The sequence below is a fragment of the Megasphaera vaginalis (ex Bordigoni et al. 2020) genome (assembly GCF_900240295.1).
In the GTDB taxonomy this organism is placed as follows: domain Bacteria; phylum Bacillota; class Negativicutes; order Veillonellales; family Megasphaeraceae; genus Megasphaera; species Megasphaera vaginalis.
This window is the reverse complement of record NZ_OEQB01000001.1, coordinates 1-115,343: the sequence shown is the minus strand read 5'-3', so window position 1 is coordinate 115,343 and position 115,343 is coordinate 1. Positions and strand designations below refer to the sequence as shown.

At 51.2% G+C, this 115,343-nt stretch carries 101 protein-coding genes, 1 pseudogene and 2 riboswitches (1 of these 104 running past the window's edge); of the genes and pseudogenes, 93 read left to right on the top strand and 9 right to left on the bottom strand.

Features of this window, described 5'->3' with window-relative positions; genetic code table 11:
- From C0977_RS00510 to brnQ, 21 genes are all read left to right on the top strand, one after another.
- Positions 1-645, top strand: partial view of a trimeric intracellular cation channel family protein gene (locus C0977_RS00510; protein WP_101912033.1) — the 3' portion only. 21 nt of this gene lie to the left of the window's left edge; the window shows 645 of its 666 coding nt (coding positions 22-666); its start codon lies off the left edge, out of view; its stop codon occupies positions 643-645.
- A 549-nt stretch (positions 646-1,194) separates the two neighbouring features.
- Positions 1,195-3,021 carry a DUF4127 family protein gene (locus tag C0977_RS00500; protein WP_419177919.1) on the top strand — a complete coding sequence of 609 codons (1,827 nt, stop codon included), beginning with the start codon at positions 1,195-1,197 and terminating at the stop codon, positions 3,019-3,021.
- Between the two features lie 95 nt (positions 3,022-3,116).
- A complete protein-coding gene (locus C0977_RS00495) occupies positions 3,117-3,743 on the top strand; it encodes a hypothetical protein (RefSeq protein ID WP_101912031.1) in 627 nt (208 codons plus the stop codon).
- 67 nt (positions 3,744-3,810) lie between these two features.
- On the top strand, positions 3,811-4,896 hold the full coding sequence (gene mltG, locus C0977_RS00490) for an endolytic transglycosylase MltG (protein ID WP_101912325.1): 1,086 nt from the start codon (positions 3,811-3,813) through the stop codon (positions 4,894-4,896).
- Positions 4,893-5,483, top strand: coding sequence for an O-methyltransferase (locus tag C0977_RS00485; protein ID WP_101912030.1), 591 nt, complete (start codon positions 4,893-4,895; stop codon positions 5,481-5,483). Before mltG ends, C0977_RS00485 begins: the two co-directional genes overlap by 4 nt.
- A 13-nt stretch (positions 5,484-5,496) precedes the next feature.
- Complete coding sequence (locus C0977_RS00480) at positions 5,497-6,723, top strand: peptidase U32 family protein (RefSeq protein WP_101912029.1); 1,227 nt, start codon at positions 5,497-5,499, stop codon at positions 6,721-6,723.
- Complete coding sequence (locus tag C0977_RS00475) at positions 6,716-6,970, top strand: DUF4911 domain-containing protein (RefSeq protein WP_101912028.1); 255 nt, start codon at positions 6,716-6,718, stop codon at positions 6,968-6,970. Before C0977_RS00480 ends, C0977_RS00475 begins: the two co-directional genes overlap by 8 nt.
- A gap of 235 nt (positions 6,971-7,205) precedes the next feature.
- Positions 7,206-8,363 (top strand): glucose-1-phosphate adenylyltransferase, encoded by a 1,158-nt coding sequence (locus C0977_RS00470; protein WP_101912027.1) that lies wholly within the window; start codon positions 7,206-7,208, stop codon positions 8,361-8,363.
- A complete protein-coding gene (gene glgD / locus C0977_RS00465; RefSeq protein WP_234987521.1) occupies positions 8,360-9,472 on the top strand; it encodes a glucose-1-phosphate adenylyltransferase subunit GlgD in 1,113 nt (370 codons plus the stop codon). The genes C0977_RS00470 and glgD overlap by 4 nt, the downstream gene beginning before the upstream one ends.
- A 20-nt stretch (positions 9,473-9,492) precedes the next feature.
- Positions 9,493-11,925 (top strand): glycogen/starch/alpha-glucan phosphorylase, encoded by a 2,433-nt coding sequence (locus tag C0977_RS00460; protein WP_101912026.1) that lies wholly within the window; start codon positions 9,493-9,495, stop codon positions 11,923-11,925.
- 19 nt (positions 11,926-11,944) lie between these two features.
- The gene (gene glgB / locus C0977_RS00455; RefSeq protein ID WP_101912025.1) at positions 11,945-14,053 is read left to right on the top strand and encodes a 1,4-alpha-glucan branching protein GlgB; all 2,109 of its coding nucleotides are present in this window, start codon (positions 11,945-11,947) and stop codon (positions 14,051-14,053) included.
- A gap of 39 nt (positions 14,054-14,092) precedes the next feature.
- Positions 14,093-15,529, top strand: a complete 1,437-nt coding sequence (gene glgA, locus C0977_RS00450) for a glycogen synthase GlgA (protein ID WP_234987520.1) — start codon at positions 14,093-14,095, stop codon at positions 15,527-15,529.
- Between the two features lie 65 nt (positions 15,530-15,594).
- The gene (gene malQ, locus C0977_RS00445) at positions 15,595-18,972 is read left to right on the top strand and encodes a 4-alpha-glucanotransferase (RefSeq protein ID WP_101912024.1); all 3,378 of its coding nucleotides are present in this window, start codon (positions 15,595-15,597) and stop codon (positions 18,970-18,972) included.
- 103 nt (positions 18,973-19,075) lie between these two features.
- Entirely contained in the window at positions 19,076-20,734 is a 1,659-nt protein-coding gene (locus tag C0977_RS00440) for an ATP-dependent nuclease (protein WP_023052972.1), read from the top strand.
- Positions 20,735-20,849: 115 nt separating this feature from the next.
- Positions 20,850-22,337, top strand: a complete 1,488-nt coding sequence (locus C0977_RS00435; protein WP_101912023.1) for a haloacid dehalogenase-like hydrolase — start codon at positions 20,850-20,852, stop codon at positions 22,335-22,337.
- A 146-nt stretch (positions 22,338-22,483) separates the two neighbouring features.
- On the top strand, positions 22,484-24,610 hold the full coding sequence (locus tag C0977_RS00430; protein ID WP_101912022.1) for a DNA topoisomerase III: 2,127 nt from the start codon (positions 22,484-22,486) through the stop codon (positions 24,608-24,610).
- Between the two features lie 130 nt (positions 24,611-24,740).
- A complete protein-coding gene (locus C0977_RS00425; RefSeq protein WP_101912322.1) occupies positions 24,741-26,267 on the top strand; it encodes a cobyric acid synthase in 1,527 nt (508 codons plus the stop codon).
- Complete coding sequence (gene cbiB / locus C0977_RS00420; protein ID WP_101912021.1) at positions 26,264-27,208, top strand: adenosylcobinamide-phosphate synthase CbiB; 945 nt, start codon at positions 26,264-26,266, stop codon at positions 27,206-27,208. The genes C0977_RS00425 and cbiB overlap by 4 nt, the downstream gene beginning before the upstream one ends.
- A gap of 1 nt (position 27,209) precedes the next feature.
- On the top strand, positions 27,210-28,055 hold the full coding sequence (locus C0977_RS00415) for a GHMP kinase (RefSeq protein WP_101912020.1): 846 nt from the start codon (positions 27,210-27,212) through the stop codon (positions 28,053-28,055).
- Position 28,056: 1 nt separating this feature from the next.
- Positions 28,057-29,139: a threonine-phosphate decarboxylase CobD gene (gene cobD / locus C0977_RS00410; protein WP_234987519.1), complete on the top strand. Its 1,083-nt coding sequence runs from the start codon at positions 28,057-28,059 to the stop codon at positions 29,137-29,139.
- Positions 29,140-29,320: 181 nt separating this feature from the next.
- On the top strand, positions 29,321-30,664 hold the full coding sequence (brnQ, locus tag C0977_RS00405) for a branched-chain amino acid transport system II carrier protein (protein ID WP_101912018.1): 1,344 nt from the start codon (positions 29,321-29,323) through the stop codon (positions 30,662-30,664).
- A gap of 113 nt (positions 30,665-30,777) precedes the next feature.
- Here the strand turns inward: brnQ and C0977_RS00400 are convergent, their stop codons facing one another.
- Complete coding sequence (locus C0977_RS00400) at positions 30,778-31,680, bottom strand: fumarylacetoacetate hydrolase family protein (protein ID WP_023053290.1); 903 nt, start codon at positions 31,678-31,680, stop codon at positions 30,778-30,780.
- Positions 31,681-31,845: 165 nt separating this feature from the next.
- On the opposite strand from C0977_RS00400, the gene C0977_RS00395 reads away from it, so the two are divergent.
- The 25 genes from C0977_RS00395 to recO all read left to right on the top strand — a co-directional run bounded on the left by C0977_RS00395 (position 31,846) and on the right by recO (position 57,356).
- Positions 31,846-33,516 (top strand): glutamine--tRNA ligase/YqeY domain fusion protein, encoded by a 1,671-nt coding sequence (locus tag C0977_RS00395; protein ID WP_101912017.1) that lies wholly within the window; start codon positions 31,846-31,848, stop codon positions 33,514-33,516.
- A gap of 141 nt (positions 33,517-33,657) precedes the next feature.
- Complete coding sequence (locus tag C0977_RS00390) at positions 33,658-33,930, top strand: DUF4321 domain-containing protein (protein ID WP_023053281.1); 273 nt, start codon at positions 33,658-33,660, stop codon at positions 33,928-33,930.
- Between the two features lie 13 nt (positions 33,931-33,943).
- Positions 33,944-34,501, top strand: a complete 558-nt coding sequence (locus C0977_RS00385) for a Maf family protein (RefSeq protein ID WP_101912016.1) — start codon at positions 33,944-33,946, stop codon at positions 34,499-34,501.
- Positions 34,498-35,187 (top strand): RadC family protein, encoded by a 690-nt coding sequence (gene radC, locus C0977_RS00380; RefSeq protein ID WP_101912015.1) that lies wholly within the window; start codon positions 34,498-34,500, stop codon positions 35,185-35,187. Before C0977_RS00385 ends, radC begins: the two co-directional genes overlap by 4 nt.
- Positions 35,188-35,283: 96 nt before the next feature.
- Positions 35,284-36,462, top strand: coding sequence for an MFS transporter (locus C0977_RS00375; protein ID WP_101912321.1), 1,179 nt, complete (start codon positions 35,284-35,286; stop codon positions 36,460-36,462).
- Positions 36,463-37,077: 615 nt separating this feature from the next.
- Complete coding sequence (locus tag C0977_RS00370) at positions 37,078-37,614, top strand: NUDIX hydrolase (RefSeq protein ID WP_023053287.1); 537 nt, start codon at positions 37,078-37,080, stop codon at positions 37,612-37,614.
- Between the two features lie 159 nt (positions 37,615-37,773).
- Entirely contained in the window at positions 37,774-39,102 is a 1,329-nt protein-coding gene (miaB, locus tag C0977_RS00365; RefSeq protein WP_101912013.1) for a tRNA (N6-isopentenyl adenosine(37)-C2)-methylthiotransferase MiaB, read from the top strand.
- Between the two features lie 36 nt (positions 39,103-39,138).
- Positions 39,139-41,703: a DNA mismatch repair protein MutS gene (mutS, locus tag C0977_RS00360; RefSeq protein ID WP_101912320.1), complete on the top strand. Its 2,565-nt coding sequence runs from the start codon at positions 39,139-39,141 to the stop codon at positions 41,701-41,703.
- Entirely contained in the window at positions 41,700-43,592 is a 1,893-nt protein-coding gene (gene mutL / locus C0977_RS00355; RefSeq protein WP_101912012.1) for a DNA mismatch repair endonuclease MutL, read from the top strand. Before mutS ends, mutL begins: the two co-directional genes overlap by 4 nt.
- Positions 43,589-44,380 (top strand): class I SAM-dependent methyltransferase, encoded by a 792-nt coding sequence (locus C0977_RS00350; RefSeq protein ID WP_023053497.1) that lies wholly within the window; start codon positions 43,589-43,591, stop codon positions 44,378-44,380. The genes mutL and C0977_RS00350 overlap by 4 nt, the downstream gene beginning before the upstream one ends.
- On the top strand, positions 44,380-45,321 hold the full coding sequence (gene miaA / locus C0977_RS00345) for a tRNA (adenosine(37)-N6)-dimethylallyltransferase MiaA (RefSeq protein WP_101912011.1): 942 nt from the start codon (positions 44,380-44,382) through the stop codon (positions 45,319-45,321). Before C0977_RS00350 ends, miaA begins: the two co-directional genes overlap by 1 nt.
- Positions 45,322-45,349: 28 nt before the next feature.
- Positions 45,350-46,594, top strand: a complete 1,245-nt coding sequence (locus C0977_RS00340; protein WP_200814195.1) for an aminotransferase class I/II-fold pyridoxal phosphate-dependent enzyme — start codon at positions 45,350-45,352, stop codon at positions 46,592-46,594.
- Positions 46,591-47,151 carry a ribonuclease M5 gene (gene rnmV, locus C0977_RS00335; RefSeq protein ID WP_101912009.1) on the top strand — a complete coding sequence of 187 codons (561 nt, stop codon included), beginning with the start codon at positions 46,591-46,593 and terminating at the stop codon, positions 47,149-47,151. The genes C0977_RS00340 and rnmV overlap by 4 nt, the downstream gene beginning before the upstream one ends.
- Positions 47,138-48,019 carry a 16S rRNA (adenine(1518)-N(6)/adenine(1519)-N(6))-dimethyltransferase RsmA gene (gene rsmA / locus C0977_RS00330; RefSeq protein WP_023053467.1) on the top strand — a complete coding sequence of 294 codons (882 nt, stop codon included), beginning with the start codon at positions 47,138-47,140 and terminating at the stop codon, positions 48,017-48,019. Before rnmV ends, rsmA begins: the two co-directional genes overlap by 14 nt.
- 47 nt (positions 48,020-48,066) lie before the next feature.
- Positions 48,067-48,633 (top strand): hypothetical protein, encoded by a 567-nt coding sequence (locus C0977_RS00325; RefSeq protein WP_101912008.1) that lies wholly within the window; start codon positions 48,067-48,069, stop codon positions 48,631-48,633.
- Positions 48,634-48,730: 97 nt separating this feature from the next.
- Complete coding sequence (ahpC, locus tag C0977_RS00320) at positions 48,731-49,294, top strand: alkyl hydroperoxide reductase subunit C (protein WP_023053443.1); 564 nt, start codon at positions 48,731-48,733, stop codon at positions 49,292-49,294.
- A gap of 173 nt (positions 49,295-49,467) precedes the next feature.
- Positions 49,468-49,638: a hypothetical protein gene (locus tag C0977_RS11055; protein WP_234987518.1), complete on the top strand. Its 171-nt coding sequence runs from the start codon at positions 49,468-49,470 to the stop codon at positions 49,636-49,638.
- 134 nt (positions 49,639-49,772) lie between these two features.
- Complete coding sequence (locus C0977_RS00315) at positions 49,773-51,542, top strand: B12-binding domain-containing radical SAM protein (protein WP_101912007.1); 1,770 nt, start codon at positions 49,773-49,775, stop codon at positions 51,540-51,542.
- Entirely contained in the window at positions 51,539-52,489 is a 951-nt protein-coding gene (locus tag C0977_RS00310; RefSeq protein ID WP_023053509.1) for a TIGR01212 family radical SAM protein, read from the top strand. The genes C0977_RS00315 and C0977_RS00310 overlap by 4 nt, the downstream gene beginning before the upstream one ends.
- Before the next feature lie 25 nt (positions 52,490-52,514).
- A complete protein-coding gene (locus tag C0977_RS00305; RefSeq protein ID WP_023053428.1) occupies positions 52,515-53,471 on the top strand; it encodes a PhoH family protein in 957 nt (318 codons plus the stop codon).
- Positions 53,472-53,483: 12 nt separating this feature from the next.
- A complete protein-coding gene (gene ybeY / locus C0977_RS00300) occupies positions 53,484-53,957 on the top strand; it encodes an rRNA maturation RNase YbeY (RefSeq protein ID WP_023053494.1) in 474 nt (157 codons plus the stop codon).
- Positions 53,957-54,352 carry a cytidine deaminase gene (locus C0977_RS00295; protein WP_419177275.1) on the top strand — a complete coding sequence of 132 codons (396 nt, stop codon included), beginning with the start codon at positions 53,957-53,959 and terminating at the stop codon, positions 54,350-54,352. The genes ybeY and C0977_RS00295 overlap by 1 nt, the downstream gene beginning before the upstream one ends.
- Positions 54,353-54,368: 16 nt before the next feature.
- Complete coding sequence (gene era, locus C0977_RS00290) at positions 54,369-55,262, top strand: GTPase Era (protein WP_101912006.1); 894 nt, start codon at positions 54,369-54,371, stop codon at positions 55,260-55,262.
- Between the two features lie 11 nt (positions 55,263-55,273).
- Positions 55,274-56,623 carry a hemolysin family protein gene (locus C0977_RS00285; protein WP_023053427.1) on the top strand — a complete coding sequence of 450 codons (1,350 nt, stop codon included), beginning with the start codon at positions 55,274-55,276 and terminating at the stop codon, positions 56,621-56,623.
- Positions 56,610-57,356, top strand: a complete 747-nt coding sequence (gene recO, locus C0977_RS00280) for a DNA repair protein RecO (protein WP_101912005.1) — start codon at positions 56,610-56,612, stop codon at positions 57,354-57,356. Before C0977_RS00285 ends, recO begins: the two co-directional genes overlap by 14 nt.
- On the opposite strand, the gene C0977_RS00275 is transcribed toward recO, so the two are convergent.
- Complete coding sequence (locus tag C0977_RS00275; protein WP_101912004.1) at positions 57,334-57,849, bottom strand: transposase; 516 nt, start codon at positions 57,847-57,849, stop codon at positions 57,334-57,336. The two genes, recO and C0977_RS00275, sit on opposite strands and share 23 nt — an antisense overlap.
- 120 nt (positions 57,850-57,969) lie before the next feature.
- Here C0977_RS00275 and C0977_RS00270 point away from each other — a divergent pair, with 120 nt between their 5' ends.
- Positions 57,970-59,304 (top strand): MATE family efflux transporter, encoded by a 1,335-nt coding sequence (locus C0977_RS00270; RefSeq protein WP_101912003.1) that lies wholly within the window; start codon positions 57,970-57,972, stop codon positions 59,302-59,304.
- Positions 59,305-59,433: 129 nt separating this feature from the next.
- On the opposite strand, the gene C0977_RS00265 is transcribed toward C0977_RS00270, so the two are convergent.
- Complete coding sequence (locus tag C0977_RS00265) at positions 59,434-59,652, bottom strand: 4Fe-4S binding protein (protein WP_231391283.1); 219 nt, start codon at positions 59,650-59,652, stop codon at positions 59,434-59,436.
- A gap of 367 nt (positions 59,653-60,019) precedes the next feature.
- Between C0977_RS00265 and C0977_RS00260 the strand changes: the two genes are divergently transcribed.
- The 9 genes from C0977_RS00260 to gltS all read left to right on the top strand — a co-directional run bounded on the left by C0977_RS00260 (position 60,020) and on the right by gltS (position 69,427).
- Entirely contained in the window at positions 60,020-60,595 is a 576-nt protein-coding gene (locus tag C0977_RS00260; protein WP_145995053.1) for a hypothetical protein, read from the top strand.
- A gap of 37 nt (positions 60,596-60,632) precedes the next feature.
- Entirely contained in the window at positions 60,633-61,334 is a 702-nt protein-coding gene (locus C0977_RS00255; RefSeq protein WP_101912001.1) for an SIMPL domain-containing protein, read from the top strand.
- 369 nt (positions 61,335-61,703) lie between these two features.
- Positions 61,704-62,123, top strand: coding sequence for a SoxR reducing system RseC family protein (locus tag C0977_RS00250; RefSeq protein WP_101912000.1), 420 nt, complete (start codon positions 61,704-61,706; stop codon positions 62,121-62,123).
- Between the two features lie 47 nt (positions 62,124-62,170).
- Positions 62,171-62,638: a peroxiredoxin gene (locus C0977_RS00245; protein ID WP_023053437.1), complete on the top strand. Its 468-nt coding sequence runs from the start codon at positions 62,171-62,173 to the stop codon at positions 62,636-62,638.
- Between the two features lie 82 nt (positions 62,639-62,720).
- Positions 62,721-63,275: a phosphodiesterase gene (yfcE, locus tag C0977_RS00240; protein ID WP_101911999.1), complete on the top strand. Its 555-nt coding sequence runs from the start codon at positions 62,721-62,723 to the stop codon at positions 63,273-63,275.
- Positions 63,275-64,603 carry an MATE family efflux transporter gene (locus C0977_RS00235; RefSeq protein WP_101911998.1) on the top strand — a complete coding sequence of 443 codons (1,329 nt, stop codon included), beginning with the start codon at positions 63,275-63,277 and terminating at the stop codon, positions 64,601-64,603. The genes yfcE and C0977_RS00235 overlap by 1 nt, the downstream gene beginning before the upstream one ends.
- Before the next feature lie 315 nt (positions 64,604-64,918).
- Positions 64,919-66,220, top strand: coding sequence for an acetyl-CoA hydrolase/transferase family protein (locus tag C0977_RS00230; RefSeq protein ID WP_101911997.1), 1,302 nt, complete (start codon positions 64,919-64,921; stop codon positions 66,218-66,220).
- 59 nt (positions 66,221-66,279) lie between these two features.
- On the top strand, positions 66,280-67,743 hold the full coding sequence (locus C0977_RS00225; protein ID WP_023053484.1) for a 4-hydroxyphenylacetate 3-hydroxylase N-terminal domain-containing protein: 1,464 nt from the start codon (positions 66,280-66,282) through the stop codon (positions 67,741-67,743).
- A 430-nt stretch (positions 67,744-68,173) separates the two neighbouring features.
- The gene (gene gltS / locus C0977_RS00220) at positions 68,174-69,427 is read left to right on the top strand and encodes a sodium/glutamate symporter (RefSeq protein ID WP_101911996.1); all 1,254 of its coding nucleotides are present in this window, start codon (positions 68,174-68,176) and stop codon (positions 69,425-69,427) included.
- 66 nt (positions 69,428-69,493) lie between these two features.
- Here gltS and C0977_RS00215 read toward each other — a convergent pair whose 3' ends face one another.
- Positions 69,494-71,215 (bottom strand): Rqc2 family fibronectin-binding protein, encoded by a 1,722-nt coding sequence (locus C0977_RS00215; RefSeq protein ID WP_101911995.1) that lies wholly within the window; start codon positions 71,213-71,215, stop codon positions 69,494-69,496.
- Between the two features lie 218 nt (positions 71,216-71,433).
- Between C0977_RS00215 and C0977_RS00210 the strand changes: the two genes are divergently transcribed.
- The 25 genes from C0977_RS00210 to C0977_RS00090 all read left to right on the top strand — a co-directional run bounded on the left by C0977_RS00210 (position 71,434) and on the right by C0977_RS00090 (position 98,367).
- The gene (locus tag C0977_RS00210) at positions 71,434-72,309 is read left to right on the top strand and encodes a YicC/YloC family endoribonuclease (RefSeq protein WP_196806850.1); all 876 of its coding nucleotides are present in this window, start codon (positions 71,434-71,436) and stop codon (positions 72,307-72,309) included.
- Between the two features lie 11 nt (positions 72,310-72,320).
- On the top strand, positions 72,321-72,608 hold the full coding sequence (gene remA / locus C0977_RS00205) for an extracellular matrix/biofilm regulator RemA (protein ID WP_023053448.1): 288 nt from the start codon (positions 72,321-72,323) through the stop codon (positions 72,606-72,608).
- Entirely contained in the window at positions 72,608-73,237 is a 630-nt protein-coding gene (gene gmk / locus C0977_RS00200; RefSeq protein WP_101911994.1) for a guanylate kinase, read from the top strand. Before remA ends, gmk begins: the two co-directional genes overlap by 1 nt.
- A gap of 1 nt (position 73,238) precedes the next feature.
- A complete protein-coding gene (rpoZ, locus tag C0977_RS00195; RefSeq protein WP_023053503.1) occupies positions 73,239-73,448 on the top strand; it encodes a DNA-directed RNA polymerase subunit omega in 210 nt (69 codons plus the stop codon).
- A 14-nt stretch (positions 73,449-73,462) separates the two neighbouring features.
- Entirely contained in the window at positions 73,463-74,680 is a 1,218-nt protein-coding gene (gene coaBC / locus C0977_RS00190; RefSeq protein WP_023053511.1) for a bifunctional phosphopantothenoylcysteine decarboxylase/phosphopantothenate--cysteine ligase CoaBC, read from the top strand.
- 175 nt (positions 74,681-74,855) lie between these two features.
- Positions 74,856-74,958: riboswitch (SAM riboswitch) on the top strand.
- 50 nt (positions 74,959-75,008) lie between these two features.
- A complete protein-coding gene (gene metK / locus C0977_RS00185; protein ID WP_023053433.1) occupies positions 75,009-76,199 on the top strand; it encodes a methionine adenosyltransferase in 1,191 nt (396 codons plus the stop codon).
- Between the two features lie 65 nt (positions 76,200-76,264).
- A complete protein-coding gene (gene priA, locus C0977_RS00180) occupies positions 76,265-78,625 on the top strand; it encodes a replication restart helicase PriA (RefSeq protein WP_101911993.1) in 2,361 nt (786 codons plus the stop codon).
- 226 nt (positions 78,626-78,851) lie between these two features.
- Positions 78,852-79,313 carry a peptide deformylase gene (gene def, locus C0977_RS00175; protein WP_023053465.1) on the top strand — a complete coding sequence of 154 codons (462 nt, stop codon included), beginning with the start codon at positions 78,852-78,854 and terminating at the stop codon, positions 79,311-79,313.
- Entirely contained in the window at positions 79,313-80,257 is a 945-nt protein-coding gene (gene fmt, locus C0977_RS00170; protein WP_101912318.1) for a methionyl-tRNA formyltransferase, read from the top strand. The genes def and fmt overlap by 1 nt, the downstream gene beginning before the upstream one ends.
- A 69-nt stretch (positions 80,258-80,326) precedes the next feature.
- Entirely contained in the window at positions 80,327-81,661 is a 1,335-nt protein-coding gene (gene rsmB / locus C0977_RS00165) for a 16S rRNA (cytosine(967)-C(5))-methyltransferase RsmB (protein WP_101911992.1), read from the top strand.
- Positions 81,658-82,692 carry a 23S rRNA (adenine(2503)-C(2))-methyltransferase RlmN gene (rlmN, locus tag C0977_RS00160; protein ID WP_101911991.1) on the top strand — a complete coding sequence of 345 codons (1,035 nt, stop codon included), beginning with the start codon at positions 81,658-81,660 and terminating at the stop codon, positions 82,690-82,692. The genes rsmB and rlmN overlap by 4 nt, the downstream gene beginning before the upstream one ends.
- Positions 82,693-82,756: 64 nt before the next feature.
- Positions 82,757-83,464 carry a Stp1/IreP family PP2C-type Ser/Thr phosphatase gene (locus tag C0977_RS00155; RefSeq protein WP_101912317.1) on the top strand — a complete coding sequence of 236 codons (708 nt, stop codon included), beginning with the start codon at positions 82,757-82,759 and terminating at the stop codon, positions 83,462-83,464.
- A 71-nt stretch (positions 83,465-83,535) separates the two neighbouring features.
- On the top strand, positions 83,536-85,455 hold the full coding sequence (gene pknB / locus C0977_RS00150) for a Stk1 family PASTA domain-containing Ser/Thr kinase (protein WP_023053421.1): 1,920 nt from the start codon (positions 83,536-83,538) through the stop codon (positions 85,453-85,455).
- 7 nt (positions 85,456-85,462) lie between these two features.
- Positions 85,463-86,317, top strand: coding sequence for a ribosome small subunit-dependent GTPase A (gene rsgA, locus C0977_RS00145; protein ID WP_101911990.1), 855 nt, complete (start codon positions 85,463-85,465; stop codon positions 86,315-86,317).
- Between the two features lie 5 nt (positions 86,318-86,322).
- A complete protein-coding gene (gene rpe / locus C0977_RS00140; RefSeq protein ID WP_101911989.1) occupies positions 86,323-86,967 on the top strand; it encodes a ribulose-phosphate 3-epimerase in 645 nt (214 codons plus the stop codon).
- 57 nt (positions 86,968-87,024) lie between these two features.
- Positions 87,025-87,159: riboswitch (FMN riboswitch) on the top strand.
- Positions 87,160-87,242: 83 nt separating this feature from the next.
- Positions 87,243-88,382, top strand: a complete 1,140-nt coding sequence (ribD, locus tag C0977_RS00135) for a bifunctional diaminohydroxyphosphoribosylaminopyrimidine deaminase/5-amino-6-(5-phosphoribosylamino)uracil reductase RibD (RefSeq protein WP_101912316.1) — start codon at positions 87,243-87,245, stop codon at positions 88,380-88,382.
- Positions 88,363-89,007, top strand: a complete 645-nt coding sequence (locus tag C0977_RS00130) for a riboflavin synthase (RefSeq protein WP_101911988.1) — start codon at positions 88,363-88,365, stop codon at positions 89,005-89,007. The genes ribD and C0977_RS00130 overlap by 20 nt, the downstream gene beginning before the upstream one ends.
- A 55-nt stretch (positions 89,008-89,062) precedes the next feature.
- A complete protein-coding gene (ribE, locus tag C0977_RS00125) occupies positions 89,063-89,527 on the top strand; it encodes a 6,7-dimethyl-8-ribityllumazine synthase (protein WP_023053504.1) in 465 nt (154 codons plus the stop codon).
- Between the two features lie 379 nt (positions 89,528-89,906).
- On the top strand, positions 89,907-91,793 hold the full coding sequence (locus tag C0977_RS00120) for a polysaccharide biosynthesis protein (protein ID WP_101911987.1): 1,887 nt from the start codon (positions 89,907-89,909) through the stop codon (positions 91,791-91,793).
- Positions 91,794-91,827: 34 nt separating this feature from the next.
- A complete protein-coding gene (locus tag C0977_RS00115) occupies positions 91,828-92,616 on the top strand; it encodes a tyrosine-protein phosphatase (RefSeq protein WP_023053512.1) in 789 nt (262 codons plus the stop codon).
- Between the two features lie 48 nt (positions 92,617-92,664).
- Positions 92,665-93,300 carry a polysaccharide biosynthesis/export family protein gene (locus C0977_RS00110; protein ID WP_306306237.1) on the top strand — a complete coding sequence of 212 codons (636 nt, stop codon included), beginning with the start codon at positions 92,665-92,667 and terminating at the stop codon, positions 93,298-93,300.
- A gap of 160 nt (positions 93,301-93,460) precedes the next feature.
- On the top strand, positions 93,461-94,927 hold the full coding sequence (locus tag C0977_RS00105; RefSeq protein WP_101911985.1) for a GumC family protein: 1,467 nt from the start codon (positions 93,461-93,463) through the stop codon (positions 94,925-94,927).
- Entirely contained in the window at positions 94,915-95,592 is a 678-nt protein-coding gene (locus tag C0977_RS00100) for a CpsD/CapB family tyrosine-protein kinase (RefSeq protein WP_101911984.1), read from the top strand. The genes C0977_RS00105 and C0977_RS00100 overlap by 13 nt, the downstream gene beginning before the upstream one ends.
- Before the next feature lie 327 nt (positions 95,593-95,919).
- Positions 95,920-97,824, top strand: coding sequence for a capsule assembly Wzi family protein (locus C0977_RS00095; protein ID WP_234987517.1), 1,905 nt, complete (start codon positions 95,920-95,922; stop codon positions 97,822-97,824).
- 105 nt (positions 97,825-97,929) lie between these two features.
- Complete coding sequence (locus C0977_RS00090; protein ID WP_101911983.1) at positions 97,930-98,367, top strand: VanZ family protein; 438 nt, start codon at positions 97,930-97,932, stop codon at positions 98,365-98,367.
- Between the two features lie 141 nt (positions 98,368-98,508).
- On the opposite strand, the gene C0977_RS00085 is transcribed toward C0977_RS00090, so the two are convergent.
- Positions 98,509-98,913 (bottom strand): DUF6173 family protein, encoded by a 405-nt coding sequence (locus tag C0977_RS00085; protein ID WP_234987516.1) that lies wholly within the window; start codon positions 98,911-98,913, stop codon positions 98,509-98,511.
- A gap of 148 nt (positions 98,914-99,061) precedes the next feature.
- On the opposite strand from C0977_RS00085, the gene hslO reads away from it, so the two are divergent.
- From hslO to C0977_RS00040, 9 genes are all read left to right on the top strand, one after another.
- The gene (hslO, locus tag C0977_RS00080; RefSeq protein ID WP_101911982.1) at positions 99,062-99,943 is read left to right on the top strand and encodes an Hsp33 family molecular chaperone HslO; all 882 of its coding nucleotides are present in this window, start codon (positions 99,062-99,064) and stop codon (positions 99,941-99,943) included.
- Between the two features lie 5 nt (positions 99,944-99,948).
- Positions 99,949-100,743, top strand: a complete 795-nt coding sequence (mtnP, locus tag C0977_RS00075) for an S-methyl-5'-thioadenosine phosphorylase (RefSeq protein ID WP_101911981.1) — start codon at positions 99,949-99,951, stop codon at positions 100,741-100,743.
- Complete coding sequence (gene mtnA, locus C0977_RS00070) at positions 100,743-101,813, top strand: S-methyl-5-thioribose-1-phosphate isomerase (protein ID WP_101911980.1); 1,071 nt, start codon at positions 100,743-100,745, stop codon at positions 101,811-101,813. The genes mtnP and mtnA overlap by 1 nt, the downstream gene beginning before the upstream one ends.
- Complete coding sequence (locus tag C0977_RS00065; protein WP_101911979.1) at positions 101,813-103,054, top strand: adenosylhomocysteinase; 1,242 nt, start codon at positions 101,813-101,815, stop codon at positions 103,052-103,054. Before mtnA ends, C0977_RS00065 begins: the two co-directional genes overlap by 1 nt.
- Positions 103,055-103,067: 13 nt before the next feature.
- A complete protein-coding gene (locus tag C0977_RS00060) occupies positions 103,068-104,351 on the top strand; it encodes an amidohydrolase (RefSeq protein WP_023053432.1) in 1,284 nt (427 codons plus the stop codon).
- A 311-nt stretch (positions 104,352-104,662) separates the two neighbouring features.
- A complete protein-coding gene (locus tag C0977_RS00055; RefSeq protein WP_159459008.1) occupies positions 104,663-106,360 on the top strand; it encodes a sigma-54 interaction domain-containing protein in 1,698 nt (565 codons plus the stop codon).
- Positions 106,361-106,610: 250 nt separating this feature from the next.
- On the top strand, positions 106,611-107,963 hold the full coding sequence (locus C0977_RS00050) for an acetyl-CoA hydrolase/transferase family protein (RefSeq protein WP_101911977.1): 1,353 nt from the start codon (positions 106,611-106,613) through the stop codon (positions 107,961-107,963).
- Between the two features lie 50 nt (positions 107,964-108,013).
- Positions 108,014-109,561 (top strand): 4-hydroxyphenylacetate 3-hydroxylase N-terminal domain-containing protein, encoded by a 1,548-nt coding sequence (locus tag C0977_RS00045; protein ID WP_101911976.1) that lies wholly within the window; start codon positions 108,014-108,016, stop codon positions 109,559-109,561.
- 176 nt (positions 109,562-109,737) lie between these two features.
- On the top strand, positions 109,738-110,568 hold the full coding sequence (locus tag C0977_RS00040; RefSeq protein ID WP_023053446.1) for an EFR1 family ferrodoxin: 831 nt from the start codon (positions 109,738-109,740) through the stop codon (positions 110,566-110,568).
- A gap of 239 nt (positions 110,569-110,807) precedes the next feature.
- Here the strand turns inward: C0977_RS00040 and C0977_RS11050 are convergent, their stop codons facing one another.
- From C0977_RS11050 to C0977_RS00025, 3 genes are read right to left on the bottom strand one after another with little or no spacing between them, the layout of a single operon-like run.
- A complete protein-coding gene (locus C0977_RS11050) occupies positions 110,808-110,942 on the bottom strand; it encodes a twin-arginine translocase subunit TatC (protein ID WP_234987515.1) in 135 nt (44 codons plus the stop codon).
- Between the two features lie 22 nt (positions 110,943-110,964).
- Entirely contained in the window at positions 110,965-111,219 is a 255-nt protein-coding gene (locus tag C0977_RS00030) for a twin-arginine translocase subunit TatC (protein WP_101911975.1), read from the bottom strand.
- Between the two features lie 11 nt (positions 111,220-111,230).
- Positions 111,231-111,422 carry a twin-arginine translocase TatA/TatE family subunit gene (locus C0977_RS00025; RefSeq protein ID WP_023053430.1) on the bottom strand — a complete coding sequence of 64 codons (192 nt, stop codon included), beginning with the start codon at positions 111,420-111,422 and terminating at the stop codon, positions 111,231-111,233.
- 217 nt (positions 111,423-111,639) lie between these two features.
- Between C0977_RS00025 and C0977_RS00020 the strand changes: the two genes are divergently transcribed.
- From C0977_RS00020 to C0977_RS11245, 3 genes are all read left to right on the top strand, one after another.
- Positions 111,640-112,794 (top strand): TAT (twin-arginine translocation) pathway signal sequence, encoded by a 1,155-nt coding sequence (locus tag C0977_RS00020; protein WP_101911974.1) that lies wholly within the window; start codon positions 111,640-111,642, stop codon positions 112,792-112,794.
- Positions 112,795-112,956: 162 nt separating this feature from the next.
- On the top strand, positions 112,957-113,463 hold the full coding sequence (locus C0977_RS00015; protein ID WP_145995052.1) for a hypothetical protein: 507 nt from the start codon (positions 112,957-112,959) through the stop codon (positions 113,461-113,463).
- A 131-nt stretch (positions 113,464-113,594) separates the two neighbouring features.
- On the top strand, positions 113,595-114,539 hold the full coding sequence (locus tag C0977_RS11245) for a 4Fe-4S dicluster domain-containing protein (protein WP_200814182.1): 945 nt from the start codon (positions 113,595-113,597) through the stop codon (positions 114,537-114,539).
- A 612-nt stretch (positions 114,540-115,151) separates the two neighbouring features.
- Here C0977_RS11245 and C0977_RS10800 read toward each other — a convergent pair.
- Positions 115,152-115,343 (bottom strand): annotated as a pseudogene (locus C0977_RS10800) (hypothetical protein); the annotation flags it as partial.

The window sequence follows — 115,343 nt, the reverse complement described above, 5'->3', positions numbered from 1 at the left end:
ATCTTTGATATTTTGGGGACGTTGGCTTTTTCGTTGTCAGGAACACTTGTGGCCATTTCCAGGCGGATGGATATCTTTGGCGTTTTTGTTTTGGCTGCGGCAACAGCGATTGGCGGCGGGATTATGCGGGATATTATTTTAGGGAATTTTCCGCCTATTGCCTTCCAGAAAGATATATATTTTGCCATTATCATTTTCACGATTGCCCTTACCAGTATAGGTATCCGTTATTTTGATACCAGGCTCCGCCAGAATGTAATGCATTATTCGCTGCTGTTTTATTTGCTTTGTGATGCTGTCGGATTGGGCTCTTTTACGGTAACGGGAACTCTCATGGGGTGCTATTACTTTCCTGATCACTGGATGTTTGATATTACTTTCGGGACGTTGACCGCCGTTGGCGGCGGCGTAGTCCGCGATGTGTTGGCAGGACGCGTGTCCAAATTATTTAAACACGATATTTATGCGACCGCTTCTATTGCCGGGGCGATAGCTTTGCAGTTTTCCTATGTTTGCCTGGAGCAATCGGCCGTATCCTCCGCATTCCTGGGGTTTATTATTACCGTTACTATCCGCATGTTGGCCATATCCTTTAAGTTCAACTTGCCGCGTGTGAAAAAGAAACGAAACAGCCAATTTTTTTAATGTATATGGCATCGTTTTTTTCGTCAGAACGTCGTGTTGCGGTATACAAAGATAGAGAGCTATACGGTGAGTCTGTCGCAGCCGTATTCAAACGCATGGCAGCTAATGTGTTGAAGGAAAGGCGGAACGAAAGGCAACTTGTAAATGACGGAGAAACGAGACAGGCGGAAAAAGCGTTTCTCTGCCCCGGTTCGAATCATGTTCTTGTCTTTCTGCCGGCGTAAAATCCTTTTCAGCCATTTTTCTTATAGGCGCCGGGTAAATCGTTGTCGATAGATGGACGGTAGCTCCTTTTTTGTGGTATGCTGTTTACGGAAAGGAATGCTTTTCGCATAAGGCGTTTTAGCGCTGCCTCGCAGTGGATTTTGTACATCCGAATACAGCAGTTCCGAGAATAACCTTGCCGATATGCTGAGGCGGACGGCAGTAAGGTAAACTGCCTGCTTATTAGAGAAATATGTGATGTTAGGCTTTGAAAGAGATGATATCATGCATCTCTTCGGAGGTGAAAGATTGAATTCAGTACATAAGTTTATCAGTTGCGCCGTTATGTCCGTTCTTTTGTCAGTAGGTCCCGTGGCCTGCAGTAAGACGATTCTCTATGTGCCGCAGGACAACCGTCCCGTCGATTACGCTTATACCGTTTCCACGGCGACCGATGCCGGGTATACGGTGATCACGCCGCCGGAAAAATATCTTTCCGGAGCGAATTTTCAGGGCTCGCCTGAAGACTTGCTGAATTGGGTAAATACCCATGCAGGCGAAGCCGACGCGATGGTCCTGTCGATCGACTCGTTGGTTTACGGCGGACTGGTCGATTCGCGAAAGCATAATTTGTCGATGGCGGTCCTTGAAAGCCGGTTGAAGGCGGTAGAAGCGATACATGAACGGTACGGGTCTGTGCCCATATATGCCTTCAGCACGGTCATGCGCAGCCCCTGGGCCGGCGGCAAAGGCGTTGAGCCAGATTATTATCTAAAGTTCGGCAGCGATATTTATGAGTTGGCAGGTTTGCAAAACAAGCTCGATGAAGAAGGGCTGAATCCGGAAGAGAGAAGCAATTGGTTTGCCATCATGCGGCGTGTGCCGTTGGAATATTTGCAGGACTGGTTTAATCGCCGCAATAAAAATATGGCGATTAATCATCGGCTCATTGAGGACGCGAAAAAAGGCGTGTTTGCATACTACAGTCTCGGGCACGATGACAACTCCGCCCATACGCAGTCTTCGTTGGAAGCGAAATATCTGGAGATGGCGGGGAAAGAAGTGCCCAAGAAGGTTTTCGGTTCCTTCCCGGGAGCCGATCAACTGGGGTTGCTCCTGATCACGCGGGCCAATAACGATTTTAATCAGTATCATCCGAAAGTTGCCGTTATTTACCCTCTCGGCGGGGCCGAAAAGACTGTTCCCAGCTATGACGGGCAGGCGATCGGTAAGACGATTGCCGCTCATATTGAGGCCGTCGGCGGTACGCTTACGACAACGGGGCGGCCTGATCTGCTGCTGGCTGTCAATACACCGCTGACGACATCGACAGGAGAATCGGCAAGTTTTGAGAATTTCCCGATTATGTTGGAATCTACGAAAGCGTTCCTTCAGCAAATAGAGAGCGCCGTTGCCGATAATATTCCGGTCAGCCTCGTCGATATGGCTTTTTCCAACGGTTCCGACAATACCCTGGTCTACGGCTTGTACAAGGATAAAATGCTGTATCGATTGGCCGGCTATAACGGCTGGAACACGGCCAGCAATTCCGTCGGTTACGGCTTGTCACAGGGGATTCTGGCACGCTATATGACGCCGGAGCGCAACGCCCAGATGCTGACGACACAATATTTGGACAATTGGGCCTATCAGGCCAATGTCCGCGACTATACGACACGAATGAAACAGAAGATCGAAGGCAATCAGATCCGGCGGTATTATCCGACCGTTATGGGCGAGCTGCAGAGCTTGACGCAGATGCAGGTACAGCGATATGCCGAAGATTACCTGGGCGTTGATCCCAGGACGATTCAGGTGACATTTCCCTGGAATCGATTGTTTGAAGTGTATGTAGATGTTCACGATCAACCGGATGTCGTCTTGGAAGCGCAGCAGCGGCAGCGCATGCGGCAGCGCGAATTGAACCGTCTTCAGGAGAATTACAATAATGCCGTTAAGGCGATCGAGGCAGCCAAGAAGCAGGCTGCCGAAGCACAGTTGAAGCAGGGGCAGGCGGGAACTGCTCCCGTAAAGATCAACCCTCAGCTGGAAGCGCAGCTGGAACAGGCGAGGCAGGCGGCATTGGCGAAATATGAGGAAGAAAAACAGGCCCAAGCCGTATTGGATGCGGAAGAAGCGGCGCAGCACAGCCGTACGTGGCAAACAAACTGAAGCTGTTTTTATGATGACCTGTAACGCTTATGATATGAAGCTGTAACATCTTTTGTGTATAGTAATAGGCATCAAAGGAAAAGGAGTTGAGTATCATGAGAGGAATTCAAAACATAGAAAGAAAGTTTTCCGCCACACTGTTGGCCGGTGCCGCCGTTGCCGTTTTGGCAGCCGTGCCGTTTACATCTTCTTTTGCCGCCGATACGGATAACCGGCCGGCGCCGCCTATGATGGGAGCGCCGCGAGAAAATATGGCGCATCAGGTCGATAAGGATAAACATATTGACGATATGGTCACGGCAGGAAAGCTGACGAGTGAACAAGGGGAGAAGCTGAAGGCGGCGTTGAAAGAATTTTCGGCAAAACAGCGCAGTGAACGGAAAGCGTTTTTTGATTCTTTGCCGAATAAGACGGGGATTTCCGAAAGCACGCTGAAAGAAGTGTTCAGACCGCGGCATGGGCGTGGCCACGATAATCCCAAGGCGGCTATGGACAAATTGGTTGAACAGGGAAAAATAACGCAACAGGAAGCGGAGGCGTTGAACGCATTCTTCACGAAGCGTGCGGAAAATATGTCGGCGCGGACGGATACCGATGACAGAAATCGCCCCGATCCGCAGCAATTCTTGGCTGACATGTCGGCGTCAACAGGAATCTCCTCGGAACGTCTTAATGAAATCAGAGAGCTGATGCGTCCTCAGCACAGCGATAAAAATTCATGATCTGGAAGCCTGTAAAAGAAGGGCGCTGAGCCTTTTCTTTTACAGGCTTTTCTTGTATAATGAAGAAATGGATATTAAACAAAAAGATGATGTAGCGCATGTGGAGCAAAAAAAAGACGCTGAAAACCAAATAGGCAGTGAAGGATCGAAACCCTTGAAAAAGAAACTATTTCTACAAGGGCTTTTTTGCGTGTGCGCCTGTTGTATTTTCCTTTTAGGAACCAGTTGTTTCGTGCCGACTTTCTGGCTGCCTGATAGGGAAGCGTATGTCCAGGTCCGGGAGCAGATGACGGCGGCGGATATTGCCGCCGAGCTTCATGATGAGGAATTGATTGTCAGTCCTACTTGGTTTCGGTTTATCGTTACCGCAACAGGACAGGGGCAGGCGCTTAAACAAGGGGAATATACGATCCGGTCTCATATGAGTCTGTACGAAATTATCTCGAAGCTGGAAAGCGGCAAATCAGAAGCGGCGCGCCTGGTCATTCCCGAAGGCTATACGGCGCGGCAGATAGCAAAAGAGGTTGACCGGCTGGGGATCATTTCGGAAGCTGACTTTCTTGCCGCCGCAAACCGGTCGGACCATCTTTATGCGTATATGGAGGGAAATCGTCAGGTCAGCGTCAAAACGGAAGGATTCCTTTTTCCCGACACCTATTTCATTCATAATTCGGATACGGCCGATGATCTCGTCAAAATGATGCTCGATAATTTTGATAAACATTTGACGCAGGAAATGAAAAAGGGGATCGCCGATAAGGGGATGTCCATCTATCAATTCGTCACCTTAGCCTCGTTGGTTGAAAAAGAGGCTAAATTCGATGATGACCGGCTGCTGATCGCCTCAGTATTTCAAAACCGGCTTCAAGCGCAAATGAAGCTGCAGTCCGATGCCAGCGTTTCCTATGCCACAGGTACTCATAAATCCGCCTATGATCTGGATGAAATTGAATACGATTCACCGTACAATACGTATCTGCATGCAGGACTGCCGCCGGGGCCGATCGGCAATCCCGGTGAAAAGAGTATGGAAAGTATCTTGAAAGCGCCGGAGACGAGTTATATGTATTTTGTTGCCGACGCACAGGGGCATAACTATTTTGCCATGACCTATGAAGATCATATGAAAAATGTTCACCAATATATGCCATGAAACGATTGCTGAAGGAAATGGAAACCTATGCCGCAGCCAACGCCATCCCCATCCTGCGTACTGCCGAGGTGGAGTTGTTGCGGCGGATTACGGCTTCGGCTGCGCCGCGTCGGGTCTTGGAAATCGGCACCGCCATCGGGTATTCGGCGTTGCTGTTGGCTTCCCGGTTGGGTCGCGGCGGAACCATCACGACGATTGAATGCGATGCTGAACGCGTGCAGCTGGCTAAAACGTATATCGGGCGCTCTCCGTATGCCGCTGTCATTGATGTCATCCATGGCGACGGGACCACGTTGGCGGAAGAACTGGACGGACCTTGGGATTTCGTCTTTCTTGACGGACCGAAAGGACAGTATGTGCGGCAGCTTCGCCTGCTGTTGCCGAAGCTGTCGCCGCAGGCCATCGTCGTTGCCGACAATATCCGTTACCATGACATGGTATATATGGAAGGCGTTTTGCCGCATAAGCACAGGACGGCCGTTTTGCGGCTTCGCGAATACATGGAGCTCATTAGTGATGAACGCTGTTTCCAAAGCGTCGTATTTGAAAATGGAGACGGTCTGACCGTTTCCCGCTGGAAAGGATAGGGGGATGGGAAAAATGGAATTACTTGCGCCGGCAGGTAATATGGATAAATTGAAGGCGGCTTTTTTATATGGCGCAGATGCCGTGTATTTAGGGGGTACCTCTTTCGGCCTGCGTGCTTTCAGCGATAATTTTTCACGAGATGAACTGAAAGAGGCCGTTTTATATGCCCATGAACGTGACAAGAAAATTTATGTGACCGTCAATATTTTTCCGCATAATGATGATTTGGATGATTTACCCGACTATTTGCGATATTTGCGGGAGATTGACGTTGACGCCGTATTGGTTGCCGATGCCGGCGTGTTCATGATGGCCCGTCAGCTTATTCCTGATATGGCGATTCATATTTCTACGCAGGCTAATACGACTAATTGGGCCGCGGCAAAGTTCTGGCACGATCACGGCGCCGAGCGCATCGTAGTTGCCAGAGAGATTTCTCTGGCAGATGTCAAAAAGATTCATGACAGCGTTCCCATAGCTTTGGAGGGCTTTGTTCACGGCGCCATGTGCATTTCGTATTCAGGGCGCTGTTTGTTGAGCAACTATTTTACGGCCAATGATCGGGATTCCAATCGCGGAGAGTGTGTGCAGTGCTGTCGTTTCACCTACAATGTCGTCGAAGAAAAGCGGCCGGGAAGGTATTTTCCCGTTGTTGAAGATGAGCGGGGCACGTATATCTTCAATTCCAAAGATCTCTGCCTGTTGCCATACCTTCCCGAACTTTACGCTGCCGGGCTGAGCAGTTTGAAAATAGAGGGCCGCATGAAGAGTGTCCACTATGTGGCCACTGTCGTCAAAGTATACCGTGACGCGATTGATGCTTACGAAGCGGATCCGGATCATTACCGTGTCGATCCGGCCTGGCTTGCGGAACTGGAAAAAATTTCTCACCGGCCGTACACGAAAGGCTTTTCCGTTTCCAGACCGACAGCGGCCGATCAGGTATACGGCAGTTCCGGGACTATGCAGACCTATGATTTTATCGGATTGGTAAAGCGGTATGATCCGTTGCGGAAGATTGCCTACGTAGAACAGCGGAATCATTTCAAAGTCGGTGATGAAGTGGAGTTTTTGCAGCCGAAAGGACCTGTCATTACACATCGGATCGAAAGAATGGAAGACGCCGCCGGAAATCCTGTCGCCGCCGCGCCGCATCCCCAGGAAGAAATCGGTATTTATATTGAAGAGCCCCTTCAGGCGCAGGCTATGATGCGACGTGAGGTGAAGCGGCGTGCTTGACAAAGATTGGGTATATTTCCGCGTCGATCCGGCTGCCATGACGTTGGTGACGAGACTGATGGAGGGGTTCGCACATCTCGGTGTCGTTACGGCCTGGGACGGCAGAGCCGGTATCGGTTTTGTCAGAACGACACGGGATACGGCGCCGCTGGCAAGAGAAATTTTGGCTGCCGTGCCGTTGCGAGTGGAGTTTATTCCTTACGAGATTATTACAAAGAGCGCAGAAGGAAAAACTATTAGGAAATAGAGAGAAAAGCCTTTTACTTTACGGTAAAAAAGGCTTTTTTTGTTATTGGAAAAAGAAAAGAGAAAATATTATTAATTTCATGTGCCGTTGTGCTGTAGGCTTTTTACGTATGATGTCGTATAATAAATATAATTATTGATTCTAAAGTATGGAGCCGGATTGTTTGAGGTGTCAGCAGTGTTGGTACATGTATCCTGAATCATGCCGGACATCCTTTCGCAAAGGAGGATATGCTATGAAGAAATCAAATTGTTTGGCAATGATTCTTGCCGGCGGTAAAGGCAGCCGTCTGGGCGCATTGACGAAAGATCAGGCAAAGCCGGGTCTGCTGTTTGGCGGTAAGTACCGGATTATTGATTTTCCTCTCAGCAATTGCCGCCATTCGGGAATTCACACTGTCGGTATTTTGACGCAGTATCAGCCGCTGGAATTGAATTGGTACGTCGGCAACGGCGGCTCGTGGGACCTGGATTCGGACGGCGGCGGCACCTTCGTTCTGCCGCCATATACGAGCGATAACGGCTCGGGCTGGTACAGCGGCACTGCCGACGCCATTTATCAAAATATGAATTTCATTGACATGATCGGCGACGATTACGTGTTGATCCTTTCCGGTGATCATATTTATTCAATGGATTATGCGAAGATGCTGGCTTTTCACAAAAAGCACGGCGCTGCCGTCACGATCGGCACGATTCGCGTTCCGTGGGATGAAGCGAATCGTTTCGGCATCATGGTCGCTGCCGACGATATGCGGATCCACAAGTTTCAGGAGAAGCCGCAAAAACCGGAAAGCAATCTGGCTTCCATGGGAATTTATATTTTCAACCGCAATGTTTTGAAGAAATATTTGACTGCCGATGCGAGAAATAAAGAGTCGGAACATGATTTCGGCAAAAATGTCATTCCGGCCATGTTGGCGGATAACGTGGAGCTTTACGCCTATCCCTTTGAAGGATACTGGAAGGATGTCGGCACGATCGACAGTCTCTGGCAAGCCAATATGGACCTTCTTGCCGACGAACCGCTGCTCAATTTGAACGATCCTCATTGGCGCATTTATTCCGGCAATCAGAATCTGCCGCCTCATTTCATCGGACCGGAAGGCAGCGTTAAGAGTTCATTGATTGCCGAAGGCTCCTCCGTTTTCGGCGCCGTCGTCAATTCCGTTATTTTCTATAATGTCGTTATCGGCAAAGGTGCGCGCATAACCAATTCCGTTATTATGCCCGGAACGGTCGTACAGGAAAACGCCGTCGTCGACAAGGCGATCATCGGCGAGCGCTGCACGATTTACAAGAATGCCGTTATTCACAATGAAGACGGCTCCGTTGCGGTTATGGGCAGAAAAGAAGAGGCGAAGAAAACGTGTAAAGGGGGAGCGGAAGCATGAGCAGCGATATGATAGGCTTGATCAATTTGGAAAGTGACAGTTCGTTGCGGGAATTGAATGAAGAACGTCCGTTGGCTACGGTGCCGATAGGAGGAAAGTTTCGCCTTATCGACTTTACCCTTTCCAATCTGGTTAATGCGGGGATCAACAATGTCGGCATTTTGCTGCCGCTCCAGGCGCGTTCCATTCTGGATCATGTCCGCTCCGGCAGAGAGTGGGGATTGGCCCGTAAAGGGGACGGACTTTTCTATTTGCCTGTAGATTGGAAAGATGTAAATAATCCGGTGGAAGGAGATATTCGGCTTTATTATAAGAATCTGCTTTTTGTTTCACATTCGTCGAAACCGTATATATTGCTGACCGGCGGCGATATGGTCCAGAATATCGATTATGATGAAGTCCTGCATTTTCATCGTCGTCATAATGCCGATGTGACCATGATCTATCAGAAACAGCGGGAAGCTTTCAACGGAGAGGCCCATGTCCTTCAGGTCAATGAACAAAATAAGGTCGTCGGTATTTATGCCAAAGCTGCCGTTGCCGCCGGTGATAATATGTATCAGCGCGGCATTTTGATCGATTCCGCCGTATTCCAGCAATGTATTCGCAAGGCCTACGGTAAAGGATATCATTACTTTATCAGCGATGTTTTACAGCGAAATATCGACAGACTTCGTGTTTTCGGCTATCCTTACGAGGGGTATGCCAAACGGGTTAGTTCCATTGAATCGTATTACCAGGTGAATATGGATCTGCTGGATCACGATACGTGGCGGAAGATGTTTCAGCAGTATCAACGGCATATTTATACAAAGATCAAGGACGTAACGCCTGCAAAGTACATGGAAGAATCTTCGGTTTGCCATTCTTTGGTAGCCAACGGCTGCATCATCGAAGGGCGCGTGGAAAATTCCATCATTTTCCGCAAGGTTCATATCGGCAGGAATGCTGTCGTTCGCAACAGTATCATCATGCAGCATTCCGTTATCGGCGACGATGCGCAAATGGATTATGTCATCTGCGATAAAGATGCCCTTATTCAGCCTGAAGCGACGCTGTCGGGAACCCAGGGGCATCCGATGTGCATCGGCAAATGCAGGGTCATTTAAAAAGGGGATTGGAAAGAGAAATGAAAACATGGCATACAAAGGAAGAATTCAAGTCGGCGTTTACTAAAAAGGCAGGCATACTCTATGATAAGGAACTCCACGATCTGACACGCAGCGAGGTATATCAGATCATAGCGTACATGGTCCGCGATTTGGTAAGTGACAATTGGATACGGACGAATAAGGCCTATGTTGAAAAAAAGACGAAACAAATTTATTATTTTTCCATCGAATTCCTTTTAGGCCGGTTGTTGGAATCGAACCTGATCGGCGTTGACGGGGAAGCCGTTTGCCGGGAAGGGCTGCGGGATCTGGGCTGGGAATTGGCGGATATCCTGCCGGAAGAACGGGATCCCGGTCTCGGTAACGGCGGTCTCGGCAGATTGGCGGCTTGCTTTATCGATTCGTTGGCGGCGCTGCAAATGCCGGGGCACGGCTGCAGTTTGCGGTATCAATACGGCCTTTTCAAACAGAAAATGGTTGACGATTATCAAGTAGAGTTGCCGGATAATTGGCTGGTCAACGGGTTTCCCTGGGAAGTAAAACGGGCTGATAAGGCCGTTCATGTCGCTTTTTGCGGCAATGCCTATATGCGTCCTGCCGACAACGGCGAATTGGAATGCGTCTATGAAGGCGCGTCCTACGTTCGCGCCGTGCCGTACGATGTGCCGATTATCGGTTATCGCAATAACACGGTCAATACGCTCCGGCTCTGGCGCGCAGAATATTCCCGCGACGATGTGTATCGCGAATTATCCTTAGGCGACCGCCATCAGGCCTTTCTGTACAAAGACAGCGTGCAACGCATTTCCCGCTTTCTTTACCCCGATGACAGTACGGAAGACGGACGGCGGTTGCGCCTGATGCAGGAATATTTTATGGTGTCCGCCGGAGTTCAGAGTATTATCCGCCATTATAAAAAGAAATACAAAGCGCCACTTACCGCTTTTGCCGATTATATGGGCATCCATATCAATGATACGCACCCGGCTCTTGTTATTCCTGAACTGATGCGAATTTTTATGGATGAAGAAGGGCTTTCGTGGAATCAGGCCTGGCAGATTACGGTACGCACCGTAGCCTATACGAATCATACCGTTTTGCCGGAAGCCTTGGAACGTTGGTCCATTCCCATGTTCAAATCACTGTTGCCGCGCATCTATTTGATCCTTGAAGAACTGAACGAGCGCTGGCTGAAGAAGGTTCGGACTCTTTACCCGGGCGATGAGGGAAAGGCGCGTGATGTGGCGGTCCTCTGGGGAGGTCAAGTTCACATGGCGCATTTGGCCGTCTTGGGGAGTCACAGCACGAACGGTGTGGCCGAAATTCACTCGCAGATTTTGAAGGATTCAACGCTGCATCAACTTTATACTTGCTTTCCGTCACGTTTCGGCAATAAGACGAACGGCATTTCCCACCGCCGCTGGCTGATACAGGCTAATCCGCAACTGGCGGCGCTCCTTGATGATACGATCGGTACGGATTGGCACGGCAGCCCCGAACGGCTGGAGGAGTTGATGGCCTATTGTAACGACGCTTCTTTCCTTGAGCGTTTGGACGGAGTCAAACGGGAGCGGAAGCGTATTCTGTGCAGCTATTTGTTGAAGCAATATGGGGTATCTGTCGATGTCGATTCGATTTTTGACGTACAGATCAAGCGGATTCACCTCTATAAGCGTCAGCTTTTGAATATTCTGCATATTCTGCATCTTTACCGTCGTCTGAAAGAAGATCCGTCTCTTGTTATCGCGCCGCGGACCTATTTCTTCGGCGGTAAGGCTGCAGCCAGCTACGATGAAGCCAAGCAGACGATTCGCCTGATCAGCATCGTGTCCCGTATGATCAATGACGACCGACGCATCAGCAAGATGCTGCGCGTCATGTTTCTCGAAAACTATAATGTTTCTCTCGGGCAGATTCTTTTCCCGGCAGCCGATGTGAGCGAACAGATCTCCACTGCCGGCAAAGAAGCGTCGGGGACGGGAAATATGAAATTCATGATGAACGGCGCTCTTACCTTGGGCACGATGGATGGCGCCAATATAGAGATCCTCCGTCGTGTCGGCGATGAGAACTGCGTCATTTTCGGACTTCGGGCCGACGCGGTCATGAATTACTATATTCATGGCGGATATTCGTCTTGGGAAGTGTACAGCAGCGATGAAAACATACGGAAGGTGATGGATTCCCTTATTAACGGTTCCATCGGGGACCATGAGATCTTCGGTATGCTTTACGAATCTCTTCTTGATCGAAACGACGAATATTTCGTGCTTAAGGATTTTGAAGCCTATTGCGGCGGACAACGGGAGATCGTGCGCCGGTACAAAAATCGACGGAGCTGGCTGCATTCCAGCGCCGTCAACATCGCTCAATCGGGGTATTTTTCCAGCGACAGGACGATTCGACAATATGCCGCCGACATTTGGCATATTCAGGGTGTGAAGGTTTGATTCATAAGGAGGCCAGACAATGAAAATCAGTGCTGTTGATGCGTATAGTACCTATCTCTATCATCAAGGGACGAATTACAGCAGTTATCGCCTCTTTGGCGCCCATTTTACGGTTTTGAAGCACAAAGGGTGCGTTCGTTTCGCTCTTTGGGCGCCGCATGCGGCGCAGGTCAGCGTTGTCGGCGATTTTAACAACTGGGATCCGGCCGCATCGCCGATGGTTCGCAGTGAGCAGGGGAACGGTATTTGGATCGCTTATCTTGAAGGACTTCAGGAAGGCGATATCTATAAATATGCCGTGACGACGAAGGACGGGCAAGTTGTTTTGAAGAGCGACCCTTACGCTTTTGCTTCGGAGGTGCGCCCGAATACGGCTTCAAAACTGACCAAGCTTCATTATACATGGCATGATAAAAAATGGCTTGAAAGCCGCAGTACGTATGATTCATACAAGCGGCCGATGTTGACGTACGAGGTGCATCTCGGTTCATGGCGCCGCAATGCGGACGGCGGCATGTTGACGTACCGTGAGCTGGCGGAACAGCTGGTCGCCTACGTTAGCAATATGCATTATACACATATTGAAATCCTACCTCTCTGCGAATATCCCTACGACGGGTCCTGGGGGTATCAGGCGACGGGGTATTTTTCCGCGACGAGCCGTTACGGTACTCCGGAAGAACTGATGTATCTCATCGATTCCTGCCACCGCAGCGGTATCGGCGTTATTCTTGATTGGGTTCCCGGCCATTTTTGCCGTGACGAACACGGCTTGCGGCATTTTGACGGCGAACCTTGCTATGAGTCGGGCAATCAGACGCTGGCGGAAAATCGGGAATGGGATACGATGAATTTTGATTACGGCCGGACTGAAGTGCGGTCATTCCTGATTTCGAGCGCATTATTCTGGTTTTCCCAATTTCACATCGACGGTCTCCGCATCGATGCCGTAGCCAACATGCTTTACTTGGACTACGGTCATAAAGACGGCGGCTGGCAGGCCAATAAGTATGGCGGTCGGGAGAATTTGGAAGCCGTCGCTTTTCTGCGGCAGTTGAATACGGCCGTATTTAAAGAATATCCGCACGCGTTGATGATTGCCGAGGAATCTTCCGCCTGGCCGCTGGTCACGAAACCGGTCGAAGTAGGTGGTTTGGGATTTAACTATAAGTGGAATATGGGCTGGATGAACGATATGCTGCAATACATGTCGCTCGATCCGCTTTTCCGCAAGGAAAACCATAACCTGATCACTTTTTCTCTTTGTTATGCCTTTTCCGAAAATTTTATCCTGCCCTTGTCCCATGATGAAGTTGTGCACGGCAAGAAGTCGCTTTTGGATAAAATGCCGGGAGATTATTGGCGAAAATTCGCCGGACTTCGCGCATTCTACGGGTATTGGATGGCGCATCCCGGCAAAAAGCTTCTCTTTATGGGCAGCGATTACGGGCAGTTTATAGAATGGAAATATGACGACAGTCTCGATTGGCATCTCCTGGAATATCCCATGCATAAAGGCATGCACGATTACGTGCGGGAATTGAACGCCTATTATTTGGACAACCGTGAACTATGGGAAGAGGATTGCGATTGGGACGGATTTTCCTGGATCAGCTGTGATGATTGCGATAACAGCGCCGTTGCTTTTTACAGAGCCGGCGACGAAGCGGGGCTGACTGTCGTTCTCTGCAATTTTACGCCTGTTGTGCGGCAGGCGTATCGCATCGGCGTGCCGCAGGCCGGTACCTATGTCGAGGTCTTTAACAGTGACGCCGATCGTTTCGGCGGGTCCAATGTCCTCAATAAAGGTGCGTTCGATACGGACCCCATTGCGCTGCACGGCATGAAACAATCGCTGGCACTGACGCTGCCGCCTTTGGCGACGATTTATCTGAAGCTGAAGGAGGACGGGGGAGAAAAAAAGGAGCAGGCAGCCCTTAGCGGCGGGGGGCGGACGAAGCGAGCGGCGTCAGGGCGCATGCGGACATCGAGAAAGGCGACAGAGACGCAAGTCGGAAAAGGGGAGGCGGCAAAGTCCGCGTCTCCCCGGCGGCGGGGAAAAACCGCAAGTTCGCAAAAAAATGTTGCGGCCCGCGGGAAAAAGGGAAAAACGGCAGATTCCCACTAAAGATGCTGCCGCAGACAAGGTACAGAGGGGAGAAAGCGTATGATGAAAGTACTATTTGCAGCATCAGAAGCCGTGCCGTTTGTCAAGACCGGCGGCCTTGCCGACGTAATGGGTGCGTTGCCCAAATCGTTGGCTGCCAGGGGAATGGATGTTCGCGTCGTTATTCCCAAGTACAGTCAGATCGGTGAAACATGGCTGAAGGAAATGAAGGAAGTCACGACAGGCACAGTCAATCTTGCGTGGCGTCAGCTTTATTACGGTGTCGAAGAAATCAGGAAAGACGGCGTAAGATTTTACTTTATTGATAATGAGCAATATTTCAAGCGTGATAAGCTGTACGGATTCGGCGACGACGCTGAACGGTTCGCTTATTTTTGTCGCGCCGTGTTGGCGATGTTGCCGAAAATCGGCTTCAAGCCGGATGTCGTTCACTGTAATGATTGGCATACGGGGCTGCTGGGTGCGTTCTTGAAGGAAGATTTTATTCACGATCCCTTTTATGTGCAGATGAAGGTTATTTACACCATCCACAATTTGAAATATCAAGGGATCTTTGATCCCTTTGTCATGAATGATGTGATCGGTCTGCCGTATGCGCTTTTCAGCGGCGGCAAACTGGAATGTGACGGCGCGGTAAATTACATGAAGTCGGGCATGGTCTATGCTGACCAGATCACGACGGTCAGCCCGACGTATGCCGAAGAAATCACGTATCCTTATTTCGGAGAACGGCTTGACAGTTATATCCGTACTTGCAAGGCGCGGCTGACCGGGATTATCAACGGTCTTGATGAGGATATGTACGATCCGGAGAATGACGAATTCATTCCCGTGCAATATACGCCGGCGACGCTGCAAAGCGGCAAGCGCGGCAACAAGCAGCGGCTGCAGCGGGAACTCGGTCTGCCGGAGCGGAATGTGCCGCTTTTTGCCATCGTCACCAGGCTCATTGAAGATAAGGGAATGGATTTGGTTTTGCGTATCATTGATGAACTGCTGAGTGAAGACATTCAATTCGTTCTCGTCGGTACCGGTGACAGCGCTTATGAAAATGCCTTTCGCCAGGCGGCGCAGCGTCATCCGACGAAGATGGCCGTCCGCATCCTCTTCCATGAAGCGCTGGCTCACCGAGTCTATGCGGCCGCCGACTTTTTTCTCATGCCGTCGCGCTATGAACCGTGCGGCCTGAGCCAGCTTATTGCTTTGAAGTACGGTACCGTTCCCATCGTTCGTGAGACAGGCGGGCTGAAGGATACGGTCATTCCCTTCGATAAGTATACGGGGAAGGGAAACGGGTTGTCGTTTCTGAACTTTAATGCCCATGAACTTCTCTTCACGGCCAAGCAGGGGTTAGGCTATTATGAGGTGCCCGTTATTTGGGAACAGCTGGTCAAAAATGCCGCTGCCAGTGATTACGGCTGGCAGCGTTCAGCTGCCGCATACGCCGCATTGTATGAAAAGGTTTCGGAAAATTGAAGTTGTGAAAAATCCCCTGCGCGACGGCCTGTTGCTGCAGGGGATTTTACAAAGAGGAGATGGCTATGGATACGGTTTTTTATCATGATTCATGGAACAGCGGCTGCCGACATCCTTTCGGCGCCGTGCCGACGGCAGGCAGGGTGCGTATCAGGCTGGAGGCAAAAGGCGGTGAAACGGCGACGGTGACGCTGCGGCTTTGGCAGAGTAACGGCGGTGAAAAGCTGGTGCCGATGGCCTTTGACGGTAGCGGGTATGGCTGTATGCTGACTGTGCCGGAGAGAGGTTGCCTCCTGTGGTATTATTTTGTGATCGAAGCCGGCGGCGATCGTTTCTACTACGGCAATAATCGTGATAATCTTGGCGGCGTCGGCGAACTTCGGAAGGAGCCGCCGCCGTCTTATCAGATTACCGTTTATGACCGGCAAATGAAAACGCCCGACTGGTTTAAAAACACGATTGTTTATCAGATCTTTCCCGATCGGTTTTGTCGCGGCCATGATCCTGCAGTCCGACTTCAAGGGAAAAAAGGCGCCGTCATACATAGTGATTGGCATGACCGCCCCTATTACTGTAAGGATGAAAAGGGGGCCATCGTTTATTATGATTTTTTCGGCGGCAACCTGGCGGGAATGGAAGAAAAACTCACGTATTTACAAGAACTGGGCATCGGTGCGATTTATTTGAATCCCGTTTTCGAAAGTGCCAGCAATCATCGTTACGGTACCGGCGATTATTACAATATCGATCCTTTCTTGGGGACCAATGAAGGATTTGCCGCCTTTTGCGCCGCCGCCGGCGCAAAGGGAATCCGCATTATTCTTGACGGCGTTTTCAGCCATACCGGCGCCGATAGCCGCTATTTCAACCGCTTCGGCACCTACGAAAGCGTCGGTGCGTTTCAATCGCAGGCGTCGCCGTATTATGACTGGTACCGCTTTAAGAACTATCCCGACGAATATGAATCCTGGTGGGGTGTCGATGATCTGCCGAACGTTAACGAGACGGCACCGTCTTACCTGGATTTTATTATCCGCAATGACGACAGCGTGCTGAAACATTGGCTCCGTCAAGGCGTCAGCGGTTGGCGGCTCGATGTTATCGACGAATTGCCGGAGACGTTTTTGCGCGATTTTTATAAGACGTTGAAGGCAACGGATCCGGAAGCGGTGCTGATCGGCGAAGTCTGGGAAGATGCGTCGAATAAGATCAGCTACGGGGAACAACGGGAGTACCTTTGCGGGTATGATATCGACAGCGCCATGAACTATGTCTTGCGGCGAATGTTTATCGATTTCGTAAACGGTGTGCGCAACGCTGCGGAAACGGCGGCGCAATATATGCACCTTACGGAAAACTATCCTCCCGAACACACCTACGCCATGCTGAACCTCATCGGCAGTCATGACGTGGAGCGCATCCTTTCCGTCTTGGGCGGCACGGAAACCGATACGGCGGTGGCCAAGAAAAAGCTCCGCCTGCTGTCGGCCTGGCAGATGACCTTGCCCGGCGTTCCGTCCATTTACTACGGTGATGAAGCCGGTCTTTTGGGCGGTAAAGATCCCGATAACCGCCGGACGTATCCTTGGGGACAGGAAGATGCGGAACTACTGTCATGGACAAAAACGCTGACGGCTCTGCGCAACGACCTTGCCTGCCTGCGGACCGGCCGATACTTGCCGCTATATGGAACAGGCGATGTGCTGGTCTATGCCAGAGCCATTGAAGGCGGCAGGGATGTATTCGGTAATATTGCGGCTGACGGTCTTTGTGTCGTTGCCCTCAATCGCAGTACGAGGGAAGAACACACGGTAACGGTTCATACCGACGGGCTGATCGGCGGTACGCTGCGTTCACTGACGGGTGCCGGTCTTATTGTGGAAACGGTAAACGGCGCCTTTACCCTGACCTTGGCGCCGCTGTCCGCCGTCATCCTCCGGGGAGAAGAGAGCCGGCGGAAACGCTGCGGCGTGCTGCTCCAGCCGACTTCGCTTCCGGCAATATGCGGCAGCGGCACGTTGGGGCAGGAAGCCGTTGCTTTCGTCGATTTTTTGGCAGCAGGCAAGCAATCGGTATGGCAGATCCTGCCGCTGACACCGCCACTTGACGGCGATTCGCCGTATTTCAGCCGTTCGGCTTTTGCCGTCAACGAGCGGCTCATTTCCCTCGAGGTCTTGCGGGACTGGGGTTGGATATCGTCTCGGGATCTGGCTGCTTTTTACGAACGCGCCGCCGGCGGCGGTGACGTGCAGGCGGCAAAAGACGGGCTGTTGCAGACTTTGCCTGCCCTTTCGGCGTTGTCTGGGGAACGGCGCGACGTGGAAACGTTCTGTGAAGCCAACGCCTATTGGCTTGACGATTACGCCGTTTTTGTCGCCGTCGCCGATCACTTCGGCACAACTGACTGGACGCAATGGCCGGACGATATTCGCCGCCATCAGGCTGCCGCCGTCAAATACTGGAGCGGTAAACTGCATGCCGGCGTCGCGCGCGTACGCCTGCTGCAATATGCAGTCCACAGACAATGGGCCGATGTCCATCGGTATGCGCGGCAAAAAGGAATTGTCGTGCTAGGTGATATGCCCATGTTCGTCGCCCATGACAGTGCCGACTGTTGGGCGCATCAAGAGTTTTTTCAGCTTGCTGAAAACGGCCGGCCCGCCGCCGTTGCCGGCGTACCTCCCGACTATTTCAGCGCCGACGGACAACTTTGGGGCAATCCGCTCTACGATTACGAAAAGATGGCGGCTGACGGCTACGAATGGTGGGTGCGGCGTTTTGCCAAGGCCTTGGCAGATGTCGACGAGATCCGCGTCGATCATTTTCGCGGTTTCGCCGCGTACTGGTCTGTTCCGGCCGGTGCGAAAACGGCTGCCGCCGGGAAATGGCGGACAGGGCCGGGAGGACATCTTTTTGCTGCCGTACGGCAGCGGCTCGGGGACTTGCCGTTGGTTGCGGAAGACTTGGGAAGCATTACGGACGATGTCTGCCGGTTGAAGAATGAATTGGCCTTGCCGGGAATGAGGGTTCTCCACTTCCATGGCAAGGAACGGACCGACAGGCGGTTCAGCTTCGATACGGAAGCCCGTTGTCTGGCTTACACGGGAACGCATGACAACAATACGACCTTGGGTTGGTATCATGATGACTTGGATGAGAACGGTCGCCGGCGTCTGCGGGAGGCTCTCGGCTGCGCCGCCGACGTTACCGATGATGCTTTGATGGATGCGATCCTGGCATACCTTTACAGCCGGCGCGCCGAAACGGTCATTGTGCCGTTGCAGGATATACTGTCGCTCGGCAGCGAGGCTCGTATGAACAGGCCGGGTATTGTCGGCGGCAATTGGTGCTGGCAACTCGCATCGGCTGCGGCTTACAGACCGTATTCCGGTAAATTGGCCGCCCTGGCTTACCGCTACGGCCGGGTAAACGCTGAGGACTGACAAACGCTTTGTTTCGCCTTGTGAAAGACGGCGCCTCTTGCAGGGAGTCGTCTTTTTTTGTCGAATACATTAAGATAAAGAGGCAAAGAAGGCAGGTGATCTTTTGTATATCCAATACATGCGCATTAAAAATTACCGCAATTTTGAAGATGTGGAAATGACTTTTCATCGAAGGGCAAATTATCTGGTCGGAGAAAATGCCATCGGCAAGAGCGGATTTTTGCGGCTCTTGTCACTTCTCAGCGGCGGCGCGGTAATTACGGAACAAGATTATCGCGACGCGGCAAAACCGATCGTCATTTATTGTTCTCTGCGACTCTTGGAGAATGAGACGGAATACTTTGCCGACTCGCCGGCGCATCATCGACAGGAAATCATTATTCGTCTTGAAAAAAGAGTTGATGAACTCTTTCCCCGTCTTTATGACGAGTCGACGGGAGAACGACTGTCTATTGACAGCATTCGCCGTGTTCGTTACGTTTCCAATGAGCCGGCGCATGATTGTGAAGATGACGTTCCGGCCCGTGTTTATCGAGAACTGGAAGAGCTTCTCTGCACGTATGGACAAATGGATCTGGGCGCCTTGACGCCGGAGATCAAAGAGTTTATCAGACACGAAGAAGAAGTCGGAGCCTATGATTCCGCTTATTATATCGATATTTTCATCCTTTCCCATCTCTTCAGCCGTGAAGACCTGCCGCGGGCCGACAATATCAAATTTATTTCTCTAGTAGCGCTGAAGCTTCTTACGCAGATTTACATGATGGCGAAAAGCCGCGCCGTGCCGTTGGAGCATACGCTTATCGTAGACGCCGGCGGCCGTCGGTTTTTACCCCTCTTCGTTTCCTTCGATGAACCGGAAGTGCATCTCCATCCGTATATGCAGCGCGGGGTTCTGCAATATCTGAAGAGCATACTGAATAATGAAGACGAGGTTTTTACGGCATTGCTGAAAGGCCTTTTCGGTATTGACGGGTTACGCGGGCAGATCTTTGTCGTTACCCATTCCACGGATTCGCTGGTTGACGACTACCGGAATATCATCCGTTTCTACCGCGCCTCCCATTCGCCGGTTCAGGCTGCCTGCGGCGCAACCTTTCATTTTGACGGCGAATTGGAAAAACATCTGATCATGCATTTTCCGGAAGTGAAAGAAGCACTTTATTCAAGGAGCGTCATCATCGTGGAAGGAGAAAGCGAATACGGCTGTTTCCGGCTGTTTGGCGAGACCTTGGGGATTCCTTTCGATTATTACGGCATTTGCCTGATCAATGCCAGAGGGGAAAGTTCCATCAGCAAGATCAGAAAACTGCTCCGCTATTTCAAAATACCTACGGTGTCCTTGTACGATGCCGATGTTAAAGGAAACAAGGAAGCGGAGAAATACGTTTTTTTTACCGATGAGATCTGCTTTGAAATGGATATCGTCAAGACCTTGCTGCAGCAGGATAAAAGAAAACTGCTCAATGCCATTACCGACAGTGCTGTCGGCGAGCATGCGAGAGCGACGGCGGATATGTTGAAAAAGGCCTGCCGCAAGCTTAATCTGAATTATCACGACTACCCGCCGCGGCTGCTGTGGAATGTCAATCCCCGCAACACGGCTCAGCAGGAGGTGTATTATTTTGCCTGGCTTTACAGCAACAAGGGCGTTATCCTGGGCAGGGTTATCGGCCAGTTGTTGGGGCGTCGGGAGATACCGCCGTCTTTTGTGCGAATTATTCGTGCCGCCGGTTATTTGGCAAAGGTGACGGGCCGATAGGAAGCGACGATGCAGGTCGTTTCATTTTACAGAAAACTGACATAAAAATCCCTTTTTTTATACGAATGGCCGGTATACTCAATAGTAAAGTTACGTACAAAGAAAGGGGATTTTTATGTCAGCTACGATGAATCGCAAATCTGTATTTTGCAAGGCTGCCGCGGCAGTCTGCGCCGTTTCCGCTTTGATGGCCTTTAACTGCTTTGCCGTTCTGGCCGCGCCGCCTGAAGCGATGACGGCGGATACGGTTGCTATGGCGAGTGTAAAGGTGAAAGAAGTAACGAGCCCGCATCTTGAACCGAGCGTTAAAACGGCACTGAATGCGTTTTTGAAAACGTACGGGAATACGTCGCCTGATTACCGCATAGAAAACCGTCCGTATGCCGTTTTCGACTTTGACAATACGACGTCGGTTATGGACGTTGAAGAACAGTTGATGATCTGGCAGCTTGACCATCTGGCCTTTGCCGTTGCGCCGGAAAAGATGGAAGACGTGTTGAAAACGGGAATCCCTGCGGCAAAACTTGATTTGACTTACGGCGCTGACGACGGTTCCGGCAAAAAGGTTTCCATTCGCAGCGCCATTGCCGATGCGGCGAAAGCATACGGCGAGTTGTATGCCGGCGGGTACGTTTCCGTCGCCGGCAGGGAGCAGCCTGCAAGTGTCCGTCGAAGCGGCTCCTATCAGGAGTTTGCAGCAAAGATGCGTTGGCTCTATGATGCTATCGGCGAAACGATGGACGCTTCCGTGTCTTACCCGTGGGTAACGTATTGGTTTACCGGCATGACGCCGGAACAGGTACATGCATTGGCGTATCAGTGCGACAGCTATTATGGGGATCCCGCCAAGGGGCAGACTTGGACCAAAGGCGCTTATGCCAGCCCGAAGGACTACGTGTCGGCGGCAGGTCCCGTAACGGTCTCCTTCAAGCAGGGGATCACGGTAACGCCCGAAATCAGGGAACTTTACGCGGCTCTCGATGCGAATGGTATCGATACGTGGATCAACTCGGCGTCTCCCTTGGATGTCGTTCGGGCCGCAGTCGATTATTTCCGCATTCCCGGCGTTGACGGCATCGTGGCCATGACGAACAAAAAAGACGAGCAGGGCCGCTATATCAATGCTTACGATTACGATCTTCACGCTCAGACACAGGGGGTCGGCAAGGCGGAAACCATCGATTCCGTTATTCGTCCGCTTTATCACGGCAGAGGTCCCGCTTTTGCCGCCATGGATTCGCAAGGCGACTTTAACTTCTGCACGGAATACAAGGACACGAAGTTGGTACTGGTCCTCAACCGCAAACGCAGTGACGATGCCGCTCTTTGCGCCGCAGCCGCGCTTTGGCAGAAGGAAAAAGGCATTGGACTGGTGGCGGCCGGCGAGCAGGGCGATACGCTCTACGTGTTGCAAGGGCGCAATGAAAATACCGGATCGTTGTGGGCTACAGAGGAAACGCGCCTCTTAGGAAAAAAAGAAAATGCCGGTCTGTCCGACAAGGGGAAGGCGGCGCTCCAGGAGTTGCGGCAGGGAAAATCGATTCGTGACATGCTGCATGATAAGACGAAGCTTTCCGCATACGGCGGATATAAGTCCCGTTAGGTCATACGGTCGGAGCTGCAAGACAGTGAGAAACTGCCTTGCAGCTTTTTTGTATGATTTGTTTTTTCCGCAGGAATACGGTATCATATACTGTTGTACAGTAGTTACGGATGAAGTGAAAATCAGTGAAAAAGGAGGCGGGCAGGGTGAAACTTTTTATTGCGGAAAAACCGAGTATGGCCAGAGAACTTGCCAAATGTCTGCCTCCGCCGCAGCAGCGCGGCAACGGCTTTATCAGAACCGGCGGCGGTGTCGTTACCTGGGCTTACGGTCATGTTTTGCAGCAGGCGGAACCGCATGAGTATGATAGCAGGTACAAGACGTGGCGCACCGAGGATCTGCCTATCGTTCCCGACCGGTGGAAACTTATCGTCAGCCCTGCCAGCAAAGAGCAGTTCGCGATTATCTGCGAGCTAATAGGTGCTGCCGATACGATCGTTAACGCCGGAGACCCTGATCGGGAAGGTCAATTGCTCATCGACGAGATCCTTGATTACGTCGGTAATGCGAAGCCGGTGGAACGGCTTTTGTTGAATGCGCTGGATGAAAAAAGCATTCATGAGGCCTTGGCAACAATGCGGGACAACCGGGACTTCGCGCCGCTTCGCGATTCCGCATTGGCGCGCAGCCGCGCCGACTGGCTCATGGGCATGAATTTATCCCGTGCGTATACGTTGGCGGCACGCCGCCAGGGCCATCGGGGCGTGTTTCCCATCGGCCGTGTAAAGACGCCTACGTTGGCGCTTGTCGTGCGGCGTCAGCGGGAACTGGATGACTTCAGGCCCGTCACGTATTATCTTGTCAAAGCCGTCTTTGCACATGAAAACGGCACATTGACAGCGCAGTGGCAACCTAAGGATACGCAGTCCGGACTCGATCCGGAAGGCCGCTGCCTTGACAGCCGTATCGGTAAAGAACTGTTGCGGCGCCTTGCCGAGGCTCCTGACGGCGTCGTCTCGGAACGGAAAAAAACGAAAAAACGGGAATCGCAGCGCCTTCCCCTGTCGCTGTCTACGTTGCAGGTTCTGGCAGGCAAACGCTATGGCTACAGTCCGCAGCAGGTATTGGATACGGCGCAGCGATTATATGAACGGAAACTGACGACATATCCCCGGTCGGATTGCGAATATTTGCCGGTTAATCAGCAAAAAGATGTACCGGTCATTTTAGCAAATCTGCAGAAGACGGGGCAGGAGCAGCTGTCGGCCTGGGCGGTCGGCGGTGACGGCAAGATCAGAAGTCGGGCCTGGAATGACGGTAAAATTACGGCCCACCATGCGATCATTCCGACAACGGTGCGTTGTTCCTTCGACAAATTGACGGCAACGGAGCAGCATATTTATTTTCTTGTTGCGCAAGCTTATTTGGCGCAGTTCTATCCTGTGCACGAGTATGAGCAGACGCGCATTTGCCTCACCGCTGTCGGCGAGACCTTTATTGCCCATGGCAAAACGGTAACCAATGCGGGGTGGAAGACGTTGTACGGCACTGATAAAGGGGAAGACGAAGAAGACGGTAAAGACGAACTCCCCGTTGTCAGAAAGGGAGATCATCTTACGTATCGCAGCGGCGACGTTGCCGAGAAAGCGACGAAACCGCCGCCGCGGTTTACGTCGTCAACGTTGCTGGCGGCGATGAAGGAAATCTATAAATACGTCAAAGACGATTCACTGAAACAAAAACTGAAAGAAGTGCAGGGAATCGGCACGGAGGCGACGCGGGCAACGATTATCGGCGAGCTGATTGCGCGTAAATTCCTTGTTGAAGAAGGGAAGAAGAACTATCTCCGCCCGACTGAGGCCGCGTATATATTGATCGACGCGTTGCCCGATGAAATGGTCTATCCCGATGAAACGGCGCTTTGGGAAGAGCGGCTTAATCGGATGAGTTCGGGAAATGACAACGTACAGGAATTTCTTCGCGATCAGCTGGTTTTCCTGGAGCGGCTCATCGGTCAGGCCGCCGTTCAACCCATGACAGGCGGTGCGGCCGGTACCTGTCCTGACTGCGGCAGTCCGATGGTGCTGCGGCATGGGAAATACGGCGATTTTTACGGCTGTACGGCGTATCCGCGCTGCCGCCATACGGAGCCGGCATCGGCCGATGGCGATGCGACGCGAAAAGAAGAAAACGGGTACGTTTGTCCGCGCTGCAAGACAGGTCGTTTTATCAGGCGGGACGGTCCTTACGGCGCATTTTGGTCCTGCAGTACGCCCGGCTGTCAAACGACTTGCGCCGATGTTGACGGCGTGCCGAGCCTTTACCGTCAGTAAGCATCAGTAAAAAGAGGGTCCTTCGCGGCCTTGCAGAGGGCGCGCAATCTTATTGAACGGGACCGGCATCGCCGGCAAGCGGACCGGGCCGGTTTCACGGTCGTCGGAGTTATCCGGTAAGGAGTTTACTTTGGCTAAATATCTCATGTTCCAAGGGACAAGTTCCCATGTAGGCAAGAGCATTTTGACGACTGCGTTGTGTCGCATTTTTTATCGCAGCGGTCTGCGTACAGTCCCCTTTAAAGCCCAGAATATGGCGCTGAATTCGTTTGTTACCGCCGACGGCAGGGAAATGGGCAGAGCGCAGGTGGCGCAGGCCGAAGCGGCCGGATTGGAGCCTCTTGTCGAAATGAATCCGGTCCTGTTGAAGCCGACGGGAAATGCGTCGTCACAGGTCATCATTGACGGGAAGCCGGTAGGTACAATGTCTGCCGCAGCGTATCACCGATCGTATTCGCTGAAAGCTTTTGAGGCGGTAGTTCGGGCGCTGGAAAAGCTTGATGCGGCGTATGACATGATCGTTCTTGAAGGCGCCGGCAGTCCGGCGGAGATCAATTTGAAAGATACGGATATCGTCAATATGCGTGTTGCCAGGCATTTGGGCGCTCCCGTTATCTTAGTCGCCGATATTGACCGCGGCGGTTCACTGGCGGCGCTGGTAGGCACGTTGGAACTGCTGGACCCTGCCGAACGGGACTTGGTGAAAGGGTTGGTCATCAATAAATTCCGCGGTGATATCCGTCTTTTTGAACCGGCGGTGGCCTTTTTGGAGAAGAAAACGGGTAAGCCCGTTCTCGGCGTCTTGCCCTATATTCCGGATCTCGGCATTGACGATGAAGACTCGGTATCGCTCGGCGATAAAAAGGCGGCGCCTCGAGGCGAAGGCATAAAAATTGCTGTTGTGACGACGCCGAAGATCTCTAATTTTACCGATTTTGACAGCTTGGCTTTTGAACCCGATACGGACTTGTATTATGTCGCCGATGCGACGGGGATCACTGCGGCCGATCTGATTATTTTGCCGGGCAGTAAGAATACTTCGGACGATCTGCTTTGGCTTCGCCGAAAAGGCTTGGAAAAAGCGATTTTCGACGCCTCGGCGAAAGGGATTCCCATCATCGGCATTTGCGGCGGGTATCAAATGCTGGGCCGTACGATATACGATCCTTTCCATGTCGAGACGGCGCACGCTGCCGTTGACGGCATGGGCCTGCTGCCGATGGAGACGACTCTGGCGGTCGAGAAAACGACGGCGCAGGCAACCGTATCCTGCACGGGCCTTCGTTTTGCCGGCGGCGTGTTGACGGCGCCGCTCCTTTCGGGGTATGAAATTCATATGGGGCGTACGGACTATGGAGACGGCGATACGCCGCTGACCGTGATTTCACGCTCCGGAATTCCTTGTTCGGCGCCGATCGGATCCGGTACGGCCGACGGTTCGGTCTGGGGAACGTATTTGCACGGGATTTTTGATAACGACATCTTTCGCCGCGAGCTTCTTAACTGCCTGCGTCGGCGGCAAGGGCTTTTGCCGCTGACGCAGGTTAGCAATTACAAGGCGGCGAAGGAGAAAAAATATGACCGGCTGGCGTCGATTGCGGCAGCGCATCTGGATCTGGAGAAGATTTGGCGGATTGTAGGTGACGATAAGGGATGATTACAACATTAACGGCTTTTTTTATAGACTGCATTATCGGTGATCCGAAAAGCAGGTTTCATCCTGTTGCCGTCATGGGGGCGGCCATCAGTGCACTGGAACGTTTTTTTTATGGAGAAGCGCATTCCCGGTACAGCCGCTTTTTCTTTGGTTTTCTGCTTACGGCCGTTATGCTGAGCGCCGTTTTTGATCTTTTTTACGCTCTCGTCTGGGCTTTAGACACCTATACCGAGCCATCTTTTTCGGCCGTTATACAAGGGATACTGTTGAGTTTCTTTATCTGTCCCCGAGCGCTGGCTCGTGCCGGCGGCAGCGTTCGCAACAGCTTGTTGCGCCATCGTCTGACGGAAGCGCGAGCGAAACTGGCTCTTATTGTCGGCCGTGATACGGCGCAGCTGACGGAGCGGGAAACGGCGCGGGCCGCTGTGGAAACGGTCGCTGAAAATACGATCGACGGCATCGTTTCGCCGCTCTTCTTTTTCGCCCTCGGCGGCTTGCCGCTGGCGGCCGTGTACCGCGCCGTCAATACTCTTGATTCGATGATCGGTTATCGTAATGAGCGGTACCTGTACTTCGGCCGTGTCGCCGCCAGGACAGACGATGTTTTCAACCTCATTCCGGCGCGCCTGACAGGGCTGCTCCTCGTTTTTTCCGCCGCTCTTCTCGGCTTTTCCTATCGTAACGCCTGGAAGATGATGCTGCGCGATGCGTTGAAGCATCCCAGCCCGAACGGCGGTTATGCCGAAGCGGCCGTAGCCGGCGCTTTACGGATTCGGCTCGGCGGTTTCAATTCCTATTTCGGCAAGCAGTCGTTCCGGGCTTATATGGGTGATGAGCAGCAGCCTATAGGGACACGGCAGATTGCGCAGACGGTACAGCTCATGTATATGACAACGTTGCTGGCTGTCTTGCTTACGGCACTTTGCCGCGCTTTTTTATAAAATGGAAATACGTGTTCGCGTTCCCGGATCTTGCGGCGAATTGCTGCAGGGAGTTGCCGGTACGACGCCTTTCCTGGTAACAGCGCCGGTCAATCGATATACGACTGTCTTTATTTCGGATACTTGCCGGCCGGCCGTTCCGTTGGGGGAAAAGAGTCGATCCGCTTTGCGGCGGACGTTGGCGTATTTGGGAGAAAGCCGGTTTCCGTTCTCCCTTTCCCTTTGTTCCGAGCTGCCGCAAGGCAAGGGCATGGCTTCCAGCAGCGCCGACGTCAGCGCCGTCATCATTGCTACGGCTGCGGCGTTCGGCAGGAGACTATCCGAAGCGGAAACGGCCGTTCTGGCAACGTCTGTCGAACCGACGGACGGAATTTTCTGCCGCGGCATCGTTGCGTTTGATCATGTACACGGCGCCGTTTTGCATCGCTGGACGGAAATTCCGCCTTACTGTATCGCCGTATTCGACATGGGCGGTTCCGTAGATACGCTGGCGCTTCATCGCAAGCTTGCAACGCAGGGGGAAAAAAGGCTGCGCCTGCCGGCGGAAACGCTTTGTTCCATGACCGTCGACGATGTGCTGCAAGCGGCGGCAGAGAGTTTGTTCCTGAATCAGGAAATCCTCAGAAAGCCGCAGTTGGGAGTTTTGGCGGCAACGGCGCGGCAATATGGCGCCGTCAGTATTTGCGGCGCTCACAGCGGTACTGTCGTAGGCGCTTTTTTTCCGGTCTCGTTGACGCCGGAAACGGTGCGGCAGATGGGCGAGGAGATCGCTGCGGCTTTTCCGGAATGGCGGCTCCTCGATGTGGTACGTCTTATTGACGGCGGGTATGAAATGACATGCAGGTGATATGATGATACGAGAATTTGAACATGGCGGCAATATTTACGAACCGGCGCCGGACGGCGAAGCGTGGCTGGATTTCAGCGCCAACATCAACCCCCTCGGGTTGCCGTCTTCTGTGCGAAACGTTTTGGCGCGGGAATGGGGACAGGTCATTCACTATCCCGACCCGCAAGGACGGGAATTAAAGACGGCTATCGGCACCTTTTATCAGGTGCCGACAGGAAACGTGATACTCGGTAACGGCGCCGCCGAATTACTCTATCTGTTTTTTCATGCCCTGCGTCCCCGAACGGTGCTTTTGCCTGTCCCGTCCTTCAATGAATACGAACGGGCGGCGCTTGCCGGAAATGCCGGTGTGAAATATTTTTTCATGACGGCGACAACGGCTTTTGACTTGGACGTTTTACGGTTGTTGTCGGCGATGGAGGGCGCAGATTGCCTGGTTCTGGGCAATCCCAACAATCCGACGGGAAACTTGCTCGATCGGGAAAAAGTGGAAACGATTGTTGCTCATGCGGCAAAAAAGAATATGACCGTAATCGTGGACGAGTCGTTTTTGGATTTCCGAAAGGATCGGGAATCTTACACGGCGTTTCCCTTGATCAGACAGTACGACAATTTGTTTATTATTCAGTCGCTGACGAAATTCTATGCGTTGCCAGGTCTGCGTCTCGGTTTCGGTATCGGCAATCAGACGCTTCTTTCTTTGCTGGAAAAACATAAAGATGTATGGAACGTCAATATTTTGGCGCAAAAAGCGGGGGCGGCGGCGCTAGCCGACAGCGGCTACCAATCTTTGTCACGATCGTTTGTCGAATCGGCAGGCGATCATTTTGTTTCTCTTTTGCAAAAGATTCCGCATCTCCATATTTATCCCCGAACCGTAAATTTTCTTTTTCTTGCGTGGATGACAGATGCGATAAATGCAGAAATGCTTTCTTTGCATATGAAAAAAAATCATATTTTAATCCGTGACTGCAGTAATTATCCGGCACTGGATTCAACGTTTTTCCGCATCGCTGTGCGTAAAAAAGAAGAGAATATAAGATTGTTTGAAAATCTAAAAGATTACATTAATTCATTTTGAATGACCTTTATAAGCTTAATTATTAAAACAAAATTAAAAATATTGATTAATATCTAAAAAATGCAAAAATGAAATGATTTTAAAATATATTTATGATAAAATAATTTTAGATTGAGGTCTTTATTTAATACGTTTTACTCTTTTTTATCATTAATTTTTTTTTGAATGGAGGGAATTATGTATGGGTGAAACAACAAAAAGCAAGAATTTCTTTATTCCACTTGGTCTCATGCTCTTTGCGCTGTTCTTCGGGGCAGGGAACCTGATTTTCCCGGCTTCCATGGGGCAGCACGCCGGTACGAACGTCTGGTATGCCGTACTGGGCTTCGTCTTTACCGGTGTCGGTCTGCCGTTGGCAGGGGTCTTGGCGATGGGGTATTCGGGCTGCCGCAATCTGGAAGAGCTGGCCGGCCGTGTTCATCCCGTATTCGGCGTCTGCTTTACCGTTATTTCCTACATGGCTATCGGACCGTGCTTCGCTACGCCGCGTACAGGCAGCGTTTCTTATGAAATCGCCGTCCGCCCGTTCCTGGAAAACGGTGGCAACGATATGATCATGACGGGATTTCTCGTTATTTTCTTTGTTATTTCCTACTGGTTGTCAGCTACACCGTCCAAATTGGTTGACCGTATCGGCAAGATCCTTACTCCCGCACTTTTAATTACCATCCTTATCCTGATTGCCAAATCTTTCATTACGCCGTTGGGCGTACCGCAGTCTCCGACCGATGCTTACGCGACGGCAGGTACGGCGTGGGTAACGGGCTTCCTGGAAGGATATAACACGATGGATGCCATCGCTTCTCTGGTCTTCTCCGTACTGGTTATCGAATTCATCGTTGCTGACGGCGTAACGAGCACGATGGGGATTACCAAAGAAGTCTTCAAATCAGGCGTTGTCGCCGTAGGCTGCCTGGCTTTCGTTTACATCTTTATTTCCAAGCTTGGCGCCGAAAGCGTTACGCAAATGGGTATTTTGGAAACAGGCGCTCCTGTACTTTCCAATAGCGCGCAGATTCTTTTGGGTTACGGCGGGGCCATTATTTTGGCGATCATCGTGCTCTTGGCCTGCCTTTCGACAAGTATCGGCCTGATTACGTCCTGTGCAACCTATTTCCAACTGCTTTTAGGCCATTTTGGTTATAAGACGTATGTCGCCATCTTCTCCGTATTTTCCTTCGGTGTTGCCATGTTCGGCTTGAAAACGATCATCGTAGCCGCTATTCCGGTATTGATGTTCGTATATCCTATCGTCGTCGTTCTGATTATTCTCACGTTCCTGCATAAATCCTTTGGCGGCCGTCAATGCGTTTATGCGTGGACTGTCGGTCTTACGATGATGCCGGCCTTGATCAACGGTACGCAGACCGCTAAAATATCCCTCGGCGGAATCGATACCTTCTTCAATACGATGGTACCGCTCCATTCACTCGGTATGGGGTGGGTTCTCTTCGCCTTGGCAGGTTTTATTATCGGTTTGGTGTGGAAAGGCGTCGCATCCTCCAAGGAAAGTCCTGCTGCATAAGTCTGACTTTACACTTAAGATCTCTCCGAATTGTTTCGGAGAGATCTTTTTATCGTCGAAAGGCATAATAATAGCGGTCAAACCGAAGTGGCTGACCGCTATTATTATGCCTTCTATTTGACCGTGTTTTTCAGCGTTCCGATCTGAGGGATCGTGATCTCGACGGTATCTCCCTTTTGCAGGTAACGGGGCGGCGTGAAGCCGACGCCGACGCCAGATGGCGTGCCTGTGGCGATGATATCGCCGACTTGCAGTGTCGTTCCCTGGGAAATGACGGCAATGAGTTGGGGAATGGGGAAGATCAAATCGGCCGTCGAACCGTCCTGACGAATTTCTCCGTTGACCTTCGTAATGACTTCAAAGGTGTCGGGAGCGGCATCGCGGAGCAATATGTACGGACCGACAGGGCAGAACGTGTCCAGACTTTTTCCGTGGAACCACTGCCGGTGATTGCGTTGCAGGTCGCGGGCGGTCACGTCGTTGAGAATGGTAAAGCCGTAGACGTGGTCCATCGCTTCCGAGGCGGGGATATCGGCGCCGGCCTTGCCGATGATGACGGCCAATTCCCCTTCGTAGTCGACTTCGGATGTGACGTTTTCGTGACTGTCAATGGCGTCGTCGGGACCGATGACGGCCGTACCGGCTTTGGTGAAGATGATCGGATATTTCGGTACGTCAGGTTGCGCTGTTTTGTCGAATTCGGCAATATGTTCGGTATAATTCTTACCGATACAAAAGATGTTCCGCTCTACGCGCGGAAAAGGAGATAAAATAGTCACCGTATCGAGCGGCCTGGCAGGTACGGCCTGTTCCCGTTCATTTTGTTCCAAACCGTCGGCCAGAGCCAAAAGGCCTTCCGTTCCCTGACGGATAAATTCACTCAGCATTTCGGGCAATGGCGTAAAAAAAGCTTCTTCCAAGGCAAGGGCGCTGTATACGCCCGTTTCGGTCTCGTTGAGAACGCCCCATTGCATCAGCCCCATATCTTCAAAAGTTACCAGTTTTCGTATTTGCATGACAATCAATCCTCCTTCATTGGCATGGTTTTATTATACCATATTCCGTACTCCCGGCGGGCGTAAAAAGTCGGCAAAACATAGTTGAAATGAAGGTGCCAACTGGTCTGGCAGTGAAATATGTGGTACAATAACGGCATCAAAAGAATAAGGAGAAGCATGCTCATGGATCAGGAACTGACAAAAAATTTTATTGAAAATTTTATTGATGAAGATAACGAAGCCAATACATACGGACGGCGCGTTCATACGCGTTTTCCACCGGAACCGAACGGATATCTCCACATCGGTCACGCCAAGTCGATCTGCCTCAACTTCGGCATTGCCCAAAAGTATGGCGGCATGACGAATCTGCGCTTTGATGACACGAATCCGACGAAGGAAGGCGTGGAATACGTCAATGCCATTAAAAAAGACGTGGAATGGCTAGGTTTTTCCTGGGATGACAGGCTTTTTTTCGCTTCCGATTATTTTGACATCTTTTATGATTACGCCGTAAAGCTGATTAAGTTGGGGAAAGCTTACGTCGATGATTTGACAGGGGACCAGATCCGCGAGTACCGCGGCACTTTTAATGAACCGGGAAAGGAAAGTCCCTTTAGAAATCGCAGCGTGGAGGAGAATCTCCGTCTTTTCACCGAAATGAAAGAAGGCAAATATAAAGACGGTGAAAAGGTTCTTCGGGCAAAAATTGATATGGCCAGTCCGAATATCAACATGCGCGATCCCGTTCTTTATCGCATTGTTCATGCTGTTCACCATCGGACGGGAAACAAGTGGTGCATCTATCCGATCTATGATTTCGCGCATCCCCTGGAAGATGCCATTGAACGGGTTACTCATTCCATTTGCACGTTGGAATTTGAAGATCACCGGCCTTTATATAACTGGTGCCTGGAAGAGTGGGAAGATCCGCAAGGGCAGAAGCCGCGACAGATCGAGTTTGCCCGCCTGAATATTACGCAGATGGTCATGAGTAAACGAAAGCTTCGTCTCCTCGTAGAAAAGGGAATCGTCAGCGACTGGGATGATCCCCGCATGCCGACGATCGCCGGTATTCGCCGCCGTGGCTATACACCGGCGGCGATCCGCGATTTTTGTGAACGCATCGGCGTTGCCAAAGCGGACAGTACTGTCGATGCGGCGTTGTTGGAATATTGCATTCGCGAAGATCTGAAGCTGAAAATGCCGCGCTTGATGACAGTCATTGATCCCCTGAAGGTTGTTATTACCAATTATCCCGAAGGCGGGACGGAATTGATGGAAGCCGATAATAATCAGGAAAACGAAGCGCTCGGCAAGAGAAAAATATCATTTAGCAGGACGATCTACATTGAACGAAACGATTTCATGGAAAGGCCGGTCAAAAAATTCTTCCGTCTCGCGCCGGGGAAAGAGGTCCGTCTGAAATATGCCTATATCATCAAGTGCGAAGAGGTAATCAAAGATGAAAGCGGCAGGATCACGGAACTCCGCTGCACGTATGATCCGGAAAGCAGGAGCGGCAGCGGCGCCAACGCTGACAGAAAAGTCAAAGGGACCCTTCACTGGGTAAATGCGGCAGACGCCGTCGATGTGGAAGTGCGGCTTTATGATTCGCTGTTGCTTGATACGGATAGCGGCGACGGCGATTTTCTGGCACAGGTCAATCCGAAGAGTTTGGCAGTTTGTCACGGCAAGGCGGAACGGGCTCTGGCTGCTTACGGAATCGGCGACAAGTTTCAGTTCCTGCGGCAGGGGTATTTCGTCATTGACGAAGATACGACAGAAGATCACTTGGTCGTCAACCGGATCGTAGGGCTTCGCGACACCTGGGCGAAGATGCAAAAAAAATAATGAGGTAAGAGAGAACGGGAAGAGTTGCGGCATAGGGATTATACGATCCTTGTTGCCATGTCGTGTAAACTTTTCCCGTTTTTATTGCGTCGCAGAAAGGCAGCTTGTATAATGAATACAGAGTTTTCATAGGGAGGCTGAATGATGAAGTCCGTAACGTCGCATAGTCTGTTGTTTTTTGTGCTTTTCCTCGTCGTCGGAGGCATCTTGGGCGGAATTATCGGGGAGATTTTGTCTGCGTCGTCGTTCGGCGCCATGCTGCCGATGCTGACCAGACATTATGAAATAATGGACATACAAAATGTACGCTTCAATCTGTATATCATGGATATTCAGTTAGGGCTTCATTTTGCGCCGAACCTGCTGAGTATTATCGGCATTGTCTTGGCCGGATTGATTTGCAAGCGTTTATGAGGAGGGAAGCAGTGTGTTGATTTTGGCTTCGGAATCGCCGCGGCGAAAAGAGTTGCTGACGCAGTTGACAACGTATATAGCGACGGCCAGCACGTATGAGGAAACGGCGCCAAAAAAAGAAAAGCCGAAACGATTTGTTTTGAAACAGGCCTGCGGCAAAGCCTGTGAAGTAGCAAAAACCTATCCTGATCAATGGGTTCTCGGCGCGGATACCGTTGTCGTCCTGGACGGGAAGATTCTCGGTAAACCAAAGGACGCGGCACAGGCCGTCAAAATGTTGAAGGCTTTATCGGGCCGTCAGCACAGCGTGTATACCGGTTTGGCCTTGGTTTGCGGCAAAACGGTCAAAACGAAAGTGGTCAAGACCGATGTCTGGTTCCGTAAGTTGACAGTCAAAGAGATCACCGGTTATGTTGAGAGCGGCGAACCGTTGGATAAGGCCGGCGCCTATGGCATACAGGGCGGCGCCGCTTCGTTCGTCACCAAGTTGAACGGTTCGTACACGAATGTGGTCGGTTTGCCGTTGGCACAGCTTCAGACGATGCTGAAGAAGGCGAAGGTTCTTTTGTGACCTTGGCACTGCGGCAGTTATCTGCCTGTGAGAAGCCGAGAGAAAAATTTTTGGACTATGGCCCTGACGGGGTCAGTACGCAAGACTTGTTGGCCATTCTGTTGCGCACGGGCTTGAAGGGTGAATCCGTGCTGGATCTGGCCAGAACCGTTATCCGTTCGTTGCCAAATGAAAATATCTGTCATTTGGGCAGCGTCAGCGTTGCCGATCTCTGCCGCATTCGCGGTATCGGCAGAGACAAAGCCGTGACCGTTTGTGCAGCTGTTGAACTGGGAAAGCGTATTGCCAAGGAGCACGTTAAGCAGACGGCCCCCGATTTCAGCTCGCCTCGAGCCATCGCCGATTACGTCATGGAAGATATGCGGTATTTACAGCAAGAGCAGTTTACCGCTGTATATTTGTCCACCAAGAATAAGCTTATCGCTGTCCGCACCATTACCGTAGGAACGTTGAATGCCAGCTTGGCGAAAGGCCGTGACGTCTTTCGTTATGCGCTGCAATATAATGCGGCTGCCATCGTCCTGCTTCACAATCATCCTTCAGGCGATCCTGCGCCGAGTCAGGATGATATCCGGGTTACGAGGCAGATAGCCGACGCCGGCAGAGTTATGGAGATCCCCGTTTTGGATCATATTATTATTGGCGACGGCATTTACACGAGCCTTTGTGAACAAGGCTATCTTTGATCCGTTCTTTTAGCAAATTATTTGCATACCGCTGCATAGAAGAGTATAATTATTCCGGTATACATTATGTTGGATCGGAAGTTCGGAGGCAGCAGCATGACGGAAAGAACGATATGGACGAAAAATTTTGTTTTGATTACCATTGCCAATGGGTTGTTGTTTGTTAATTTTCATTGCTTAGTGCCGACAATTGCCATGTATGCCGCCTCGCTGGGAGCGAGCGGCAGTGAAATTGGCATTATTGCCGGCATTTTTGCGTTTTCGGCCATTCTTGTCCGGTTGTTTACAGACGCCTTTGTTCAGCGTCTCGGCAAACGGGGCTGCCTTGTTCTGGGGCTTTTTTTATCGCTGAGCGCAACGGTCAGCTACGGTATGTTTACAAATTTCCATGCGTTGCTGCTGGCGCGGATCGTTCACGGTTTCGGCTTTGGTCTGAGCACGACCTTTGCTGCGGCGCTGGCTGTGGACGTCATACCTTTACGCCATCGCGGCGAAGGTCTCGGCTATTTCGGATTGGGCAATACCGTTTCCATGGGAGCGGCGCCGGCTATTGGCGTCGCCGTTTTCAGCAATGTCAATGCCGTTGCGCTTTTCGCCATGTCGGCAGGGGCGGCGCTCTTGTCGTTGCTGTTGTTCCGCTGCGTTTCCGGGTCTCAAAAGGAAGAGAAGAGCAGCCTTGCAGAGACGGCGCGAAAGAAACTTCCTCTTCCGCTGAAAAACAGGCTTTATGAAAAAGGGACAGGAATCATTTCCCTTTTTGCTGTTCTTTTCGGCTTTGTATTTGCCAGCGTTAACACGTATTTACCGCTTATGGCACAAGAGAAAGGGATCCCGTACAGCGGCTTTTTCTTTCTTATCGGTACCTTATTCACCTTTCTCTCCCGGCTTTTCGGCGGCAAGCTTTATGACCGTCGCGGTCCCTTTTCCGTTATCATACCGGGACTGCTTATTTACAGCGTCTTTTTACTCCTCCTCCTGTCCGCTTCCTCCGCGGCGATGCTCCTGTTTTCTTCCGCATTTTTCGGTCTCGGCGCAGGTCTCGTGATGCCGTCCGTCATGACCTGGCTCTTCAATACGGCGGCGCCTGAACGGCGCAGCAATGCCGGTGCCACATATTATAACATGCTCGATCTGGGCACCTGTACCGGTATTATCGTTTTAGGTGCGGCAGCCGGAGCAGTAGGCTATGTTGTGATTTTTAAATACGTACTGGCCGTTATGGCCTTTTATCTGATCTTTGCCCTCTGGGTATATAAGCGGTGGAGGGAGCGTTGATCGTTGCAGACCGTTGAATCCCCCTGCCGGTGATACGGGGATCGTTGAGAAAGTAGCAACTTTTGTAGAAAATCAATAATTTTTATGCATTTGAACAATAACTTTTAAGAATAAAGACTGTAAAAATTTTCTGTTTTCGGATTTGTACAACGATTAAGTAAAAAATATAAAGAGGCAGTTAAAAATGCTGTTCCCGTCCATGGGTATATCGTTTTAATTCTTGTAAAATACATATTTTCATGAAAATGATAAAGTGGTATAGTATAGATGTGGGTAAAGCATGGGTGAGGGACAACACATGCAGAAAAAACCGCCTGATAATAGCATTGTCAGATCTCCTTTTAAAAATGAAACGACCACCGGACTAATCAACCGGTGGTCGTTTCATTTTTACGGCACCAAGCACGACAACAGCGGAAAGTGGCGACGGCAGGCCTGTTTTTCACGGCGCAGCCGTTTTTCGTTGCAACCGCCAGGAAGAGGGATGGGAAGTACTTGCTGCCTGTGCCGCTGATGCGGGGAAGCGACTTTTACGAGCAGCCGATTTTTGCTAAAATAAGGACGGAAAACAGATTGTTTTCGATAACCGAACAACAGCGGAGAGGAAGCGTTAGCATGGAACAGCTGGATATATACGATTATACGGGGCAGGTCACAGGCAGGACGATAGCCAGGAAAGAGGAACGAAATCTGCGTGACGGAGAATATTTTCTTATTGTCCATGTCTGCCTTTTTGACAGTCACGGACGCCTGCTGATACAGCAGCGAAATAAAAGCAATAAACGGGATCCCCTTAACGGTCGTTGGGATGTCACCGTTGCCGGTCATGTACATAGCGGTGAAACGAGCCAGGCCGCTGCCGAACGGGAGGCTTGGGAAGAAATGGGGATCCGTCTCGACCTGCAAGGCCAGCCGCCACTTATGCGTCTGCGCTTTGTGCCCGGTTTTGACGATATTTATATTGTTCACAAAGATCTTGATATCAATGCGCTTCGGCTGCAGGCATCCGAAGTTGACGCCGCCCGTTGGGTAACGCGGGCGGAGGCTTTGGAAATGGTACGGAACCGTACCTTTCTGCCTTACATTGAAAGCTTTATCGCTTCCCTTTTCGATATGCGTAAGACAAACGGGTTCATGCGCGATGATGACTGAGAACGCGCGGCGCCGGTAAGGCGGCAGCGGCGTATCGGTACGGATGCAGGCTCAGCGCTGTGTTGGGCCTGTTTTAAATTTTACTTTACCTGACGCCTATGGTATCATTAAGTGTCAACCTGCTTTTTATGTTTACGATATTAGACGGAGACGTTATCTATGGATTTTCAGAACAATGCATTTTATTTTATCATGACCTATGGCTGCCAGATGAATCAAGCAGACAGCGAACATTATGCCGGACAGTTGGAAGAACTCGGTTACCGCATGACGGATGAGATCGACATGGCCGACGTTATTCTGATCAACACCTGCTGCGTTCGTGAAACGGCGGAAGGAAAGGTGCTCGGCAAGATCGGTGAATTGAAGCATTTAAAGGAGCGCAATAAAAATCTGATCCTGGCCGTAACGGGCTGTATGGCTCAGGAGTGGCGGGACCGGTTATTTGAACGGGCGCCGCACCTTGACCTGGTCATCGGTACTCATAATATTCATAAACTTGTCGAACTGATCAAAGCCAGACAAAAAACGGCTAAACAGTATCTGGCCGCCGATATGGCGGTGCCGGCTTTTCATGAATTGCCGGCCAGACGGTTTCAGCGATTTTTTGCCTGGGTGCCGATTATGAATGGTTGCAATAAATTTTGCACGTATTGTATCGTTCCTTATGTCCGCGGCCGTGAAGTGAGCCGTCCGCTGGCCGATATTCTTAAAGAAGTCAGGGCGTTGGCCGCCGAAGGCTATAAGGAAATTACGCTGCTGGGGCAGAACGTCAATTCCTACGGTCTCGATCTGCAAGACGGAACCGGTTTTTCGTCTTTAATCAGGGCTCTTGACGGTATTGACGGCATTGAGCGTATTCGTTACATGACGAGTCATCCGAAGGATATGACCTTTGCCATGATTGATGCGCTGGCAGCGTCAAAAAAAGTCGTTTCCCACATGCATTTGCCGATTCAGAGCGGTTCCGACGAGTTGCTGAAAAAGATGAATCGCGGTTATACGGTAGCGCATTACGGAGAGCTTGTGGCGTATGCCCGCAAAAAAATTCCCAATCTGGCGCTGACGACAGATCTGATCGTCGGTTTTCCTGGCGAAACGGAAGCGATGTTTTCGGAGACGTTGGACCTGTTGAAGCAAATTCGCTATGACATGGCGTATACCTTTATTTATTCGCCGCGTACGGGAACTCCGGCGGCAAAGATGGGCGGTCAGATTTCGCAGGAAGAAAAGAATCGCCGCTTACAACGGCTCATGGATGTACAAAACGTGTTCAGTCTCGAATATAACCGGGCGATGGAAACGCGTATTTATGACGTCATTGTCGAAGGGCCGACGAAAAACGATGCCAAACACTGGTTCGGCCGCACATCGAGCAATAAGATGGTTATCTGGGAAGAAGACGGCTCCGTCGCCGTAGGCGATACGGTACCGGTCTGCATTGATAAAGGACAAACGTGGGTCTTGAAAGGGCATCTTGTAAAATAGGAGGTAATTTTGGCTGATTCAACGAAATTGACACCGATGATGAAGCAGTACCTGGAAGTGAAGGAGCGGTGCCGTGATAAACTGCTTTTCTTCCGTCTCGGCGATTTTTACGAAATGTTTTTCGATGATGCGCTGACGGCTTCCCGGGAGTTGGATCTGACGCTGACGGGCCGGGCCGGCGGCAATAAGGAAAAGGTGCCCATGTGCGGCGTGCCTTTCCATTCTGCCGATACCTATATCGAGCGTCTCGTCCATAAGGGGTATAAAGTCGCCATTTGCGAGCAAATGGAGGATCCGAAAGCCGCCAAAGGCATTGTTAAGCGTGAAATCATCAGAATTGTCACACCGGGGACGATTACGCTGGAGCATGCGATAGCCTCCAAAAAAAACAACTATATCGCCTGCATCAGCGGTAAAGACGACGATGTCTCCGCCGCCTTTATCGACGTGACGACAGGCGAGTGCCTCTGGGCGGTCTGCCTGTTGACGGAAATGGAAGATCGCCTGTTCGATCTGCTGGCCGTTTATGAGCCGAGCGAGCTGCTCTATGCAAAGCTTGACGGCGCTGCCGCCGGAATAGAAAAATACCTTGCTTCGCGCGGCATGCAATGTACGGTTACCGCTTATGAGACAGATGCTGCTGTCGATTACGAAGGAAAATGCGACGCGTATTTTGCGCCGGAAATGATGGCGCCCGCCCGGAAAGCGGCGCAGTCCATCGGGATTCTTTTGACCTATGTCAGCGAAGTCATGCAGTCATCCGTTTCCCATGTAACGTCATTGCAGCCCATCGATCGCGAACGGCATCTGGTTCTCGATGCATCCAGTCTGCGTCATCTGGAAATCACGCAGAATGTACGTGACGGCAAGCGGCAGGGAACTCTTTTGTCCGTGCTTGATAAGACGGAAACCGCTATGGGCGGCCGCCTTCTCCGCAAATGGCTGGAAGCGCCGTTGCTACGTATTCAGGAGATCACAGCGCGGCAGGACGGAGTGGAAGAACTCGTTCAACGCGAAATGATGCGGCAGGAACTCGGCAGTACGCTGCTGCGCATTTACGACTTTGAACGGATACTGACGCGTATTGAAACCGGCACGGTCAGCCCCAAAGACCTGGTGGCGCTGCGTGAATCGCTGTCCGTTCTGCCGGCGGTGAAGAGCATTTTGGCACAAGCCGGGGCCGCCGTTTTGAAAAAGGCGGAGCAGAAAATCGATGAACATCGCGCCGTTTACGATCTGTTGTGCCGTGCCGTAAAAGAAGAACCGGGAGCCGTGATCCGCAACGGCGGCGTCATTCGCGAAGGTTATTCCGACGAGTTGGATGAGATCCGTCATATTGCCGCCAATAGCCATGCATACTTGCAGGAGATGGAGGAACGGGAAAAGGCGAAAACGGGAATCAAAATGAAGATCGGCTATACGAAGGTATTCGGCTATTATTTTGAAATTTCCCATGCCAATACGAAGCCTGTTCCCGCGTATTATGTCCGCAAGCAGACGCTGGTCAACGCCGAACGGTATATTACGCCTGAATTGAAGGATTTTGAAGTGAAGGTGCTGACGGCGCAGGAACGGATGCTGGCGCTTGAATACAAGCTTTTCGGTGAATTGCGCCGACAACTGCAACAGTCTATTCCGGCCATGCAGGTATCGGCCCGCTCGATCGCGCAGGTGGACTGCCTGTACAGCCTTGCCTGTGCAGCGCATGAAAACCATTACACGCGGCCGTCTCTGAACCGGCAGCGCATGATCCGCATTGAAGACGGTAGACATCCGATTATTGAAAAATATGTGACAGGCGAGCTTTTTGTTCCGAACGACGTTGTCCTGAATCATCAGGATCATGAAGTTCTCGTCATTACGGGACCGAATATGGCCGGAAAATCCACTTATATGCGACAAGTTGCCGTACTGGTACTGATGACGCAAGTCGGTTCGTTCATTCCTGCCGGCGCCGCTTCCGTCTGCCCTGTCGATCGTATTTTTACGCGCATTGGCGCCAGTGACGATATTTTGACGGGCCAAAGTACATTCATGATGGAAATGAAGGAAGTATCGTATATTTTGAAGCATGCGACGGCGGACAGCCTGCTCATTCTCGATGAAATAGGACGGGGCACGAGTACCTTTGACGGCATGTCCATTGCCCGCGCCGTAATTGAATACTGCTTGCGGCAGATTCACGCCTTGACGCTTTTTGCCACCCATTATCATGAACTGATTGCCATGGCGAAGGACTCCGAAAAAATCAAGAACTATACGGTCGCCGTCAAGGAACGCGGCAAGAGCATCAAATTTCTGCGCCGTATCATTCCCGGCGGCGCTGATCGCAGCTACGGTCTCCACGTGGCGCGTCTGGCCGGCTTGCCGGAAACGCTTTTGCAGCGGGCTGAAATCATTCTCAACGATCTCGAAAGTGATACCGCGGCGCCGCCGCTTGCCGCCGAAAAAACGGCACAGTCTCTATCGGAAAGTCTCTTTACGGATTTGCTGACAGAACGGCTCCTGTCTGTCGACGTTGCGACGATGACGCCTATTGAAGCCATTTCATTTTTATATAGCCTGCAAAAAGAGGCGAAAGAAGGGAGCGGGATGAAATGAGTTCTCTGATTCATGTGCTTGACGAAGGGACGGCCAATAAAATTGCTGCCGGTGAAGTTGTCGAACGGCCGTCGTCATGCATTAAGGAGTTGATCGAAAATGCCGTTGACGCCGGTGCAACGGCGATTGAGACGGAAATTGCCGACGGCGGCCAGTCGTACATGCGCGTCAGCGATAACGGCTGCGGCATGAGTGCCGAAGATGCGGAAAAATGCCTCATCCGCCACGGCACGAGCAAAATTCGCTCCGTTGAAGATATATTTGCCATCACTTCTCTCGGCTTTCGCGGTGAAGCCGTACCGAGTATTGCCGCCGTATCGCGGATGACCCTTACGACGCGGCAGCGAGACGCCGTGTTGGCGACACAGCTGCTGATAGACGGCGGCGTTATCAAAGAAAAAGAAGAAACGGGAGCTCCTGTCGGGACAACGGTAGAAGTGGCGGAGCTCTTTTTCAATACGCCGGCAAGGCGGAAATTTCTCAAAAGCGAACGGACAGAAAGTGCCAAGATCAGCGAGATCGTCACAAAGCTGGCCCTGGCCAACAGCGGTATTGAATTCACCTTAATTACGAACGGCAGGACAACGCTTCATACAGGAGGGCAGGGAGACCTGAAGGAAACGATTGCCGGCATTTACGGTGCAGCCGCGGCGCGGGAGATTTTTCCCGTAACTTATGAAGGGGAAACGCTGACAATTTCCGGTTTTGTCGGCAAGCCGTCATTGCTGAAGAGCAGCCGTGCCTGGCAGACGAGTATCGTCAATCGTCGGGTCGTGCAGAACGGTATTATCTATAAAGCTATCGAAAATGCTTACCATGCGATGCTGCCGAAAGCGGGATATCCCCTGGCCGTACTTCAAATCGATATCGATCCGGCTTTTATCGACGTCAATGTTCATCCTGCCAAAACGGAGATCAAGTTCGCCGACGAAAAGGAAGTGTATCGCGCCGTTTATCATAGCATCGTTACGGCGCTGGTCAGTCAGGACAGACCGGAAACGATCGCGGCGTCCGCTCCTTTGCCGCCGCGTCAGCGCGAAAGGCTTGAACCTCTGCGGGACATTGCGTCGCCGCAGGAATCGGAACTGCCTTTTACCGCTTCGGCGCAACCGTCGGTTCCGGCGACAACTTATGCTGCGCCGGCAGTTTCGGCGCAGCAACATGTCGGGGAATCGCCGCGGCGCCCGTATGAACCGGTATTGACGCCTGACGATGTACCGGCTGCTGCTGCAGCGGCCTTTACGGCGGCTTTGGCGGCGGAAAGCAAGGTTCCCGGTACCGAAGAAGAGCAAGGGCCTGTCATTACGTTTGACGGCGATGCGGATGTCTTTATTCCTCTCGGTGAAGTGGCGGATTGCTATATCGTTGCCAAAAAGGGGGAAGATCTCTATCTGATCGACCACCATGCGGCGCATGAACGGGTGCGTTACGATACCTTCTGCAAACGGACGGAAGCACTGCCGAGTCAGCAGCTGCTGACGGCGGAATTTGTCGAAGTCGACAGTCACGATATGGCGCTTCTGACAGAGCGGCAAGACGTTTTTGTCGATCTTGGGTATGCCTATTCCGTTGCCGGTCCGTCGACGCTGCGCATGGAAGCCGTACCCTGTGATTTGCAGACGCCCCATATTGCCGATTCGCTTCGCGAGATTTGCCGGATTTTGACGTTGCAGCCGTCTTTGGATAAGGCGATGCTGCGGCACACATCCTTGGCCTATCTTTCGTGCCACGGTGCGATCAAAGCCGGCGATAAGTTGAATATACGGGAAATGAAACAGCTTCTGGAAGCGCTTTTTCAAACGGAAAAGCCTTTCGTCTGCCCGCACGGGAGACCGATCATCGTGCGCTTCACGCCTGCCGACCTCGCCAGGCTTTTTAAGCGGACATGAATACTGCTGTGATCACGGTAACGCCGTCGTTAAAAGCGTCTGCAACGTTGCAGGAAGAAGCGGCGCGCTGGGCTGCTTCAATCGGCGCCGCCTTCGTTTTGCGCCGTCGCCGTTCTCATGAGACGTTACAGAAAGAATACGACAACCTCCTCGTTTATACGACGCAGGGGCCGGAAATAACGACTGATCGGGGCAGGCACCGGTTCCACCTGAATATGGCGCAGTTGCGGTTGCTTCATTTGCAACAGGGGGTGCCGGATCATTTTCTGGAGGCTTTGGCCGCGACCGGACCGGTCCGTCTCCTGGATTGCACCTGCGGCTTCGGCGCCGATGCCGTTATCGCCTCCTATGCACTGCCGGCTGGTTCCGTCGTCGATGCCTTAGAAGCGTCACCGCTCCTGGCGGCCGTCACGGGTTGGGGCTTTGCACATTTCAACCATGACGATCTTGCCGTCACGAAGGCTTTACGGCGTATTCATTTGCAGCAGGGAGATTATGAAAACTATTTGCGCGATCGTACGGCGCAGCCATATGATATTCTGTATTTCGATCCCATGTTCAGCGAACCTGTTGAAAGCAGCTGCGCCTTTCGACCGCTGCGTCCACTGATGGATCATCAGCTCTTGACACCTGCGTTGATTCGCCTGGCCGCCTCAAAAGCTGCGCGGCGGATCGTCATAAAAGGCCGCCGTTTTGACCGGCTGCGTCGGGATTTTCCTGGACTGCGCCTTGTTGGCGGTAAATACAGCCGCATTTGTTATGCCGTTTTGGAGAGTGATTCTATATAATGAAACCGGTTATTGCCATTGTCGGGCCTACGGCAGTAGGAAAAACGGCGTTGAGCTTTTTCCTGGCGGAAGAATTTCACAGCGAACTGGTCTCGTGCGATGCTTATCAGATCTATCGCGGCATGGATATCGGCACGGCCAAGCCGACGCAGGAGGAACTTTCCGCCTATCGTCATCATTTGATCAATATTGCCGCTGCCGACGAGCCCTTTTCCGCCGCTCGTTTCTGTGCGCTGGCGCAGGCGGAAATCGCTGCTCTCCATGAACGGGGGAAACTTCCGATTATTGTAGGCGGTACGGGTTTGTATTTGCAATCCTTGCTGGAAGGATATGAATTTACGGCGCCCCGGGTATTGCCGCATGAACGGGAGCGGGCCGCGCGAACCGTTGCGTCGATGACGCCGGCAGAGTTGAAGTCGTATATTACGGCGGCTACGGATTGGCAGCCTGATGACTGGCATGAGCTGTTGGCCAACAGACAACGGTTGATCCGTCTGGTTGCCGCCGTCGGCAGAGGGGAAGGCGCTGCCTTCGTTCGTGCCGGCAAAGCGTCGGCATTGATTTATGATGCGTTTGTCATCGGCCTGTCGTTGCCGCGCCCCGTTCTTTATGAGCGTATTGAAAAGCGGATTGACGCAATGTTGCGCGCCGGATGGATTGAAGAAACGGCAGCCTTGTTGAAGGAAGGGCTGACAGAGTCGGATCAAGGCATGAAGGCTATCGGCTACGGAGAGATTGCCGCTTACCTCGACGGGCGCATTACGTATGACGCGATGACTGCGGCGATCAAGACGCGCACCCGCCGTTTTGCCAAACGGCAACTGACGTGGTACAGGCGGATGCCGTATATTCACTGGTATGAAAAGGAAAAGTACGATTCCGAAGCAGCCTTGGCTCGCACGGTCATCGCCGATATACGCGGCGCAGGAATCGGAATATGATATAAGAAAGGGATGGAAGGGTTTGTCGATTCAGATGGATACACTCAGGCAGGAGGCGCTGCAAGCTTGTGCGGCGCAGTTTGCAGCGATAGATGCCGTGAGTCTTTATAACACGGAAAAGGTTTTGGCGGCGTACAGAAAGGCGCAGGTTTCCGCCTACCAGTTTGCCGGTACGTCGGGGTACGGGTACAGTGATTTGGGCCGTGAAAAGCTGGCAGAAGTGTTTGCCGCCGTTTTTAAGGCCGAAAAGGCGCTGGTACGTCCTCATTTCGTTTCCGGCACGCATGCCTTGGCGACGGTTCTTTGCGCGCTGTTGCAGCAGGGCGATATGCTCATTTCTTTGGTTGGGGCCCCTTACGATACGATGCAAGGCGTTATCGGCCATGCCCGTCCGAGTCGGCATTCCCTCAAAGAGCGGGGCGTCCGTTACAAGGAAGTGCCTCTTAAAGATAATGCCTACGATCTGCAGGCCATACGCGGCGCCGTCGCCGCTGACAAACCGAAAGTCGTCCTTTTGCAGCGGTCGCGCGGCTACAGTTCCCGCGCGTCCTTGACGGTCGATGATCTGCGGAAGATCATTGCCGCCGTTAAAAAGGAAAGTCCCGAAACGATCTGCTTTGTTGATAATTGTTACGGCGAATTTGCAGCTACGGAGGAGCCGCTTGAAGCCGGCGCCGATATTATTGCCGGTTCGCTGATCAAGAATCCCGGCGGCGGTATTGCGCCGACAGGCGGGTATATTGCCGGCCGGGCTGATCTGGTAGACTGCGCCGCCGATTATCTGACGGCGCCCGGTCTTGGCGCCGAGCTCGGCTCCTACGCCGGCGGTTACCGTCTTTTTTTCCAGGGCTTTTTTATGGCGCCTCATGTTACGGCGCAAGCTATCAAAGGGGCTGTCTTTGCTGCCGCTGTTTTTGAACGGCTCGGATTTGCCGTTTCACCGTCTGCAGCGGCGCCGCGCTGTGATCTGATTCAGACGATTGCGCTGCAGAATGAGGAAAATATGCGTCTTTTCTGTCAGGGCATCCAATCCTTTTCTCCTGTCGACGCCCATGTGACGCCGATTCCCGATGCCATGCCCGGATATGCCGACAAGATCATCATGGCGGCAGGTGATTTTGTGCAAGGCTCTTCCATCGAATTATCGGCAGACGGCCCCATACGTGAACCGTATCTGATCTACCTGCAAGGCGGCATCGTCTTGGAACACAACATCTTGGCTGTTTTGGCGGCGGCGCAATATATCTGCGAAAAAGGAGGCGGCGCGCGGTGATCAGGGAAGTGGTTATTGTCGAAGGACGCGCCGATGAAGCGCGCATCCGGTCCGCTCGCATCGATGTCGATACGATCAGAACGGACGGCTTCAGTCTTCGCGCCGATACGCTGCGGCAAATCGAATATGCCTATAAGCGCCGCGGCATCATTATCCTCACCGACCCGGATCGGGCCGGCGAAGAAATCCGTCGGGCATTGAGCAAACGATTTCCCCGTGCCAAGCACGCTTTCATTCCCCGAAAGGACGCCATCGCCAACAATGATCTTGGTGTGGAACAGGCGTCGCCGGAGGCCATTCGCTCCGCTCTTGACAAGTGCCGCTGCGCAGTGATGACGGTGAACGAGACGTTTACGGCAGACGATCTTCTGTCTGCCGGTTTGAACGGAACGACTGCGGCGGCTGAGAAAAGAGCGGCTTTGGGCGCCGTACTGGGGATCGGCTACGGCAATGCCAAGCAATTTTTAAAACGATTGAATCATTACGGCGTTACGCGAGAAGAGTGGGACGCCGCGTTACGGCAACTGCAAAAGGATGGTGGCGATGAAAAGTTCTGATTTGGCAAATCCCGATGTTGTTCATTATCTCGTCAGGCGATTTCATTTACATATGAATAAAAAGCTGGGGCAAAATTTTCTGATTGACCCTCCCGTTGTCCGTCATATTGCCGAGACGGCGTCGCTTCATGCCGGGATGCCCGTGTTGGAGATCGGCCCCGGTATCGGTACGCTGACGCAGGCGTTGGCTGAAACGGGCGCTGCCGTGACGGCTGTCGAAATCGATTCCAATTTGTTGCCGGTTTTGGATAAAACCTTGGAAGCTTACGATAATGTACGCATCATTCATGACGATATCATGAAGGTCGATATTGAGGCGCTGATGAATCATAAGCCCTTTGTCGTCTGCGCCAATCTGCCGTATTATATTACAACTCCCATCATCTTGCGGCTGTTGGAAGAACGGCTGCCAATGGAGCGGATGGTCGTCATGGTTCAGAAGGAAGTGGCGGAACGTATGGTTTCCGGGCCGGGGAGCAAAGCTTACGGCGCGTTGTCCGTAGCCGTTCAGTATTATACGTCACCTCACCTTGCTTTTGTGATTAATCCGGCCTCCTTTCTGCCGCCTCCCGCCGTTCAATCAGCTGTTGTCGCCATGGATGTACGGCCGACGCCGCCGGTGCAGGTTCTCGAAGAACACCGCTTTTTCCAGACTGTCAAAGCGGCTTTCGGGCAGCGTCGCAAAACCCTGACCAACGCGTTGAAAGGAACCGGTCTTCCGACAAATGACGTGGAGGCGATTCTGTCTGCTGCAGGCATCGACGGCAAAAGACGCGGCGAAACCCTTTCTCTTGACGAGTTTGCCGCTATTGCCGATAGCTGGACGAAACGGCTCGCAACAACGGGTCAGATCAATGGGGAGCGTTGATTTCCGGCGCCTTCCGGACGCTATTTTTTCGGGAACAGAGGGTGAGTATGGATACGGGCAAACAACGCAAGGCGATCAGTCTTATTTTGGGTAGTATTTGTATTGTCGTTACGCTCTTTTTTTGGCCGGGGAAAGATCCGGCTATCGAGTACGAAGAAGATAGAAAAGAACAACAGGAAATCAGTCGCGCCGAAACGGAAGTGTTGGTGCAGAATGTCGTCCTGAAAGCGCAGGATGGAAGCAATATAAAATTGCGTAATATTTGTAATGACGGGGCCGTTTGCCTGCTTTTCTGGATGCCTTGGAGCAGGGAAAGTGACGGTGAGCTGCAGCTGCTCCAGGAAATGGAACAAAAATACGGGAAACAGATTCATTTTGTAGCCATATCGTTTCCTGAGAGCGGTAACAGAAAAGAGAAGGAACGAACAGAAAGCCGCTCTTTTTCTTTCCCGTTGTATATGATGCGCCTTGAAGACAGCCGGAAATTGTCTGTGTACAGTGTTCCCAAATGGATCGTCGTCAGCCGTTACGGCAGACTGATTTGGCAGCAAGACGGCGTCGCGGATAAAGCGATTCTGGAAGAAAAGTTGGTTCGTGCGGAGAGTTTTATATGAAAATAATTATCATTTAACTTGACATATAACGATGGATGACGTATACTGAAAGAGTACTAAATCGATATACTTTAACGTGTATGCAAGGAGGTAAATTATGTCGTTAAATGGTAAAAAAATTTCAGAGTTTACGGCGCAAGCCTACGTTGACAACGGTTTCAGAGATGTGACGCAGGAAGATTTGCAGGGCAAATGGAGTGTCCTTTTCTTTTATCCTGCCGATTTTACCTTCGTGTGCCCGACGGAATTGGCAGACTTGCAGAGAAAATATGCTGATTTTAAGCAGATTGGTTGTGAAGTATATGCCGTTTCATGCGATACGCATTTTGTTCATAAAGCATGGCATGAATCGTCGCCCTTGATCGGAACCGTAACGTATCCGATGGTGGGCGATCCGACGGGGGCGCTGGCAAAAGATCTTGACGTCTATATTACGGCAGAAGGAAAAGCGGAACGGGGAACCTTCGTCATCAATCCGGCGGGAGAAGTCGTGCTGTATGAAGTAAGCGCCGGTAATATCGGCCGCAGCGCAGATGAGTTGTTGCGTAAGGTGCAGGCTGCCCAATTTGTCGGCGCGCATGGAGACGAAGTGTGCCCGGCTTCCTGGCATCCCGGTGACGCCGTCTTGAAACCGTCTTTCGACCTGGTGGGCAAATTGTAGACAGTAAGACCTTTTGCGGCAAGTCCGGTAGGACTTGCCGTTGTTTTTCTTGCTAATAAACTGGAAATATAAAGAACTCGTAAATTTTGAACTGACATTATGGAGAAACACTGTCGATTATGCTATACTGATGATGATAACAACAAGGAGAAACCGCCGGAGACCGCGCGTACGTGAAGAAGTTGTTTTACGCCGGTGTTGGCGGTGTTATTTTTTTTGGACAACGGCGTTGGCGTATGATTGCGCTGTTTTGGCGGCGTCATGTTCACGGTGGACGAAGCGAGGCCGACTGCTTTCAGACGCCGGCTTTTTGGCGCTGCCGCCTGTGCGACGGAAGTACATGAAAACAGCAGTTGCGGCATGCCGTCACTGCTGTTTTCATGTTTTCTTAAGACTAGTCACTCTTCCGGCTTTGCAGTATAATAAGGGTACTGAATAGTTTGGTAAATTACCGATAGAGGAGGCTTTTTTCTCTTTGATGAAGATCTTATTGACGACGCTGAATGCAAAATTCGTTCAATCTTCGCTGGCCCTTCGCTGCCTTGCGGCGGCGTGTCGTCAACAGGGTTTTGGGAATGTGGAGACAGCCGAATATACGATCAACCATAATGCCTATGATATTTTGCGCAGGATTCACGCGTTTCACGCAGATGTCATCGGCTTTTCCTGCTATATATGGAACATTGATATGACGCTGCATCTCATTTCGCTGTTGCGGCAGATTTGTCCTGACGTGACGATTATGGTCGGCGGTCCGGAAGTGACGTATACGGCGCGGGAACTGTTGACGGCGGAAGGGAATATCGATTATGCTCTCCAGGGGGAAGGCGAGGCGATCCTGCCGGAACTGATCGCTTCCTGGCTGAACGGAGAAGACGGTACGGCTGTCGGCGGCGTCTTGAGACGTACTGCGGACGGAGCGATTGAGGGCAATGAATTGATCCGTGAAGTGCCTGATCTTGATCTCTTGCCTTTTCCTTATGATGATGCGGATTTAGCCTCCTTGTCTCATCAACTTGTCTATTATGAAAGCTCTCGCGGCTGTCCCTTTCATTGTCAATATTGCCTTTCCGGCAGAGATGATACGGTGCGTTTTCGGTCTGCCGCATTGGTGATTGAAGAACTGAAGCGACTGGTTGCCGCAGGCGTCAAGCAGGTTAAACTCGTTGACAGGACATTTAACTGTAATCCGCGGCATTATCGGCCCATTTTGGCCTTTATGGTTTCTCTTCAGGCGACGGTGAACTTTCATTTGGAAATAGAACCGGGACTCGTGACGGAGGAAGATCTGGCGCTGTTGTCACAGGCGCCGCGGGGACGGATCCAACTGGAACTTGGCATTCAGTCGACTTACGGACCGACCTTGCAGGCGATTCGCCGCCATAACGACTGGCCTCATATCGTTCATGTCATGAACGTCATCCGCTCATTGGGCACCATTCATCTCCACCTTGATCTGATCGTCGGGCTCCCTTATGAAACGATGCAGGCATTGCGGCGCTCCTTCAACGATATTTATTCTCTACAGCCCCATAAGTTGCAGATCGGCTTTCTGAAACTTCTCAAGGGTTCAGGTATACGGCGGGATTATTCGCAGGACTACGCCTATGAACTGCGCGGACCGTATGAAGTCTTGGCCACGAAATGGCTTTCCTATGAAGCGGTCGGTACGATGAAGGTTTTTGAAGACGTTTTTGAACGAATTTATAATGCCGGGAAATTTTCGTATACGCTGGCGTACGTTGACCGTTTCTTTGCCGGCGATTGGTTTTCCTTTTATGAGCGGTTGACCGATCATTGGTTGTGCCGCGGCTTTGATCGCCTTGCCGTTTCCGATGCGACGGTCTGTCATTTTCTCTGGGATTCGCTGACGGCGCTGACGGAGCTTACGGCGGAAGAAAAGGATGTAGCCAGGCAGCTTCTCTGTCTGGACATGCTGACCTGTTTCCGTTTTCGTCTCAAGCCGTCTTTCCTCGGTTGGGAAGAAGCGCCGCGGCAGTTGACGGATCCTTTTTTTCGCAGGGAAGAAGGACCGGCGGCGTATTTTACCGGTTACCGCTTTACAAATTGGCGTGATATTAAGATGCGTTATCATCTTTGGCCCATTACGCCCGCTGTCGGGAAGGAACTGCGGCGTTACGCAGACGGACCTGACGAAGCAGCCTATATCTTAGCGGAAAGCGGTGCTGACGGCGTTTGCTGGCGCCTTCTGGATAAAGCTGCGCTGGCTGCGGAAGGAGTTATATGAAAGAACGATATCGTATCTATTCGACATATTTAAAAGGAAAATACGGGGAAAAAGTTTATAAATTACCGATCAGTATCCCCGATACCTGCCCCAATCGGGACGGCCGCCTCGGCACCGGAGGATGCGCGTTTTGCGGTTCCATCGGTGCCGGGTACGAAAACCTGCCGGCGTCGGTGACGATCGGCGAACAGATCAGAACCAATAAGGCCCATATCGTTCCGAAATATAAGGCCCATAAATTTATCGCTTATTTTCAAAACTTCACGAATACTTACTTGCCGCCTCCTCTCTTCCGTTCGTATTTGGCAGAAGCGTGCAAAGACGATGTCGTCGCGCTGGCCGTTGCCACGCGTCCTGACTGCATCAATGAAACGTATCTTGATATTTTGGCGGAGATCAGGGAGAAATACCATGTCGACATCCTTGTCGAGTTGGGCTTGCAGACAGTGAATTACAGAACATTGAAACTGATTAATCGCGGTCACGGTTTGGCTGAATACATCGATGCCGTCACTATGCTTGCCGCTTATCCGTTTCGAAATTGTACACACGTAATCATCGGTCTGCCCGGCGAGGATGACGCCGACACGGTCGAAACGGCCCGCGTCATTTCGGCGCTGCCGACGCAGGAAGTAAAGCTTCACGCATTGTATATCATTAAGAATACATTGATGGCGGAATGGTATCGCGACGGCAAGATCTCGCTCATCTCCGTCGAGGATTACGTACGGCGTGTCGTCCTTTTCCTGGCTCATTCGCGGCCGGATATCGTTTTTCAGCGACTCATCGGCAGGGCGCCGCAGGAAGCCGTCGATTTCGCCAACTGGGGCATGGGCTGGTGGCGCATTCGCGATATGATCGATGCCGAACTGGAGCGGCTCGACACCTGGCAGGGGAAGGACTGCAACTATTTGCATGGAAAAGCTGTTCGACATTTTACGGAATGATTGGAAAAAGGAGCCTGCAACGGTTATGGAAAAACAACTGAATTTTACCGATCCGGCTGAAGCCAAAGCGCTTTTCGGCGTGAAAGATGAATTCTTGAAAGTCTTGCAGCATGAATTTCCCGAATGCCGGATTGCCGCACGGGGGACGAATGTCTTTCTGGTCGGCAGCAGTACGGATATTGGCGCTATTGAAGAGGTTTTTGCGGCACTTCGTTATTTGAACCGCGAAAATACGTATTTGACGACACAACATGTGCGGTACTCTTCCTTGTGCATCAAAAACGGCAAAGGCGAAGAACTGCGGGAAATCTACGGCGATACGATCAGCATTTCGGCGCGGGGCCGGCTGATCAAGCCGAAGACGGCTGGTCAGAAACGGTATGTCGATTCTATCCGCAAAAATCTCGTCACCTTCGGCATCGGGCCCGCCGGCACGGGTAAGACCTATTTAGCCGTCGCCTTGGCGTCTTTTTATTTAAAAAACCGCCAGGTGGAGCGGATCATTCTGACGCGTCCTGCCGTCGAAGCCGGTGAAAAGCTGGGCTTTCTGCCCGGCGATTTGCAGGAAAAGATCGATCCTTATTTGCGGCCGTTATATGACGCGTTGGCTGACATGTTCGGATACGACCAGTTTCAAAAGCTGATTGACAGAAATATTATCGAAGTGGCTCCGTTGGCGTATATGCGCGGCAGGACGTTGGAAGAATCGTTTATTATTCTCGATGAAGCCCAAAATACGACGCGTGAACAGATGAAGATGTTCCTGACCCGTATGGGCAATCATTCCCGCGTCGTCGTCAACGGCGATAAGACGCAAATTGACCTGGTCGACCGCAAAATGTCGGGTTTGACTGAGGCCGAGAGGGTCCTGGCCAAGGTCAAGGGCGTCGGCATGGTGTCTTTTACCGATGAAGACGTTGTCCGCCACGATATGGTCGGCAAGATCATCAGGGCTTACGAGGAATTTTATCAAAAGGATTGAAGGGAGCAGGTTATGGATATTCGTATTAATTACGAAGAGGAAGAGTCTCGCAGGGAAGCGTATGAAGAGGTGATCGAGCGCGTTTGCAGGGAAGCCGCATTGGTCTACGGATTGGGGCCTGCCGCGGAAATCAGCATCCTTCTTTGCCATAACGAGTATATTCGGGTATTGAACCGCGATTACCGGCAAATCGACAGGGCGACAGATGTGCTTTCATTCGCCTTGAACGAAGGCGAAGCCGACGGCTATGACGGACCTGATGCGGCATATCTCGGCGATATTGTCATTTCTCTGGACAAGGTTCGGGAACAGGCCGGCGAATATGGTCATTCCGTTGAGCGGGAACTGGCTTATTTGACGATTCACGGCATGCTTCATATCCTTGGTTATGATCATCTGACAGATGAGGATAAGGCTGAAATGCGCAAGGAAGAAGAATTCATTTTACAGCGTCTGGGATATGTCCGTCAGGGGGAAGCGTTATGATTAGTGAAGAAACGGTGCGGGAATTGATCGCCGCCGCAGGTTCCGCCAGAGAATTCGCTTATGTTCCTTATTCTCATTTTACCGTCGGCGCCGCTCTGCTCGGCAGCAACGGCGTTATTTATACAGGGTGCAATGTGGAGAACGCGTCTTACGGACTCAGTATCTGCGCTGAACGGAACGCCGTTTTTCATGCTGTCGCTTCAGGTTGCCGCAGCTTTGAAGCTTTGGCCATTGTCAGCGACGGTCGCGGCTATACGTCGCCGTGCGGCGCTTGCCGGCAGGTGCTGGAAGAATTTGAAATTCCCTATGTGATTCTGACTGCGCCGGATTCTCCGCCCCGCATTGTGGCATTGTCCGAACTTTTGCCGCTTCCCTTTGATCGTACCGCCTTGTAACTGTAAAGGAGCTTATATGAACGAATCGTTTAAATCCGGATTTGTAGCCGTCGTCGGCAGACCGAACGTCGGTAAATCAACGCTGATCAATCGCATTATCAAGCAGAAGGTGTCGATCGTTTCCGATAAAGCGCAGACGACGCGAAACCGCATCCTCTGCGTCCATACGGACGATGCCTGCCAAATTGTCTTTTTGGATACGCCGGGGATTCACAAGCCCAGGCATAAGCTCGGAAAATTTATGGACGAAATGGCGTATCAGTCCCTGCAGGATATCGACGCCGTTCTCTTCCTCGTTGCAGGCAATGAAAAGCGGGGACCTGGAGACCTGTTTGTTCTTGATAAAATTGCGGCAGCCGGCGTGCCGGTTTTTCTGCTGATCAATAAAATCGATAAGCTGTCCAAAGGCGATATCCTGAAAGAAATCACCGACTATGCCAATCTCTATGATTTTGCGCAGATCATCCCCATTTCCGCCTTGCAGGGGGATAATGTCGACACCGTGGTTGCGGAACTGTGTAAACTTTTGCCGTCGGGACCGAAGTATTTCCCTGATGACATGATGACCGATCAGCCGGAACGCCTCCTGGTCGCCGAGATCGTCAGAGAAAAGCTGCTCCTGGCAACGCGGGACGAAGTACCTCACGCCATTGCCGTCTATGTTGACGAAATGAAGGAGCGAGGCGGCAAAATCTATATCCGCATGACCGTATTTGTCGAACGGGAATCACAAAAACGAATCGTAATCGGGAAAAACGGCGCAGTTTTAAAAGAGGTCGGTCGTTTGGCGCGCAGCGAGATCGAACATCTTTTGGGCAATACCGTTTATTTGGACATATGGGTAAAGGTCAGATCAGACTGGCGTAACCAGGCCTCGGCTCTCAGCGAATTCGGCTATAAGAACGAATAGGAGAATATTACATGGAGATACCGCTTCAGGATGGATTATACTATGTCGCCCTCTTGTTTCTTTGCATCGTCGTCAATGCGTTCTGCGTAGCAGGAAAATTTTCTTTTGCCCAGTTGCGCCGTGAATATATTGAAGATCTGATTCGCGAAGGCGATGAATCGGCACGGAAAATGCTCAAGCTCTATGACGAACCGACGGTTTTTCTCGGCATGGCGCAAATCGGCATGGTTTTTTCCGGCATTGCCGCCGGCGTCGTTTTTTTGCAGCTTTTTCGCGATTCGTACGATCGGTTGCAGGTGTTCATCGGCAATATATGGCTGATTGCCGGCATGGAGGTCTGTCTGTTGCTGGCAGTTTGTGCCGTTCTTTGGGTTTTCGGGGAACTGATTCCCAAATCTGTCGGGCTGCAGCGGCCTGAACAGGTGCTGCGCATTGTCGGTCCCGTGCTGCACGGCTGCAGCAATCTGTTCTCTCCCTTCATCAAGGCCGGCAGCAAAGTCGGGCAGTTTATCCTGCGCCGTCAGGGACTCGACATGACCAACGAGATCGACATGTCTCACTCGGAAGACGAGATACGCATGCTGGTGACGGCCAGTCATAAGGGCGGGAAGATAGATAAAATCGAAAGCGAATTGATCGATAATGTCTTTGAATTCGCCGATTTGTTGGCTAAAGAAATTATGGTGCCCCGGCAGGATATCGTCTGTCTCACTGTCGGCAATCACATGAATCAGAATCTGAATACGATCCGCCAGTCCCGCCATACCCGTTATCCTCTTTGTGAAGATGATAAGGACCATATTATCGGCTTGGTACATATCAAGGACTTTCTGGATTTATACATCCATCGGCGCGGCAATCTGCGGCTCATCAACCGGCCTATCCTGATGATTCCCGAAATCATGGAAGTGTCGAAATTGTTGCAGCTGATGCGGGCGCAACGGACATATTTGGCCATCGTCGTTGATGAATACGGCAGTACGGTAGGGCTCATCGGCCTGGAAGATATTCTGGAAGAACTTGTCGGCAATATTCGCAACGAACATACGGCAGAAAAAGAAGAAATACAGCCGTTGCCAGACGGCGGCTATGAATTTGACGGAACCGTACTGCTCGACGATGTGGAAGAGCTTTTGCGCATTCCCGTGGAAGACGACGTCGATACGGACACGATCGGCGGTTACGTTTTCAATCTTCTCGGCCAGGCGCCGTCCATTCGTGATGAAGTTCGCATCGGCCTTTACCGGTTTACAGTCCTGGAAACGCAGGGGTTCCGCATATCCCGCCTCAAGGCTGTGCCGTTGGCGGAGAACGGGGAATTGGCAAAGGACGAAGAAGGGGAGCGCGATGGCGAAACATAAGAGCGGTGCGCCGCCGGGATTGCCGTCCCGCTGTGACGGAATCGTCCTGCGCGTGCACAAACAGGCGGCAAAGCAGCTCTTTCTGGAAATTTATACGGTGCAGGAAGGATTGCTCCGGGTGTTAACTGAGAAGGGGCGCGGCGTTCGGAAGGGAATGCCGGCGGCGCCGCTTCCGTTCAGCAAAATTTCCTTTGAGATCTATCGGCAGGGAAATGTGCGCATATTGAGCGAATATGAATGTGCCGTAAATCGGTATTTGCAGAATCTGACGTGGAACGAATACGTTTACAGTCAAATTTTTACGGAACTGTTTTTGGCCCTGGTTCCGCCGCAGGAAGCGGATCCTGCGCTGTATCGGCTGCTTTCGCAGTATGCAGACGCCGTATGTGTGAAGGACTGCCGTATTGTGACGATCATTGCCGGTTGGCAGTTGCTTTCTTTGACCGGCTTCGCCCCTGATCCGGCAACGGTTCGCCTTTATCGGACAGGGGCTGCCGGAGCGGGGGAAACGATTTTAAGTGATGAAGACGCCGGAGCGGAATGGCGCGAAGAACGCCTCACGCCGGCTTTTCGCGCTTTTTGGCGGCGCGTGCTGGAATATGATTGGGACCGCCGGGAGACTGTCCGTTTTAGCGCCAAGGGGCTGGCGCTGTTGGAAGACCTGCTGTATGCGTACGTCAGTCAGTGCAGTGAACGGCGGTTAAAGAGCATCAGTTTTTTGTCTTCTCTATGAAGGTGTTGGGATTGGCCGGCGTCGGCGTATAATAGGCGTCGTAATGCCAGCGCGAAACGTGCTCTTCAATATTTTGCTGGAATACGGAATGGATCACTTCGGAATGTAAATAGGACGCTTCATAGTTCTTTTCCCACACGGCCATATCGGAAAAACGGAATCGCTTCATGGCATGCAATATATATCGCTTGCAATAAAAGGCGAACCAGTCGCTCAGATTGGAACGATAGGTTTTGTACACCAGAAGCAGATGGATATGATTGGGCATGACGACAAAGTCTTCTATCAATATAGTGCGGTTATACTGCTGCAAACTTGTCAACGCCTTTGTCGCCGCAGTGCCCCAGACGGAAGGCAACCAAACATTTTTTTCGCCGTCATGGACGATCGACCCCAAAATGGGCCGTTTTCTGTCCGTGCAGAGCGTCATGAATTGGACACGGCATATAGGCCGGCCGTATCGCTTGTTCTTGTGCTTATATGGTACTGTCATCGTATCACCTCTTAGCTCCATTGTACGACAGCGAGATGAGAACAAGATTAAAATACGACCTTTTTGTTATTGCATTCGATTAAAAAGAAATTAAAAATACGACGGAAGTAAGGAGAGTATATGGTTCGCAGTATGACGGAAGGGAATCCGCTGAAACTGATTGTGGCGTTTACGGTCCCTCTTTTGATAGGAAATGTTTTTCAACAGTTTTATAATATTGCCGATGTTATCATTGTCGGCAGGGTTATTGGCGTTAACGCTTTGGCCGCTGTCGGTTCTACGGCGCCGATCTTTATGGCGCTGCTCGGGATGACGATCGGTCTGGCCTCGGGCTTTACCGTTGTGACGGCACAGCGTTTCGGCGCCGGCGATTATGACGGTGTTCGCCGGTCTGTCGCAACTTCGGCGAGTTTGTCGTTTCTGCTCATCGGTATCCTCATCGTGGCGGCCCATTTTCTGCTGCCGCAGATTTTGTCGCTGATGAATGTTTCCTCTATGCTTTATGACGACGCTTTTCATTATATTTCGATCATCGCGCAGGGGCTTCTCGTCATGATGCTCTACAATCTGCTTTCCTGCATTTGCAGAGCCCTCGGCGACAGTAGGACGCCGCTGTATTTTCTGATCGTCTCTTCAATCCTCAATGTGGTTTTGGCGCTGGTTTTCATTCAGCACTTCCGTTGGGGGGTGCCGGGATCGGCGGTCGCCCTCGTCGTGGCGCAGGGCATATCGGCAGTTTTATGCTTTCTGTACATTAAGAAACGGTTTCCCCTGCTCAGACTCAAACGGGAGGACTGGCGCTTGGACAGGGAGTTTGCCTGGCTCCATTTGCGCATCGGCATGCCGATGGCGGCACAATTTACGATCATTTCATTAGGGATTATCGTCGTTCAATCCGTGTGCAATACCTTTGGCGCCGAAACGATTGCGGCGTTCATCTCGGCGACGCGTATTGAGCAGCTGGCCATGCAGCCGATGATTTCTTTCGGCATTGCCATTGCCGTCTTTACGGCACAGAATTACGGCGCTCAAAAATATGACCGCATTCGTCAGGGCGTGCGGCAGTGTTCGCTGCTCCTGTTCTGTCTTTGCGCCGTTTCGGCGCTGGCCATGTATCTTTTCGGCCGTGAACTGATCAGTCTTTTTCTTACGGAAACAAACGATTTTCTCCTGGACCAGGCGTCACTTTACCTGCACATGTCCGTTCCTTGCTATGTTTTTTTAGGGCAAATCTTCGTCTATCGCAATACGTTACAGGGTATGGGAATATCTGTCGTACCCTTTGCCAGCAGTGTTCTGGAACTGGTGCTGCGCGGTGCGGCGGCACTGATCTTGGCGCAGATATGGGGCTATTTCGGCATTTGCGCGGCAAGTCCCATTTGTTGGGTTGCCGCCTGTTTCTTTACAACAGGTTGTTATTTTTATTTCAGCCGGTCGTTGCCGGTGAAACGATAGCGGTCGCCTGTCGACTCAATTTATCGCCAAGATGGCAAAGGGACTGTCCGTTGTAACGGACAGTCCCTTTGTTGTTGATGAGGAGAGCTGCTTGTCGAGCACGTTTAGCCGATTTCGCGCATGCCGGGATCATTCCGAGCCGCCGAGCATGTAGTTTTCAAAAATTTCGCAGGCATCGGTGCAGCGATTGCAGCGAATGCACTTGTATTTTTCGTAGGAAGGCCGGACGACGCCTTTCTCGTCGGGCATCATCCTGATCGCGTCTACCGGGCAGATCGTAACGCAGCAGCCACAGCGGATGCACCGCTTTTCATCCTTAAAATAATTGGGGATCACTTCCCACATCATCGCATCCCTCCTTTTGAAAAAAGTATAACCGGATTCGCAGATATTGTATGTTGTTATCCCAACGTTTTGCATAAATAGGAGAGAGACGGTATCTTTCGATACGGATAGCGGTAACTGACGCCGGCGTGAAGGCGACTCGTTTCGCCGCAACGGTGCCGCCGGCTGATATAGGGGTTGTGCGTCTTTGGCGAAGCCGCTGAAAAGAGGCGGCGTAATGAAGGGCTGTCAATCTTTTCGTTCTTTGTTGACAGATTTTTCGACAAGCGGTTATAATTTGAGTACGTCATCGTTTTTTACGGAACCGATATTTTTTTACAACAAACATCCTTTTCTTTCTAATTCGGTATTTTTGAAAGGAGAGCTTCATATGGTTATGCGTAAAAGGAGAAAAAAACGCCGCTTACGCCCTTTGGCCGTTGCGGCTGCGCTTTTGTTGGCAGCAGTCCTGCTTGTTTTCGGCATATATCGCCTCTTGTCGCCGGCGACGGTACCGGCTGAGCCGGCACCGTCTGTCCGGGCCGAGACTGTCCGTATGCCTGAAGCAGGCGCGACGGAAGCGCTTGTTCCCGTCAGCAGCCATAAAGAGTTGATCAACGAAGACGATACGGTCCTGGTACAGCGATTGTTCGTCTCCTGGCTCGATCAATACGTGTCCCGCAGTCCCGATGAATCGGGAAAGCTTTATGAATATGCCGATCTCGACGTGAAGCCTCTGCCTGTCGCAGATAACGCGAAAGACGTAAAGATCATTTACCGCGTTTCCTATTCTCTGCGCCTGACGGCGGAAGGACCGCTGCCGGATGAAAATACGGCAGGGCAATGGCTGGCCGGCAACGGCCTGTTGGATGATGACGGCTGGATTCGCGACAAGTCGCTTTACGTTGAATTGGTGAAGGGAGACGGCGATCCGTACTTGCTTATTTTGGGTACGGGTTTATCGTAACGCGTAACGGTTCAGACGAATAAGGAGGTAAGAAGATATGAAGAAAAAATTTGCAGCAATCGCCGCAGCATTGATGCTGACGTGTTCCGCACCGGCTGTTTTGGCCGCCGATTACGGTACCATTACAGTTGACGGATATGCGCAGGAAACGTATATGGCCAGGCAGGCCGTCGTCATGGTGACGGCGCAGACGGAAAAGGATACGCTGGCAGAGGCCAAGGCGGAAAATGATCGCGTTTCCCGTACTTTCCGCAACTCTCTGACAACGTTGCAAATTCCTGACAACGATATTGTCACGAAGGATTTTCACATCAATGAGCGCAATGTACGCATCGGTGATACCGACCAGTATCGCAAAACCTACGTCGTGTCCAACACGTTGCAAGTAACGGTTAACGATCGGACAAAGACGTCCAAGGTCATCGATCAGGCTGCCGCCGCCGGCATTGATACGGTGCGCCTGGCCAAGCTCGACTACAATGATAAGGACAAAGAAACGCAGCGGCAGAATCTGTTGATTGAAGCCGCCAAGAACGCGCGGCAAAAAGCGGATGCGTTGGCGGCGGCGCTGGGAACCCGCGTCCTGGGCGTCGATTCGCTGAACACCGACTATCCGCGTTATCCTATGCGCCTGATGACCGCCAAGGTGGATACGGCTTTGGGGGCGTCACAATCATCGGTTGAATACGGCGATCAGACGGAAGAAATGCATATTACTGTTGTCTTTAAGGTAAAATAAGCAGTTTAAGCCGTTTCGAAACCCGTTTTGCCGGTTATGACGGCAGTTTTTACAACCGCTTTTTACTGAAAGGCATTGCCATCGGTATGACGCTTACGGCAGGGACGAAAAAGCAGACGCGTTATTTGACTGAAAAGGAAAATAGCGGCGCCGGCTTTTTCGTCTTTTTTGTTGTTTCTTTTCGGCGATGCCGGGAACGATGGGGAGACTGCGGCAAGAACGACGCGGCTTGAGGGAGGTCGATGATGTCGCGGAAAAGGGGCGGATTTTCGCAATGACAGTTGAAATTTACGTGGCAGGAGAGATATAATAGAAAAAGAATACAAAAAGTGTATTGATTATGCATGAGACAATAAGGTGGTCACGCTTATGTTAAAGAAAAATACAGGCATGATTGAAGAAGTTTTGCCGAACGGGATGGCGAAATTGCAGACGAACCGGAATCATTTGTATTCGCCGTGCAGTTCTTCCATGTGTCAGGATAACGTTGTTATCGACGCCGTCAATACGATCGGCGCGGTGAAAGGGCAATATGTCGAATATACGATTCCCGATAATCATATGGTGACAGGTGCCGTTCTCTGCTTCGGCCTGCCCCTGTTTTTGGTATTGCTGTGTACGTTTATCGGATATTTCGCCGGCGCAAATCTCGGTTACGATGGACAAAGCGGTGCGATTGCCGGTTTCTGCGCAGGTATTCCTGTTGCCGTCGTTGCGATCAAGACCTATGATAAGGTTGTCAAACCCGATGGAAGCGAAAAAATTGAAATCATCCGTGTCGTCGAATAACTTTCGTGCTGTTTGCAGCAGACGGCATGCACGGGAAAGGAGCGGTTATGGAAAAGATTATCGCCGGTGCGCAGGCGCCGGACTTTACGGTGACGAGCGATGCGGGAAAAGCCGTTTCGCTGCATGATTTTCTGGGTAAAAAAGTTATCCTTTATTTTTATCCGAAAGATAATACGGCAGGCTGTACTTTGGAAGCGCAGCAATTTGATGCCGCATATGCCAAGTTAGTACAGGCCGGTTATGAAATTCTCGGCGTCAGTCGTAATACGGTGCGGCAGCATGTGAATTTCAAGAAAAAATTCGCCCTTCACTTTACGCTTTTATCCGATACGGACGAGAGCCTTTGCAAGTGTTATGATGTGCTGCGGGAAAAGAAACTCTACGGGCGATCGTATATCGGCATTGACCGCTCGACGTTCATTATTGATGAAACGGGGCGCGTTACCGCTGTATATCGCGGCGTCAATGCCAAGGAACATGTCGGCAAATTGCTGACCGATCTCGGAATCGAATAAAATAGAACAGTCCGATCAATGCAGGTTACGAGTTTTATCGCAATCTGCATTTTTCCGTCTGCGCTGAAAGGGAGTTTTAGCTATGAAATGGATCATCGCCGCCGATTTGCATGGATCGGCTTACTATTGTCGCGAATTATGCCGCCTTTTTCGGGAAGAAGGCGGCGAGCGGCTGCTTTTGCTCGGCGACCTGCTCTATCACGGGCCGCGTAACGACTTGCCCCGTGATTATGAACCGAAAGCCGTCATAAACCTGTTGAACGGATTAAAAGAAAATATCGTCGCCGTCCGCGGCAACTGTGAAGCTGAAGTCGATCAGGCCGTTCTGGATTTCCCCGTTCTCGCGTCTTACGCGTATATTTGTGACGGCGCTGTGACGGTTTTTGCAACGCACGGTCATCGGTATAATGAGCATAATGTGCCGCCTTTGGCGCGTGGGACGATCTTGCTTAACGGTCATACGCATGTGCCGAAATGTGTCGTTCACGAACGATACGTGTATATGAATCCCGGTTCGCTGTCGCTGCCGAAAGAAGGCAGCCGGCACGGGTATTTGGTTTGGGACGGCACGGTCTTTACCTGGAAGGACACGGACGGCGCGTCCATTATGACGTACCATGCAGGGCAGGCGGAATAATGACGATTCAATTGTCTGATCACTTTACATACCGTCGCCTGCTGCGTTTTGTCGTACCTTCCGTTTGGATGATGGTCATCCTTTCCATCTATTATGTCGTCGACGGTTTCTTTGTATCCAATTTTATCGGCAAGATTCCCTTTGCCGCCATTAATTTGCTGACTCCGGCTGTTGTCATTCCTTCTTCTCTGGCGTTCATGCTTTCAGCCGGCGGCGCCGCCGTCATCGGCAAGACACTGGGAGAAGGCCGAAGTAAAGACGGTAAGCGGTATTTTTCCATGATTATTTATGTCGTTTTATGTAGCGGCATCCTGATCACGTTGGCCAGCGAATGGATTTTACCGTATTTTCTGATCGCAATGGAAGCGGAAGGAGAATTGTTTGAAGCTTGTCTTCTTTATGGACGAATTGATTTGGCCGGGTTGGTTCCTTTTATGATGCAGGTCATGTTTCAAGCCCTTTGGTCCGTTGCGGAAAGACCGAAATACGGTCTTTACCTGACGATTGCCTCAGGCGTTGTGAACCTTGTCTTTGATTATATCTTCATCGTCTTTTGCGGTTACGGTATTGCCGGGGCGGCCGTAGCAAGCGTTATGGGGCAAATTCTCGGCGGTGTGACGCCGTTGGTCTATTTTTGCTGTCACAATACGAGTACGCTTCGCTTGGTTCGGACCGCTGTGGAATGGCCGATTGTGCGGCAGGCCTGCAGTAACGGTTTTTCCGAAATGTTGACCAGCCTGTCCGCTTCCGTTCTCGGTATCCTTTATAATCTGCAGCTCATGGATTACCTCGGTGCTGACGGCATTGCCGCCTATGGCGTCATGCTTTATGCCAACGGTATTTTTGAAAGCATCTATTTCGGCTATGCCATGGGCGTGTCGCCGCTGATCAGTTACCATTTCGGCGCGCAGAACAGTGGAGAAGTACGGAATCTTTTTTATAAAAGCTTGGCCGTTATCGGCGTGTCCGGCATGGTTCTTACTTTTTTCGCGTCTTTTTTTGCTGCAGATATTTCCCGGTGTTTTGTCGGATATGATCCGGAGCTGTGGAAAATGACGGAAAAGGCATTTTCTATTTATGCGCTGTCGTTTCTTTTTCTCGGGTTCAATACGTTCGGTTCTTCCTTTTTTACGGCCCTTAATAACGGACGCGTTTCAGCCGTCATATCTCTCCTGCGGATCCTCGTTTTTCAAAGCGGCGCTGTTCTTTTATTGCCGCTTTTCTTTGGTGTCGGCGGTATTTGGTGGTCCGTCGTCATTGCTGAAATGTCGGCGCTGGCGTTTGTTGTCCTGTGTTGGCGACGCTATCGTCGGCAATACGGGTACTGATATATGGGAAATACGGCGCAGGAAGATCATTTCGGCGACCGCTTTTCCGAAGGCGTAGTTGCAGTTGAACGGCCGGAATAGTTTCGCTGTTATCAGAATTTGTCGAACTACTTACAGTAGAAAAATAAAAATAGTTTTTAAAATATAAAAAAACAAATTTTACAATTATTTAGGAATTTACATATATTGACTTAAAATTAATAAGAATGATATAATAAAATTAACATAAGTTTGCGGTATCTCTTGCTTTTTAGACGATGTGTATGATCGGGTAATATTCATATATACATTGCGATAAAAAGGGAGGCGAATCAGGTGAATTATCAGGAAATCTATCAACAAAAGCTGACGACGGCGGAACGGATTGTTGAAAACATACAATCCGGGTTCTGTTGTGCCGCCACATCGGCGCTGGGAGAGCCGAGCGCCATTATGAAGGCCTTGGCGGAACGGGTGTTGCGCGAGGATTTGCGCAATATTGAGCATCATATGCTGTTGGCCAGCAGGGAGGAACGGTACTTGGACCCCGTTTTCGCAGGCAAAATTATTCACGTGCCTTGGTTTACGAGCGGTAAAGCCAGACCAGCCGTGTGGGAAGGCCGGGCTGATTTTATGCCGAACTTTTATTATGAAGTTCCCCGAATGTGGCGGGAGAATATGTCTCCCGACGTTTTTTACGCCATGGTTTCGCCGATGGATAAGCACGGTTTCTTCAGCTTCGGCGTCGGCGCGGCGGAAGGGCGGGCGCAGATGAGCAATGCCCGTTACGTTTTTCTGGAAGTAAACCGGTACATGCCGCGCGTTTTAGGTGACAATTTTGTTCATATTTCCGAAGTGGACGCGATTTGCGAATGTGACGAACCGTTGCCGACGATACCGGACAGCGAATGCAGTGAAAAGGATAAACGCATCGGTCAGCTGATTGCAGAGCGCATTCCTGACGGCGCCACTTTGCAGCTTGGGATCGGCGGCATTCCGAATGCCGTAGGAGAATTTCTCAGCGCCAAAAAACATTTGGGCATCCATTCAGAGCTTTTCTGCGACAGTTTTGTGAAGCTTATTCAGTCAGGCGCTGTGGACAACAGCTGCAAGAACATCAATCGGGGAAAATCTGTAGCTACCTTTGCCATCGGGTCACAGGCCTTGTTTGAATATATTGATGACAATCCGGGAGTCGAGTTCTATCCCGTTGATTATGTCAATGATCCTCGCATCATTGCGCAGAATGATTATATGATATCTGTCAATTCTTGTGTGGAAGTAGACTTGGTCGGACAGGTTTGTTCCGAATCCATCGGTCATAAGAACATCAGCGGTGCCGGCGGACAAGTCGATTTTATTCGCGGTGCCAATTGGTCCAAAGGCGGCCGCTCGTTTATTTGCACTTACGCTACCGCCAAGAATGATACGATATCCAAGATCAAGCCGTTTTTAACTGAAGGGGCTCATGTTACCACTTCTAAAGGTGATGTCGATTGTATTGTAACGGAGTACGGAATTGCGGAACTTAGAGGCAAAACAGCAGCTCAGCGAGCACGAGCATTAATTTCCGTTGCCCATCCCAAGTTCCGCGAAGAACTGCTGCAGTCGGCGAAAGCAATGCACCTGATGATTTAGGAAAGCCCGTTCAGCTTGTATTTTCAGTCAAGTTTCGTCAGTGTAAAGGAGGAAAGATTATGGTAAGAACGAGAGAAGAATATTTGCAGTCTCTGAAATCAATGCGGCCAAATGTGTATAAATTCGGAGAACTCATTGAAGACGTAACGACACACCCGTATACTCGTAAAGCCGTAGAATCGCATGCAAGAGGCTTTGACGGAGCCAACAGTGCTGAAGAGAAGGATATCTTCGTTACCGTGTCTTCCTTGACAGGAAAAGAAATTATGCGGCAAAACAGCCTGATGCTTTCGCAAGAGGACATTATGAACAACGCCCGTCTGAAACGAACGATGTATCATAAATGCGGCACGTGTACAGGCGGCTTCTGCGTCGGGTGGAACGCGCAGAATGTGATGTGGGCCATTACGTCCGATATGGATGAAGAATACGGTACCGATTATCACGAACGGCTGAAACAATGGTTATTGACTGCTGAAGAAAGAGGGATTCTGGTTGCCGGCGCGCTTACGGACGCGAAGGGCGATCGTTCCTTAAAACCGTCGGGACAGCCTGATCCGGACAGCAATCTGCACATCGTGGAATACAGAGATGACGGTGTCGTTATTTCCGGCTGTAAGGCCATGATCTGCGGCGTTGCGGCTTCTGAAGAAATTTTCCTGCTGCCCGGCTCCGGATACAAAGAAGGCGATAAAGATTACGCCTTGTCCTGTGTCGTTCCTAAGGACATTGAAGGCCTTACGATCGTGGAAACGCGGCATGTCAGCGACTGTCGTGATGCAGAGGAAGGCTTTGATTCCCCGATTACCGGCGTCACGCAGGCTTATCTGATGTTTGACCGCGTATTCGTGCCGAAAGGCCGCGTATTTATGGCAGGTGAATTTAAATACAGCGGCAAAGTCATTGAATATTTTACGGCAAACTACCGCGCCTGTATCGGCGCCTGCGTAGCAGGACAGGGTGACGTCATGATCGGCGCAGCTACGCTCATGATCCGCGCCAACGGCTTGTCGTCAAAACCGTTTAAGGACAAAATGATTAATATGAGCGTCAACAACGAAACGACGTATGCCGTAGGTATCGGAGCCATGGCACTGGGCAGACAACATAAAACCGGCGTCTGGCTGTCGGATAATAAAGTTGCGCATGTCAATAAGATTCATGTCGCTTCGTTGCCGTATCAGACGAAACTGCTCTGTCAGGAAATCGGCGGCGGTATCGTAGAAACAGGCTGTTTCCCGTCGTATCGCGACTTTACGGATCCCAAATTAGGGCCGATGATCCAGAAATACGTGAAAGCCGGCGTCAACGTATCTGCCGATACGAGAGCCCGCGCCGCCCGTCTCAGCGAATGGCTGACTGTAGGCGGCGGGATCCCGGGCTGTATGCATGGCGGCGGTTCACCGGACGGCGCGCGGATGGTAGTCCATGCGAATACGCCGTATGAAGAATTTGTCGCCTATGCAAAGGATATTGCCGGTATCGCGGAAGACGTAAAAGAACCGGAAAAACCGAAAAAATAACTAAGCGGCGAAATTTTTGAGCAAGGACCGTGTAATCGGGCGTATCGCAAACCCCGGCTCCCCATAACGGGAGCCGGGGTTTTATCATGAAAATGATGCGGCCTGTTCGTACGGTGTACGCGAACTCTAGGAGATGAAGAACGCCGACGTGCAGCTTTCTCATCGCCGGGAGCCGTTCCGGTACCGCCTGATGCTGTATAAGTTTGCAGCCGGCGAGAGCATTGTCCGTGCCGTATACGCGTATCGTCCGATAGGTTCTACGGGAAAGTGGGAGAGTACAGTCTGAGGGGAGACACGATTCGGAAAATAGAGAAAAGGGGAATCAATATATTTTTTTATTGTGTAAACGACTTTCTTCTAATAAAATAAATGGCGTAGTTTCGAAAAACAAAAATTAATTTTGCATAGCAAAATTAAAGGGAGGAAAAAGATGGAAGTAAAGTTAAATATTTACCAAACGATGGCGGCCGCCATTGCCGTCTATTATCTGGGCGTTTGGTTGCGGTACAAGATCGGCTTTCTGCGGAAGTACTGTATTCCAGCGCCGGTCGTGGGGGGCATCGTATTTGCCGTTGTCAATTGCGTGTTGTATGTCAAGGGAATCTGGACGTATGAACAGGATACGACGATGCAAGACGTATGCATGATGATCTTTTTTACGAGTATCGGTTACACTGCCAGTATCAATCTGATCAAGCGAGGCGGCCTTTTAGTTTTTAAAATGGCATTTATTACATCTATTTTGATTTGCTGCCAAAACGCCATTGGCATATCGCTGTCGTATTTCTTTGATCTCAACCCGCTGATGGGGCTGGCGACAGGCTCTATTCCTATGGTAGGCGGCCATGGTACTTCCGGTTCCTTCGGCCCTGTTCTCGAATCGTTGGGCCTTAACGGCGGTTTAACGATCGCCTTTGCATCGGCCACTTTCGGGCTCGTTGCAGGCAGTCTGATCGGCGGACCTGTCGGCGAAAGTCTGGTGCACCGTTATCGGTTGGTCAGCCACGCTAAAGGGGAACGGCTTGATCCGGCAAGTCTCGAACCGGAACTGGAAAAGCTGGAATCGGCCAGAAAAGGTGAAGAAAAGATCATTGAAGAAGAACTGCGAAAGGGGCAGACGATCAATAATTTCCGCTTCATGAATGCCTTGGCGCATCTGCTGTTGGCCATGGGGATCGGGACGCTGGTAAGTAAATTTTTCGTCAGCATCGGTCTGATCTTTCCCGGGTATATCGGCTCCATGCTCGTTGCCGCCGTAATCCGCAATGTGGCCGATATGACGCATATCTACAAGGTATATCAGCGAGAAAGCGAAGTTCTGGGAAATTTGGGATTGACCATTTTTTTTTCCTGCGCTCTGATGAGTTTGAAGCTTTGGCAACTTACGGATTTGGCCGTTCCCCTCGTGGTCATGCTCCTCAGTCAGGCCGTGTTTATCGCTTTCTTCGCGTACTTCGCCGTTTTCCGTTTCATGGGCGGCGATTACGAAGCTGCCGTCATGTCGTCAGGCGTCTGCGGCTTCGGGCTGGGAGCTACGCCGAATGCCATTGCCAACATGTCGACGATGACCGAAGGATTCGGTCCGGCGCCGACTGCTTTCTTCGTTATTCCTCTGGTCGGGGCGTTGATCATCGATTTTGTCAATTCTATGATCATTACGCTCTTAATGAATATTTTTGTCTGATCTTCAATGGCATAAAAAGCCGCGCAATCAGGATATATTTCCTTGAGCGCGGCTTTTTTTCGTTAGTTATGTATCGACAGGCCAGTTTTTCGGTTCTACGACGTATGTCGTTTGATTTTCAAAGATCACGTAGCCCGGCGCGGCGTGTGCCGGTTTTTTGACATGACGTACCAACGTGCTGTCCACTTCGACTTTGGTGTCGTGGCGGCTTTGGCTGTAATAAGCGGCGAGCTGCGCCGCTTTTTCCAACTGCGCATTTGTCGGCTCGCCTTTATGACAGGCAAGGATGACATGAGAGCCGGCCTGCCCCTTGACATGGAACCAGCGATCATAAGGATGCGCTTTTTTTGTCGTCAGGAAATCATTTTGTCTGTTGTTGCCGCCGATCCAGATTTCCATGCCGTCTGCAGAAACGGTACGGATTTTTTGGGCAAATTCTTTTTTTAGTTTTTCCTTTGCATTGGTGCGAAGCAGATTCATTTGCTGCATTTCCGCCCTGATGTCGGCTAATTCGTCTTTGGTTACGGCCGTTTCCAAAGAATATTCGAGGGAACGGAAATAATCCAGTTGTCGTTGATTGTCCCGCTGCAGTTCCGTTGATTTCTGTTTACGGTTGCGCAGCTTTGTGTACCGCTTGTAATAATGATTGGCGTTATCTGTCATGGAAAGCGCAGCATTCAGGGGGATCGTGACCGCTTCCTGTGTTTCCGACAACAGATTGATAAGGGTCACATTGTCTTCATGAGCGTGTTTCTCGTAAGCGTAGATCATCAGGAGATCGCCGTACAATTTGTACGTATCCATTTTAGCCGTTTCTTTCAGTTCCTGAAAAATACGTTTGATTTTTTTTTCTTGTTTTTCGATTATTTTGGCTACTTTTTTGCGCAGCCGTTCCTGCTCGCCGCTGAGGCTGCCGTGTTCGGCCTGATACTCGCTCAGATAGGTCTGGATCGAAGCGTAATGGCGGACCGGCTTGGCGGCGAACGATTGCAGCGGCAACGGGAAGAGCACCTCTTTTTTGCCGTCAGTGTAGACGTAAGCGCCTCTGACATCACGGAGTTCTTGTCCCAAGGCGGCGATATGTCGGCACCAGCAGGTTAGTTCTGTTGCTGTCAGTGACTTGACGGAAGCGTCCTTGGCTATGCCGGAGAGGAGAGACAGCTCATTCAGGACGACCGTGCTCATGCCGTTAAAACGGCGGAGCATCCACGTACCGAGCGTTTCGTCCGCAGCAGTGCTGCGCAGCATCTCCGCAATCTCTTGCGCCGTAAATTCGAAAGGATTCATGCGCATGAAGTTCGGCGGGAACCCGTACGGCTCTTTCGGCGAAATCGTGCGCAGGGCCTGTTTGTCTTTTCTCGTCTTAATCAGCGCTTCAAGGATGATGCCGTCTTCCGTAAAGATGACGTTGCTGTATTTTCCCATCAGTTCGATGTGAATCTTCCGCGTCGCCAATTTTCCCGAAACGTCGAGGACGTCAACGGCAATTTCGATAAGGCGATCCAAGTGGAGTTGCCTGATCGAAGCGATACGGCCGTTTTCATAATATTTACGGAGGAACATGCAGAGGCCCGTCGGTACATCCGGTGTCGGCGGCATGACAGGAGACACGTACAAGCGGGGCGAATCGTCGAGGGTGATGACCAGGTGGTGCAAGCCGCTGTCGTTGAAGATACGAAAATAAAGCCCCCTGCCGTTTAGCTGGTAGATTTTGGAAATTTGGCCGCCATGAAGGATGGCCGTCAATTCGGTGGTAATGGAATGTAAGGTAATACCGTCAAGATTCATGTTTTTTCTCCTTTATACTACCGTTTATTATAGGAGATTTATGCGAATTAGTAAATCTTCGGTAAAGGGAATGGAAACGATTTCAAACGGGAAAAGGGAATTTTTTCGGAGAAACTGCGTTTCCTGTTGACAGCTTGCGGCCTCTGTATTACGCTAAGAAAACAAGCGCCTGATGAAGAACAGAGAAAGGGCCGGGAGGAGGAATCGGCGTGAACAGCATGACCGGATTCGGCGGCGGCAGCCATAGTGACGGCTCCATCGAAGTGGCAATAGAGCTGCGCTCCGTCAATCAACGTTTTTTGGAATTAAATATTCGTATGCCCCATTCGTATTTGCGTCTTGAAGAGGGGTTGCGCAGAAAGATTAAGGAACACTTACACCGCGGCAAGGTCGACGTTTTCGTAACGGTTAGGGAAATTGCGCCGCAGGCGCCGGAAATTACGGTCGATCTGGCAGCGCTGCGGGCCTGTAAGGAAGCGCTGGAACGGGCCAGAGAAGAGTGCTTTGACGGCGGTTCGACATCGCTTGCCGAGGTCGCGTCGCTGACAAAAGATTGGTTTACGGAGACACCGCCGCGGATCGACGCCGAAGTCTGTCGTCCCGTATTCGAAACGGCGCTGCAAGAGGCGCTGACGAGTCTTATGACGATGCGGCGCCGTGAAGGAGAAACGATACAACGCGACCTGACGGCGCGTGCGGCTTCTTTGCAGGAGATCATTGAAAAAATCGCCGCCAGGCGTCCGGTGATTATGGCGGCTTACGAAGAGCGGCTGCGCAAGCGGATTGAAAAGATGCTGGAACAGGCCGGCAGCAGTGCCGACGAGGGGCGGATTCTGCAGGAAATTGCCGTTTACGCCGATAAATCGGATTTTACCGAAGAAGTTGTACGATTTCGCAGCCATGTGTTACAATTAGAACGACTTTTAAGCGACGGCAATGACGTAGGCCGCTCTCTTGATTTTCTGATGCAGGAAATGAACCGCGAAACGAACACGATCGGTTCCAAAGCTGGCGATCTGGAGGTTACGGAATACGTGTTGCAGCTGAAAAACGAGTTGGAAAAGATTCGCGAACAGATTCAAAATATCGAATAATGGAGACGGCTATGAATTTCAATCTTTTAAATATCGGCTTCGGCAATATGGTCATGGCGCATAAGGTGGTGGCCGTTATCAGCCCCGAATCGGCGCCGATCAAGCGATTGGTGCAGGAAGCGCGGGAGCACAATACGCTGATTGACGCGACCTTTGGCAGAAAGACGCGGGCAGTGCTGATTATGGATCACGGTCAGGTTATTCTTTCGGCAATTCAGGCAGAAACGATATCCCATCGCATTTTGCATGTCGGCGAAGACGTGAGCGACATGTGTCCGGATGAAGGAGACGAAGGATAATGGCGGCGAAAGACAAGGGACTTCTCATCGTCGTTTCCGGCCCGTCAGGCGCCGGGAAAGGCACGATCTGTGACGCCATGCGCCGTGACTTTCCGGAGATCGGCTATTCCATATCCATGACGACACGGCCGCCTCGGCCCGGCGAAATCGACGGCGTCAATTACCGTTTTACGGACAACGCTCATTTTGAAGCGCTCTTGGCAGCCGACGCTTTTTTGGAGTATGCCAAGGTCTATGACCATTATTACGGGACGCCGAAAGATTTCGTTTTCCGCCGGCTGGACGAAGGAAGGCATGTCATGCTGGAAATCGACATTCAAGGCGCTATGCAGGTCCAGGAGAAATACCCGGAAGCCGTGCTGATCTTCATCCTGCCGCCCAGTCTGGCCGTACTGGAGCAGCGGCTCCGCGACCGGCGCACCGACAGTGATGAAGTCATCTGCAAACGCTTGGCCAAAGCGCGCGGTGAACTGGACTGGATAAGACGGTATGATTATGTTATCATAAATGATGATCTGCAGCGGGCCGTCTGCCAGGCCGATGCCATATTGACTGCGGAATGCCGGAAGACGTCGCGCAATGACAATACCATTACGGCAGTCTTGAAACAGTATAAAAGGGGAGAATAATATGCTTATTAAACCGACATTGGAATCGTTAATGACGAAAGTGGACAGCAAATACACCTTGGTAACGTTGGCGGCCAAACGAGCCCGCGAATTGACGGACGGCGACGACCCTTTGGTTGATGTCGATACGAACAAAGTCGTTTCCGTCGCCATGGAAGAAATTGACGAAGGAAAAATTAAATATGAAGTGCCTAAGGTCGGAATTAAATAAAAAGGGGAATTCTCATGTTGCTCGCTAACAAGAAGATCGTACTTGTCATCAGCGGCGGTATCGCCGCGTTCAAAGCGGCCGCCTTGGCCAGTCTCCTCGGCAAGGAAGGGGCTGTCGTGAAATGCGTGATGACGCAGCATGCGACAGCGTTCATCACGCCGCTGACGCTGCGTGAAATTACGGGAAATCCCGTTGCCGTCGATATGTTCGGCGATACCTTTGAGTTCAATATTGAGCACATTGCCCTGGCTCGCTGGGCCGATGCGTTTGTCGTAGTTCCGGCGACGGCCAATATTATCGGCAAAATCGCCAATGGCATTGCCGACGATCTGGCAACAACGACGCTGATGGCTACAAAAGCGCCGGTTATGATCGCGCCGGCGATGAACAGCAATATGTATCTCAATCCCGTCGTTCAGGGGAATTTGCAGAAGCTGAAGGCCTTGGGATATGTCATCGCCGAGCCGGACAGCGGCCGTTTGGCTTGCGGCATTGACGGCGTCGGTCGGCTGCCCGATCCCGACATACTTGTCGAATATATCGAAAAGACTACCTGCAGTTCGGCGCTGCTGCGCGGCAAAAAAGTGCTGGTCACGGCCGGCGGTACGCGGGAACGGATCGATCCGGTCCGCTATATCGGCAATCGTTCCAGCGGCCGCATGGGATTTGCCGTTGCCAAAGCGGCCATGCTGGCCGGCGCCGATGTGACTCTCGTCGCGGCTCCGTCAGCTTTGCCGGCGCCGTTAGGCGTGCATCGCATCGATGTCGGCACGACACTGGAAATGCAGGCCGCTTGCGAGGAGATTTACGATTCCGTCGATCTGGTCGTCAAGGCAGCGGCAGTTGCCGATTATCGCGTTGCCAGGCCGGCGGAAAATAAAATTAAGAAATCGTCGGAAACGTTGACTGTGGAACTGGCTAAGAATCCTGATATTCTGTATGGGTTGGGACAGAAAAAAACGCATCAGGTACTGATCGGTTTTGCCGCTGAAACGACCAATGTCATCGAATACGGTATGGGTAAGTTGAAGAAAAAGAACCTCGACATGCTTGTTGCCAATGATGTCAGCGTCGCCGGCGCCGGGTTTCAGGGGACGACGAATATAGCGACCTTTTTGTTCCCTGACGGGCGCAGCGAGGCGATGGAAATGATGAGCAAGTTTGAATTAGCGCAAAAGATCATCAGCGCCGGCGCCGCTTTGGTCGCTGCGAAAGAAAGCGCTGAGGCGTAAAATAAAAACGTGGAGGCGAGGATACTTTAGGCAAGCCGCAAAGTGTCCTTGTCTGTGTCGTTTGACGAGACTGGAAGGCATGATTTTCATGCGCTTGCGATATAGGAAAACGACGGCGATCTATTGCTTTTTTTTCGTCCTTATTCTATAATACTAAGTACCGTAAATTACATATGTTCCATCAAGAGTCGGCAGAGGGATTGGCCCGATGACGCCGCAGCAACCTTCACTATTGAAAAGGTGCTAATTCCAACAGTGCTTTCACTGGAAGATGGGTAACAAGAACCCCTCTTTTGCAGAGGGGAATTTTTTTACAGGAGGAATGGTAATGGTAAAAAATCGTGAATTTTTCACATCCGAATCCGTAACAGAAGGACATCCCGACAAAATAGCTGACCAGATTTCCGACAGCATTCTGGATGCCATTTTGGCAAAAGATAAACATGCCCGCGTAGCCTGCGAAACGCTGATTACCACAGGAATGGTGCATGTCGTAGGAGAAATTTCCACCAATTGTTATGTCGATATTCCCCATATTGTCCGTGAGACGATACGCGGCATCGGCTACACCCGTGCCAAGTACGGTTTTGACTGCGATACCTGCGGTATCCTTGTCTCTTTGGACGAACAATCTCAGGATATTGCCATGGGCGTTGACGAGGCCCTTGAAGCCAAGGCCGGCAACGGCGAACAATTCGACGCCATCGGCGCCGGCGACCAGGGCATGATGTTCGGTTATGCGACCAATGAAACGGACGAGTACATGCCGCTGCCGATCTCACTTGCTCATCGTTTGGCTCGTCGCCTGGCAAAAATCCGCAAGGAAGACGTGCTGACCTATCTCCGTCCTGACGGCAAAACGCAGGTCACCGTCGAATATGAAGACGGCAAACCCGTACACATCGACACGATCGTCATCTCGACGCAACACAGTCCGGAAGTGACGCGGGAACAGATAGAAAAAGATCTGATCGAAAATGTCATCAAACCGGAAATTCCCGATGGACTGTTCGATGAAAAGACAAAGCTCTTTATCAATCCGACGGGCCGTTTCGTCATCGGCGGTCCGCAAGGTGATTCCGGGCTGACTGGACGCAAAATTATCGTCGATACCTACGGCGGTATGGCGCGCCACGGCGGCGGCGCCTTTTCCGGCAAGGATCCTACGAAAGTGGACCGTTCCGCTGCTTATGCCGCCCGTTATGTGGCTAAGAACATCGTTGCGGCAGGCCTTGCCGATAAGTGCGAAATCCAGCTCGCTTACGCCATCGGCGTGGCTCATCCCGTCTCGATCCATGTGGAAACGTTCGGTACCGGTCACGTCGACACGGACACGATTGTCGCCTTGATCCGCAAACACTTCGATCTGCGTCCGGCAGGCATCATTGAAATGCTTGATTTGCAGCGTCCGATCTATAAGCAGACGGCCGCTTACGGCCATTTCGGCCGGAACGATCTTCATCTGCCTTGGGAGCAGCTGGATAAAGTGGCTGTACTTCGCAGTGAAGCTGGTTTATAATTATCATATCGTACGGTCAAAGGGAGACGAGAGTCTCCCTTTCTTTGTTACCGGGAGGAATGAAAATGATTGCTGACATTATTATCAACATTACGGCAAAACGATTGCAGCAAACGTTCTCGTACAGCGTGCCGCCGTCGCTGCGGCTCCGTGTAGGGGACCGCGTTCTCGTTCCTTTCGGTTCCCGCCATGAAGAGGGCGTCGTTATCGCTTTGCGGTCAGGTGAAGCGGCTGCGTCTCCGTATGCTTTGAAAAACGTGGCGGCTCTCTTGTCGGAAGAGGCGGGATTTCAAGCGGAAATGATCGATACGGCGTTCTGGATCAGCCAGTACTACGTTTGCAACTTTGCCGACGCCTTGCGCCTTTTTATGGTGGAAAAGCACGGTCTGCGCCAAACCCGCGTTCTTTCTCTTTCGGCAAGGGGGAGCGACGTTGCCGCGTCGGAGCCGGCGTTGGCCTTTGCGGCGGCAGAAGGGGAGCAGGCGGAAAAAAACTTTCGCAGCCGCTTTGGCGACGGCGTCGTCGACAGACTGCTGAAACAGGGCTTGCTGCTTCGCAGAAATGTGACGGAAAACAGAATCGCTGCGAAAACGGAACCGTATCTCGTCTTTTGCGCTGCCGATACGGCGGGTATCCTGCGGCGGCGCAAGAGACAGGCGGAACTCTTGTCGCTCTTGCAGGAAAAAGGCGAAATGCCGCTGGCCGATGTGCTGCGAAGCGGTTACAGCCGCGATACAACTGTAGCGCTTTGCAAGACCGGGCTGGCTGAACGAAGGGACAAAATTCGCCGGACGACGGCTTTGCCACTGGCTGCCGCCGCCGATACGACGTGGCCCTTGACTGACGAGCAGCAGGCTGTTCTCGCAAGCGTGCGGAGTGAGGGGCATCATCGAACCTTCGTCCTGCACGGCGTTACCGGCAGCGGCAAGACGGAGGTCTATTTGCAGTTGGCGAAGGATGCCTTGGCCGCAGGACGGCAGGTTCTCGTCCTGGTTCCCGAAATCGCGCTGACCGGACAGATCGTCAGACGCTTTACGGCCCGTTTCGGCGATGACGTCGTCGTCATGCACAGCCGCCTTTCCAAAGGGGAACGGGAAAACAACCGCCGCCGCATGCAAAACGGCGAGAGCCATATTTGCATCGGCGCCCGTTCCGCCGTCTTCACGCCGGTGCAGGCGCTGGGGCTGGTGATCGTCGATGAAAGCCATGACAGTTCTTATAAGCAGGACGAATCGCCTCGTTATCATGCCGTGTCCGTTGCCAGAAAACGAGCCGCTTATTACGATTGTCCTGTTATTTTGGGCAGCGCTACGCCGGCTATTGCCGACTATTATCTGGCTCGGCGCGGCGTCTATACGCTGCTGACCTTGACTAAGCGAGTTATGGGGCGTTCGCTGCCGCAGACGGAACTGGTCGATATGCGGGAAGAACTGGCGCGCGGCAACTACAGCGTCATCTCTTCCTCTTTAGAAGCGCTTCTGGCGGAGACGCTGGCAGCTCGGCGGCAGGCCATCGTCCTCTTGAATCGCCGCGGCTTTTCGACCTTCGTCATGTGCCGCAAATGCGGCTACGTTGTCAAATGCGATACGTGCGACGTAGCGATGGTTTATCACAAACATGCCGAAACGCTGCGTTGCCATTATTGTGACGCTGAAAAAGCCGTTCCAGTCGTTTGCCCTGCCTGTGGCAGCAAATTTATCAAGTTTTTCGGCTCCGGGACGGAAAAAGTGGAAGCTCGGCTTCAAGAACTGTTTCCGGCGGCCCGCATCATTCGGCTCGATCAGGATACGACGACGCGGAAAAACAGCAGCGATCATATTATTGAAGCTTTTCGCCGCCACGAATATGATATTCTCCTGGGCACACAAATGGTCGCCAAAGGACATGATTTCGCCGGAGTCAACGCCGTCGGCATCCTTGCTGCCGACAGTCTTCTCAATCTGCCGGCGTACTGGGCCGGCGAACGGACTTTTCAGCTATTGACGCAGGCTTCCGGCAGAGCCGGCCGCGGCGATTTTCCCGGCCGCGTCGTCATGCAGACCTATGCGCCGGAGCATTATGTCATGCAGTGCAGTGCCGCCCAGGACTATCGCGCGTTTTACGAGGCCGAGCTTGTCTTTCGCAGAGAATTGCGTTATCCGCCGTTTGCATCGTTGATCAAGGTAGTTATTACCGATGCCGACGAGGTAGTCGCCGGTAAGAAAGGCAATGAACTGGCCGCCTTGCTGCGGGGCTTTTGCGGCGAAAACGGCAAGGATGTGGAAGTAATCGGTCCGTACGTGGATATTATCAAGAAAATACGCAATAAGTACAGGCTTGTCATTCTCCTGCGCGGTCAGGATATGGAGGCGGTAAAAGGGTATATGAAAGAAGCAGCCGCTTTCTGGCAGCACGGCATCATGATTGATGTGGAACCGACCTATTGAAGTAAGAACGTTATTAATCATGGCGGCAGACGGCATGGCGCAAAGATGACTTCGTCTTTTGAGTGACTGCGCTCCAACCGGTACGTCGCTCTATGCTTATTGCGGTGAATGGTATATAATTATTTAGATATGGAATCTTGTTGTTCGGCTGTAAGCCGCAGCAATCCGTTGGAATGATTATTTTGCCGCCCCCTTTTCGGCAGGCAATCATATGTTGAGGTGAAAGATGGCTGTTTTACGCATTACAAAAGCCGGCGATCCCGTCCTGAAAGGGCAGGCGCAACCGGTCAAAACGATTACGAAACGCATTAAGCGCTTATTGGATAATATGGCGGAAACGATGTATGCCGCCGAAGGAGTCGGTCTTGCCGCGCCGCAGGTTAACGAATCGCTGCAACTTGTCGTCCTTGACGACGGCAACGGCCTTATTGAACTGATTAATCCGGAACTGCTGGAGGCGTCGGAAGAAATGGAACTCGGCGCGGAAGGTTGCCTCAGTGTTCCCGGCTATTACGGTGACGTGAGCCGGCATAAAAAGATCACCGTCAGGGCGCGCAACCGTTACGGGAAGGAGATCATTTACGAGGTGGAAGGGTTTCTGGCTCGTATTTTCCAGCATGAAATGGATCACCTGCAGGGCGATCTCTTCATTGAAAAGGCAACTAATTTGCGGAAAGTCGGTGAATGATGGAAAAACAGCGCATTGTTTTTATGGGCACGCCGGATTTTGCCGTGCCGGCTTTGCAGGCGATTCACGCTGCGGGACACACGATCGCCGCTGTTTTTACGCAGCCCGACAAGCAACGAGGCCGCGGCAAAAAGGTCTCGTTCTCTCCGGTCAAAGAAGCCGCCCTGGCCTTGGGACTGCCTGTCCATCAGCCTGACTCCCTGCGGCCCGCGGCGTCTGTCGCGCTGGTTCGATCCTATGCGCCGACTGTGATCGTCGTCATCGCCTATGGTAAAATTTTGCCGCGTGAGATTTTGGATATACCGCCGTATGGCTGTCTCAATGTGCATGCTTCGCTGCTGCCCCGTTTTCGCGGCGCCGCGCCGATTCAGTATGCCATCAAAGAGGGCGACGGCGTCAGCGGCGTGACGATTATGGGGCTGGACGAAGGAATGGATACGGGCCCGATTCTGAAACAGGCGGAAATACGGCTGACAGCTAAGGAAACGACAGGCACTTTGTTTGCCAAATTGGCTCAATTGGGAGCGCAGACGCTTTTGCCCGTACTGGCGGAACTTTCACAGGCTTTGCGCCAAGCGCGGCCGCAAGATGAAAGGCTGGCTGTCTATACGGCGAAGATCACGAAAGAAATGACCAATATCGACTGGCATCAAGATGCAGCCGTTATTGAACGGTGGTTGCGTACTCTTGATCCTCATCCCGGCGCGTATACGTTCTGGCAGGGGCAGCGCTTGAAAATTTGGGCGGCCGATGTTACCGAAGGAGGCGATGCCGCGCCGGGAACGATTATTGCAGTAACGAAAAAAGCGCTTATCGTGCAGGCGGGGAAAGGCGCTTTGCGCATTACGGAGCTGCAGCCAGAGAGCCGGAAGCGAATGGCGGCGGCCCAATTCCTGCAAAGCCATCAGCCCGCTGTCGGCGAAAAGCTGACTGCTGCCGGGTAATCCGTTGATAAGGAAGAAAGGGCACGGCAGTTTCTTTTTTGATGATGATAAATGAGATAGGAGTTTTTCATGAATGTGCGTGAACTTGCTTGCCGCAGCCTTCTCACGATTTGTAAGGATGACGGTTACAGCAATATTGTCGTTTCGCAAACGATAGAGAAAAATAAATTGACCGACAGAGACCGTCGTTTTTATACGGAGTTGGTATACGGTACGCTGCGTCATGTAAACTATTTGGATTGGATTATCGGCCAATTGAGCTCACGCAGTCTGAGCCGGCTCGATCCTCTTTGTTTGGTTATCGTTCGGCTCGGTATATACCAGATCTATCAAATGGATAAAGTGCCCGAATCGGCTGCCTGCAATGAAAGCGTCAATTTGGCGACGAAGCTTGGCAACAGCGGCATGGCGAAATTTGTTAACGCCATGTTGCGCGGCAGCATCCGCCGCAAAAGCGAATTCGTCATTCCTGCGGCGGAAGACGACCTCGTCCGTCATCTGTCCCTGACCTATCACCAACAGGAATGGTTGATCAAAAAGTGGCTGCAATGGTACGGCGCCGCCGATACGCTGTCGCTGTGCCGCTATTTTGACGGCAAACCGGAACTGTGTTTGCGAACGAATACGACGGTGACGACACGACAGGCTTTGATGGAGAAACTGCGGCAAGCGGATATCGCTTGCCATGAAGCTGTTCACAGCAGTGAAGGCATTTATCTGGAAACGAATCCCGGCATGAGGCGCTTGGAACAGGTCGTCGGTAAGGGCGCTATCGTTCAGGATGAACCGTCACAACTGGTGGCTCACGTCGTCGGACCGCAGCCGAGTGACGTCATCTTTGACATCTGTGCCGCCCCCGGCGGCAAGACAACGCACTTGGCAGCGCTTGGCGGCAATAAGGCCGTCGTATACGGCTGTGATATTTACGAGCATAAAATAAAACTTATCGAAGATAACGCCCGCCGTCTCGGTTTGACCAATGTGCGCCCCTTGTTGCAGGACGGCATGACGATCGGTGATATTTACAGCGCCAGCGCCGACCGCGTCCTTGTCGACGCACCGTGCTCCGGGCTCGGCGTGCTGCGGCACAAGCTCGATCTGCGCTGGCGAAAACGTCCCGGCGATCTCCGCAATTTGCCGCAGCTCCAACTCCGTCTCCTGACCAGCGCCGCCAAATGCGTCAAACCGGGCGGCGTCCTCGTTTACAGCACCTGTACGCTGAACGATGGGGAGAACGGCGCTGTTGTCGACGCTTTTCTGAAAGAACACGGCGACTTCACTGTCGTGCCCATCGGCAGCACGTTGGGCTTTGCGCAGGCAGGTCCTTATTTGCAGCTCTTGCCGCAGCGCGACGGACTGGACGGATTTTTTATTGCTAAAATGATCAAAGAAGGTACGCCATGATCGATATCTTCAGTCTGACGAAAACAGCCTTGGAAGCGATTCTCCTGCAGCAGGGAATCAGGCGATTTCGGGCCGATCAGATATTCACGTACATCTACGGACGCCACGTTTTCGACTGGGACGAAATGATACTTTTACCGAAAAAAGACAGAGACGTATTGAAGGCGAAGCTGCCCATTTACTTTCCCAGGCTTCTCGCCAGGCAGGAAGCGGCTGACGGTGAAACGGTCAAATTGTTGCTGGAACTGCATGACGGCGAAACGGTGGAGACCGTGCTGATGAAGCATGACTATGGCAATTCCGTCTGTCTCTCGTCGCAAGTCGGTTGCGCCGTGAACTGCGCTTTTTGCGCTTCGGCCAAGAACGGCTTCGTCCGCAACCTGAGTGTCGGCGAAATGGTGGTACAGCTGCTGGCTTTCCGTAAATATGTGACGCCCGATCTGCACTCCGTCGTCATCATGGGAACAGGCGAGCCCTTGTTGAATTATGATAACGTTTTGGCCTTTCTTCGCCTGATCCACGAGAAAGATACGTTTTATCTGGGATACCGCAATATGGCTCTGTCGACGTCGGGAATCGTGCCTGCTGTAGACAGACTGGCGGCAGAAGGCTTGCCGCTGACGCTGGCCATTTCGCTGCACGGGCCGACGAATGCAATCCGCCGGCAGATCATGCCCCTTACCGATACTTATGACGTGCCTGCCGTTATCGCTGCCGGCGACCGATATTTTGCCGCAACGGGGCGCAAGGTAACGTATGAATACATTCTGATCAAAGATGTCAACTGTACGCCGGCCTGTGCCGAAGAACTGGCGCGCCTCATGAAAGGAAAGAACATCCTGATCAATCTGATCCCCATTAACGATAATTATGACGTCGGTCTGCGGCGGCCTGCGCGCAGGGAGATTGACGCTTTCGCCCGGTATTTGAAGGAGCGGGGCATTCCGGTTACGCTGCGGCGGGAAATGGGCAGTCGGATCCGGGCCGCCTGCGGACAGCTTCGCATTCGGCGGGAGCAAGAGGAATCTTGACACTTTTTATAAAAATGTGTTTAATAAAGTGGACATAGCTGAAGCCGTGAGAGGACGTGAAAATTTGACAATATACGGTGAAACGAAGATCGGACTGGTCCGCAGCCTGAACGAAGACGCCTTCGCAATCAGCGAGGCCCGTGACATTATGCTCGTCGCCGATGGGATGGGCGGCTACGTAGGCGGGGAAATTGCCAGCAAAACGGCGGTGGAAGCCGTTCTTTACTACTTCAATAACTATACCTATGCCTCGACCAGGCAGCTGGAAAAGGTGATCCAATATGCCAATTCATGCATCCTCAGCAAAATCGCGATCGAACCGTCTCTGCAAGGAATGGGGACGACGCTTTCGCTCCTGACGTTGTCGGAGGGCAATGCCTTTTGGGGGCACGTCGGCGACAGCCGCATTTATCTTTTCCGTGACGGCGACCTGACACAGATTACGCCGGATCACACCTTCGTACAGGAACTGCTTGATCAGGGCCGGATCACGCAAGCTGAAGCCGCAGATCATCCCGATCGTCACGTTCTGACCAGGGCTGTCGGCGTCGATCAGGAACTGGAAGTCGCAATCGGCGCCTTTCCGGTACGGGAAAACGACAGACTGCTCCTTTGCTCCGACGGACTGACGTCATCTCTGTCGGAAGAAATTATCGTCGAAGCGCTCAGCGATTATCGCCGCAGCGAAAAAGAAATCATCAGGCGCCTCTTTGACTTGGTCTATGAAGCAGGCGCAAAAGATAATGTTACCGCAATTTTAGCTACTTTATGACATCATAGGCCGACGCGACGAACAGGCTGCGTACGGCTCGGAGATTCGGAGAAAGTGGTGGAACATCAAATATGATTAATCATATTTTGGATAACAGATATAAAATATTGGAGCTCGTAGGTGAAGGCGGTATGGCCAGCGTATATAAAGCGCAGGACATTCTCCTTGACCGCATCGTTGCCATCAAGGTGTTGGACAGCAAATACGGTATTGACCATGATTTCGTCGTTCGTTTCCATAAAGAAGCGCAGGCGGCGGCCAGGCTCTCACACCCCAATATTGTCAATATATATGACGTCGGTTATGATGCCGGCGTGCACTATATCGTCATGGAATTCGTCCGCGGCGAAACGCTTAAGGATTACATTTCCAAGCATGGCCATTTGCCGATCAATACGGCCATGCGGATTACCTTCGATATCGGCGAAGCCTTGGAGCACGCCCATGCCAACGGTATCGTCCACTGCGATATTAAGCCGCATAATATTCTGGTCACCGAGACGGGACGGATCAAAGTCGCCGATTTCGGCATTGCCCGAGCCGTTAACTCCAATGCCGCCGAAATGGCGGACACGTCGGTTCTCGGCTCCGTCCATTATTTCTCGCCGGAACAGGCGAGCGGCGGGCAGGTCGACGAACGGACGGATATTTATTCTCTCGGCGTCGTCATGTATGAAATGATGACCGGCGTCGTTCCTTTTGAAGGAGATACGGCGATCAGTATAGCGCTGCAGCATGTGCAGGATGAAATTCCGCTGCCGACGAAATACAACCGCCGCATACCGCAGCTCGTCGAGCGCTGCATCCTGAAAGCCATGGCCAAGAACGCCGACGACCGGTTCCAGACGATCGGGGAAATGATTGCCGAGCTGCGGCTGGCGCAGGGATTCGTCAATACGAATAAGGGCGCCATGCCGATCATCAAAAATAATTTTAATACGCAGAAGCTGCCGCCTGTCGCCGCGCAGGAAGAGGCGGCGCGAAAGCCGGGAAAAGCGAATATTTTCGTTCGTTTTCTCGACTCGATCAGCAACCATTCGAAAAAATCGATTATCGTGACGATGCTGGGCATTTTCATTGCCGCCTTTGCCTGGGCGTTTTTCTCCTTCGGCAATTTCTGGAGCACGGAAGATATCATCGTGCCCGATGTGACCGGGAAACAGATCGAAATCGCGCGCCGTATGTTGGAAAAGAAAGATCTTGCCGTTTCGGTCAAGGAAATGGAAAATGACCAGGTGCCGATCGGAGAGGTCATTTCGCAAACGCCGTCAGGCGGGTCCGTCGTCAAAGCTAACCGCACGATTTATCTTACGGTCAGCAAAGGGGCGAGCGGTTCGGAAGTATTGATTCCCGACTTGCGCGGACTGACTGTTGAAGAGGCCGATAAGAAGTTGCAGGAAATCAGGCTTTCCATCGGCAATGTCAGCTATGCCGAAAGCAGCGAGTATGGTGACGGCAAGATTATCAGTCAAACGCCGTCGGCGCCGCAAAAAGCCAAAAAAGGTACGAAGATCGACGTTGTCGTCTGCAAGAAGGGGAGCAGCGAAAAATCGGCCAAGAATGCGCCGAACACGAGCGGCATGACCTTAACCGACGCGATTAAGACCTTGGAAGGCGCGGGCTATACGGTCGGCACCATTTCCGGACTCGATGCGGCGAAAGACAACAGCAAAGCCAAAGTCACGACGCAGACGCCGAAAGACGGCAGCACTGTCGATCTTTCCGTTATCTATCCGGCTGCCGCCGCAACCGATTCGAACCAAGGCGGAGAAACGGGTACGACGCGGACGGGAACCGTCAATATCAGCGTGCCTGCCGGTGCCGCCAATCAACATGTTCAAATTGTCGTTGATGATGAGAACGGCTCGCGCGTCGTCTACGACCGCAACCAGTCCGGCGGTGACAGTATTACAAAAAATGTCAGCGGTACGGGGAAAACCCATGTAAAGGTATATGTCAATAATGTTTTAGTACAAGAACAGAATCTCTAGGAGGAACATGACCACAGGACGTGTCATCAAAAATTATAACGGCTATTATTACGTTCGCTGCGGCGGTGGGTTGACCGAATGCCGCCGCCGCGGCAGGATGAAGGCGAAGGTCGTCGTCGGCGATATTGTTGAAATCACGGAACTGGGGAACGGAAAGGGCGTAGTGGAAGCCGTTTTGCCGCGGCGGAACGCTTTGCGCCGTCCGGCTGTCGCCAATATCGATCAGATGGTGATCATTATGGCGGCCCGGTCGCCGGATCCGAATCGATTTTTGGTCGACAAGATGCTTATGACCTGTGAATATGACCATATTCACCCGAAACTCTGTTTCAACAAGTGTGATCTGGATCGGCAGCAGGCGGAACGATATGCCGCTTTTTACCGAAAATGCGGCTATGAAGTCTATCTGGCTTCCGCTCATTCCGGTGAAGGCCTTGCGGCTTTGCGCGCCATACTGCCGCGGCAGATGACGGCCTTTGCCGGGCCGTCCGGTGTCGGCAAATCGAGTCTCCTGGCGCGTTTGCTCGGCCGCAGTGACCTGTCCGTCGGCGCGGTCAGTGAAAAAATCGGGCGCGGTCGTCATACGACACGTCATTCGGAGATTATGGAATTTTCGCCGGACACTTTTGTCGTCGATACGCCCGGCTTCAGCGCCCTCGATTTCGAACATCTGGCGGAAACGGAAGTGATCGGACTTTTTCCCGATCTGGCCGCCTATGCGGGGCAGTGCCGTTTTTCGTCGTGCCGCCATCTGACGGAGCCGGATTGTTCCGTCAAGGCCGCCTTAGCGGACGGGTTGATTCAGCCGGAGCGCTATGAAACATACTGTAAGATCATGACTTCTCTCAAAGAAAGGAAATGACGGTAATGATATACATCGGACCTTCTGTTTTATCTGCCGACTTCTCACGCTTGGCCGAAGAGATCAAGGACGTGGAAGCCAAAGGGGCGGACTATATTCATCTCGATCTGATGGATGGCCATTTCGTTCCCAATCTGACCTTCGGCGTGCCGGTTATCGCCAAGTTGCGGAATTGTACGACACTGCCGCTCGACGCTCATCTCATGGTGGAGCATCCGGAAACGTACGTTGACGGTTTGGCCAAGGCCGGCGTGACGTACGTAACTGTTCATCAGGAGGCCTGTCCTCATCTGGATCGTCTTTTGCAGCAGATTCACGAAGCCGGCATGAAAGCCGGCGCGGCCCTGAACCCGGCGACGCCGGTAGCAACCTTGCAGTGCGTGGCGCCGCTTCTCGACATGATCCTGATCATGAGCGTCAATCCCGGATTCGGCGGTCAGCGGTTCATTCCGTACACCCTCGCCAAGATCAAGGAGGCCGGAGATCTTCTGGCGGCAGTCGGCAATAAAACGGCTGTTATTGAAGTCGACGGCGGCGTTAATGCGGATACGGCCGCTGCCGTAAAAGCCGCCGGCGCGACCTTCCTCGTTGCAGGCAGCGCCGTTTTCGGCGCCGCAGACAGGCGGGCCGCCATTGCTGCGCTGCGGTAATACTTGTCATGCGTATGCCTTTATGATATAATTTTTCTGTAAATACTATACGTATCATATAGTCTTTGGGGCAAGGTGCGAAAGCGACGCTTTCAATTCCTGACCGGCGGTCATAGTCCGCTAACCTCCTTCGGAGGTTGAACCGATGCGATTTCGGTACCGACAGTACAGTCTGGATGGAAAAAGACGGCAGGCTTGTTTTTGTTGTGCTTAAAAGGCTATTGGAACAGCTCCCAATAGCCTTTTTTTATATGATACCGAAAGGAAGGAACGTGTTGGAACCGATAGAATACATGAGAGAAGCACTGGCTCTGGCAAGGCTCGGACTCGGCTACACGACGCCCAATCCGGCTGTCGGCTGTGTTCTCGTCAAGGACGGCAGGATCGTCGGAAAGGGGTACCATCATCAGGCCGGCACGCCGCATGCTGAGGTTTGGGCTCTGCGTGAAGCAGGTGAAGCCGCCAACGGTGCAACTGCTTACGTGACCTTGGAACCGTGTTCCCATTACGGCAGGACGCCGCCGTGCGCCAAGACGCTGGCCGAACACGGCATTGCCAAGGTATACATGGCCATGCTGGATCCCAATCCTCTTGTAGCCGGTAAAGGGGCCGCCATTCTGCGGCAGGCCGGCATTCCCGTAGAGATCGGCCTGTTATCGGGAGAAGCGGCGCAGCTGAACGAAGTTTTCATCAAGAACATGCTTGTCGAAAAGCCTTTTATCGCCGTGAAGCTGGCGCAGAGTCTCGACGGTTGCACGGCGTCACGGACGGGGCGGTCGCAGTGGATTACGAATGACTGGGCGCGGTCGCACGGGCATTATCTCCGCTCGACTTACGACGCGATCCTCGTCGGCATTCACACAGTGGAAACCGACAATCCTCTGTTGACGAGCCGCATCAGGCGGGACGATCACGACGCGCCGCATCAGCCGATCCGTGTCGTTCTCGATACAAAGGGGCGAATCTCCCTGAAGTCGTTAGTCGTTACCGACAAGACGACGACGACGATCGTCGTGACGACTTTCTTATGCCCCGTCGAAAAGATGCGGGCTTTGAAGCGAGCAGGTGTCAAAATTCTGCTGGCGCCGCTTCACGACGGAAAATGCGTCGATTTGCCGGCGGCCCTGAACTTGTTGTATCGGGAAGAAGGCATTAGGAGCATTCTCGTAGAGGGCGGCAGTACTATTCACGGCAGTTTCTTCGATCATAAACTGGTCGACAAGGTGTATGCCTTTATCGGCAATAAAGTAATCGGCGGTGAGAAGGCGACGACAGCGGTCGGCGGCATGGGTGTCGACAGCCTTGACGAATGTATGACGCTTACGTATGAAAATGCCGAGATTCATGACGGGAATATCCTGATTACGGCGTATAACGCGGAACGGGAGGGAACGTATGTTCACTGGAATCATTGAGGAATTGGGAACTGTCGGCGCCATGGACCGCAAGGCCGATTCCATTCGGCTGACTGTTGAAGCGAAGAAGGTGCTGGAAGGAACGCAGATCGGCGACAGCATTGCCGTCAACGGCGTCTGCCTGACCGTTACGACGATGACGGCGTCTTCTTTTACTGCCGACGTCATGCACGAAACGATGCGCCGTTCGTCGCTGCGCGACATCCGCAGCGGTTCGCAGGTGAATCTGGAACGGGCCTTGCAGCTCGGCAGCCGTTTGGGCGGACATATCGTCAGCGGCCATATCGACAGTATGGGCCGCATACAGCAGATCGCTACGGACGGCATTGCCCGCGTGCTGACAATCGCCATTGAAAAGGAACTGTCACCCTTCATTGTCGAGAAAGGTTCCATTGCTATCGACGGTATCAGCCTGACCGTTGCCTCTGTTTCCGCCGAGGCGTTTACCGTTTCCGTCATTCCCCACACCATGGCGAATACGACGTTGCTCACGAAAAAAGTCGGCGCCGTCGTCAATCTGGAAACGGATATGATCGGCAAATACGTCCATAATTTTACGGCGGACTATACGGCGCGGGGCAAGGGCAAGCTGTCGCTGCAGTCACTGCTGGAAAATGGTTTTTAAGAGTTAACTCTCTGACAATACATACATAAACGATAAAGATAGGAGCGTGTACACTATGGCACACATCAAAGAAGGTAATTTACTCGGTCAAGGCTTAAAGATGGGCATCGTCGTCGCCCGTTTCAACGAATTCATCGGCAGCCGTCTTCTCGGCGGCGCTTATGACGCTTTTCACCGTCACGGCGTGAACGATGACGATATTACGACGGCATGGGTTCCCGGCTCGTTCGAGATCCCTCTGGTAGCGCAGAAAATGGCCGAATCAGGCAAGTATGACGCCGTCATCTGCCTCGGCGCCGTCATTCGCGGTGCCACGAGCCACTATGACCTCGTTTGCAATGAAGCAGCCAAGGGCATTGCCCAAGCGTCCCTAAAGACGGGCGTCCCCGTTCTCTTCGGCGTGATTACGACGGAAAATATCGAACAAGCCGTAGAACGGGCCGGCACAAAGGCGGGAAACAAGGGCTTCGACGTAGCCACGGCAGCCATTGAAATGGCAAATTTATTGAAAGAAATTTAAGATACGATCATGCAATAACGCTCCGGCTCAGAACAATTGGGTCGGAGCGTTATTGCATGATTATACGTATTTTGATTATACTATGAAAACTGAATGAAAAGAAATCGGAAATGAACTTCCTGTAACGGCTTAACGTACAGAACAGCGTGAAAACGCCGGTCTTTCTTTACTGTATTTTTACTCTACATTGTAAGAAGAAATGTGCTATACTTATAAATCAATAAACGAATGAATTCGGGGCCTTTTACAAATGCTCTTCGGTTTTGGTCTTTTCATGTGCTAGTATACGTGTTAAAATTAAATAAGTTATGTATTAATATAAGAATTTATTCTATCTCTGATTATTGATCAATTTATTGTTTTTAAGGATAAGATGACAATGAGAAAATATTTACTGCCGTTTTTTTTATTATCTTTGGATATATTATCCATTTTATTTGTTGCTTTTTTTTCCCTTTATTTGCGCTTTGACAACGTTTTAGATAATCCCTACTCGTTAATTGTTGTCCACCTTTTACCGGCAATCGTGGTAGCTTACGTGTTGCCACTGCTGATATTTCGGCTGTATACGCGTATGTGGCGTTACTTGGGCCTTCATGAGATAAAAGATATTATTTTAGCATCTTCGCTGGGGGTAGCTTTTTTTTGGTGTATCGTTTCTGCATTTGGATATATTCTGCCTCGTTCTTATTTTTTGATTTCTTATATTCTCATTGTTGGAGTTATTTGTTTTGAACGAGTTATACTTCACTATATCATTCTCCGTGAAATGAGGCACATGTTGGCTGCTAGCAGTACTGCCCATTTTCCTGTCTTAATCATAGGAGCAGGAGATGCAGGGAATATGTTAGCCAGAGAACTTGCGTACTATCATAGCGGCAACAGAGAGGTAAGCGGATTTATTGACGATGATCCGAATAAACAGGGCATGTTTATTCAGGGGAAAAAAGTATTGGGAACAAGGAGTGATATTTCCCGTATTGTAAATGAAAATAATATACGGGAAATAATTATTGCCATGCCTTCTGCAAAGACAAAGACAATTCGAGAAATAACCGATGTTTGTGTTCGTGAAAAGCAATGTAAGTTGACAATTTTGCCGGGAATATACCAGTTTCTGAATGGCGATATTTCTGTTTCCAATTTGCGCCCTGTATCAGTAGAAGATTTGTTGGAGAGAGAACCGGTTCAATTGGATTTTAAGAAAATTGCTGCATATTTAGAGAACAAGCGTGTGCTTGTTACCGGTGCAGGCGGTTCCATTGGCTCCGAAATTTGTCGTCAAATTATGCGTATGAATCCGCAACAACTCATTTTAGCAGGACATGGAGAAAACAGTATTTATCTTATTTATCAAGAGTTGTCCAAATTATATGGCAAGAATAGACTGATACCGGCTATTATCAGTATTCGTGATAAAGAAGAATTAAGACGCTTGTTTGAAGAACATCGTCCGCAAGTTGTTTTTCATGCTGCGGCACATAAACATGTACCTCTTATGGAACGACAGCCTCGGGCGGCTATTTCTAACAACGTTTACGGCACAAGAAACGTGGCGGTAGTTGCCGGAGAGTATGGCGTGGAAAAATTTGTTATGATCTCAACCGATAAGGCGGTAAACCCGACGAGTGTTATGGGGGCAACGAAGCAGGTTGCAGAAAAAGTTATTCGTGTTATGAACGGACATTATAAAACAGAATATGTAACAGTTCGTTTTGGTAATGTCCTTGGTAGCCGCGGCAGTGTTGTACCTTTGTTTAAAAAGCAAATCGCAGCGGGCGGACCGGTTACCGTAACACATCCTGAAATGACTCGGTATTTTATGACGATACCGGAGGCGAGTCAGTTGGTGTTGGAAGCAGGCGCTATCGGTAAGGGAGGGGCGTTGTTTTTATTGGATATGGGTGAACCTGTTAAGATCATGGATTTGGCGAAAAATATGATTCGTTTGTCCGGTTATGAAGAGGGCAAAGATATAGAAATCAAGATTACGGGACTGCGCCCTGGAGAAAAGTTATATGAAGAGTTGTTGACAAAAGAAGAAGGAGTGGAAAAAACTCAATATGAAAAAATTTACGAAGCTCCTTTGGAAGAAGTAAATGGAAAGTGGCTGTTTGAAAAGATAGAATCTTTTGGCCAGTGTAATACGGGGGAAGATATTATTCATGTTTTACAAGAAATCATTCCTACTTACAACCCTAATCATACGCCCGATAATCGAAATCTATTGCAAAACTTTGAAGAAATTGATGTGGGAAATCGCTGAAGGCAGAATATAACGCTGAAGAGGTATTTTTATCATGATAGATTTGCATTCACATATTTTGTATACTATTGAAGGTGACGACGGTTCTCGCTCTCAGGAAATGTCCCTGGACATGCTGCGAATGGCTGTCGAGGCGGGGACGACGGACATTTTTGCTACGCCCCATGTCAATCGTCGCGGTATCGTTCCCCACTGGGAAGACATCGTGACGCGGACGGAAGAACTTCGGGAAGCTGCCGTTCAGGCGAATATACCGATCCGTGTTCATACCGGCGCCGAAGTGGAATTGAATTATACGACGTTGGATTTCTTAGGGAAGGGCGAAACGAGGTACTGCTTGAACGGCAGTCATTATATATTGACGGAGTTGACGCCGCAAAGCGACCCGGAACAGACGGAATCACTTTTGTATGAGCTCATGCTGCGTGAATATATCCCGGTTTTGGCGCATCCGGAGCGGTATGACCGGATCATGACGCATCCCGAACGGATATTGAAATGGATGCAAAAGGGCGTATTGACACAGTGCAATGCCGGCAGCTTTATCGGGCAATTCGGTGAACAGGCAAAGGAGCGGGCCGAATTGCTTTATCGTCATCAGATGATTTGTTTTCTCGGCTCTGATGCGCACCGTACGGATTGGCGTAATCCCGACACCAGTGCGGCGGAAGAGGGGATACGCAAGTTTACGGGGAGCGCTGCGTTTTGGGATTCCTGTTGCCGCAATGCGGACAATATCGTTCGTCATAAGCTTTTTTATCCCACCGTACCGGATTGTTTCAAAAAACAGAAAAAAGGTTTTTTTTCCAGACTATTCGGATAATAAAAGAATATAACCAAACGGGGAGGTTTATAGATGAGAAAAAAAATAATGGCCATTACGGCATTGGCGGCATCTATGGCGATGTCAGCGTGGGCCGCTGATTATACCTTGCGTCCCGGCGACCAGCTGAGTATTATGGTGACACAGGAAGAGAGCATGAGCACATCACCGACAAGCAGTGAACAGACACCGTACCAGATTCGACCTGACGGCAAGGTATCTATTCCGCTGGCAGGAGAGATTTATGCCAACGGCATGACGGTGAACGAATTTACGGATACCGTAGCGCAGCGATTGTCGCGGTATATTATTAATCCCGATGTAGCCGTCAACATTGTCAAACTTGGCGGCGTTCGGGTCTATGTCTTCGGAGAAATCAATAAGCCCGGCGCATATGAGCTGACGAAAGGGCATACTGTCATAGATGCTATTGGCGCTGCCGACGGTTTCAACTGGGATACGGGCAAGAAAAAAATCTATCTCATCCATCAGGACAATACGAATAAGATCATTACGATCAACTTGAACAAGATGTTGCAAACAGGGAATATGGCGGAAAACTATGAAATGCGCGAAGGCGACATTCTCTACTTGACGCGTAACGGACGTATCAGCTTCTCGCGGGACATTGCACCTCTCTTCAGTGCGGCATATATGGCTTCAAAAATAAATAGTAACAACTAATGCAGGTATTAAATAGAAAAAATCACTGATTAGGGCTGGCAGGTTTGAGATATTGCGGCTTATTGCCGATCCTGGATGCTGAGATCTGTTTCACTAATTATTGCATGTGCTGCTGCTATACTTGTTATGAACTACTCAACTTAAGGAGTGAATAAAACCTGTGGATGAACAAGTAATAGATTTAAAAGAGCTTTATGATGTTTTGATAGAAAATAAGAAGACCATTGCTAAAGTAACGGTTGCGTTTCTCGTGGCGGCAGGACTGTATTTACTGATTGTACCGCCGACATATCAATCCGTTTCCTTGTTGAGGGTCAAGCAGGATAAAGGGTTGGGCAGTTCCATCTTGGAAAGTTTACCGACAGGGGGAGGAATGGATTCTAAACAACGGATGAATACTGATGCAGAGATATTAAAAAGTAGAAACGTTATTGTACCCGTTATTCGGCAGACGGAAGAACCGGACAGTGATGGAGCATTTCCGGATTATGAGGATTATGTAAAAAATCGTATTATCACTAAACCGTACAAAGATACGGAAATTCTGGAAGTTGATGTAACCGGTAAAACACCGGAAGATGCGCAGAAAGCCAATACATTAATTGTACAGGGGTTTTTAAATCGCTTGACGCAACTCTCTCATGACGAACAGAAGAATATACGCGAGTTTTTGCAAAAGAGAGCAACGTCATCAAAAGAAGAATTGACAGATGCCGAAAACAAGCTGCAGGCATATCAAGTTGCCAATAAAATATATTCATCTGACGATCAAATGAAGGCATTAGCAGATAAGCTATCGGAAATCGACAAGGCAAAGGCTGAGAATCAACTGAATATGGAAACGGCTAAAGCGGCACTAAGCAGTGTTAACGGGCAGCTTTCTTCGGCCGGGCAGAGTGTGGCGGACAGTCCGGCCATTCAACAGTACAAGACGCAGTTGGCTCAATTAGAGGCGCAAAAAGCGAGTTATGCCGGCAAATATACTGCTGAGCATCCGAAAATGCAGGAAGTGACAAATCAGATCAATCAAGTCCGGGCATCTTTAAATCAGGAGATTGATAATATTGTCGCGCAGCAGGCCCCATCAAGTAATATGGTTCAGCAAGGGTTATTGGCGGATAAATTCAAAAATGAAGCAGCCATCGCCGTCGAAGAGGGCAAGAAGCAGGCCTTAGACAATCTGGATGCAGAGAACAATGCCATTATCGCTACATTGCCGGCTAAGGAGCAAGGGTATATTCGCGTTAAACGTGATGCTGATGTTGCTCAAGAAATCTATATTATGCTGGCGAAACGACTGGAAGAGGCGAAAGTGGCCGAAGTGATGGTCCCCAATGAAGTACAAGTCGTTGACACGGCTACGTTGCCGGATAAGCCGATTAAACCACGAAAATTATTAACTGTATTGTTGGCTTTGATTATGGGATTGTTTTGCAGCAGCGGCTATCTGGTGGCCAAGTACCTCTTGAATCGTAAGATAAGAACGACAGATGATGTAGAAACACATTTGGGGCTTCCTGTACTGGGAATCATTCCTGATGCCAATACGCTGGAAGATTATGAAACAGATTCATTGAATATTATGGATAAAATGAAATCGATAAGGAGTAAAGTATGGCACAAGTAGACCTCATTGCCCATTATGACGCGAAATCACCTGTTTCTGAAGCCTATCGCGCCGTTCGTACGAATCTGCAGTTTGCCGGAGCGGGAAAAAAATTAAAATATATCAGCTTTACATCGGCAACGCCGGGGGAAGGAAAGTCGGCGACGATTGCCAATATAGCTATTACATTGGCACAGGATAAAAAAAAGGTTCTCTTGATTGACTGCGATATGCGGAAGCCGCGGCAACATAAGCAGTTCGGATTGCCGAATAAAGGGTTAAGCAATTGCATTGCCATGGGCGAAGCATTTGAAGACGTTGTAAGTCGCGATGTCTTTGAATACCTGGATGTGCTTCCCAGCGGCCCCGTACCGCCGAACCCGTCGGAATTATTGGGCTCTCCGGCGATGCTTGATATTTTAAATAAAGTAGAGGATACGTATGACTATATTCTTCTCGATATGCCGCCTGTTTTGGCAGTCACCGATGTTGCCGTTTTAGGAAGAAAAGTAGATGGCATCGTGTATGTCATAAAATCCGGCGCCGTTTCTCCTGATGAGGCCAAGGAAGCGAAGAAACGCCTTGATCAAAGCGGAGCAACGATATTGGGAGCTGTGCTTAATTGCGTTCCTCAGAAGCATCACAATAGTTATGGCTATTATTATTACGATGAGAATAGAAAATAAATAAGCCTGTAGGAGACGATAGATAAACGTGCGAAGGTACTTACGGGAAGTCCTGAATCACACTGTGGGCGTCAGCATAAGTGAGAAGGGATAGACGAAACAGATATCTTGTGTTAAGCCGTTCATGAGAGATGCTCCTTTGTGGTGGTTTGGGATAATCACGTAAATCATAACACAAAGGAAGCTCTCTTTTTTACTATAGGGGGGTAACATACATTGTAATCCTACATTTATAAATTTTAAATATATGCTAATGCAGTTTATTGGGTATCCCGTTTTATGGTATACTAAGGAAAACTATCATTTCAGAGGGGAAGAAGGAATCCTATGAAATTCAAGAAATCAGCCGTTCTTTTGGCTGCTGTGGCAGCGTTGGGGACAGGCAGTGTTTGGGCGGCAGCTGTGCCTGTTGACAGCCCGTATTATGAGTATCTGAAGAGTTTGCATGACGCCGGCTATGTTACGGCGGTGCCGGAGGAAGGCGCGACGTACAGCCGCATGGAGCTGGCGCAGCTGGCTGTAGAGGCCGAAGGAAAGGCGCAGTCGAAGCCGATGCCTGTCGGGCTGGCTGATCGTCTTTACGCGATCGAGAGTTATGTTGCTCCGGAAATCGATGAAATCAGGGGAACGGCGACAACGCAGCAAGCGGCGCCGGTAACGGGAACGGAACCGATGTTGCGGAATTCGGCAGATACGTATCGCCCGGCGGTTCCTATTGAAGTGCCTGAAAATACACGGCAGTCCGTCAAAGCCGATAATCCGGCTGCTATGAGGACCTCGGCCAATGTGCCTGTCGATTCTGTTTATTATGCGTATCTCGAAAAATTGAGCGGCATGGGTTATATCGAATCATTGCCGACAGGCGCTAAGCCGTATAGCCGGATGCAGTTTGCCGAGTGGACGATAGAAGCGGAAAAGCTTGCTGCCAACAGGGAAATGCCGCCGTATTTGGCTGATCAGCTTCATGCCATCGAGGCTTATGTTGCTCCGGAGGTAGCCGTTTTGCGTGGAGAAACGGTACAGGATACGTTAAAACTGCGTGAGGTGACGGCTGCTCTTGCCGTTAGCAGCGGTACGACAGGCGCTTATCGGTATAACGGGCCCCATGCGCATTGGCAGCCTTTCGGCATGAATAATAACGGCTATCGCTACGGAGACGGCGCAAACGGCATTGTCAGTGCCAGTATCGCCGGTAATATCGGTCACGAAACGGCTATCGCCGTGCGTCCCCGTTTCAGCTATGACAAAGATCAGCAGTTCAAAGCCGGTCTCGAAGAAGGGTATATCAAGACTCGTACGGGCGTAATGGCCTGGGAACTTGGGAAAGAAGCCATGGTCTGGGGGCAGGGAGCGACAGGGAGTCTGCTTCTCGGCAACAATATGAAACCGTTGACAACAGTTCAGGCCCACCTGGTAAAGCCCCATAAAATAGGCGGTTTCTTCCGTTTTCTCGGGGAGGCCGATTTCCACCTGTTCTACGGCCAATTGGAAGGCGATCGTTCCGATTCGGCGAAGGCTCTCGGCCGAAAGGATTATGATCATGTCGGGCTTTTTGGCCTTCGCGCCGATTTTACGCCGACAGACTATTTTACCTTCGGTTTGAGCCGCGTTTCCATGCTTGGCGGTGACGGCAAGGGATTGAGTCGATCCGATTGGGGCCATTGGCTGACCGGTACCAACGCCGATTCGACAGAATCTGACCGCTGGAACGATATTGCCGGTTTCGACTTCCGTCTCCGCTTCCCCGGCGTGCAGTGGTACGGCGAAGTATACGGCGAGGATCAGGGCGGATTTATGCCGACGAAACGAGCGTATCGCCTTGGCGTGTATATTCCGCGGCTGACCCATGACGGTTCGTGGGATATGACGATTGAAGGCGCCCAGACGACGCCTGTCTGGTATACGCATTGGACGTATCAGAACGGTTGGACCTACAGTGATAATATCATCGGCGACGCCATGGGCAGAAACAGCCGTAAGTATTATATCGGCGTCAAGCATTATCTCCCGAAAGAAGCATATATCGGATTTTACGTCATGCATATGGACATGGACAGAGCTGCGACGTATCATCCTGTCGTCAATGAAGCGGCTTTTATGGGGCAGAAAAAAATAAGTGACGATGTCGTTCTCAACGGGACCTTGGGATATGCCCAGGTGAAACATGGTAACTATGACGACGACACGGATAACAATCTCTTTGCCATCGGTTCTCTCCAGTGGCGTTATTAAGTTCGGCAGATATTCTTACGGGTCCGTCCCATCGGCTTTGCTGCGGGACGGATTTCCTGTTTATTTTCAGCAGTGCGGCTGCTATGACCGTATCGGGTAGATTTTATGAAAAAAATTAGTTTCTTTGCTCTCACCTTGCTCTTGATTTGTTTTATTTGGCACAATTCGCTGGTCGACGCGCCGCATTCGACGGCTGTCAGTCGCCAGGTTCTGGCCTTTTTGAACCGAGCGTTGGCTATGTTGACCATTTCGCAGCCCTTGGCGCTGACTGAGCATCTTGTCCGCAAAGCGGCGCATTTTACGGAATTTTATTTTCTGGGAAGCGCGTTGTTTTCCACCTTTTATGCTTTTGGAAAGCGTAGAACGGCCTTTTTCCTGACGGTCATCATCGGCGGTTTTGTCGCCGTCATCGACGAGCATCTCCAGTTGTACAGCCCCGGCCGCAGCAGCCAAGTGTCCGACGTGTTTTTGGATAGCGGTGCCGTGCTGACGGCGGCAACCGCTTTGCAGCTGTTCGTGTATTGGCTGCGGAAAAAGAAATGACGTTGCCGGTGCTTAATGCGGTTTTACGATGTGACATATCTTTGCGCGCCCAGTCTGCGGCGCGCAGCCGGCGTTGGCCGCTGACAGCATTGTGGGAAATGAGATAAAAAATGTCGTGCAGAAAATCCTGCACGACATTTTTTATGGGCCTACGTCCGGTTCATTTTTGGTGTTAAAGCCGATAATGCGCCGCGGTTGTTCCGGATCTGTTCGTTTGACGGCGACGAGGAGAAGATTCAGTTGTGAGAGGTGCTGCACCAGTTCGACGGATGAGCCGTCAGTCAGTTCTCCGTAAAAAACGATCATATTGGGATCCCAGTACCCGACATCCTGAATGCTGAAAGTAATATTGCCTGATGAGACGAGGCGGCCGCCGGCCTGCATATCGTCCGGCAGCTCGGCTTCGAAGTTATTGATCAGGGCCACGATCCGCTGATACATGTCGGAAGCCAAATAGGTATTTTCCCCATCGGTTTCTTCCGCCAGTGTTTCCGGAAGGACGGTCAAGGCGTCCGTATTCTTTGCGATTTCCGTTTCTGTTGTCATCCAATCACCGACCTTTCTGTTCCTTATTGACAATATTCCAGACAGGTCCGATAATCTCCTGCCGGTAAATTGATTTTTTTCTCATTTTTGCGCTGCGCCATATCCTTGTAGTATAATAAAAAGTAATCTACAAGAGAGGATTACATACATGAGCTATACAGATCAAATCGTCCATTATACGGCAGACGAAAATATTCGCGTAGCCATTGCCTTGACCCGGGAGATTACGGAAACGGCGCGGCTGCAGCACCATTTGTCGCCCGTTGCCTGCGCCGCTTTGGGCAGGGCTATGACCGGCGCCTTGCTTCTGGCAGGGGATTACAAAAATCATGAAGGCGTGTCGCTGCGTTTTGACGGCAAGGGGCCTTTAGGTGCTATCCATGTCGATTCCTTCCGTACGAATCGCGTCCGCGGCTATGTCGATCATCCGACTGTAGACTTGCCGCTGAAGGAAAACGGCAAGCTTGATGTGGGGCGAGCCGTCGGCACGGACGGCGTGCTGTCGGTCACCCGTTTTACACCGGAAAAAACGACGTATACGAGCCAGTCCGATCTCGTATCCGGCGAAATAGCCGAAGATCTGGCTTATTACCTGTATACGTCCGAACAGATTCCGGCGACGATCAATCTCGGCGTCCTCGTCGACAGGGATTATACGATCGCCGCATCCGGCGGTTTTTTGGTGCAGGCACTGCCCGGCGCTGCCGATGACGACTTGGCCCGCATCGAAGCGAACCTCGGCAGATTGGCGCCGATTACGACGTATTTACGTGAACATGAGAATGCCGAAGGGCTGATTGAAACTATTTTTGACGGCTTCCATTATAAGGAATTGTACCGCCAGCCTCTTTACTGGCGCTGTACGTGTTCTCTGCAGCGAATTGAAAACGTCCTTCTGTCGTTGCGCCGGGAGGACAAGGAAGCGTTGTTGAAGGATCCGCAAGTGGAAATGACCTGTCATTACTGCGGCAGCAAATATGTCATCAGTCACGATGACTTAGTAACGTTGTTTTCAGAAAATAAGGGGTGATCAGCATGGGACTCATTGCGATTATCGGCGGTACCGGCGTCTGTGATGCCACGATGCTAGAACATGTCAAAGAAGGACAGCAGCAGAATTATTACGGTACGATCCGGTACATGCAGGGTACTTATAAAGGAAAGGATATCGTTTTTTTGCCGCGCCACGGCAAAACGCATTCGATTCCGCCGCATTTGATCAATTACCGCGCCAACATTTTGGGGTTGAAAAAGCTCGGCGTAACGGCGATTTTATCGACGACGGCAGTAGGTTCATTGAATCTTGACGACAAGCCTGATGATTTTGTCTTGCCAGACCAGTTTCTCGATTTCACGAAATCGCGACACACGTCCTTCTTCGACGGCGGGCAGAACGGCGTCGTTCACGTCGACATGACCGATCCCTACTGCCCGGCGCTGCGCGAGACGGTGATGCAGGCAGGCGCGGCGCTGGGGTATTCCGTCCATAACGGCGGCACCTACGTTTGCACGGAAGGTCCGCGTTTTGAGACACCTGCGGAAATCAGGATGTTCGCTCAATTCGGCGGCGATCTCGTCGGGATGACCAATGTCCCCGAAGTTTGTCTTGCCAGGGAAGCCGAGATCTGCTACGCTACCGTTTCCATGGTTACCAATTTTGCCGCCGGTATTTCGCCGCAGCCGCTGACACATGAAGAAGTCGTGGAAAGCATGGCCAAGAATTCACTGCGTTTGCGGACGTTGCTGATGCGGGCGATCGAGCTGTACGCCGAAGGGGAAGATTGTTCTTGCCGCCATACGCTGCAGGCTTACGGAGGGTTTTCTGTCTGATGGAAACGCTGCATTGGAAAGGGAATGAACTGCTGCTGCTGGATCAGACGGCGCTGCCGTTGCAGGAGCGCTACTTGTCTTGCCGTTCCTGGCAGGACGTGCGCCGGGCCATTGCCGTTCTCGCTGTCCGCGGCGCGCCGGCCATCGGCGTCGCCGCCGCCTATGCCGTTGTCCTGGCGGCTAGAGCGCTGGTGCAGGGCGGCGTTGCCGATAGTGCCGCTTTGCTAACGCAGCTGCACGCCATCTGCCTTGACCTCGACGCGGCAAGACCGACGGCGGTCAATCTGCATTGGGCCTTAGCGAAGATGGAACGGCGGGCCGCCGAGTTGCAGGCCGAAAACGACCCGGCCCTGATTGCGGACGCATTGGAAGCGTTAGCTAATGCTATCTGCGCCGAAGATATCACCGTCAATCGGCGCCTTTCGGCGTACGGCGCCGCATGCCTGTGCAAGGCGGGAAAGAAGCTGAATATCCTGACGCATTGCAATGCCGGCGCGTTGGCGACTGCCGGCATCGGCACGGCTCTCGGCGTGATCCGGGCCTCGCATGCGCGCGGTCTCGTCAATATGGTTTATGCCGACGAAACGCGGCCGCTGCTGCAAGGCGCCAGGCTGACGGCAACGGAACTGCATGCCGACGGTATTCCCGTTACGCTGATTACGGATAATATGGCGGCCTGGGTCATGCGGACGAAGGAGATCGACGCCGTTATCGTCGGCGCCGACAGGATTACGGGAAACGGCGATACGGCCAACAAGATCGGCACTTACGGGGTGGCGATCCTGGCCAGGGAGCACCGCATTCCTTTTTATGTCGCCGCGCCGATATCGACTTTCGACCTGCAAATGGAAACGGGCGTATCGATTCCGATTGAAGAGCGGGACCATCAGGAAGTCCGGCAATTTCAGGGGCAGGCGTCAGCACCGGCGGACGTCGCCGTTTTCAATCCCGCTTTCGACGTAACGCCGCACGAGTATATTACCGCCATTTTTACGGAAGCAGGCGTAATTTCCGAACCTGATGCGAGACAGGTGACGCAATTTTTTCAGAAAAAGGGAGTGGTTTTGTAATGGAATCAATCATTCGTGACCGTTCTTTGGCCAAAAGCGGTCAGCAGAAGATCAGGTGGGTAGATCACTACATGCCGACGCTGAACGCGATTGGCGACAGCTTAAAAAAAGAACAGACTTTTCGCGGCAAAACCGTTGTTGTCAGCGTCCATCTGGAAGCCAAGACGGCGTATCTGGCGACGGTGCTGAGCCGCGCCGGCGCCAACGTTGTCGTGACAGGCAGCAATCCGCTTTCGACACAAGATGACGTCGCCGCCGCTCTGGTCGAAGACGGATTGACCGTTTATGCCACATACGGCTGCACGGAAGAGGACTATTTTATGTATTTGCATAAGGCCTTGGATCATCATCCGGAGATCATCATCGACGACGGCGGCGATCTCGTCGGCCTTCTCCACACGTCGCGGCAGGACGCGCTGGAGAACCTTCTCGGCGGCACGGAAGAAACGACGACTGGCGTCAATCGCCTTCACGGCCTCGATAAAGCGGGGAAGCTGCGCTTTCCCATGATTGCAGCCAATGATTCGTATTGTAAGTATCTTTTCGACAATCGTTACGGCACGGGACAGTCGACTTGGGACGGCATTATGCGTACGACAAATCTGACCGTTGTCGGCAAAAAAGTCGTCATCGGCGGTTACGGTTGGTGCGGCCGCGGCTGCGCCATGCGCGCCAAGGGACTGGGAGCCCATGTTATCGTCACCGAAGTTGATCCGATTAAAGCCATTGAAGCTGTTTTTGATGGCTTTGAGGTCATGCCTATGGCGGCGGCTGCCAAAGTAGGGGATATTTTTGTGACCCTGACCGGTGATAAAGACGTTATACGCGGTGAACATATGAAAGAGATGAAAGACGGTGTCCTGCTGGCTAATGCCGGTCACTTTGACGTGGAAATCAACAAGCTGGAACTGGAGGCTCTGGCAGTCCGCCACTTTGCGGCGCGCCATAATATTGAAGGGTATGAATTGCCGAACGGCCATATCATCAATCTGCTGGCAGAGGGGCGGCTGGTCAATCTCGCCGCCGGTGACGGGCATCCTGCTGAGATTATGGATCTGTCCTTTGCCGTTCAGGCTCTGGCGGCGAAGTATATCTTGGAAAATCACGGCACGCTGGAAAATCACGTTTATGTCCTGCCTCACACGATTGATACGGAAATTGCCTCCATCAAGCTGAAATCGATGGGCTACGGTATCGATACGCTTTCGGCAGAACAACGGACCTATTTGAATCTTGATTAGGAAAGGCGGACCGATGACGAAAACATTGTTGAAAAATATTGCGCTCTATCGCAACCATATCGTCGAAGAAGGGAAAAATCTCGTTATTACCGATGACCGGATCACGGCCTTTCCGGCAACTGCCGATGGAGATTATGACGTCGTGATTGACGGCAAGGGCATGTTGGCCACGCCGGGTTTTGTCAACACGCATAATCATATTGCCATGACGGCTTTTCGCAGCTATGCCGATGACATGCGGCTCATGGATTGGCTGGAAAAGAAAATCTGGCCGGCAGAAGCGAAATTGGACGGTGATATCGTCTATGCGCAGGCGCGGTTGGGGATTGCGGAAATGCTTCGCTGCGGCACGACAAGCTTTGCCGATATGTATTTTTTCATGGACGATGTGGCGCGCGCCGTCGAAGAGACCGGTATCCGCGCCGCTTTGAGCCGCGGCCTTACGGGGATTACGCCGAATGCCCAGGCGGCGTTGCAGGAGAATAAGGATCTCTTCCGGACGTGGCACCGCCGTGGCGACGGCCGGATAACCGTCATGTTCGGCCCGCACGCACCGTATACCTGCCCGACGGCGTATATGCGGCAAGTCGTGGCGGCAGCCGGCGAACTGGGCGCCGAAATTCACATGCACCTTAGCGAAACGAAGGGCGAAGTCGAAACGGTCCGCAAGGAATACGGCAAGTCCCCCATTGCTTGGGCCGACGACCTGGGCGTATTCGACTGTGGCTGCCTGGCGGCGCACTGTGTTTGGGTCGATGACGACGACATCGATATTTTAGCGGCGAAACACGTCCGTGTCGCCCACAATCCCGGCAGCAATCTGAAATTGGCCAGCGGCGTCGCGCCTGTTCCCAAGCTGCTGGAAAAAGGCGTTATCGTCGGTCTGGGAACGGACGGCGCCTCGAGCAACAATAATCTCGATATAATGGAAGAAATGCATTTAGCGGCGTTGATTCATAAAGCCGATACCTTTGATCCCCTTGTCATTCCGGCGGAAAAAGCCGTTCATTTGCTTACGGAAGGCGGCGCAAAGGCACTGGGATACAGCGATATCGGCAAGCTGGAAGTCGGTTGGAAAGCGGATATTACGCTTATTGACAGAGAAGGCCTGCACTGGTATCCGAAAAATGACACCTTATCCCTGCTGGCCTATGCGGCGAACAGTTTTGATGTAGATACGGTGTTCGTCAACGGCAAGCTGCTTCTGCAGAACAAAGAATTTACGACGCTGGATATTGAAAAAATAAAATACGAAGCGGAACGAAGCAAAGAAAAGATGTTGAGTTCCCTTTCCTGAGGCAAAAGGATCTGTCACCGCTGGCAGATCCTTTTTAGCGTATGGAAATGACGAATACCGGCACGCTTTGCGCTTTCGATATCGTCTCGGCTGCATGAATGAAAAGGAAGGCGGCATTGACGCATGGGTTTGCTGAGCGCCGGCTGCTGATCACCACCGCGGTGTGCTTGACCGTATCGCGTCCTTTTTATAAAGACAATTGTTCGTAATAAAAAAGCATGACGGCTTGCAGCGCTTTTCCTTATTACGTTATAATAATAAAAAAAGATGAATAACAAGGAATGAAGGGACCCGGAAAGGGGAGACAGCGCATGGAAAATGGCAGGTTCACGACAGCTGATTACAGTTGTGCCTTTAATGCTTTGTATTGTTCGCTGATTATCGTCGACAACGAGGGACATATTGTTTGCAAGAATGAGTCGTCAAAGCGTCTTGTGGAAGAAACCGGCGTCAGTTACGAAGAAATATTGGCATCTTTCAGCAGTCAAATCGATCTGGTGAAAGGGCAGGGGCGATTTTCCATGCAGAACGGAGAAAATTGGATCATCTGCCATGTCTATCCGTGGCTGCGCGCAGGCGGCCGGAACGGCAGTATTTTGGTGCTGCATGAATCGGGACATGAAGTCTGCTCTCAACAGGAGCTGGATATTGTCAACACGACATTCAGGGAAATGAATGCGATCTTGGAGTCGGCGACAGACGGAATTATCGTAACCGACAGGCAAGGAATCATTGTTCGCGTCAATGCGGCTATTGAGAAAACCTTTGGAGTCGACAGGCGTTCTCTGCTCGGCTACGCTGCAGATGAAATCGTCGCCAAAGGCATCTTCAAGGAAGCAATCGTCAAGCAAGTACTGGAATCGAAGAAACGGGTGACCGTGTCTTCCGATTTTAAGGATAAAATGCTCGTTTATACGGGCATTCCCATTTGTGATTCCCACAAACGGCTGACCAGCGTCGTCGTAAATATTCAGGACGTTTCGGCATTGAATCTGTTGCGTCAGAGTCTTGAGCAGGAAAAATTGAAGGTCAGACAAATGGTCGTAATGAATATTGAAAAGAACGGCGATCTGATCGTCAACAGCAGCAAGATGAAGCAAACGATGGAAAAGATTCGTATCATATCCGATGTCGATTCGATCGTTCTCGTGACGGGGGAATCGGGGACGGGAAAAGAGGTTATTGTCAATGAAATTTACCGCAGGAGTCGCCGGAACGGCAAAGCGTTCGTAAAAATCAATTGCGGCGCCATTCCCGATTCGTTGTTCGAATCGGAACTTTTCGGCTATGAAAGCGGGTCCTTTACAGGAGCGCGGCATCAGGGCAAACTCGGTTTCTTTGAATTGGCCGATAAGGGAACGTTGCTCCTTGACGAAGTCGGTGAACTGAGTTTGGCGGCACAGGTCAAGCTCTTGCGCGTTATTCAGGAGAAGGAAGTTCTGCGGATCGGCGCCGCCAAGCCGAAAGCTGTCGATGTCCGGATCATTGCGGCGACGAATCGCAATCTGTGGGAAATGGTCAAGGAAGGCACTTTCCGGCAGGATCTGTATTATCGGCTCAACGTCATCCAGATCAATGTTCCGCCTCTTCGGGAGCGGCGCGAAGATATTATTCCGTTGACCCGTTTTTTTATCGAGAAGTTCAATAAGCGCTATCATAAGCGGAAAAAGCTTTCCATCGATTTGGCTCGCGTTCTGATCAATATGAACTGGTACGGCAATACGAGAGAGCTTGAAAACGTCATCGAAACGATGATTGTGCTGACGCCGTCCGACCTGCTCATGCCGAAGGATCTGCCGGATAAATACACTAATGAGCGGGAAGCGGCAGCAGTTACCGTAGCAGGAATCATTCCCCTGCAAGACGCGTTGCGGGAGACGGAGCGGCAATTGTTGGCGAATGCCAGAATGCGATATAAGACTACACGGGAAATAGCGAACGCCCTTAAAGTGAATCAATCTACCGTATCCAGAAAATTACGGGAACTCGACATCACATTGATGCATTAACGCATCAATGTGATGTCGTCTTGCATCAATAATAAATGGCACAGGAATAGAGTCAGTTGGAAGATGATAAGGGACGTCCTTGATGTACGAATGCATCAAGGACGCTTTTCTTTTTTTGGTAATTGACAGAAAATGGCTTATATATCGCATCTTTTCTGCCATGTAAAATTGGCATGTATATTTCTTATATATTTAGTAAAGATACAGTTGTTATCGAGACGAAACGGGTAGAAAAAAGGAGGGGAGTTGTATGTACGCGATAGCGAGCCTTTCAGAAATGTATCGTAAAAAGCTCGTAACACCGGCACAGGCCGTGTCGGTCGTGAAGAGCGGTCAACGTGTATCGTACGGATTCGGCTGTTCCGTTCCGCTGGATCTGGATCGGGCGCTGGCAGAAAGAATCCGCAACGGAGAGCTCCAAGGACTTGAGATTTGCTACACGACAACCTTGCAGGAAGCGCCGTATGCCGTTTACACGGCTTCCGATTCGAATGAGCAGGTACGATTCATGTCTGGCCATTTCAACGGCTTTGACCGTAACATGAACAAAGACGGCCGTTGTTGGTTCATGCCGATCTTGCTCAACGAACTGCCAAAGTATTGGCGGCACATCGATGTGTTGATGATTCAAGTTCATCCGATGGATAAATGGGGGAATTTCAATCTCGGTCCGCAAGCAGGCGATCTTATCGGAGAACTTAAGGCGGCGGATATCGTCATCGTCGAGGTCAATAAAAATATCCCGAAAGCATTGGGCTACGAAACGGAACTGAATCTCGCCAATGTCGATTATATTATTGAAGGCAGCAATTCGCCGATGCCGTGTATTCCGAATAAACCCGCCAGTGATTCGGATAATAAAATTGCCGATATCGTCGTCAGCATGATTGAAGACGGCAGTACGCTGCAACTGGGGATCGGCAGTCTTCCTTCGGCTATCGGCACGAAGCTGGCCCAATCCGACGTCGGAGATCTGAGCGGCCATACGGAAATGCTCGTCGATTCGTATGTAGACCTTTATGAAGCCGGTAAGATCACGGGTAATAAGAACCGCGATAAAGGGAAGATCATGTACGGCTTTGCCGGCGGCACACAGCGGCTCTACGATTTTATCGATAATAACCAAGTCGTTTTCAACGCGCCTGTCAGCTACGTTAACAATATCGGCGTTGTTTCCGGTATTGATAAATTTATTTCGATCAACGGCTGCGTCAATCTCGATTTGTACGGCCAGGTCTGCTCGGAAACGGCAGGTTATCGTCACGTCAGCGGTACTGGCGGACAGATGGACTTTGCCCAGGGCGCATTTCTGTCGAACGGCGGTAAGAGCTTCATTTGCCTGCATTCAACGAGATCGCTGAAGGACGGGCGAAAAGAATCGCTGATCAGGCCGTTGCTGGTCGAAGGCTCTGTCGTCACGACGCCGCGTTCTGCCGTCCATTACATCGTTACGGAATATGGTTACGCCATGTTGAAAGGGAAATCGACGTGGCAGCGGGCGGAAGCGCTGATCAATATCGCTCATCCCGATTTCCGCGACGAACTGATCAAAGAAGCTGAAAAGATGGGCATTTGGAAACGGTCGAGCAAGCTGATGATCTGATATATCCATTACGAAACGTTGCAATCGTTTAGCAAAAGGAGGCCTGTATTATGTTAATGACCAAGGAGCAGTATATTGAAAGCATCAAAAAACGTCGCCCCATGAACGTCTATTTCCGCGGCAAAAAGATCGAAGACCTGACGACATTCCCGGCATTGGCAGCCAGCTTCAACACGATCTGCACGATTTACGACTTGGCGCAGCGCCCGGAATGGAAGGGCCTGATCACGGTTCCGTCTCATCTTAACGGCGAAGAAGTCAGTGTTTACAACGCGCCGCTGCGTTCCGTCGAAGATGCGCAGCGCAAGACAAGAGCTGCCCGCGCTCTCGGCGAAGTCGTCAGTTGCTGTACGCACCGTTGCACCGGCTCCGAAGCGTTCGCCGGGCTGGGACCGACTTGTTATGACATGGATCAGGAGCTCGGCACCCATTATTTCGATCGTTTCATGAAATTCCTGGACTATGTCCAACGTAACGATTTGTCCTGTACCGTAACGGTTACGGACGTCAAAGGCCTGCGTACGTTGCCGCCGAGCAAACAGCCTGACAAAGACATGTATATCCATATTGATGAAGTCACGGCAGACGGCATTTACGTCAGCGGTTTCAAATGCAATCAGACAGGCATTCTTTTCGCCCACGAAGTAATTTGCATTCCGACGACGAGCCTGAAACCGGAAGATAAGGAATTTGCCGTAGCTTGCGCCATTCCGGCCGATGATCCGGGGCTGACCTTTGTACTCGGCCGTACGCCGCAAGATCGCCGTTTCGAAGAAGTCGGCGGCGATATCGAAGGGATTGATCTCGGTAAGAATTACGCCGATCATCAGGCGCTGGTATATATCAATCATGTCTTCGTCCCGAACGAACGCGTTTTCCTCTGCGGCGAAACAAAATATGTCAGCCGTCTTCTCAGTTATTTCACTGCCGTGCATCGTCTCACTGCCGGCGGGTGTAAAGCCGGCGGCTGTACGGCACTTTGCGGTGCTACGGCATTGATCACGGAAATGGTCGGTGTTGAAAAAGCAGGTCATATTAAAACGAAATTGACCCATATGATGATGGATTCCGAAACGGTATACGGCCTGTCCCTGACAGCGGCTACCGAAGGCTTTAAGCATCCGAGCGGCTTTTTCATTCCGAACCCGCTGAATGCGCACGTATGCAAATATAACTGCACGAAACTGCCCTTTGACGCTGTACGGTATGCCCGCGATATCATTGCCGGTTTCGGCGAAACGGCTCCGTCGGAAGCGGATCTGCGCGATCCGGAAATCGGCCCGATGGTACAGCGCGCATTCAACCCGGGCAATCCGAAGTTCGACGCCTTTGACCGTCTCCGTGCCGTACGTTTTATCGAACATATGGCCCGCGGCTCCAACTGGACGGCAATGGCCCTCCACGGCGGCGGCAATATGGAAGCGGCTACCGTCATGGCTCGGATGTACACCGACTGGAACCACCTCAAAGACATCGTCAGAGCACAGACGAAGATGGAAAAGGATCCGGCAAAACGCGATGCCATTGTCAATGAAATCGGCAAACGCCGCGGCCGCGCCTGCAATTACGGCGATTTGCCCAAAGTAGATGAAGAATAAAGAATGACTGTCTCGTATCAGTGAGGGAGCCCCTTGCCGGCAAATCTGCCGCAAGGGGCTCCCGTCGTGGCGCTATACGGCGTTGACAAAGACACGGGGAACAACGTAGAGTATAGAGAGAAAGAGAAATCAGGAATCGGCAGCTGCATCCGGCTTGCCGCAAGGAGAGTGCAGATATGAACATCAACAAGGTAAAAGCCATTTATTTCAGTCCCGTCGGCAATACGAAGACAACGGTGGAGCGTATTGCGGCACAACTGGCCGCCGTTTTGCAGGTTCCCTTGGACGTCATCGACTTTACGCTGCCTGCCGCCCGCGCCGCCGGGTATGCGATGGCGGCAGATGAACTGGTCGTTTTCGGGATGCCTACCTATGCAGGGCGAATTCCAAATAAAGCGCTGCCGTTTGTGCAGACTTTATTTACGGGAGAGGGGACGCCGGCTGTTGCCGTTGTTACCTTCGGCAACCGCAGCTTTGACAGTGCGCTGACGGAACTGCGCGACGAGCTGGACGGACGGGGCTTTCATGTTTTTGCCGCGGCGGCTTTTGCCTGCAATCACGTTTTTTCCGATCAGATCGGCATGAAACGGCCGGATGCGGAAGATATTCTGTTTATGGACGGCTTTATCCGGCAGACGGCGACGAAGCTGGTCCGGGCGGAAACTGCCGCAGACCTGCTGCGGCCGGTTATTGCCGATGATGAACCGGTACGGCCGTATTACGTGCCAAAAGGAATGGATGGGCAGCCGGCTAAGTTTTTAAAGGCCAAACCGCAGACTGACACCGCGTTGTGCACCGATTGCAAGATTTGTGCAAACGTCTGTCCAATGGGGGCTGTCGATTGGGATGATCCGCTGACGGTCAACGGTATCTGTATCAAATGCCAGGCATGCGTTGCAAAATGCCCGACGCATGCCAAGTATTTCGACGATGCGGCCTTTTTATCTCACGTCCGCTATCTGGAAACACATTATCGCCGCCGCGCCAATTCGGCAGCCTATCTGTAAAGGCGGCGAAGGCCTATTCCCGCTATGTTATAGGAAGACCCCCTTTGCAGCCGGAAGGAAAATCCGCGTTGCAGAGGGGGTCTTGCCGTGAAGGAATGCAGCCTTTACTTTTTCAGCAGATATCGGATGACCAGACCACTTGCTTCATACAGTGCCAGCATCGGAACGGCCAGACATAACTGGGAAAGGATATCCGTCGTCGGCGTAATGACGGCGGCGACGAAGGCCAGGAGGACGGCCTATTTCCTTTTGGCAGACAGCGCGGCAGAAGAGACAATATCCATTTTCGCCAGAATGAAGAGTATGAGAGGCAGATTGAAGATAAGACCGAAAGGCAGGACAAGGGCCAGGATAAAATCCGGGTAGCTTTCCATCGAGAGCAGCGGCTGAACGAAGTCATTCGTAAATCCCACCGACGGCAAGTGTTACTTTGAAATAAATGAAAAAGGCCTCGGCCGGCTTGATGAAGTAGAGCTTTCCTGCAGGATAAGCAAGTGCGGCGATGATATCATCAACATATATGTTGCATACGGCCATGGCCAGCGCCGTGGCCAGCAGCGATCGAATCAGACAGGAACGCAGGACTGTCAGATGGCCGGTCAAGGTCATTACGGCGCCTTCCCGTGTTTTCAGTTGTTGTACCTGAGACATGGAGGATTACCTCATTCTTCGGGTTTTGTGCCATCTTGATTTTTTACGCCGGCAGGATTTTCGGAAGACGCGTTGACGGCACTCTTGAATTCGTGCAGACTTTTACCGAGTGCATTGCCGATATCCGGTAATTTTCCGGGGCCGAAGATAACAAGCCCGATGACCAGAATAAGAACCAACTCGGGGACGCCTAAACCAAACATAACATATGACCTCCTTTGATACGTAGTTATTACGGATGCTATAACTATAGCAGGCCTGTATTATGTTTATGTAAAAAAAGAGGCTGCTGTTTGTAAATTATCACGCTCAGATCGGGATATATATTTTTCCTTAACTTTTCCGTATCCTTACAGCTGTTATACGTATACTGCGTACACTTACAGTATTAGAACAACAACTGTTAAGGAGGAAGATGAGATGAATGATGAACATACTTTTTCCCGGCGCGGCTTTTTGAAACTCGCTGCCGGATCCGCGTTGGGCGCAGCCATGGTCACGCTGCCGTCCTTTTCTTTTGCCGAAAACGGAACAAAGGCGGCGCGTTCGTTGCGTGTTGTTGCTTTGAAAGAAATTCCGTCAGATCCGTTGGCGGCTGCGAAGATATCAGCGCTCGTGAAAAACGGTTATGACTATATTATCGGCATCGTCAATACCATAGCCGACACTTCGTTGAAGAATGAAGTGCTGAAACTGATCCGTGATCCCCGGCCGACATTTATGGAAATGTACGCGTCAGATGCCGCCATACAACGCTTGTACGGCGCGTTGGCCGCACAGGGGCTGATTGATACGGGGAAGCTTGATGCCGCTCATCTTCTGCCGCCGTATCGGGGAACGGTTCAGCCTTTCATGACGGCGCCCGGAAGCGGATATGGCAGTCATCATCCGTATCCCGGCGGTCTGTCCACTCACGTCGCTTCCAATTTGCATATTACGGCGGCTATCTGTAAGACCTATGAGGACGTCTTTTTATATGACGTTCATCGTGATATCGTCATTGCCGGACAGGCGCTTCACGATATTGCCAAGCCTTTCGTCTTCCAGTGGCAGGCTGACGGGACGTCGCTCAAAGAATATACTATTGCCGGACAGGGGGCGCATCACGTACTGTCTTTGGCGGAAGTCATTTATCGCGGCTTCCCGGCTGCCGAAGTCGTCGCACAAGCCTGTGCACACGGAGCGCCGTCGAATGAGCAGGAAGAAGCTAATGTCGTAGGGTGGCTGAAAGCGGCTGCGCTTGTCGCCGGAAAAGATCCCGTCGCCTACGGCCTGCTGAATACGTCCGGTACGGGGCTGCCGGCGCCTCATCATCAGGAAGGATACATCGTTCATCTTGGCGATCATGACTGGGTGCTTACGTCACCGGCTGCGGCGAAAACGACGAAGGTCCTGAAAAAAATTGCCGCCGATGTGTACGGTATGACCGGCGCCGATCTGGACGGCGCCGCATATAACCATTTCCGCAATTATGTGGGAGCACAGCTTTCCTACATGTATCTGAACATGCTGGAAGCCGAACCGAACGGCTATCATCTCGTCGTTAAGGCCGTCGGCGAATTGATTCGGAAATAGACGCGGAAAAAAGAGTCTCAAGTGACATGGAGAAAATCCATGTCACTTTTCATATATAGGGAAAGCTGAAGGCCCATCTTTTTGATGAAAGCTGGTCAAATTTACTTCCATAGGATATAATAAAAATAGTTGTGTTAGTCATTTAATTATGTGAGGTGTGTTATGAGAAAAAGTATACAAGCGTTAATGTTGGCCTGCGCTTTTGTTTCTGTCGTCGGCACAGCGGCGGCGATGGATAGTCGAACTTTATACACGGATACGGACAAGTATCAAATTGTCTTTGCAGACAGACATAAAGTTGTATTTGTCGACAGTAAAGATCTGACAGGCGGGCAGACGAGAGATTTTCCCAGCAGTCACGAATGGTTCAACGTCAAACTGTATGTGGAGACCTTTAAGAGCCGGCAAGATATGGATGAAATGTCCTGGACAACGAATGATACGACGAAACGGATTGATGAATACAGCGGGCTGCTTTCGTATGAACGGGGAAATAAGATTTCCTTACAGAATCTTTCTTTATTGAACGCCTATAAGCCGACAGGGGAAAAAATTGCGTTAACTGCCTGCGATAAGCCGGTGAAACTGGATGCCACGGCAATTTACATCAATTTAAAAAATCAGTTATTCAACAGGAATAATCAGGAAACTGATTCTCTCCATAAATAGAAATCTTCCCGTGGACCGGGATCGGGTGGAGAATTTTTACAAGTAAGTTTCAATCGGCGCCGAAAATGCTGTTGAGAGAAAAAATATCGGGTATTCACGCCGCAAAACAGCGCGCACAGGAGGAACGTTTCATGAAAAAACAGACATATGTACCGGCAGAGCCCATTGTCAAGGGAAGGGAAGATACGTTTTGGTACGTTATCGGTGAACGTTGTATTTCCTGTGGTCAATGTGCCGCCAACTGTCCGGCAGGAGCTATTGCCGAAGGAGACGATCGGTACCTGATCGATCCGGCACGATGTATTGATTGCGGCACCTGTTCTTATGTTTGTCCCGTACAGGCGGCGCAGCCCGTATGCAAAAAAGAGGAACCGGCGACGGTATGCGTCAGGGAAAGCATCTCCATAGGCGATATCGACACTGATACATGCTATTACAATCCCGGCTGTGCGCTCCGGGCTTATAAACCGGATGTGCCGGAACAACTCCTGCAATTGCTGCGAAGCGGTTTAGGCGAGATAAAACGGCATCAAATCTGTTGCCGTCACCAACCGGGATTGCCTGACGGCTCCGTTATCATCGGTAATTGCGCCGGTTGTGACAGACGTTTTCGTTCTCTTTATCCGGGGATTGAAACTATTTCGATCTGGGAAGTGCTGGACAGTTTTCCTTCTTTGCCGCTGCCCGACTACCGCGGTCTTACCGTATCGGTCCATGATTCCTGCGCTTATCGCCACAAACCGCAGGTACATCGGGCGATTCGCAATCTGTTACGCAAGATGAATATAACCATGGAAGAAGCAGCCTTTCATGGCACTACGTCCATCTGTTGCGGTGATAATCTGTATGGCCATGTGCCGAATGCCGTCGTAGAAAGACGGATTCAGGAACGTGTCAACCAGTTTCCTTGTGAGAACGTCGTCGTCTATTGTATCGGCTGTGTCCGCGCCGTGGAATTTGGCGGTAAGAAACCGCTGTATATGGCAGATTTATTATTAAACCGAAGCACTGAATCCATGCCGGATACATTAGATGAATATCATGAAACACTACAAACGTATATTCATAGTCAGTAAACAGCTGGGTATGAGTAAAACAAATCGAACAGTGAAGCCATTCTCATATTGTGCATGATGTTAACGTACATGTTTTGCAAAAATATGGCAGCGTAAGTTGATAACTCGTTCAGACGTTAGAACCATTATGCACAAAAAGATTAAAGACGAGCAATTACGTATTCTTGTATTGTATTTGGACATAAAAAGATAAAAGATACACAATTAGTTCCGATAACGTTATATTATCGGAACTAATAATTTATACGTTTCTATGGTTTACTATGGCTTACTGATAAATGTGTATTTTCCACCATTTATCGAGGAATCTACCTATTATATTTTACTATCGATTATTATAGGTTTATACACAAAAATGAGGCGGATAGCGGAAGAAATAGCGGAAAAGTAAAGCCCCGTCAAACTGGACAGTATGCACCTTGACTGGGCTTTGTGAACCTCGTAAAATGTAATTGTTATAGATGTCAACTGCACAATAATGCGCTGTGTCGTAGTAGAAAAGAGAGTGTTTTGAGCACCAAAAAATTATAAAAATATTATAAAGTTAAGGAAAAGTTGGCAAAAAAAAATAGCCCCGCCGAGTCAGCATTGCGCTGATCCGACGGGATTATCTTATTTTGCGGCTAAGCCAACCAGCAGCACACCGGCAGCTATGGCCCAGGTGTCGCGTTGCCTTTTAATGACTGCCCGCTTGTGCTCCATTGATTTGATTTGCGTTGTCAACGTCTGCAAAGATTTGTCTTGCCTCTGCAATGTTTCGTCGGCCTTCGTCAACGAGTTTTTGGCACTCGTCAAGCTGAGCCG

What these genes read in the sequence shown, in the direction of transcription:
- C0977_RS00370 (WP_023053287.1), top strand. Translation starts at nt 37,078, where the DNA reads ATGGAACAGCTGGATATATACGATTATACGGGGCAGGTCACAGGCAGG.
- def (WP_023053465.1), top strand. Translation starts at nt 78,852, where the DNA reads ATGGCTGTTTTACGCATTACAAAAGCCGGCGATCCCGTCCTGAAAGGG.
- C0977_RS00085 (WP_234987516.1), bottom strand. Translation starts at nt 98,913, where the DNA reads ATGACAACAGAAACGGAAATCGCAAAGAATACGGACGCCTTGACCGTC.
- rsmA (WP_023053467.1), top strand. Translation starts at nt 47,138, where the DNA reads ATGAAAAGTTCTGATTTGGCAAATCCCGATGTTGTTCATTATCTCGTC.
- C0977_RS00315 (WP_101912007.1), top strand. Translation starts at nt 49,773, where the DNA reads ATGAAGATCTTATTGACGACGCTGAATGCAAAATTCGTTCAATCTTCG.
- miaA (WP_101912011.1), top strand. Translation starts at nt 44,380, where the DNA reads ATGAAACCGGTTATTGCCATTGTCGGGCCTACGGCAGTAGGAAAAACG.
- coaBC (WP_023053511.1), top strand. Translation starts at nt 73,463, where the DNA reads ATGTTGCTCGCTAACAAGAAGATCGTACTTGTCATCAGCGGCGGTATC.
- C0977_RS00110 (WP_306306237.1), top strand. Translation starts at nt 92,665, where the DNA reads ATGGCCATTACGGCATTGGCGGCATCTATGGCGATGTCAGCGTGGGCC.
- mltG (WP_101912325.1), top strand. Translation starts at nt 3,811, where the DNA reads ATGGATATTAAACAAAAAGATGATGTAGCGCATGTGGAGCAAAAAAAA.
- C0977_RS00045 (WP_101911976.1), top strand. Translation starts at nt 108,014, where the DNA reads ATGTTAATGACCAAGGAGCAGTATATTGAAAGCATCAAAAAACGTCGC.
- C0977_RS00015 (WP_145995052.1), top strand. Translation starts at nt 112,957, where the DNA reads ATGAGAAAAAGTATACAAGCGTTAATGTTGGCCTGCGCTTTTGTTTCT.
- C0977_RS00210 (WP_196806850.1), top strand. Translation starts at nt 71,434, where the DNA reads ATGACCGGATTCGGCGGCGGCAGCCATAGTGACGGCTCCATCGAAGTG.
- mtnP (WP_101911981.1), top strand. Translation starts at nt 99,949, where the DNA reads ATGGGACTCATTGCGATTATCGGCGGTACCGGCGTCTGTGATGCCACG.
- cbiB (WP_101912021.1), top strand. Translation starts at nt 26,264, where the DNA reads ATGATTACAACATTAACGGCTTTTTTTATAGACTGCATTATCGGTGAT.
- gltS (WP_101911996.1), top strand. Translation starts at nt 68,174, where the DNA reads ATGGAAGTAAAGTTAAATATTTACCAAACGATGGCGGCCGCCATTGCC.
- C0977_RS00375 (WP_101912321.1), top strand. Translation starts at nt 35,284, where the DNA reads ATGACGGAAAGAACGATATGGACGAAAAATTTTGTTTTGATTACCATT.
- C0977_RS00095 (WP_234987517.1), top strand. Translation starts at nt 95,920, where the DNA reads ATGAAATTCAAGAAATCAGCCGTTCTTTTGGCTGCTGTGGCAGCGTTG.
- gmk (WP_101911994.1), top strand. Translation starts at nt 72,608, where the DNA reads ATGGCGGCGAAAGACAAGGGACTTCTCATCGTCGTTTCCGGCCCGTCA.
- glgB (WP_101912025.1), top strand. Translation starts at nt 11,945, where the DNA reads ATGAAAATCAGTGCTGTTGATGCGTATAGTACCTATCTCTATCATCAA.
- C0977_RS00435 (WP_101912023.1), top strand. Translation starts at nt 20,850, where the DNA reads ATGTCAGCTACGATGAATCGCAAATCTGTATTTTGCAAGGCTGCCGCG.
- C0977_RS00055 (WP_159459008.1), top strand. Translation starts at nt 104,663, where the DNA reads ATGGAAAATGGCAGGTTCACGACAGCTGATTACAGTTGTGCCTTTAAT.
- C0977_RS00275 (WP_101912004.1), bottom strand. Translation starts at nt 57,849, where the DNA reads ATGACAGTACCATATAAGCACAAGAACAAGCGATACGGCCGGCCTATA.
- malQ (WP_101912024.1), top strand. Translation starts at nt 15,595, where the DNA reads ATGGATACGGTTTTTTATCATGATTCATGGAACAGCGGCTGCCGACAT.
- ybeY (WP_023053494.1), top strand. Translation starts at nt 53,484, where the DNA reads ATGGATATTCGTATTAATTACGAAGAGGAAGAGTCTCGCAGGGAAGCG.
- fmt (WP_101912318.1), top strand. Translation starts at nt 79,313, where the DNA reads ATGGAAAAACAGCGCATTGTTTTTATGGGCACGCCGGATTTTGCCGTG.
- C0977_RS00480 (WP_101912029.1), top strand. Translation starts at nt 5,497, where the DNA reads ATGGAATTACTTGCGCCGGCAGGTAATATGGATAAATTGAAGGCGGCT.
- C0977_RS00090 (WP_101911983.1), top strand. Translation starts at nt 97,930, where the DNA reads ATGAAAAAAATTAGTTTCTTTGCTCTCACCTTGCTCTTGATTTGTTTT.
- mutL (WP_101912012.1), top strand. Translation starts at nt 41,700, where the DNA reads ATGAGTTCTCTGATTCATGTGCTTGACGAAGGGACGGCCAATAAAATT.
- C0977_RS00390 (WP_023053281.1), top strand. Translation starts at nt 33,658, where the DNA reads ATGATGAAGTCCGTAACGTCGCATAGTCTGTTGTTTTTTGTGCTTTTC.
- era (WP_101912006.1), top strand. Translation starts at nt 54,369, where the DNA reads ATGAACGAATCGTTTAAATCCGGATTTGTAGCCGTCGTCGGCAGACCG.
- cobD (WP_234987519.1), top strand. Translation starts at nt 28,057, where the DNA reads ATGATGATACGAGAATTTGAACATGGCGGCAATATTTACGAACCGGCG.
- C0977_RS00235 (WP_101911998.1), top strand. Translation starts at nt 63,275, where the DNA reads ATGACGATTCAATTGTCTGATCACTTTACATACCGTCGCCTGCTGCGT.
- C0977_RS00065 (WP_101911979.1), top strand. Translation starts at nt 101,813, where the DNA reads ATGGAATCAATCATTCGTGACCGTTCTTTGGCCAAAAGCGGTCAGCAG.
- remA (WP_023053448.1), top strand. Translation starts at nt 72,321, where the DNA reads ATGAATTTCAATCTTTTAAATATCGGCTTCGGCAATATGGTCATGGCG.
- metK (WP_023053433.1), top strand. Translation starts at nt 75,009, where the DNA reads ATGGTAAAAAATCGTGAATTTTTCACATCCGAATCCGTAACAGAAGGA.
- C0977_RS00130 (WP_101911988.1), top strand. Translation starts at nt 88,363, where the DNA reads ATGTTCACTGGAATCATTGAGGAATTGGGAACTGTCGGCGCCATGGAC.
- C0977_RS00030 (WP_101911975.1), bottom strand. Translation starts at nt 111,219, where the DNA reads ATGTCTCAGGTACAACAACTGAAAACACGGGAAGGCGCCGTAATGACC.
- C0977_RS00025 (WP_023053430.1), bottom strand. Translation starts at nt 111,422, where the DNA reads ATGTTTGGTTTAGGCGTCCCCGAGTTGGTTCTTATTCTGGTCATCGGG.
- C0977_RS00305 (WP_023053428.1), top strand. Translation starts at nt 52,515, where the DNA reads ATGGAAAAACAACTGAATTTTACCGATCCGGCTGAAGCCAAAGCGCTT.
- glgD (WP_234987521.1), top strand. Translation starts at nt 8,360, where the DNA reads ATGAGCAGCGATATGATAGGCTTGATCAATTTGGAAAGTGACAGTTCG.
- mutS (WP_101912320.1), top strand. Translation starts at nt 39,139, where the DNA reads ATGATGAAGCAGTACCTGGAAGTGAAGGAGCGGTGCCGTGATAAACTG.
- C0977_RS11245 (WP_200814182.1), top strand. Translation starts at nt 113,595, where the DNA reads ATGAAAAAACAGACATATGTACCGGCAGAGCCCATTGTCAAGGGAAGG.
- C0977_RS00225 (WP_023053484.1), top strand. Translation starts at nt 66,280, where the DNA reads ATGGTAAGAACGAGAGAAGAATATTTGCAGTCTCTGAAATCAATGCGG.
- C0977_RS00020 (WP_101911974.1), top strand. Translation starts at nt 111,640, where the DNA reads ATGAATGATGAACATACTTTTTCCCGGCGCGGCTTTTTGAAACTCGCT.
- recO (WP_101912005.1), top strand. Translation starts at nt 56,610, where the DNA reads ATGGCGAAACATAAGAGCGGTGCGCCGCCGGGATTGCCGTCCCGCTGT.
- C0977_RS00260 (WP_145995053.1), top strand. Translation starts at nt 60,020, where the DNA reads ATGGTTATGCGTAAAAGGAGAAAAAAACGCCGCTTACGCCCTTTGGCC.
- C0977_RS00285 (WP_023053427.1), top strand. Translation starts at nt 55,274, where the DNA reads ATGGAGATACCGCTTCAGGATGGATTATACTATGTCGCCCTCTTGTTT.
- brnQ (WP_101912018.1), top strand. Translation starts at nt 29,321, where the DNA reads ATGGGTGAAACAACAAAAAGCAAGAATTTCTTTATTCCACTTGGTCTC.
- ahpC (WP_023053443.1), top strand. Translation starts at nt 48,731, where the DNA reads ATGTCGTTAAATGGTAAAAAAATTTCAGAGTTTACGGCGCAAGCCTAC.
- C0977_RS00215 (WP_101911995.1), bottom strand. Translation starts at nt 71,215, where the DNA reads ATGAATCTTGACGGTATTACCTTACATTCCATTACCACCGAATTGACG.
- ribE (WP_023053504.1), top strand. Translation starts at nt 89,063, where the DNA reads ATGGCACACATCAAAGAAGGTAATTTACTCGGTCAAGGCTTAAAGATG.
- C0977_RS00415 (WP_101912020.1), top strand. Translation starts at nt 27,210, where the DNA reads ATGGAAATACGTGTTCGCGTTCCCGGATCTTGCGGCGAATTGCTGCAG.
- priA (WP_101911993.1), top strand. Translation starts at nt 76,265, where the DNA reads ATGATTGCTGACATTATTATCAACATTACGGCAAAACGATTGCAGCAA.
- C0977_RS00350 (WP_023053497.1), top strand. Translation starts at nt 43,589, where the DNA reads ATGAATACTGCTGTGATCACGGTAACGCCGTCGTTAAAAGCGTCTGCA.
- hslO (WP_101911982.1), top strand. Translation starts at nt 99,062, where the DNA reads ATGAGCTATACAGATCAAATCGTCCATTATACGGCAGACGAAAATATT.
- C0977_RS00040 (WP_023053446.1), top strand. Translation starts at nt 109,738, where the DNA reads ATGAACATCAACAAGGTAAAAGCCATTTATTTCAGTCCCGTCGGCAAT.
- rlmN (WP_101911991.1), top strand. Translation starts at nt 81,658, where the DNA reads ATGATCGATATCTTCAGTCTGACGAAAACAGCCTTGGAAGCGATTCTC.
- C0977_RS00100 (WP_101911984.1), top strand. Translation starts at nt 94,915, where the DNA reads ATGGCACAAGTAGACCTCATTGCCCATTATGACGCGAAATCACCTGTT.
- C0977_RS00270 (WP_101912003.1), top strand. Translation starts at nt 57,970, where the DNA reads ATGGTTCGCAGTATGACGGAAGGGAATCCGCTGAAACTGATTGTGGCG.
- C0977_RS00265 (WP_231391283.1), bottom strand. Translation starts at nt 59,652, where the DNA reads ATGATGTGGGAAGTGATCCCCAATTATTTTAAGGATGAAAAGCGGTGC.
- rpoZ (WP_023053503.1), top strand. Translation starts at nt 73,239, where the DNA reads ATGCTTATTAAACCGACATTGGAATCGTTAATGACGAAAGTGGACAGC.
- C0977_RS00500 (WP_419177919.1), top strand. Translation starts at nt 1,195, where the DNA reads ATGTCCGTTCTTTTGTCAGTAGGTCCCGTGGCCTGCAGTAAGACGATT.
- C0977_RS00325 (WP_101912008.1), top strand. Translation starts at nt 48,067, where the DNA reads ATGGATACGGGCAAACAACGCAAGGCGATCAGTCTTATTTTGGGTAGT.
- C0977_RS00495 (WP_101912031.1), top strand. Translation starts at nt 3,117, where the DNA reads ATGAGAGGAATTCAAAACATAGAAAGAAAGTTTTCCGCCACACTGTTG.
- mtnA (WP_101911980.1), top strand. Translation starts at nt 100,743, where the DNA reads ATGGAAACGCTGCATTGGAAAGGGAATGAACTGCTGCTGCTGGATCAG.
- C0977_RS00460 (WP_101912026.1), top strand. Translation starts at nt 9,493, where the DNA reads ATGAAAACATGGCATACAAAGGAAGAATTCAAGTCGGCGTTTACTAAA.
- C0977_RS11050 (WP_234987515.1), bottom strand. Translation starts at nt 110,942, where the DNA reads ATGGAAAGCTACCCGGATTTTATCCTGGCCCTTGTCCTGCCTTTCGGT.
- pknB (WP_023053421.1), top strand. Translation starts at nt 83,536, where the DNA reads ATGATTAATCATATTTTGGATAACAGATATAAAATATTGGAGCTCGTA.
- C0977_RS00485 (WP_101912030.1), top strand. Translation starts at nt 4,893, where the DNA reads ATGAAACGATTGCTGAAGGAAATGGAAACCTATGCCGCAGCCAACGCC.
- C0977_RS00050 (WP_101911977.1), top strand. Translation starts at nt 106,611, where the DNA reads ATGTACGCGATAGCGAGCCTTTCAGAAATGTATCGTAAAAAGCTCGTA.
- C0977_RS00245 (WP_023053437.1), top strand. Translation starts at nt 62,171, where the DNA reads ATGGAAAAGATTATCGCCGGTGCGCAGGCGCCGGACTTTACGGTGACG.
- C0977_RS00060 (WP_023053432.1), top strand. Translation starts at nt 103,068, where the DNA reads ATGACGAAAACATTGTTGAAAAATATTGCGCTCTATCGCAACCATATC.
- C0977_RS00310 (WP_023053509.1), top strand. Translation starts at nt 51,539, where the DNA reads ATGAAAGAACGATATCGTATCTATTCGACATATTTAAAAGGAAAATAC.
- C0977_RS00255 (WP_101912001.1), top strand. Translation starts at nt 60,633, where the DNA reads ATGAAGAAAAAATTTGCAGCAATCGCCGCAGCATTGATGCTGACGTGT.
- C0977_RS00470 (WP_101912027.1), top strand. Translation starts at nt 7,206, where the DNA reads ATGAAGAAATCAAATTGTTTGGCAATGATTCTTGCCGGCGGTAAAGGC.
- C0977_RS00120 (WP_101911987.1), top strand. Translation starts at nt 89,907, where the DNA reads ATGAGAAAATATTTACTGCCGTTTTTTTTATTATCTTTGGATATATTA.
- yfcE (WP_101911999.1), top strand. Translation starts at nt 62,721, where the DNA reads ATGAAATGGATCATCGCCGCCGATTTGCATGGATCGGCTTACTATTGT.
- rsgA (WP_101911990.1), top strand. Translation starts at nt 85,463, where the DNA reads ATGACCACAGGACGTGTCATCAAAAATTATAACGGCTATTATTACGTT.
- rsmB (WP_101911992.1), top strand. Translation starts at nt 80,327, where the DNA reads ATGAATGTGCGTGAACTTGCTTGCCGCAGCCTTCTCACGATTTGTAAG.
- miaB (WP_101912013.1), top strand. Translation starts at nt 37,774, where the DNA reads ATGGATTTTCAGAACAATGCATTTTATTTTATCATGACCTATGGCTGC.
- C0977_RS00395 (WP_101912017.1), top strand. Translation starts at nt 31,846, where the DNA reads ATGGATCAGGAACTGACAAAAAATTTTATTGAAAATTTTATTGATGAA.
- glgA (WP_234987520.1), top strand. Translation starts at nt 14,093, where the DNA reads ATGATGAAAGTACTATTTGCAGCATCAGAAGCCGTGCCGTTTGTCAAG.
- rpe (WP_101911989.1), top strand. Translation starts at nt 86,323, where the DNA reads ATGATATACATCGGACCTTCTGTTTTATCTGCCGACTTCTCACGCTTG.
- C0977_RS00115 (WP_023053512.1), top strand. Translation starts at nt 91,828, where the DNA reads ATGATAGATTTGCATTCACATATTTTGTATACTATTGAAGGTGACGAC.
- C0977_RS00250 (WP_101912000.1), top strand. Translation starts at nt 61,704, where the DNA reads ATGTTAAAGAAAAATACAGGCATGATTGAAGAAGTTTTGCCGAACGGG.
- C0977_RS00400 (WP_023053290.1), bottom strand. Translation starts at nt 31,680, where the DNA reads ATGCAAATACGAAAACTGGTAACTTTTGAAGATATGGGGCTGATGCAA.